This is a genomic window from Kitasatospora sp. NPDC001119 (assembly GCF_053598475.1).
Genome location: NZ_JBSFKI010000001.1, coordinates 282,048 through 395,497, shown reverse-complemented (window position 1 = coordinate 395,497; position 113,450 = coordinate 282,048). Strand labels below are relative to the sequence as shown.

Here is a 113,450-nt window from a genome sequence, read left to right as displayed (position 1 = left end):
TCGATGTCGAGGTCGATCCGGCTGACGTCGTAGGTGGTGATCACGTTCTGGAAGGCGGCCGCGATCTGGTTGACGTCGGTGCAGCTGTCGGCGATCTCGGTGCCGGTGTTGTCGGCGGTGTAGCCACCGAAGGACGGGATCACGTCCCCGCCGTTGGCGCGGATGGTCGCGATGTCCGCGCCGAACGTGGAGGAGGACACCGGCTTGGAGGTGTCGCCGTTCCAGTACGGCGTGCAGGAGCCCTTGGTGGCGGCCTGGAGGAACGCCATGGTCAGGTGCTTGGCGCCGGACTGCGCGGCCAGCTGGGCCGGGCTCTGGCCGGTCCAGGACTCGAAGTAGGGGGCGAAGACCCGGCTGGGGAGCGGGGTGGCGGCCTGGGCGGAGCTCGTCCCGGCGGCGACCAGACCGGCCGAGGCGGCCAGCGTGGCGCAGGCCGTCAACACGGCCTGGACTGTTCGGCGGAGGCGCATGGATTCTCCAACAGACTTGGTGGGGCAGGACGTTGGGGAGGTGCGGTCGGTCCGGGTGGGGCGGCCGTGTGGGGTCGGCGGCGGCCCCGGGACCGGGTCGGAACCGGGAGTGCGGGGAAGTGCGGGGGCGTGCGGGCGTGCGAAGGCCCACCGACTCGCGTGGACGCGGGCGGCGTGCGGATGCGCGCGCCGTACGGAGCGGGGGTGGAGCGGAGCATGGCAGGGCATGGCAGTGCCTCAGCCGCCGGTGGTCACACCCCCACAGTGCATCCCGGTCGGATCGACATGCTTATGTTTGGACTAGACCACTGGTCTGTCAAGAGTCCTAACAGTTCGTCAGCACACGGCCCGCGCGACGGAAGGGGGGCGGACCGGCGTCGGGACGGGTGGGCCGCCGGTGGGGCCCGCCGGGGGGCGTCGCACGCTCCGGGCGGCGGTGAGGGGGCGGTGCCGGGCGGCGGTGAGGGGCGCCGGAAACGAGAAGACCGTGGCCGCGCACCCGGAAAGGGGCGCGGCCACGGCAGCCCGGCGCTCAGGACACCGGGCGGTTCATGGTGCCGCTGACCAGCGGACCAGCGGACCAGCGGACCAGCGGACCACCGGATCGGCAGGTCAGCGGATCGGCAGGTCAGCGGGACGGCGGGCAGAGCGTGGCGAGCAGCGCGTCGTTGATCTTCGTGGCGGTGTCCGGCCCGAAGCCCTGCGGGTGGTCGGCGGAGGTGAAGCGCTGGTTGGCCAGGTCCGCCAGCTTCTGCTTGTCCTTGGGGAACTGGTACATCGACTGGCACTGGTTGCGCGCCCGGTCCACGGCCTGGTCCGGCTTGCCGCCGACGATCGCCGGGTCGATCGCGTCCAGCGCGGAGACCAGCTTGGCCGTCACGTCGGTGCCCGGCTTGGCGGGCAGTCCGGCGTCGGCGGGCGGCGCGGGCTTGGACGGTGCGGGGGCTCCCGAGGCGCCGGCGTCGGGGGCGGGCGCGCCGGTGCCGCCGTCGGCCGTGGGGGCGGCCGGGTCGGACCCGGGGGCCGCGGGCGGCGTCGCCGCGGGCGTGGCGGCGTCGGAGGGCGCGGTGGCCGAGGCGGCGGGGGCGGTGGGGGAGTCGGCCGCGGAGGTGGCCTTGCCCGAGTCCGATCCGGAGCTGGAGCAGGCAGCGAGGCTCACCGCGGCGAGTGCCGTGAGGGTGGCGGCGAGGAGACGAGTGCGCATGGCGCCCAGACTGTCATGTTCGCGCCGCAGAAGGGAAGGTCCCTTCAGTGGTCGGAAAGCACCTGGAACGCACCCGTGAGCGCACCTGTGAGCGCACACGCGAGCGCACCCGGAAAGCCCAGGGACGGTGCCTCCGGAACGGCGGACGGCGGCCCGGAGGAGCTTCCTCCGGGCCGCCGCGTTCACGCTCCACGGCCGCCGGGCCGAATCGCCGTCAGCCGAGGCCGTTGGACTTCAGCCAGTCCTTGGCGACCGCCGACGGGTCCTCCTTGTCCACCGACACGCGCTTCATCAGCGCCACCAGCCCGGCCGTGTCGAGCTTGGCCGACACCGCGTTGAGCGCCGCCGTCGCGGTCGCGTCCACGCCCGCCTTGTTGACCAGCGGGGTGACGTTCTGGGCGCCGAAGATGTTCTTCGGGTCGGCCAGCGGGACCAGCTTGTACTGGACGATCTTCGGGTCGGTGGTGAACACGTTGCCGACCTGGATGCTGCCGTCCTTGAGCGCGTTCGCGGTGGCGTCGCCGGTGGGCTTCCACTCCTTGAAGGTCAGCCCGTAGACGTCCTTGAGCTGCTGCTCGCGGCGGCTCTTGAACTCCGGCGGCCCGCCGATGGTGTACTCGCCGGCCTTGGCGGCGAGGTCGGCGATGCTCTTGAGGTTGTCCTTGTCGGCCGTCTCCTGGGTGACGCTGAGGGAGTCCTTGTCCTCGGCCGGGGAGGACTCGAGGATGCCCAGCGTGGCGGGCAGCGTCTTGGCGAGCTCCGCGTTCACGTCCTGGGTGGTGACGGCGGTGGACTTGGCGTCCAGGTAGGCGAGCAGCGAGCCGTTGTACTCCGGCAGGACGGTGAGGTTGCCGCTCTGCAACTGCCCGTAGAGCACCTCGCGGCTGCCGATGTTGAACTTCTCCTGGACCTTCACGCCCTTGGCCTTGAGCGCCTGCGAGTAGATCGACCCGAGCAGGACGTTCTCCGGGAAGTTGGCCGAGCCGACCACCACGGTCGAGCCGGACCCGCCCGCGCCGCCCGTGGCGGCCGAGGCGCTCGAACCCCCGTCGAGCGGGTTGCCGCCGGAGGAACCGCAGGCGGTGGCGCCGAGGGTGAGCGCGGCGAGGGTGCCGAGGGCGGCGACGCGGCGGCTTCGGTTGATTGTCGACATGGTGACAGATGTCCTTCCGGAACGGGAGGGGAGGGGGAACGGAGTCAGCGGGGCCGCTGCTGGGCGCGCACCCCGGGCGGGAGCGCGAACCGGGCGAGCAGGGCGAAGAACAGTTGGGCGACGACCGCGAGCAGGACCACCAGCAGCGCGCCACCCACGGTCACGGCGTACTTGCGGGTCGCCAGCCCGTCGATGACGTAGCGGCCGAGGCCGCCCAGCCCGACGTAGGCGGCCACCGTGGCGGTCGCGATCACCTGCACGGTCGCGGTGCGGAAGCCCGCCAGCAGGGTCGGGGCGGCCGAGGGCAGGCAGACCTGCCACAGCACCTGGGGGTGGGTCAGCCCGATGCCGCGCGCCGCGTCCCGGACGTCCGGGTCGGTGCCGCGCACCCCCTCGACGGCGGCCACCAGCAGCGGCGGCGCGGCGAGCGCGACCAGCGGGACCAGTACGGCGGTGTCGCCGACCCCGGCGAGCAGCACCGCCAGCGTCACCAGGCCGAGGGTGGGCAGGGCGCGGGCGGCGCCCGCGAGCGCGGTCACCACGGTGACGCCGCGCCCGGTGTAGCCGATCAGCAGCCCGAGCGGGACGGCGAGCAGCGCCGCGAACAGCAGGGCCGCGCCGGAGAGCAGCAGGTGCTCGGAGACCCGGTGCACGATCGAGTCCGGCCCGCTGAGGTGGTCCGGGTCGGTGAAGAAGTCGCTCAGCCAGTTCAGCCAGTTCACGAGCCCGCCCCCTTCTCCCGGACGGCCCAGGGCGCGAGCAGCCGCCGGGCGGCCACCAGCACCAGGTCGACGGCCAGCGCGAGGATGGCGATCAGCACGATGCCGGCCAGGATCGGTGTCGGAAAGGTGCGCTGGAAGCCGTCGACGAACAGGTAGCCGAGCCCGCCGCGACCGACCAGCGCGCCGACGCTGGCCAGCGAGATGCTGGACACCGCCGCGACCCGCAGTCCGGCGATCAGGTACGGCACGGCGGCGGGCAGCTCGACCGAGGTCAGCCGGTGCCACGGCCCGTACCCCATCGCGGTGGCGGCCTGCCGGACGGAGTCCGGGACGGCGCGCAGGCCGTCCACGGTGGTCGGCAGCAGCACGGCGAGGGCGTAGAAGGTGAGCGGGATCATCACCGTCGCCTGGGTGGCGAGGCCGGTGTACGGGATCAGCACCACGAACACGGCCAGCGAGGGCAGCGCGTAGACGATGTTGAACACGGCGGAGAGCGGCTGGTACAGCCGGGGGTAGCGGGCGCAGGCCAGGCCGAGCGGGACGGCCAGCAGCAGGCCGATGAGCACGGGGACGAGGGCGATCACGGCATGGTCGGCGAGCAGGTGGCCCAGGTAGCCGAGGTGGTCGCCGATCCAGTACCAGCGGACGATCGGTTCATCGTCCACCGTCGGCTCCGTCCGTGCTGCCCGTTCCATCCGTTCCGTCCGGGTCGGATGCCCCGCCCGGGTGGCCGCCGGCGGCCGGGGGCTTGTCGGTGCGGACGGGCGCATCAGCGGCCGGCGAACCGGAGGCGTCGGGCCGCAGGGCGGCGAGGACGGCCTCGCGGCTCGCGGTGCCGGTGACCCGGCCCTCGGCGTCCAGCGCGACCGCGACCCCGGCGGGGGAGAGGACGGCGGCGTCAAGCGCCGTGCGCAGGGTGTCGGCGTCCGGGCGGAAGGCGGCCGCCGGGTGCAGCTCGGCGGTGACGGCGTCGCGGTCGATCCAGCCGATCGGGCGGCGCCCGTCGTCCAGAGCCAACTCCCAGCCGCCGTACCGGAGTCCGTCGCCCACCGGGCGGAGCCGGACGCCGCTCGCGGGGCGCAGGGCGAGGCCGCGCAGGCCCCGGTCGCGCCCGAGGAAGGCGGCCACGCCCTCGTCGGCGGGGGTGGTGAGCAGGGTGTGCGGGTCGGCCAGTTGGGCGATCCGGCCGTGCTCGCGCAGCACCACCACCTGGTCGCCGAGCCGGACGGCCTCCTCGATGTCGTGGGTGACGAACAGCACCGTCTTGTGCAGCTCGGACTGGAGCCGCAGCAGCTCCTCCTGGAGCCCGGCCCGCACCACCGGGTCGACCGCGCTGAACGGCTCGTCCATCAGCAGCACCGGCGGGTCGGCGGCCAGTGCGCGCGCCACGCCGACCCGCTGCTGCTGGCCGCCGGACAGCTGGAACGGGTACCGCTTCGCGGTCTCGGGCGCGAGCCCGACCAGTTCGAGCAGTTCGGCGGCGCGGGCGCGGGCCTTCTTCCGGTCCCAGCCGAGCAGGTAGGGGACGGTGGCGATGTTGTCGATCACCTTGCGGTGCGGGAAGAGCCCGGCCTGCTGGATCACGTACCCGATGCCGCGGCGCAGCTTGGCGGGTTCCAGCTTCGCGACGTCCGTGTCGTCCAGCAGGACCCGGCCCGAAGTGGGCTCGACCATCCGGTTGACCATGCGCAGCAGGGTGGTCTTCCCGCAGCCGGACGGTCCGACCAGGACGGTTATCCGACCGGTCGGGACCTCCAGGTCCAGTCCCTCGACGGCGATGGTGCCGTCGGGGTGGCGCATTCCCGCGCCCTCGAATCTGATCACGTGGAGTTTCCTCGTCAGGGCGCCCCGGAAAGGCGGCGCCTGGGTCGTTCGGTCGTTCGGTCAGGGTCGTTCGGTGGCGGCGGTTTCAAGCGCCCGGGCGTACTTCCGCCCGCGTGGTTGCCCGGCTTTGGACCAGCGGAAACTCTGATCACACTATGACCTGCATCATCTCCTGTCCCTGATTTACCGCCCCGGCACGCGGTGCGACCGCAGGCTCAGCCGCCCTGACGGGTCGGCAGGCCGGCGGCCGCCCAGCCGACGAAACCGCCGTCCAGGTCGGTCGCCCGGTGCAGTCCCAGCTCGCGCAGGGAGGCCGCGGCCAGGCTGGAGGCGTAGCCCTCGGAGCAGACCACGACCACCTCGACGTCGTAGCCCGAGGCCTCGGGAATCCGGTGACTGCCCGTCGGATCGAGCCGCCACTCCAGCACGTTGCGCTCGATGATCAGCGAGCCGGGGATCTCCCCCTCGGCCGCCCGCTGCGCCGCCGGACGGATGTCCACCAGCAGTGCGCCGTCCAGCTGGGCCTGGTACGCCTCGCGGGCGCGCGGTCGGTGGACGCCCTCCCGGGCCCGCTCCACCAGGTCGTCGATCGTGGTCACCACTGTTCAGGTCCTTCCTCGGAGGTGCGGACGAGCCCGCCGGCCCGCAGGTCGTAGTGCGCCATCGAACTCAGCGGCGGCGAGTAGGCGTGCAGGGTGACGGCGGGGCCGACGGCGGTGTTGCGCACGTCGTGCACGTACTCGGGGCCGAAGGCGCGGGCGGTGCCGGCCGGGATCCGGCGGATCAGCAGGCCCTGCTCGGGCCCGCCGAGGGACAGCTCCTCCAACTCGCCGAGGGCGACGGCGAAGGCGCCGCGCGAGCCGCCGTGGTCGTGGAAGCCGGTGGACTGGCCGGGCAGCCAGCTGATCAGCCACACCTCGTGGTCGTCGTCCGCGGCCAGCCGCCGGTACCAGCGCTCCTCGGTGGAGAGGCGGACGTGGTGGATCCACTCCTCGGGCCGCTCGGCCAGTTCGCGGACGATGGTCCGCAGGGTGCTGGGGGTGAGCGGCGCGGGGGTGCCCCCGGCGGGCGGCGTCGGTGGTGGCTCGGGGGCGCTCGTGGGGCTCGCGGCGTCGGGGCGGGTGTTGTCGGGGTTTACGGTCGGCTGGGTTTCGGGGCTGATGCTCGGGCTCGGGCTCAGAGTCATGAGGGCGTCCTCGGGTGCGGCGGGAACGTCGGTGGGAAGCGCCCGGTGTCCGGCGGCGGTGGAGGGCGCGGGCCGACGGGGCGGCCCGGCACGCAAGGGTGCGCCGGGGCTGGGCGGGGTCAGGACTGCGGGTGCGGGTGCGCGGCGCGGGCCCTGGCAGACGTCACAGAGCGGGACCGGCGGGGGAGAACAAGGTCAACAGGCACAGATGGAACTCGCCTGGCGTCGCAGATCGACGTGCAGGCGGCATACCAGAGTGGCGCCGGAGTCCATGCGCCGGATCTTTCCCGAGCGAAGCGGAGGAAGTCAAGCCGAGCCGACCGTCCGCCGCCGTCCGTTCCCGGCGACCGGCGGACCGGTCGGCTACCCGTCGCCCGCTCGCCGAGCGCCCTTCGAGCATCCGTCGGTCGCCTCCCGGCTACTCCTCGGCCGGGCGGCGCGGTGCCGGGGGAGCCGTGGCGGACGGTGCCGGGTCGGTGTCGCGCGTCGGCTGTGCGGGCACCGACCCGGTGGGGCCCGGGGCCGGTCCGGCCGGTGCCTGCCCGGCCCGCGCCTGGTCGGCCCTCGCCTGGTCGGTCAGTGCCTGCTCGATCAGCGGCGCGGCCTGTTCTCCCAGGTGGCGGCCGAGCGTCTGGTAGGCGTCGAACTGCTGGTGGTCGAACCACTGGTCGCTGGTGCGGTCGTTCGGGAAGGCCCGGTTGGCCATCGCGTAGGCGTGCAGCTCGTACGGCATCCCGGGGGTCAGTACCGCCTGGAGGAGGATCAGCCGGCCGTGCCGGACGGCCCCGGGCCCCTCGTCCAGATCCGGGTAGCGGATGTCCCCGGTGACCACCGCCCGGGCCGAGAGCCGGGCGGAGAGCTGCGCCGCGAGCCCGCGCAGCGGCGGACGGTGGCCCGCGCGGTCCTGCACGCCGTCGTCCGCGCGGCCGTCCGCGTCGTCACCCTCGGCGGGCCGGTCGGCGGCGGTGCCCGGGATCAGCAGCTCGGGCTCGTGCAGGGTGATGGCGACGCCCAGCTCCTCGCGGGCCAGGGTGATCGCGGCGGCCAGGTTGGTGGCGTACCCCGCGTCGCCGCTGGCGTCGATGCAGACCACCGTCCGCACCCGGTGCCGCAGCAGCTCGACCAGCCCGAGGTTCTCGTAGTGGCCGCCGTCGGTGGTGAGCAGGAAGCGGTCGTCGGCCGGGAACCGCCCGATCAGCTCCCGCAGTTGGTACGGGAGGCGGCGGACGGCGGGCTGCGCGGGGCGGCGCCAGTCCGGCGGACCGGACCAGTCGGGGCCGAGCACCGCCGGGTTGGGCAGCCACGTCCCGAGGCGGGCGTTGGTCACCGCGAACAGCCGCTGGTAGACGCGGGATTCCCGCCCCATCGCGGAGGAGAAGGCCGCGCCGGAGACGGCCATCGCCGACTGCACGGTGAGGTCCCGGGCGATGTGCGCACTGGTGCGCCGCTCCAGCAGGTCGGTGCGCGCGTACCCGATGTCCGGGCCGCCCACGTAGTCGTAGGAGAGCGAGAAGGAGGCCGCCGGACGGCCCGGTGGCGTACGGGAGTTGCCCGACAGGTTGGCCGCCGCCGAGAAGATCACCTGGGGGAAGTCGGGGTGCCGGGCGCCGTAGTGGCTCAGCCACGTCTGCTCCCGGAAGAAGTGGTACGGGCGGGCCACCGACCGGCCGCCCTCGGTGGCCCGCCGGACCGCGAAGGCCGAGGCCAGCCGCAACCGGTAGAACGGGTGCAGGCTCACCCAGGTCTGGTCGAGGTTCAGCCCGACCGCGCCGAGCACCAGGGGCAGCAACACCTGGACGGCCGTCGGCCAGGCGTAGCCGGTGGCGACCGCCCAGCCGAGGGCCAGCAGCGCACCCGCCGTCAGCGCCAGGAGGGCGGAGCAGACCACGAGGGTCTGCGGGAGGCTGGCGCCGCTGACACGGGGCCGGCCCGCCGCGCCCGGCGTGGTGGCACCCCGACCGGGCGTCCGGCGGTCGCGCCAGAGTATGCCGAGCAGCAGCGCCAGGTAGCTGAGCGCCACGGTCAGGCCGAGCCCCGCGCCGGTGAGCTGCGGCCCCGCCGCCAGCGCCTGCTGGAGCCGCACCGCGCCCCAGGCCAGCCCCGGTACCACCAGCACCCCGGCGGCCAGCAGGGCGGCCAGGGCGAGCAGGGCGAGATTGGCCCTGCGCAGCGCCCGTGGCAGCAGCGCCTGCCAGCCGAGCGAGGGGAAGGCCAGCAGCCAGAGCAGCCAGCACCCGGTGGCCGAGGCCAGCAGGAGGCCGAAGGCGGCGAGCGCCGGTGTCCGGAGCTCCAACGGCCCCGGTACGGCGCCGGCGTGGCGCAGCCCGGCCGCCGCCAGGTGGCTCAGGTCGGTGAGCGGCACGGCCCGGTAGAAGCGGCTGAGCCCGAGGCCGAGCGTCAGGACGGCGGCCAGCAGCAGGGTGAGGGCGGACAGCACCCCGCGCAGCAGCGTCCCGAGGGCGACCAGCCATTCGCCCGCGCCGTCGGCGATGTACTTGCCGTGTCGGCGGAGGTGGTCCTCCTCGGGGGACCCGTGCTCCATCACGGTGTCGGCCGTCAGGCCCGAGACGGCGCGCACCGGGCTGTTGGGGGCGGAGTCGCTGAGCGCGAGCTGGAGCGCGCCGACGGTGTAGCCGCCGCCCGAGACGGAGACCAGGTAGCGGGCCCGTTTCAGCCACGGCCGCAGCGACTGGAGCGCGCCGAGGGTGACGCAGGCGGAGCGGATGCCGCCGCCGGAGGCGCAGAAGCCGAGTTCGGCGGGTTCGCGGCCGGGCGGCACCCGGGCGGCGTCGCGCCAGTGGGCATGCCGGACGGGCGTGTTCGGGGCGTCCGGCGCTTCGGCGGCGGGTGCCGTGGCGCCGCGCCGGGCGGCGATCGGCCAGGGCGGGATCAGCGCCGGACGGTCGGGGGAGTCGGTGCCGCGGGCCTTCGCGCCCGCTCGCGCCGGCCGGAGCCCGCGCACCGCGCGGGTGGCGGTCACCAGCAGGATGCCCGCCGCGAGCACCCCGGCGGGCAGGAGCAGCAGCCACTTGACGGTGGCGAGCGCGGTGGCGACGGCGAAGGGGGTGTCGGAACCGCCCGTACCCGGGTGGAGGCCGTCCAGCCCGGCGCGCAGCAGCGCGTCCTCGCCCAGGTCGCAGCAGGCCGCGAGCAGCCCGGCGCCGCCGACCGCGACGGCCGACAGCCGCCGGCGGGCCGGCCCGAGCACGTACCCGCCGAGCAGTGCGGCGGCGAGCAACGTCAGCCCGTAGCCGCCGATCAGCCAGCCGTCGGCGCGCAGCGCGGCCAGGTGGTCGGCGGCGCGGCCGCCGACCACGGCCTCGGCGGCCGCGCGGGAACCGGCGAGCTGGAGGGCGATGTTCCGTACGCGCGGCGCCTGATGACGGAACAGCAGCCCGCCGAGGAGGACCGGCAGCAGGGCGCCGAGGGCGAGCAGCAGGCCGGCCCAGGCGGGCAGGGCGGGCGGCCGCGCCGCCGGGCCTCCGCCCGCCGCGCCATCTGCCGTACCCGTCGCCTCCGCCGCTTCCTTCGCCGCCGCCGTTTCCGTCGCGGAATCCGCCACCACCATCGTCACCCCCCGCTTGGCCGCCCCGATCCCCCGTGACCGAGACGCTGAACTCGTAGGAAACCACCGATGACTGACGATCCGTAGTGATCCACCGCGATGTCCACGCGGGTCTTACCCCACCATCGCCGATTGCGCACCCGGGGTGTCCGGTTTCACTCGAACGAGTAAGAAGGCGACGCGTGGGGTAGATCAGCTTTTCATCCCACCCGGGACCATCCGCGTGTCCGCGCAACAAGATCACCCCAGACGCGTTTCCACCGACGTATTGTCAGGCCACCGAGGCTGGGCCTACCGTCTACAGATCGCTTTCTACGCACGTAGACCCTGCGGCTTCCCGAGCGGACCCGCAGGCGAGACCCGCCCCGTCAACCCTCAGACCGCGGGCCCGACCGCACGGCCGGGCCGCGGAGTTGCGGAGGTAACCATGTCGCAGATCGTCCGGGCCGCGCTCGTCCAGACCCGCTGGACGGGTGACCAGGAGAGCATGATCGCGCTCCACGAGCGGTACGCCCGCGAGGCCGCCGCCCAGGGAGCGAAGATCATCGGCTTCCAGGAGGTCTTCAACTCCCCGTACTTCTGTCAGGTCCAGGAAGCCGAGCACTACCGCTGGGCCGAGGCCGTCCCCGACGGCCCGACCGTGCGCCGGATGCGGGACCTCGCCCGCGAGCTCGGGCTGGTGATGGTCGTCCCGGTCTACGAGGAGGAACAGGCCGGCGTCTACTACAACACCGCCGCCGTCATCGACGCCGACGGCAGCTACCTCGGCAAGTACCGCAAGCACCACATCCCGCAGGTCAAGGGCTTCTGGGAGAAGTACTACTTCAAGCCCGGCAACCTCGGCTGGCCCGTGTTCGACACCGCCGTCGGCAAGGTCGGCGTGTACATCTGCTACGACCGCCACTTCCCCGAGGGCTGGCGCGCCCTGGGCCTGGCCGGCGCGCAGATCGTCTACAACCCCTCCGCCACCAGCCGCGGCCTGTCCGCCTACCTCTGGCAGCTCGAACAGCCCGCCGCCGCCGTCGCCAACGAGTACTTCGTCGCCGCGATCAACCGCGTCGGCACCGAGGAGTACGGCGACAACGACTTCTACGGCACCTCCTACTTCGTGGACCCGCGCGGGCAGTTCGTCGGCGACGTCGCCTCCGACAAGGAGGAGGAACTCGTCGTCCGCGACCTCGACCTCGGCCTGATCGAACAGGTCCGCCAGCAGTGGGCGTTCTACCGGGACCGCCGGCCCGACGCCTACGGGCCGCTCGCCGAGGCCTGAGGAGCAGCGCGATGACCACCAACGACGTGAGGGCCACCCGCGACCCGCACCAGCGCACCGTCGTCCGCGGCGGCCTCGTCATCACCGCCACCGAGGAACTCCACGCTGACGTCCTGATCGAGGGCGAGCGCGTCGCCGCCCTGGCCACCACCGGCAGCTCCGCCGCCGAGGCCTGGACCGCCGACACCGTCATCGACGCCACCGGCCACTACGTCATCCCGGGCGGGGTCGACGCCCACACCCACATGGAGCTGCCGTTCGGCGGCACCGCGGCCTCCGACACCTTCGAGACCGGCACCCGCGCCGCGGCCTGGGGCGGTACCACCACCATCGTGGACTTCGCCGTCCAGTCGGTCGGCGGCTCGCTGCGCGAGGGCCTGGACACCTGGCACGCCAAGGCCGAGGGCAACTGCGCGATCGACTACGCCTTCCACGCCATCGTCTCCGACGTCAACGACGCCGTGCTCAAGGAGATGGACACCCTCGTGGACTCCGGCGAGTCCACCTCCTTCAAGCTCTTCATGGCCTACCCCGGCGTCTTCTACAGCGACGACGGCCGCATCCTGCGGGCCATGCAGCGCGGCGCCGCCAACGGCGGGCTGATCATGATGCACGCGGAGAACGGCATCGCCATCGACGTCCTGGTCGAACAGGCGCTCGCCGCCGGGAGGACCGCACCCCGCTACCACGGCGAGGTCCGGCGCGAACTGCTGGAGGCCGAGGCCACCCACCGGGCGATCAAGCTCGCCCAGGTGGCCGGCAGCCCGCTCTACGTGGTGCACGTCTCCGCAGCCGCCGCGCTCGCCGAAATCGTCGGGGCCCGGGACGCCGGCCTCAACGTCTTCGGCGAGACCTGCCCGCAGTACCTCTTCCTCTCCACCGACAACCTCGCCGAGGAGGGCGCCGACGGCTTCGAGGGCGCCAAGTACGTGTGCAGCACGCCGCTCAGACCGCGCGAGCACCAGGAGGCGCTCTGGCGCGGGCTGCGCACCAACGACCTCCAGGTGGTCTCCACCGACCACTGCCCGTTCTGCTTCGTCGGCCAGAAGGAGCTGGGCCGGGGCGACTTCTCGAAGATCCCCAACGGCCTGCCGGGCGTCGAGAACCGGATGGACCTGCTCCACCAGGCCGTGGTGGACGGGCACATCAGCCGGCGCCGCTGGGTCGAGATCGCCTGCACCACCCCGGCCCGGATGTTCGGCCTGCACCCGCGCAAGGGCACCATCGCCCCGGGTGCCGACGCCGACCTGGTGGTCTACGACCCCACCGCGGTGCAGACCGTCTCCGCCGCGACCCACCACATGAACGTGGACTACTCGGCCTACGAGGGCCGTCGACTCACCGGCCGGGTGCGGACGGTGATGTCGCGCGGCACCGTCGTGCTGGACGACGGCGACTGGCGCGGCCGGGCCGGCCACGGCACCTTCCTGCGCCGGGACACCTGCCAGTACCTGGTCTGATCCCTCTCCCGATTCCCGCCCCTCCCGTTCCTCCCGTTCCTCGACGTCCACCCGCCGCCGCCCGGTCTGCCGGCTGTCCGGTCGCTCGCCCGGCTGCCGGCCCGGCCCTTCGATCGGGGCGACCGATCCGGCCGACGGCCGGGTGGCGGCGGTCAAAACCCTTACCTGGAGCCCCTCATGGACATCGGCCTCGTCCTCCAGACCGACCCGCCCGCCCGACTGCTCATCGACCGGATGATCCGCGCCGAGCAGGCCGGGTTCAGCCACGGCTGGACCTTCGACTCCTGCGTGCTGTGGCAGGAGCCCTTCGTCATCTACAGCCGGATCCTCGCCGAGACGGAGCGGATGACCGTCGGCCCGATGGTCACCAACCCCTCCACCCGCACCTGGGAGGTGACCGCCTCCACGTTCGCCACGCTCAACGACATGTACGGCAACCGGACCGTCTGCGGCATCGGCCGCGGCGACTCCGCCATGCGGGTCGCCGGGCGGAGCCCCGCCACCCTCGCCCGGCTCTCCGAAGCCATGCACGCCATCAAGGAGTTGGCCGAGGGGCGCACCGCCGAGGTGGACGGCAGCGAGATGCACCTGCCGTGGGTCCGCGCCGGCGCCTCCCTGCCGATCTGGATGGGGGCGTACGGGCCGAAGGCGTTGAACCTGACCGGACGTCAGGCCGACGGCTTCATCCTGCAGTTGGCCGACCCCTACCTCACCGAGTTCATGGTCAAGGCGGTGCGGGCCGCCGCCGTCGAGGCCGGCCGGGATCCGGAGTCGATCACCATCTGCGTAGCCGCCCCGGCCTACGTCACCGCCGATGACTCGCCCGAGGCGCTCGCCCACGCCCGGGAGCAGTGCCGCTGGTTCGGCGGGATGGTCGGCAACCACGTCGCCGACCTGGTCAGCCACTACGGCGAGCACTCCGACCTGGTACCGGAGGCGCTCACCGACTACATCAAGGACCGGCAGGGCTACGACTACAGCCACCACGGGCGGGCCGGGAACCCGGACACGGCCTTCGTCCCGGACGGGATCATCGACCGCTTCTGCCTGATCGGCCCGGTGGAGGCGCAGCGGGCCCGACTGGCGGAGCTCCGCTCGCTCGGCGTCGACCAGTTCGCCGTCTACGCCATGCACGACGCCATCGAGACCACCATCGACGCGTACGGGACGGACGTCATCCCGCAGCTGTGACCCCGCCCGGCGCCCCCACCCGAGCTCAGCCGCGGATCCGCCCGCGGCGGACGGGAGTTGCCCATGCCCGGAACCGCGACCAGTGACGGCAGACAGTGGCACCACCCCGACGGCCGGGTCGAACTCGACCCGGCCGCCGGGGACTTGCCACCCAACGGCTTCACCAGCGACGACCTGCGGCCGGTCCCGGTGGCACGGCGTACCTGGACCACGTACAACTTCCTCGCGCTCTGGGTCGGCATGGCCCACAACATCCCGTCCTGGACGCTGGCTTCGGGCCTGGTCACGCTCGGCATGGACTGGAAGCAGGCGGTGCTGACGATCGCGCTCGCCAACCTCCTCGTGCTGGTCCCGATGCTGCTCACCGGGCACGCCGGCACCAAGTACGGCATCCCGTTCCCGGTCTTCGCCCGGGCCGCCTTCGGGCTGCGCGGCGCCAACCTGCCCGCCCTGCTGCGGGCGGCGGTGGCCTGCGCCTGGTTCGGCATCCAGACCTGGATCGGCGGCGAGGGCATCTTCCTGCTGGCGGGCAAGCTGTTCGGCGAATCCTGGCGCACGGCCGGTGAGTTCGGCGGCTACCCGTGGACGCAGTGGCTCTCGTTCCTGCTGTTCTGGCTGATCGAGATGGCCATCATCGCGCGGGGGATGGAGGCGCTGCGGCGGTTCGAGAACTGGGCGGCGCCGTTCGTCATCGTCGGCGCGCTCGCGCTGCTGGTGTGGATCACCGTCAAGGCGGGCGGGCTCGGGCCATTGCTCGACCAGCCGTCCAGGCTGGGGTGGGGCGGCGGCTTCTGGAAGGTCTTCTTCCCCGCGCTGATGGGCATGATCGGGTTCTGGTCCACCCTCTCGCTGAACATCCCCGACTTCACCCGCTTCGGCGGCAGCCAGCGGGCCCAGATACGCGGGCAGGCGCTCGGCCTGCCGACCACGATGACGCTCTTCGCGTTCCTGTCCGTGCTGGTCACCTCGGGCTCCGAGGCGGTCTACGGGGCCCCGGTGTGGGACCCGATCCAGCTGGCCGCCAAGATGGAGAACCCGGTCGGCATCCTGTTCGCGCTGCTGACCGTGCTGGTCGCGACGCTGTCGGTGAACATCGCCGCCAACGTGGTGTCGCCCGCGTACGACCTCGCCAACCTGCTGCCCCGCTTCGTCACCTTCCGGACCGGGGCGCTGATCACGGGGGTGGTCGGGATCGTGATCCTCCCGTGGCGGCTGATCTCCGACCCGCACGTGTACATCTTCACCTGGCTCGGTGTGGTCGGCGGGCTGCTCGGCACGGTCGGCGGAGTGCTGATCGCCGACTACTGGGCCCTGCGCCGCACCCGCCTCCGGCTCGCCGAGCTGTACCGCCCGGGCGGGGCGTACTGGTACGCGGCCGGCTGGAACTGGCGGGCCGTGACGGCGCTGCTGGTGGGCGGCGTGCTGGCCGTCGGCGGCTCGTACTCCACCGTCGACGCCGACGGCGCGAAGCAGGGCCCCTTCCCGGCGGACGGCCTGATCCCTGTCCTCAAGCCGCTCGCCGACTACGGCTGGGCCGTCGGGCTGACGGCGGCGGCCGTGGTGTACCTGGGGCTGAGCGGGGTGGTCAGGAGGGGGAGCGGGGAGGCGGGGGAGGGCTGACGGGGGAGGACGAACGACTGACGGGTGACAGCGAACAGCTGACAGATTTCGAAAGTTGTCAGTTGTCAGCTGTTCGCTGAAACCCGTTCGACGGCGGCGAGGACCTTGGCCGCGCCGTCCTCGGCGGCCAGGGCGGTGGCGACGGCTCGGGCGCGGGTGCGGTAGCGGGGGTCGTCGAGCGTCAGGCGGAGGGAGGTGGCGAGGCGGGCGGGGGTGAGGCCGCGCAGGGGGACGGGGCCGGGGGAGACGCCGAGCCGGGCCAGTCGGGCGGACCAGAACGGTGCGTCGAGCTGGGCGGGCACGGGGACGGCGGGGGTCCCGGAGCGGAGGGCGGCGGCCGTGGTGCCGGCACCCGCGTGGTGGACCACGGCGGCGGTGCGGGGGAAGAGCCATTCGTGCGGGGTGTCGCCGACGGTCAGGACGGAGTCCGAGTCCTCGGCGGCCAGTCCGCTCCACCCCGACTGGAGCAGGAGGCGCACCCGGGCGGCGCGGGCGGCGGCGAGGACGGTCGCGGTCAGCCGCTCGGCGTCGGGGACGACCAGGCTGCCGAAGCCGACGAAGACCGGCGGCGGCCCGGCGGCCAGGAAGTCGAGCAGCCGGGCCGGGGGCTGCCAGTCCGGCCGGTCGGCCGGCCACCAGTAGCCCGCCACCTCCAGTCGGGGGCTCCAGTCGGCGGGTCGGGGCACCACCAGTGGCGAGAAGCCGTGCAGGACGGGGTGGTTGCGGCGGGCCCGGGCGATGCCGAGCGGCGGCAGGCCGAGCCGACGGCGCAGCCCGCGGACGGCCGGGACGAACAGCTGGTCGGTCGCGGCCTGGACGGCGTGTCCCGCCAGCAGGTTGCCGGACCGGCCGAGCGATCGGGTGCCGGTGACGGCGGGCGCGAACTCCCGGGTGGGGGCGAGGGGTTGGAGGTACAGCCCGATGCTGGGGATGTCGGCCGCCTCGGCGGCGACCTGGCCGAGTGCGCTGGTGGTGCTGGTGGTCAGCAGCAGGTCGGTCCCGAGCGCCGTGGCGTCGGCGATGCCGTCGCCGAGTGCGGGCATGAACCTCCGGCCGAGCCGCAGGAGTTGCAGGACGGCGCCCGGTCCGCTGCCGGCCCGCAGCAGGCGCCGGCCCTCGGCGGAGGCGAGTTCGGCGCGCGGGTCGACCGGCAGCGGGCGGAACTCCAGTCCGGCGGCCCGTACCGACTCGGCGAAGGTGTCGTGGGTGGCGACGGCCACCTGATGCCCGGCCGCCCGCAGCCGGACGCCGAGCCCGGTGAAGGGGGCCACGTCGCCCCGGGAGCCGGCGGTGGCGATCAGGATGCGCATGGCCGCAGTATTTCGGCGCGGGCGGCGCGCGGGAAGGGCGCCACGCGCGGGCGGTCCGGCCTGGGCGGCCGGTGTCGTCAGCCGGTCCCGTCGGCCGGTCCCGTCCGCTGGGTTCGTCTGCCGGGTTCGGACGGTGCTGCGCGGGTGGCCGACCGGGGCGGCCGACGCGGGTGGCGGAACCGGGCGGCGGGCGGTGGCGTCCTTGCGGGCAGAGCGGACGGGACGGGGCCGTCGCGCCTTGGACGGGAAGGGATGCCGGATGAGCATCGTCGCGTGGATCGTGCTGGGCCTGCTGGCGGGTGCGCTGGCCAAGCTGCTGCTGCCGGGGAAGGACCCGGGCGGCCTGATCGTGACCACCCTGATCGGCATCGCCGGCTCCTTCGTCGGCGGCTGGATCGCATCGCACTTCATGCACCGCTCGATCTCCGCGCACTTCTTCGACGCGGCGACCTGGGTGTCGGCGATCGGCGGCGCCCTGGTGCTGCTGATCGCCTACCGGCTGCTGTTCGGCAACTCGCGCCGCTGACGGAATGGTTCGGTGCGGCCCCGGCGTCCGGGAGACGGCGGGGCGTGCCGGGGGAGGGGAGTTCCGCCGACCGGTACGACGGCGCCCGGATGGCCGGTTCGAACCGGTCCTTGCCGGTGCTGGAACGGTGCGAGGCCCTCGTACGTCCTTCCGAACGGGACCCGGGGGCTCGACGGGGTCGCCACACCGATGACGCAAGGGGCGGCGGATGAGCTGGATGGCGTGGATCGTGCTGGGCCTGGTGTCGGGGACACTGGCCAGGATGGCGATGTCGAGGGGGGAGCGCGGCCTGATCGGCAGCACCCTGATCGGCATCACCGGCTCCTACATCGGCACCTGGATCGTCTCGCACTGGATGCACGGGACGGTGAAGGTGAGCTTCCTCGACGTCACGACCTGGGTGTCGGCGATCGGCGGCGCCATGGTCCTGCTCTTCGGCTACAAGGTGCTCCGCTTCCTCGCCCGGCGCTGACCATCTGGTGCTGACGGCTCGATGCTGATGGCTCGGCGCTGATGGTTCGGTGCTGACCGCCGGGCTTTGAAGCCGGGCGGTCAGCACCCGGCACCGCCCGGTTACCGGTCGGCGGTCCGGGACGCCTCGGCGACCCAGCCCGGGAGCGGCTCGCGCGCGGCGAGCCACCCGGGCGGCACGTCCGCGAGCCCGGTCCGGGCGGCGGCCACACCGGCGGCGATGGCGCAGGTGGTGTCCTTGTCGCCCCAGCCCTCCAGGGTGTTCCAGACGGTCTCCGGCAGCGAGTCCAGGTGCCCGGCCGCGGACCAGAGGGCGAACGGCACGGTGTCCGCGGCGGAGATCAGCGCTCCCGAGCCGAGCACGGTGGCGGCGTGCCGGACGCTGGTGTGCTCGGGCATCCGGGCGGCGATCCGGAGCCCGGAGCGGACCTCGCTGTCCGGCAGCCGTCCGGCGATCTCGGTCAGCAACTCGGCCCGGCTGGGCGGGTTTCCGCCCCGACTGCGGACCGCCAGCGCCGCCGCGAGCGCGACCGCCACCGCACCGGCGACGGCCTCCGGGTGGAAGTGGGTGGTGAGCGCCTGCAGTTCGGCCTGCCGGACCACCGTGTCGAGGTCCTCGGCGAACCAGGCGCCCAGCGGCGCGACCCGCATCGCGGCGCCGTTCCCGTGCGAGCCCTGGCCCTCGAACTGGGCCGCGGTGATGGCGCGCCAGTCCCCGCCGGCGCCGATCCCGCGCAGGACCCGGTGCATCGACGGGCCGTACTTGCGCCCGTACTCGCGGGCGTACTCGGCGGCGAACTCCCGGGCGAGCGCGTCCGGTCGGACCTCGCCCGCGTCGAGCAGGTGGCGGACCAGCACGAGTGCCATGGCGGTGTCGTCGGTCCAGTGCCAGGGTGCGGGCCGGACCAGCCTGGCGGCGAGCGCGGCGGGCGCCTCGTCCAGCGGGACCGAGAACCACCGGTCGCCGAAGGCGTCGCCGAGGGCGAGTCCTTCCAGGCTGTCCAGGACCGGGCGGGCCGCACGCATGTCATCCTCCGTGTGAGATCAACTGTGTGCGGCAGTCTGCCGGACGGGCGGGGCGCCGGCGAGCGGTTATTCCTCCGCTCGCCGGCGCCACATCTGCTGACGGTTCGTCACTTCGCCTTCAGGCCACCGAGGACGAGCTTCCAGACGGCGTCGAACCGGTCGTCGACGTCGGGGGTGGACCAGGTGGAGGCGTAGGCCGGGTCGTGGAAGGGGCCGGTCGCGTCGAAGACGGCGCGGGCGGTGTTGCGGATGTGGGCGAGCTTGAACTCCTTGGTCTCGATGCCCTCCGCCACCATCCGCGCGATCTGGTCGACCAGGGTGTCGACGTGGGTGTCCACCAGGCCGCTGTTCTCCTCGACCAGCACCATGTAGGTGGCGAACAGCTCCGGGTCGTCCAGCGCCTTCTTCCGCTTGGCCGTGAACAGCGCCGTCAGCCACCGCTGCAGCCGCTCGGAGGCGGGGCCGCCCTCGTTGGAGACGGTCGACAGCTCGTGGTGCGCCTGGTCGAGCCAGCGCTGGGTGACCGCCTCGCGCAGCGCGGCCTTGCTGGGGAAGTGGCGGTAGACGCTGCTGTGGCTGACGCCGAGGATGCGGGCGACGTCCACGACGGTGGCCTTGGCCGGGCCGAACCGCCGGAGGACGTCCTCCGCCGCGCTCAGGATCTGCTCGGCGGTGAGTGTGGTGTCCGTGGTCACGGGGAGGTCCGTCCTTAGGTCGTGCGGTCGGGTCGTGCGGCGATGGCGCCGGTGGTGCGGCGACGGCGCTGGTGGTGCGGTCAGCGCTCGCTGTCCAGGTGGGCCATCTGTGCGGCAGCGTACCGGTCACCGGCGGCGGAGCCGGCGGGTACGGAGGCCTCGACGGCGGCGAGGTCGGCCTCGGTCAGTGCGACGTCGAGGGCGCCGAGGGCCTCGGTCAGGCGGTCCCGGCGGCGGGCCCCGACCAGCGGGACGACGTCCTGACCGCGGGAGGCCACCCAGGCGATGGCGACCTGGGCGACGGTGGCGCCCCGTGCGGTGGCGATCTCGCGCAGGGCCTCGACCAGCGCGAGGTTGTGGGCCAGGTTCTCGCCCTGGAAGCGCGGGCTGTGGCTGCGGAAGTCGGTCCCGGCGAGGGCCCGTTCCCGGTCCCAGTGGCCGCCGAGCAGGCCGCGGGAGAGCACGCCGTACGCGGTGATGCCGATGCCGAGCTCGCGGGCGGCGGGCAGGACGGCGGCCTCGATCGAGCGGGAGAGCAGCGAGTACTCGATCTGGAGGTCGCTGATCGGGTGGACGGCGGCGGCCCGGCGCAGGGTGTCGGCGCCGACCTCGGAGAGCCCGATGTGGCGGACGTAGCCGGCCTTCACCAGGTCGGCGATGGCGCCGACGGTCTCCTCGACCGGGACGCCCGGGTCCAGGCGGGCCGGGCGGTAGACGTCGACGTGGTCGGTGCGCAGGCGGCGCAGGGTGTAGGCGAGCGCGGTCTTGGTGGCGGCGGGGCTCGCGTCGTAGCCGAGCCACTGGCCGTCGGGGCCGCGCTGGGCGCCGAACTTCACGCTGATCTGCACGCTCTCGCGGTCGCGGCCGCGCAGCGCCTCGTGGATCAGCAGCTCGTTGTGGCCCATGCCGTAGAAGTCGCCGGTGTCGAGGAGGGTGACCCCGGCGTCGAGGGCGGCGTGGATGGTGGCGATGCTCTCGGCCTCGTCGGCCGGGCCGTACAGGTCGGACATGCCCATGCAGCCGAGGCCGAGGGCCGAGGTGACCGGTCCGGTGGTGCCGAGGGTGCGCCGGGCGGGGCGGGTGTGGGAGGACACGGGTGACTCCAAGGGGGCGGGTGCGGTGCCGGAAGGGGCAGGAGCAGGGTGACCCGGGTCTCACTGTGACACGACAGCGAACAGATTTCAAAATCTGTTCGCTGTCGTCTGTTATCTGAAAGTTGAAATCTGTCGACTGTCATTTGTTCGGTGGACGGGTGGACGGGCGGGCGACTGCGGCATGGCGGCAGACGCCCGCACCGAAGCCGACATCAGTCGGCGACCCGGCTCCGGTTCTCGTACGCGAGGTCGGTGTACTCGGGGTGGCGGAGCATCCAGCCCTTGATGAAGGGGCAGGTGGCCAGCACGGACAGGCCGCGGGCGCGGGCGTCGTCCAGGGCGGCGCGGGCCAGCGCGCTGCCGATGCCCCGGCCCTCGAAGGCGGGCTCGACCACGGTGTGCGGGTAGACCACCAGCTGGTCGCTGCGCAGGTACTCGGCGAAGCCCGCCGGCTTGCCGTCCTCCCAGGCCTCGAAGCGGTTCCGGGCTTCCACGTCACGTACCGAGATGGTCATCGCGGCTCCTCACTGCGGGAGAGTCGGAGCCGGGCCCGGCCCCGGTCCATCATCGGGGGAGCGGGGCCGCCCCGCCCGCCGATCCGGTTGCCGTGTCCGTCGTGGTCGTCGTGGTCGGTGCCTTGCTCGGAAGTGCCGGTTCGACCGCCGGCCCGACAGCGGGCTCGACAGCGGGCTCGACGGCGGGGCTCCCGGCCGGTGCCCAGGTCTCGCGGCCGCCCGGCGACCGCAGCAGGCAGGCGCGGGCGGGCGGCACATTGCGCCACACCGTGCGCTCGCCCAGCCCGTACGCCTGCTCGAACCGCCGCAGCAGCCGGACCACCGCCCGGTGGCGGGCGCCCCGGCGGGGGCCGGAGGTGAGGCTGCGCGCCGTCGTCGTGCCGAGGTACCCGAAGTACGTCAGCTCGCCGCCGGGCGCCAGCAGCCGCAGGTAGAGGTCGAGGATGTCGCGCACCTGTGCGGGCTCGAAGTTGGTGAACGGCAGCCCGGACACGATCACGTCGTACCGCTGCCCGCGGTCCTCCGCCCGGGCCCCTTCCGGCGCCGGTCGACGGCACTCCGGCAGCTCCTCGACCCGGCAGGCCGACAGTCGCAGGCCGACCCCGGGGTGGCGTGCGGCGAGGACCGGGTCCTCCCGCAGCCGTTCGGCGAACCGCGGGTTGGCCTCGACGACGTGCAACCGGTCGCCCGGGCGCAGCACTTGGGCCAGTCGGCGGGTGACCACGCCGGTGCCGGCGCCGACCTCCAGCACCGAGATCGGACGGTTCGGGCGGCTGGTGACCGGTACCACCAGGGCGTTCACCAGCTCCGGGCCGCTCGGGGCCAGCGCGCCGGTGTCGTGGAAGGTGCGCAGGGCCTCGGCGAGGAACAGCAGGTGGTCGCCACCGGCGGGCGAACTGTACAGGGGGGAAGGGGAGTCCGGACGGTGGTGGAGCCGTTCGTTGGTCATGCCGTCGACGCTAGGCAGGGCGGAGCCGCCGCGAATCGGCCGGTCAGCGGCGCCGACCCCCGACGAAAGTCGAGGGTGCGGTTACCCGGAAGACAGAGGCGCTCCGCGGCCGAGCGCCCCTAGCATCGAGCCCGAGGTGCCCAAGGGCGGACGTACGGAAGGCTTTCGGGCCGAGGAGAGCGGAAAGGAGGAGCACCATGCGCCGGAGTGTGCTCGGCTGGTACGGGCCGGACCACCGGGCCGGGACGGACACGTTGCTGCTGCTCGGCCTGCTCGGCCTGACCATCGAGGAGGCCCTCGCCCAGTGGACGCAGACCGACGGTCCGCTGCGCCTGCCGCGCACGGTCGTCGCCGCGCTCGCCGCGGTCTCGCTCTTCTTCGCCCGCCGCCACCCGGTGGCCTCGGCCGTGCTGCCGGTGCTCACGGGCGGGCTGTTCAACCGGGCCGTCCCCGGCCTGTTCAGCGTCTTCCACCTCGCCTACCTCGGCCGGCCGGGCCTGGCGATGGCGGGCGGCTCGGTCATCGCGGTGGCCAGCGCGGTGGGTGTGGACTCACTGGTCGGCCGGGCGGGTACCGCCGGGTCCCAACTCCTGGTCCAGGCCGCCACGATGGCGGTCGGCCTGTGGCTGCGGGGCAGACGGGTGCTGATCCGCACCCTGCACGAGCAGGTCGACGCGCTGCGCCGCGAGCGCGAGCTGCGCGCCGAGCAGGCCCGGTCCGCCGAACGGGCCCGGATCGCCCGGGAGATGCACGACGTGCTGGCCCACCGGCTCAGCCTCCTGGTCCTGCACGCCGGGGTGCTGCGCGACCAGGCCAGGGCCGGCACCGTCGCCGACGACCCCGACCGGCTCACCCACCGCCTCGAACTGCTGCGCACCACCGCCGCCCGGTCGCTCGACGACCTGCGCGACGTCCTGGGCGCGCTGCGGGCCGACCCGTCGGCCCCGCCCGCCACGGGAGGCGAGCCGTCCGTGCCCGTCGAGGCCGGGCGTGTCCCGGCGCCCGCGCTGCGCGACCTCACCGAGCTCGTCGGCGAGGCGACCCAGGCCGGCCAACGGGTCGAACTCACCCTCTCCGGGGAGCCGGAGAGCATCCCGACCACCCACCGGCTGGCCGTGCACCGGCTGGTGCAGGAGGCGCTGACCAACGCCCGCAAGCACGCGCACGCCGCGCCCGTCACCGTACGGGTCGGCTACGGGGCGCCGGCGACGACGGTCGAGGTCCGCAACGGCCCGGGCGAGGCGCCGTTGGGCGGGCCGGGCACCGGTGGCGGGTACGGTCTGGTGGGGCTGGCCGAACGGGTCGGCGCCCTCGGCGGCCACTTCGACGCCGGTCCGGACGGTGGCGGCGGCTTCCGGCTCTCCGCCCGGTTACCCGCGCCGGACCGCCCGCCGCAGGCGGTGCCGGACGAGGCGTCCGCCCGGCTCCGTGGCGACGGTCCGGATCCACAGTCGGCGCGCGCGGTGGCGCACCCCGGGCGGGCGTCGCCGCAGCCGGAGCGGGGGAAGGGGACGCCAGGGGCGCGGCAATCGCAGGAAGGGGCGCAGGGGGCGCGAGGAGTGAAGCAGTCGGAGCCACCGAAGCAACCGAAGCAACCGGAGGAACCGACGCAGCCGAACCAATCGACGCAAGCGACGCAACCGACGCGGGCGAAGCACGTTGAGCAGGAACCGAAGCCGCAGCCGAAGGACGCCGCATGATCCGAACAATGGTGGTCGACGACGACGCGCTGGTCCGTCTCGGCCTGGTCGACCTCCTGGCCCAGGACCCGGAGCTCACCGTGGTCGCCGAGGCCGCCGATGGGCTGCAGGCCGTCGAGCTCGCCGCCGGTCGGCGGATCGACGTCGCGCTGATGGACATCCGGATGCCCCGGCTCGACGGGATCGCCGCCACCCGGCGGCTGCGCGAACTCCCCGACGGTCCGCGGGTCATCGCCCTCACCACCTTCGACCTGGACGAGTACGTGTACCAGGCGCTCGCGGCCGGGGCGGACGGCTTCCTGCTGAAGGACACCCCGCCCGCGGAGATCGCCCGGGCCGTCCATGTCGTCGCCGGCGGCCAGGGGATGCTGCACCCGGCGGCCGCTCGGCGGCTGATCGACCGCTACCACCGGGTCGGGGCGCCCCGGTCGGTGGCCGCCCGCAGCCGGGCCGCCGGACTCACCCCGCGGGAGACGGACGTACTGCGCGAACTCGCCGACGGGCTCTCCAATGCCGAGATCGCCGGTGTGCTCGGGATGCGCGAGAGCACGGTCAAGGCGCACGTCAGTCGGATCCTGACCGGGCTCGGAGTCGCCAACCGGGTCCAGGCGGCGCTGCTCGCACGCGACGCCGGGCTGATGGGCGACGGCGGCTGAGGACGGACGGCTGGGATCGGCCGGGCCCGGGTTCGGGTGCCCAGGTGCCGGGGTGCCCGGGTGCCGATCGGTCGTGCACCCGCGGGTACGTTCGCGAACGTTCGCGCACGCGCATATCCGGGCGCTGTCCCGCTGTTCCGGGGTGCCGCGCCGTCGTGCCACGGGTTGCAGCCGAAGCACGTCGGGGCTCGGCGGGGCTCGGTGGGGCACATCGGGGCACGGCATCGGCCGGTGTTCACCTTGGCGTTCCCCGGACGTTCCTCCGGAGTCGGGGCGGACGTCGAAGCGGGCTTCCATGAGCCGCCGCGTGCTCCCGGTTCGTATCGCGTGCTGAGCCGCTGTCACCCATCCGGCGTGGAAATGCCGTGCCTTGGCCGTTTGCGCTGCCGAACTCGGGCGGCGGGTCCATGGTGGAGATGGGCGCGATCCGGCGACCGCGTCCGCGCGCCGATCCAGGCCCGCGCGCCGAGCGCCCGCGCCGAAAGCGGACGGGTGTTGTCCGAAGCGGGGCCCGGTACCGGCACGCTGGGAACAGGGCCACCTCGCAGGAAACCGAACGGTTCTTCTAGGCTCACATCTCGGCTTCCCTGCGGCGGTCCGGCCACTGCGCCCACCGCCACGAAGCCGCCGTCCACGGGGCTCCGGGCGGACCGGGGCCACCGGATCGAGCGAGGAGGACGCACATGCCAAGCACGCCGCCCAACCGTTCCACCGTACTTGGGCCAGACAGGCCGATTCGGTGGGCCGCTCATCATCCCGGTCGGCCGGTGCGGTCCGGCCGGGCCTGGTACCCGGGCGGGAGCGGTCGGCCGGCACGGCCGCTGTATACCGGCGGCGGCCGCGGAGGCGAGCGTTGAGTCCCCAGATCGTCGGGTCGCCCGCCGCACCGGGCGCCGCCGCGGAACCCGCCCCGACGTCGGTCGCCGTCCCGGCCGCCACCGACGGTGAGGCCCTGGCCGCCGCCACGGCCACTGCGACCACCGCCGCCGCTACCGCCGCAGCCACCGCTACTACCACCAACGGCACCGCCGCCGGCACCGCAACTGCCGCTGCGGATCCGGGCACTACGGTCTCGGCCCCTGCGCTTCCCGCCGCTTCGGTCCAGGCCACCGCGGCCGCTTCCGGTGCCGCGAAGACCGTCGTGGCCAAGGTGGCCGTCACCACGACCGCAGCCGCCAAGTCCGCCCTCACGAAATCCGCCCTCACCAAACCCGTCGTCGCGAAGGCCGCGGCGGCGAAGAGTCCTGTGACGAAGAGCCCTGTGACGAAGAACGTCGTGGCGAAGAACGTCGTGGCGAAGAACGTCGTGGCGAAGAACGTCGTCGCGAAGCCCGCGACGGGCCCGGCCGCCACCGCCTCCCACGGGGCCGCCGCCGTCACCACGGCGCTGCCCGGTGTGCCGCAGGCGCTCAGCACCCGGGCCCGCACCCTCGCCGGGGCCGTCCGGCGTCGCTGCGTCGACCTGGCGCGGATCGAGTCGCCCAGTGGGGACGCCCCCAGACTCGACGCGCTCGCCGAGGAGTTGGCGGTCGGCTTCTGTGCCACCGGTGCCACCGCCCGGCGTGAACCCGGACCGGCCGGCGACCACCTCGTACTGGAGTGGGAGGGTCGGGACGAGTCCCTGCCGCACCTGCTGATCGTCGGGCACCACGACACCGTGTGGCCGGTCGGCACCCTCGCGGACTGGCCGGTGACGGAGGAGGACGGCCGGCTCACCGGGCCCGGCGTGGTCGACATGAAGGGCGGACTCGCCATCCTGGAGGGGGCGTTGTCGCTGCTCGCGGACCTGGGTGAGCGCCCGCACCGGACCGTCCGCCTGGTCGTGGTCTCCGACGAGGAGGTGGGCAGCCCCGACGGACGCCGCCTGGTCGAGCGCCAGCTGCGCGGAGCCGCCGCGGTTCTGGGCCTCGAACCGCCGCACCCCGACGGTCGGTTGAAGACCGCGCGGCGCGGCAGCACCCGGGTGCGGCTCACCGTGACCGGCCGCGAGGCGCACGCGGGCAACGACGCCCACGACGGGGTGTCCGCCGTCGACGAGCTGGTGGACCAGCTCGTGCTGGTGCGCGACCTCGCCGGTCAGCCCGGCACCGAGCTCAACGCCGGTCGGATCAGCGGTGGTTCGCGCGCCAACGTGGTCGCCGGCCGGGCCGAGGCCGAGCTGGGGCTGCGCTTCGCCACGGTCGAGGCGCAGCGCCGTACGCTGGACAACCTCGCCCGGCTCACCGCGCTGCGTCCGGGCGCCCGGGTCCGTACGGAGGTGCTGTCCAGCCGTCCGGCCTGGCCCGAGCGGACCGGCAACCCGCTGTTGCGGCACGTGCGTTCGCTCGCTGCGGTGCTCGGGCAGCAGTTGGACGGCGCTCCGGCGGGCGGGGCAGGGGACACCAACCTGCCGGGCTCGCGCGGGCTTCCGACCCTGGACGGCTTCGGCGCGGTGGGCGCCGGGGCCCACGCCCGGCACGAGCACATCCGGGTCGACCAGATCGCTCCCCGGATCGCCCTGCTGGCGGCGCTGCTCGCGGTGCCGCTGCCGCGACTGCGCGACCGCGCGGAGGGCTGAGCCGGCGGTGAGCTGCTGACGGCCGGGAGCCGGTCGCCGGCCCCCGGCAGTCGGCGGCGGCGAACGTAGAACGGCGGACGGCGGACGGCGAACGTAGAGCAGCGAACAGAGAACAGAAGACAGCCGACGGATAACAGCTGACAGATTTCAGAATCTGTCAGCTGTTATCTGTTGCGCACCTTGCCATCCCTCCGCCCCTCCGCGCAGAATGGTACCGACCGAACGGTCAGTCGGTTGGTCGTGCTCCAGGCGGCCGCCGGGCAGGACACGAGAGGGGACTGTGGTGACAGCAGAGGTGGCCGAGACGGTCCCCGCGCAGACGCTGGAGGACCGGTTCGAGGCGGTCGTCGCCGCCGAGCAGCGGATCGAGCCCAGGGACTGGATGCCCGACGCCTACCGGGCCACCCTGATCCGCCAGATCGCCCAGCACGCCCACTCCGAGATCATCGGCATGCAGCCCGAGGGCAACTGGCTGACCCGGGCCCCGTCCCTGCGCCGCAAGGCCATCCTGCTCGCCAAGGCCCAGGACGAGGCCGGCCACGGCCTCTACCTCTACGCCGCCGCCGAGACCCTGGGCGTCGACCGCGCCGAGCTCACCGAGAAGCTGATCTCCGGCCGCCAGAAGTACTCCTCGATCTTCAACTACCCGACCCTCACCTTCGCCGACGTCGGCGTGATCGGCTGGCTGGTGGACGGCGCCGCGATCTGCAACCAGGTCCCGCTCTGCCGCTGCAGCTACGGTCCGTACGCCCGCGCGATGGTGCGGATCTGCAAGGAGGAGTCCTTCCACCAGCGCCAGGGCTACGAGCTCCTGATGACGCTGATGCGCGGCACCGAGGCCCAGCGCCGGATGGTCCAGGACGCGGTGGACCGCTGGTGGTGGCCGTCGCTGATGATGTTCGGCCCCTCGGACGCCGACTCGCCGAACAGCGCCCGCTCGATGGCCTGGCGGATCAAGCGGCACAGCAACGACGAGCTGCGCCGGCGCTTCGTCGACATGACCGTCCCGCAGGCCGAGCACCTGGGCGTCACCCTCCCGGACCCCGAGCTGCGCTGGAACGAGGAGCGCGGCGGCTGGGACTTCGGCGAGCCGGACTGGTCCGAGCTGACCAGGGTCATCCACGGCCAGGGCCCCTGCAACGCCCAGCGGGTCGAACGCCGCCGCACCGCCCACGAGGACGGTGCCTGGGTGCGCGAGGCGGCCGTCGCCTACGCGGCCAAGCGCGCGGCCGAGGCCGCCGGGCCCACGGAAGCCTCCGAAGCCACCAATGTGACCGAACAGGAGAACGGAAAGTGACCGACCCCCAGGTTGGCTCCCCGTCCGGGTCCGAGGCCGGGCCCAAGGCCGGGCCCGAGGCCGGTTCCAAAGCCGGTCCCAAGGCCGGCTGGCCGCTGTACGAGGTGTTCGTGCGTCCCCGGCGCGGGCTGAACCACGTCCACGTCGGCTCGCTGCACGCCGCCGACGACCGGATGGCCCTGCTCGCCGCCCGCGACCTGTACACCCGCCGCAACGAGGGCGTGAGCCTCTGGGTGGTCCGCTCGGACGCGATCACCGCCTCCACCCCGGACGAGCGCGACCCGTTCTTCGAGCCCAGCGGCGACAAGGTCTACCGCCACCCGACCTTCTACGACATCCCCGAGGATGTCCCGCACATCTGACGGGGGAGCCACCGTGCACGACCACACCACCTCCACCACCTCCACCCCCGGCACCGGCCAGGACGACCACGTCTACCTCAGCCTCGCCGACGCCGCCCCCGGCCCCGAGGGCGAGGGCCGCTGGGCGTACGGGACGGGCTTCGCCGATCCCCTGCTCGGCGTGGACACCGCGCTGCCCCCCGGTCTGGACGGCGCCGACCTCGCCGCCTACTGCCAGATGCTGGGCGACGACGCCCTGGTCCTCGCGCAGCGGCTGATCGAGTGGTGCACCCGGGCGCCCGAGCTGGAGGAGGAGGTCGCGCTGGCCAACCTGGGCCTCGACCTGCTCGGCCAGGCCCGCCTGCTGCTCACCCGGGCAGGGCAGGCGGACGGTACCGGCCGCACCGAGGACGACCTGGCGTACTGGCGGGAGGAGCACGAGTTCCGCAACGTCCGCCTGGTGGAGGCCCCGAACGGCGACTTCGCCTACTCGATCGCCCGGCTGCTGCTGTTCGCCACCGCGCGCGGCGCCCTCTACGAGGCGCTGAGCGCGCACCCCGACCCGGTGCTGGCCGCGGTCGCCGCCCGGGGCGTCAAGGAGCTGGCCTACCACCGGGAGTACGCCACCGCCTGGACCCTGCGCCTGGGCGACGGCACGCCGTACTCCTCCGGGCGGATGCAGGCCGGGGTGGACGCGGTCTGGCCGCTGCTGGAGGAGCTGTTCACGGCGCACCCGGTGGAGCTGCGGGCGGGCGTCGACCCGGCGGCGCTGCGCGGACCGGTACTGCGCTCGCTCGGCGCCGTTCTCGCCGAGGCCGGGCTGACCGTGCCGGACGTACCGCCGCTGGCCACCGTCCTCGGCCTGGCCGGCCGGGACGGTGTGCACACCGAGGCGCTCGGCCCACTGCTCGCCGAGTTCCAGGTGCTGGCCCGCGCCCACCCGGGGGCGACGTGGTGACCGGCGACGTCGTGACGGGCCCGGGGCCGACGGGCACCGCGGAGCCGACGGGCGGGACGGTCGGGACGGGCACCGCGGACCCGACGGCCCGCGAGCTGGCCTGGGCGGTCGCCGCGGCCGTGCCGGACCCGGAGCTGCCCATGCTCACCCTGGCGGACCTGGGCGTCCTGGCCGAGGTCGGGGTGGACGGCGGCAGCGGCACGGTGACCGCGTGGCTGACCCCGACCTACTCGGGCTGCCCCGCCGTCGCCGAGATGGCCGCCGACGTGGACCGCCGGCTGCGCGCGGCCGGGTACCCGGACGTCCGGGTGCGGCTGCGGTTGGACCCGCCGTGGTCCACCGACCTGATCACCGCCGAGGGCCGTCGCAAGCTCGCCGAGGCGGGCATCGCCCCGCCGCGCCCGACCGCCGCCTCCTTCGCCGCGGCCGGACCGGTGGCGCTCACCCTCGGTCCCACCCGCACCGGAACCGCGACCGCGCCCACCACCGTGGCCGCGCCGAGGACCGCCGCCGCGCCCCCCGTGCCGTGCCCGCGCTGCGGCGACGCCGACACGGAGGAGCTGTCCCGCTTCGGTTCCACCGCCTGCAAGGCGCTCTGGCGCTGCCGGGCCTGCCGCGAGCCGTTCGAACGCGTCAAGGAGATCTGAATGCCCGCCGCTTCCTCCGCCGCCCCCGCCTCCTTCGCCGCCGGGTCCGCCCCCGACGCCGAGGGGACCGGCATCCGCCCCGCCCGCCGCCCGACCTTCCACCGGCTGCGGATCGACCGGGTCGAGCGGCTCTGCGAGGACGCCGTCGCGGTGACCTTCGCGGTGCCGGTCGGGCTGGCGGAGGAGTACGCCTTCCGCCCCGGGCAGACCCTGACCCTGCGCAAGCTGGTGGACGGCACCGACGAGCGCCGCTCGTACTCGATCTGCGCCCCGGTCGGCGGGCCGCTGCGGATCGCCGTCCGGGAGGTGCCCGGCGGGCTGTTCTCACGCTGGCTGGTGCGCGAGGCGAAGCCGGGCGAGGAGGTGGAGGTGCTGACGCCGTCCGGCCTGTTCACCCCCGAGCTCGGCGTCCCGGCCGACCACGTGCTGCTCGCGGCCGGCTCCGGGATCACCCCGATGCTGTCGATCGCCGGCTCCGTGCTCGCGGCCGACCGCAGCTCCACCGTCACCCTGCTCTACGGCAACCGGCGCAGTGACAGCGTGATGTTCGCGGACGAGCTGGCCGACCTGAAGGACCGCTACCTCGACCGCTTCCAGCTGGTCCACGTGCTCTCCCGGGAGACCAGGGACGCCGAACTGCTCAGCGGCCGGCTGGACCCGGAGCGGGTACGCGCGCTGCTGGCGGCGCTGGTGGACGTCGGGAGCGTCGGGCACTGGTGGCTGTGCGGCCCGTTCGGCATGGTCGTGGGCGCGAAGGACCTGCTCGCCGAGCTGGAGGTGCCGGGCGAGCGGGTGCACCAGGAGCTGTTCCACGCCGAGGACGAGCCGCTCCCGGAGCGCGACGAGGACTGGGACCGGACGGACGGCTCGTCCGGCGGCTCCGCCGACGGCGTGTCGGGCCCGCGGAGCGAGGTCACCGTCGTCCTCGACGGCCGCGGCAGCACGCTCTGCCTCCCGCGCGACCGCTCGATCCTGGACGGCGCCCAGCGCTCCCGCCCCGACCTGCCGTTCGCCTGCAAGGGCGGAGTGTGCGGCACCTGCCGCGCCCTGGTCACCGAGGGCGAGGTGGAGATGCGCCGCAACTTCGCGCTGGAGGAGAAGGAGCTGGCCGCCGGCTACGTCCTCACCTGCCAGGCCCGGCCGCTCACCGACCGGGTGACCGTGGACTACGACCGCTGAGCGGACCACCACCGCCGACCGGACCACGATCGCCGAGCCTCAGACGGTGGCGGGCTCCATGACCGGGTCACCGGGCGTCGGGCTCCCGACCCTCGGGCCGGCGATCGTCGGGCTCGCGATCGTCGGGCCGGAGATCGTCGGCCGCCCGGGCGCAGGGTCCCCGAGCAGCTTGACGAGGTCGTTGACGGCCGCCCGCCCGGCCCGGTTGGCGCCGACGGTGCTGGCGGACGGGCCGTAGCCGACCAGGTGGACGCGGGGGTCGGCGGTGGCCCGGGTGCCGGTGAGCGCGATGCCGCCGCCGGGGGAGCGCAGCCCGAGCGGAGCGAGGTGCCCGACCTCGGGCCGGAAGCCGGTCGCCCAGACGATCGCGTCCACGGTCAGCTCCTCGTCGCCCCAGGCGACCCCGTGCTCGGTCAGGCGGTCGAACATCGGTCGGCGGTGCAGCGCGCCCAGCTCCTCGGCGCGCCGGTAGGCGACGGACGGGCCGAGCCCGGTCACGCTCACCACACTGCGCGGCGGAAGCCCCTGCCGGACCCGCTCCTCGACCCTGGCGACCACCGCGCGCCCGTACTCGGGGGTGAACGGCCCGTCGTGGTAGACGGGCTCGGAGCGGGTGACCCACACCGTCTCGCCGACCGCGGCGACCTCCGACAGCACCTGGACCGCCGAGGCGCCGCCGCCCACCACCAGCACCCGCTTGCCCGTGAACTCCTCGGGGCCGCGGTACTCGGCGTAGTGCAGCTGGCGGCCCGCGAAGCGGCCCGGGTAGTGCGGGAGGAACGGGCGGGTCCAGGTGCCGGTGGCGTTGATCAGCGCGCGGGTGGACCACGTGCCGCGGTCGGTCTCGACCAGCAGCCGGGAGTCCGGGCGCTCGGACTCGGCGCGTACGGCGCGCACCGCGACCGGGCGTACGACCGGGAGCGCGTGCTGCGCCTCGTACGCCGCGAAGTACTCCGGCACCACCTCGCGCGCGGGGGCGTCCGGGTCCGGCGGCGGGAGTTCGGCGTCCGGGAGGTCGTGGACGCCGTGCACGGTGGCCATCCGCAGGGACGGCGAGCGGTACGCCCAGGCACCGCCGGGGACGGCGTTGGCGTCGAGGACGACGAAGCCGCCGTCGACGCCCGTCCGGTGACGGGCGAAGCCGCGGCGGTGCAGGTGGTAGGCGGCGGACAGACCTGCCTGTCCGGCGCCCACCACCAGGACGTCCACCCGTTCCGGAACGCTGTTCGTTGCACCGTAAACAGTCACCCCCGGGAAACATCGGGGGGTCGGCGGGTGTTCCCCGGTCAGGAGGGGAATGTCACAGGAGGAACGTCAGGAGACCGGGGAGATGACCGCGGCGGTGCCGTAGGCGCAGACCTCGGTACCCACGGCGGCCGCCTCCGTGACGTCGAAGCGCATCATCAGGACGGCGTTGCCGCCGCGCGCCTTGGTCTGCTCGATCAGCCGCTGCATCGCCTCGTTGCGGCTCTCGACCAGGGTCTTCGTCAGACCGCGCAGCTCGCCGCCGACCAGTGACTTCAGACCGGCACCGATCTGGCTGCCGACGTGGCGGCTGCGGACGGTCAGCCCGAAGACCTCGCCGATCACGTGGTCGACCCGGTAACCGGGGATGTCGTTGGTGGTCACGACCAGGACGTCGGCGTTCGGGCCCTGCCCGCCGCCGTACTCGTTGATGTCAGCCATGCGGCTCATCCTGCCAAACTCCTGCGTCCGAGTGACAGCGGCGGGGCCGGGCGGTGGCCGAGAAGGCTCCCGGAAGCTGGTCCGGACCGGTGATCGGGCGACCGAAAGGCCGTACCGTTAGCCCCATGGGCGAGCGAAGTGATCATCCACAGGGGCCGGGCGCGGCGGAGGACTCCGGCGCGCAGGAGATCGAGGCGACGGTGGTGCTGGGCCTGCGGATCACCGACTGGCCGGCCCTGCGCGCGGCCGCGATCAGGGCCGTCGAGGAGCTGGACTTCGGGGGCGTCGACCCGGCCGGGCAGCGCCGCGAACTGCTGCGCGAGGTCGCCGAGGACGCCAACGCGGCGCTCGGCGCGCTGCTGCATCCGGACCGGCTGGTGGCCGCCATCCCCGGGGTGGAGGCGATCGGCGGCACGCTGGAGATCAGCGTCACGGAGGACTTCACACCGGACTTCGCCGACCTGTTCCCGCTGGAGGGCGATGAGGAGGAGGGCGGCGCGGGCGCGGACTGGACGCTCACCCCGCGCACGGCCTGCCTGCTCCACGCCCAGCTGATCGGCCTGGCCGACGCCGCGTACGACGACCTCGACGAGCACGGGGACGAGGCGGTCGCCGACAGCGATGACGTGGACTGGACGGTCTTCGCCCGGCTTCCCGAACGCACCTGGCGGATGCACCGGGGCTGGCGCCGCGCGATGGCCCGGGCCTTCGACGACCTCGCCGACGACCTCGCGCTCGGCGAGTGGCCGCTGCCGCGCTGCCTGGCCGAGGACATCGCGCTGCGGATGGCCCTGGTGGACGCCCGGGCGCTGCTCGGTGCGCAACCCGAGTCGGTGGCGGACATGATGGGCGACCTCCCGGCCGACCTGTACGACTACGACTGGGACGGCTGCCAGGACGAGCTGTTCGGGGTCTACGGGCCGGACGAGGGCGATCCGGAGCTGGCGGCGGAGCAGCGCACCGAGATGCTGCTCGCGGCCACCCACCCGGAGGGCTGGTTCCTGATGTACGAGGACGCGGAGGAGCGGGACCCGCAGCGCGGCTACCGGCGCTGACGGGTCGAGTACCGGCGGGAGTGCCGACGCGAGTGCCGGGGTGACCACCGGGGCGGACGGGGCGGGCCGAGTCGGTCGGGGCGGGGCTGGCATCCTGGACGGGTGACTTCTCCTTCCGACGCCCCGACTCCCCTCAGCCCGGCCCCCGCTCCGGTGGCCGACCCCGGCGACGCCCCGTCGCGCGAGGACCGCGACGAGCGGCCGCAGTACGTGCTGCCGCTGGTCGTCCGGCTGGAGCGGGCCACTCCGCCGGGCCGGACGGACGCGCTGGAGACCTCGGCGCGGGCGGTGCTCACCCTGCTCGCCGACCCTCGGGTGACCGAGGCGGGCGGCGAGTGGGCGGAGCGGGTCGAGGCCTGGGAGGACGCCCGGATCCGCAAGGTGGTCCGGCGGGCCCGGGGCGGGGAGTGGCGCCGGGCCGGCGAGCTGCCGGGCGTCACGGTGCACGGGCGGGAGGCCGAGGTGCGGGTGTTCCCGCCGGTCCCGCTGGACGGCTGGCCGAAGGAACTCGCCAAGCTCCAGGTGTCCGGGACGGACCTCGAGGAGACGGCCGAGGTCGGCGCGCCCGAGCCGGGGCTGCCGGTGCTGTGGCTCAACCCCGAGCTGGAGATGAGCGCGGGCAAGACGATGGCGCAGACCGGGCACGCCGCCCAGCTCGCGTGGTGGCGGCTGGACGAGGCGCAGCGCAAGGAGTGGGCCGAGGCCGGCTTCGCGCTCGCGGTCCGGACCGCCTCACCGGAGGCGTGGGAGGAGCTCGTCCGCAGCGGGCTGCCGGTGGTCCAGGACGCGGGCTTCACCGAGATCGCGCCCGGGAGCTGCACGGTGATCGCGGAGCACCCGGCGCTGCGGTGACGGGCTGACAGGCGACAGCGGACAGCTAACAGCTAACAGACGACAGCGAACAGATGACAGATTTCGAAATCTGTCATCTGTTCGCCGTTTGCTGTCGGCTGTCGTCCGTCAGCTGTGCTGGTACCGCCGCATCGCCCGGAGTCCGCCGTAGGCCGCCAGGGCCGTCCAGAGCGCCATGATCAGCAGCCCGGTCCAGTGGCCGTAGTGGATGCCCGGCTCGGTCTGGGTGCGCGTCGCGTAGAGGCCGGCCCGGTCGGGCAGGAACTGGCCGAGTTCCCGGACACCGGGGATGGCGGCCAGCCAGGTGGTGCCCAGGAACACCATCGGGGTCAGCAGGCCGAGCGCGGCGCTGAAGTTGCCCAGCATCGCGGTCAGTCCGAGGCAGAGCAGCACCATCATCGGGTGGTACAGCACGCCGGCCAGGAAGCTGCGGGCCAGGCCCGGGGTGGAGAGGTCCAGGCCGACGGTGGTGCCGACGGCCAGGAACGAGCCCGCCGTCGAGGCCAGGCCGAGCAGCAGGCCCAGCCCGGCGCCGAGCGCGAGCTTGGCGCCGTACAGCCGCCCGCGCCGGGGGACGGCGGTGAGCGAGGTGCCGATCATGCGGGTGTTGAACTCCTGCCCGATCAGCAGGATGCCGAGGCAGGCCACCGCGACGTGGCCGAAGAGCAGCCCGTAGAAGATCCCGTTGGCCGGGTCCGGGGCGGGCGTGTGGTCCTTCGCCCCGTAGGCGGCGCTGACGGCGGCCGTGACGCCGACGGTCAGTGCCAGGGCGACCAGCGGGGCCGCCCACTGCGAGGGCAGGGTGGTGAACTTGACGCGTTCGGCGCGCAGGGCGCCGGCGAGCGTGCTCATGGTTTTCTCTCGTTTCCCGTTCGTCCGTCGTCACTTGGCGCCGATGCGGCGCAGCGCGCGCAGGCCGCCGTACGCCGCCAGCGCCGTCCAGAGCGCCATGATCAGCAGCCCGGTCCAGTGCCCGTACGCGACCTGCGGGTCGTCGGCGTACCGCAGGGCGTACTGGCCGGCCCGGTCGGGCAGGAACTGGACGACCCGGCGGACCCCGGGCACTCCGCCGAGCAGTGGCGAGAGCAGGAAGACGGTCGGCACCAGCAGTCCCATGGCGGCGGTGAGGTTGCCCAGCAGCGCGGTCGCTCCGAGGCAGAGCACCACCAGCAGCGCCTGGTAGAGCACGCCGGCGACGGCGCTGCGCAGGAGGGCCGGCCCGTCCCAGGCGCCCGGGGCGGTGGCCGCGTAGCCGGCGAAGGCGCCCGCCGTGCCGACGGCGCCGACGGCGAGGCCGACGAGCGCGCCGAGCGCCAACTTGGCGCCGTACAGCCGGTTACGGCGCGGGACGGCGGTGAGCGACACGTTGATCATGCGGGTGTTGAACTCCTGCCCGATCAGCAGGATGCCGAAGCAGGCAAGGGCCGCCTGGCCGAAGTTGAGCCCGTAGAAGACCCCGATGCTCGGGTCGTCGGTGATGCTGTGGTCCTTGCCGCCGATGGCCGCGCCGATGGCCGTGGTGACCCCGGCGGTCAGCAGCAGGGCGAGCAGTGGGGTGATCCAGAGCGAGCGGAGGGTGGTGAGCTTGATCCGCTCGGCGCGCAGGACGTGCAGGACGTGCGCGGAGTCGGCACCGGTTGTGGTCATGCGGAGGCCTCCGCGCGGTACTCGACGCTGTCGGCGGTCATCCGCATGAACGCCTCCTCCAGCGAGTCCTGTTGGACGGCGATCTCGTACAGCACCACCCCGTTGGCGGCGGCGAGTGCGGCGATCCGCTCGGGTTCGGCGCCGCTCACCTCCCAGGCGCCGCCGTCGACTTCGGTGGCGTCGAGGCCGTGGTCGTGGCCGGGGCCGTCGAGCAGGGCGGCGAGCTTGGCGGGGGCGACGGCGCGGACCCTGATCCGGGTCCGGCCGTGGCGGTCGATGAACTCGGAGGTGGCGGCGTCGGCGAGCAGTCGCCCGCGCCCGATCACCACCAAGTGGTCGGCGGTGAGCGCCATTTCGGTCATCAGGTGCGAGGAGACCAGCACCGCCCGGCCTTCGGCGGCCAGGTCGCGCAGCAGGGTGCGGATCCAGCGGATGCCCTCCGGGTCCAGGCCGTTGACGGGTTCGTCCAGCAGCAGCACCGGCGGGTCGCCGAGCAGGGCGGCGGCCACCCCGAGGCGCTGGCGCATGCCGAGCGAGAAGCCCCGGATCCGCCGTCCGGCCGCGTCCGCCAGGCCGACCTGGCCGAGCACCTCGTCGACCTGGCGGGCCGGCAGCCCGTTGCTCGCGGCGAGCCAGCGCAGGTGGCCGTGCGCGGTCCGGCCGCCGTGCATCGCCTGGGCGTCCAGCAGTGCGCCCACCGTCCGCAGCGGGGCGGGGAGTTCGGCGTACGGGCGGCCGTCGACCAGGGCGTGTCCGGCGGTCGGCCGGTCGAGGCCGAGGACCAGGCGCATGGTGGTGCTCTTGCCGGCGCCGTTCGGGCCGAGGAAGCCGGTCACCACGCCGGGTCGGACCTCGAAGGTCAGGTCGTCGACGACGCGCCGGCCGTCGTACTCCTTGGTCAGGCCCTGGATCTCGATCACGGCCCGCTCCCCTCGTCTCGTCGTCGGTGGTCTCCGCCGGTGCCCGCTGTCGCTGCCCCGGTCGGTGGCTCCATTCGACCGGAGCGGGCCGGTGCGGCGGATCCCGCCGGGGCGGGGAGCCACCTCCCTCCCAGGAGGGAGGACGCGGGCGACCGGCGCGGGATCCGGGGGCCGGGGGCGACCTGGCAGGATGGCGCAATGTCCAAGATCGCAGCGCTGAGGAGCGCGAGCGCGGTGTCCGGAGGATCCGCGCCGGGAAGTGCGGTGGCCAGGCTCGTCGCGCCGCTGGCGGCCGGTGTCACGTACGCGCGGCTGCTGCACCTGCTGGTGGGGTGGATCTTCGCGGGCGTGGTGCTGATGATCTATCCGGGGACGTACCGGAAGGGCCTCGGCGAGATCCTCACGGCGAGCGTACTGGTGGACTGCGTGCTGCTCGCGGCGCTCGCGCTCATCCCGGCGGCTCGGCGGGCGGAGGGGGTGCAGGCGCGGTTGCTGCTGGTGCCCGACCGCGAGGAGGACATCGCCGCCGAGCCCTCCCGCACCTGGGCCGACCGGCGGCGGACGGCGGGTTGGCTGATCGGCCGGGTCGCGCTCGGCTCGGTGGCCGGGTTCGTGCTTTCCCTCGGCTCCGCCGCGTGCTACGACCGGCTGACCGGTCCGGACGCGCTCTGGTACCTCCCGTTCTCCCCTCTGCTGGTACTCGGTTTCGGCTGGTTCCTGGTCCTCGCCGGGCGCCTCCAACTAGCCATGGCCGTACGGCTGCTGGGCCCGTCGCCGACCGAGCGGCTGGCGGAGGCGGAGCTGCGGGCCGAACGCCTGCTGGAGCGCAACCGGTTGGCCCGGGAGCTGCACGATTCGATCGGCCACGCACTGACGGTGACGGTCCTTCAGGCGGGCGCGGCGCGCGAGGTCGGGGACCCGGCCTTCGTCGCCAAGGCGCTCGAAGTCATCGAGGAGACCGGCCGACAGGCCATGGAGGACCTCGAACGCACCCTCGTGCTGCTGCGCGAGACCCCGGCCGGGGCGAACGGCGTGGCCACCGAACAGCCCGGGATCGACCAGCTGCCCGCGCTGTTCGACACCGCCCGGGCGGCCGGCAGCCCGGTGGAGGCGCGGATGGAGGTGCCGCCCGGCACGCTGCCCGGGGTGCTCTCCCGCGAGTCGTACCGGATCGTCCAGGAGGGTGTCACCAACGCGCTCAAGTACGCGCCCGGCGAGCCGGTCGACATCCGGATCGCCGTACGGGAAGGGCAGTTGGAGCTGCGCTGCGCCAACCGGCTGCCCGGCGCCGGGCGTTCGGCGGTCGGCGCGGCCGGGCCTGCCGGTTCGGTCGGCTCGGCACGGCCTCCGGCGGGCGGTGCGGGCCGGGGCGCGACGCGCAAGGGCGGCAAGGGGCTGCGCGGCATCCGCGAGCGCGCCACGCTGCTCGGCGGGGAGGCGGCGGCGGGGGTGTCGCAGGAGGGCGGAGGGGAGTGGGTGCTGACCGTCCGGCTGCCCCTACGCTTGGGCTCGTGACGAACGATCCTGTGACGCGAGGCCCGGCCGGAGGAGCCGCGGGGATGACGGAGATCCTGCTCGCCGACGACGAGGAACTGGTCCGGGCCGGCCTGCGGGCCGTCCTGGAGGCGCAGGGGGACCAGCGGGTGGTCGGCGAGGCGGCCGACGGCGCGGAAGCGGTCGCGCTGGCCCGCGCGCTGCGCCCGCACGTGGTGCTGATGGACGTCCGGATGCCCGTGCTGGACGGCTTGGCGGCCACCCGCGAGCTGCTGCGCCCCGGCGCACCGGGGGAGCGTCCGCCGAGGATCCTGGTCGTGACCACCTTCGAGAACGACGACTACGTCTACCAGGCGTTGCGCGCGGGCGCCGACGGCTTCCTGCTCAAGCGCACCCGCCCGGCCGAGATCGCCCACGCGGTACGGCTGGTGGCGGCGGGCGAGTCGCTGCTGTTCCCGGCCGCGATCCGCCGGCTGGCGGCCGGGCACGGCAACCCGACCGCCCGGGCCGCCATGGAGCGGGCGGCGCTGACCGGGCGCGAGGCGGAGGTGCTGCGGCTGGTCGCGCGGGGCCTGAGCAACGGGGAGATCGCCGAGCGGCTGTTCCTCGGCGTGCAGACGGTGAAGACGCACGTCAGCAGCGTGCTGGCGAAGCTCGGGGCGCGGGACCGCACCCAGGCGGTGATCGCGGCGTACGAGTCGGGGTTCGTCGAGCCCTCGGAGTGACGCGGTCTGACGATGCCTCAGGCGGGGCCGCTCAGGCTGGGTAGGCGTGGGCCTGGGCGGCCTTGACCGAGGCCCAGACCGCGACGCCGGGCGCCAGCTCCAGCTCCGCGACGGCGGCCGGGGTCAGGTCGGCGGCCATCGGCAGGTCGCCGGCGAGTTCGACGCGGACCTGGTCGCCGTGCAGGTCGAGCCCGGTGACCTCGGCCTGCCAGAGGTTGCGCGCGCTGGTCCGCGGACGCTCCCGGTACAGCGTCACGGCGGAGGGCGGGAAGGCGACGAAGGCCGGACCGTCCAGCTCCTCGGTGGTGGCCAGCACCGTGCCGTCCGGGAGCGTGACCCGGGAGCCCTCGGCCCGGCCCTGGTACAGGTTCAGTCCGACCAGCCTGGCGATGTAGTCGGTGCGCGGGCGCCGGGCGACCTCCGCCGGGCTGCCGGACTGCACCTCGTGCCCGTCCTCGATCACCACCAGTCGGTCGGCCAGCACCATGGCGTCCAGCGGGTCGTGCGTCACCAGCACCGCCACCGCCTCGAACTCCGCCAGATGGCGCCGCAGTTGGGCTCGTACGTCGAGCCGGGTGCGGGCGTCCAGGGCGGCCAGCGGCTCGTCCAGCAGGAGTAGCCGGGGGCGTACGGCGAGGGCTCGGGCGAGCGCCACCCGCTGGGCCTGGCCGCCGGAGAGCCGGCCGGGGCGGACCGTGGCGTGGTCGGCCAGGCCCATCCGCTCCAGCCAGTCGGCCGCCTCGGCCCGCGCCTCCCGCTTGGGGCGGCCCTGGCAGCGCGGGCCGAAGGCGACGTTGTCGAGCGCGCTCAGGTGGGGGAACAGCAGGTAGTCCTGGAACACCACGCCGACCGGCCGCTCCTCGGCCGGGGTGTGCACGCGCTGCGCCGGGTCCTCCAGGAGGCGGCCGTCCAGGCGCAGGTGGCCGCCGGTGAGCGGGAGCAGCCCGGCGAGGGCGCGCAGGGCGGTGGACTTCCCGGCGCCGTTGGGGCCGAGCAGTGCCACCACCTCGCCGGGGGCGGCGGTCAGCGCGAGGTCGAGGGCGAACGCGGCGCGCTCGACCCGCAGGCGGGCGTCCAGGGCGGGGCCGGGGCGGCTTTCGGTGCTCATCGGGGCGGCGTCCAGGTGTCCAGTGCGTCTGCTGCGTTCAGCGTGTCCGGGATGGCAGGTGGGGATGGGAGGGCGCGTGCGGTCGGGATGGTGCGGGTGGTCGGGATGGCCTGTGCGCTCGGGACGGCGCGGGCGGGCGGGGTCACGGCGTCGACAGCCAGCGGTCGCGCAGGCCGACCAGGACGGCTACGGAGACCACCAGCAGCACCAGCGACAGCGCGATCGCCGCCTGCGGGTCCGACTCCATGGCCAGGTAGACGGCCAGCGGCATGGTCTGGGTGCGGCCCGGGAAGTTGCCCGCGAAGGTGATCGTCGCACCGAACTCGCCGAGCGCCCGGGCCCAGGCCAGGACGGCCCCGGCGGCGATGCCCGGCGCGATCAGCGGCAGGGTGACCCGCCTGAACGCGGTCAGTCGGGAGGCGCCCAGGGTCGCGGCGGCCTCCTCGTAGCGGGGGTCGGCGGCCCGCAGCGCGCCCTCGACGCTGATCACCAGGAACGGCATCGCCACGAACGCCTCGGCGATCACGACCCCGGTGGTGGTGAACGGCAGCGTGATGCCGAAGGCCGAGTCCAGCCAGGAGCCGACGATGCCGCGCCGCCCGAGCACCAGCAGCAGCGCCACGCCGCCGACCACCGGTGGCAGCACCAGCGGCAGGGTGACCAGCGCCCGGATCACCCGCCGGCCCGGCAGCTCGGTGCGGGCGAGCAGCCAGGCCAGCGGGACGCCCAGGACCAGCGACACGGCGGTGGCCGCGGTCGCGCTGATCAGCGACAGGCGCAGCGCGTCCCAGACGGCGGTGCTGGTGAGCTGCTCGGACAGGTCGCTCCAGGGCGCCCGGATCAGCAGGCCGACCAGCGGCAGGACCAGGAACGCCAACCCGAGCAGCGCCGGGAGCAGCAGGGCGACCGGGGCGCGGTGCGTCCGCGGGCGTCGGTTTCGCGGGGCGCGGCTTCGTGGGTCGCGCTTTCGTGGGTCGCGGCGCGGCAGGGCCTTCTCGGCTTCCGCCGCGCCGCCGCCGACGGTGCGGTTCCGACCGGAGTCGCGTCCGGAGTCGCGTCCGGAGCCGTCCCCGGAGCCGGTGGTGCGCTCGCTCACGGTGCCTGGAAGCCCGCCGCGGTCAGCACCTGCTTGGCCTCGGGCGACTGGACGTACGCGACGAAGGCGGCGGCGCCGTCCTTGTTCGGCGCCTTGGCGAGCGCGGCGATCGGGTAGTCGTTCACGGCCTTGTCGGCCTCGGGGAAGTCCACGCCGTCGATCTTCGCAGCATCGGCCTGCACATCGGTCCGGTACACCAGGGACGCGTCGACCTCGCCGAGTTCGACCTTGGTGAGCGCGCCCTTGACGTCCTGCTCCAGGGTGACCGGGGTGAGGTCGACGCCCGCCGCCTTGAGCGCGGTCTGGGCGGCGGCGCCGCACGGCACCTCCTTCGCGCACAGCGCGACCTTCACGCCGGAGGCGGTGAGGTCCTTGAGGCCCGCGATGTGCTTGGGGTTGCCCTTGGGGACGGCGATGGTGAGCGTGTTCCGGACGAAGGTCGTCGGCTGCCCGCTGGCACCGCCCGCGTCCGTCACGGTCTTCATGGTGGCCGGGCTGGCGGCGGCGAACACGTCCGCCGGGGCACCGGAGTTGATGCTGGTGGCGAGGCTGGAGCTGCCGCCGAAGTTGAAGGTGACCTTGGCGCCCGGGTTGGCGGCCTCGAACTTCTTGCCGAGCTCGGTGAAGGTCTCCTTGAGCGAGGCGGCGGCGAAGACGGTGATGGTGCCGGAGGCCTTCGGGACGCTGCTGCCCGCGGCGGAGGCGTTCGCGGAGGTGCTCGAAGAGGCCGAGGAACCGGAGGACTTGCCGCCGTCGCTGCCGCAGGCGCTGACTCCGAGCCCGAGGACGAGGACCGCGGCGGTGGCGACGGCGAGCCTGCGGGCGGTGGGCGTACGGGTGCTCATCGGTGCTTCCCCTCCAGGGTGCGCGCCGGGAGGGGCGCGAGGGACGAGCCGCAGGTGCGGCCATTACGGCGATCATAGTGCCGCAAATGCGAGCGATAAATCCCCTGTCGGTTCGCACAGCTGGGGGTCGCAGGGGTCGCGGGGCTGCTGTGGGATGGCTCAACCGGGACTCGCGGGGCGCGGTGAGGACGGTGAGGCGGTGAGGCGGTCAGGCTGGTGGGGCCGGTGGGCCGGTGGGCCGGTGGGCCGGTGGGGGCGCTGGCGAGGGGCGCGCGGTAATTGCGTCGCGCCGTGGGTGGTCGAACGGCGAGAGTGGTCGCCGTCCGTACAGACGGCCGGGCCGGTCGGACACGCGGCCGGGGCCGAACCAAGGGGAGGAGTCCGTCCATGTCCACGCTGCGCGTCACCGCCGAGAAGCTGGTCATCCTGGAGCACCCGAACGCCGATGCCCTGGAGCTCGCCCAGGTCGGCCTCTACCGGGCGGTGGTCGCGAAAGGCGCGTACCGGACCGGGGACCACGCCGTCTACATCCCCGAACAGTCCGTCCTCCCGGATGAGTTGATCGAGGAGCTGGGCCTGACCGGCAAGCTGGCCGGCGCCCGGGCGAACCGGGTGAAGGCGGTACGGCTGCGCGGCGAGCTGTCCCAGGGCGTCGTCTGCCGGCCCGCCGCGCTCGCCGGCACCGACCTGGCCGCCGCGGCCGAGCGCGGTGAGGACTTCGCCGAGCTGCTCGGGGTCGTCAAGTGGCAGCCGCCGGTGCCGACGTCGATGAGCGGTGACGTGGTCAGCGCGCCGGACCTGCTGCCCTGGGTGGACATCGAGAACCTCAAGCGCTACCCCGAGGCCTTCGCGCCGGGCGAGCCGGTCGTGCTGACCGAGAAGCTGCACGGCAGCTGCTGCCTGGTCACGTACACCGCCGCCACCGGCGAGGTGCGGGTGTCGTCCAAGGGCATCGGTGCGCAGGGGCTGGCGCTGGCCGAGGACGCGCGCAACCTCTACTGGCGGGCGGTGCGCGCGTACGACATCCCGGCGGTGGCGGCCCGGCTGGCGGAGCGCCTCGGGGCCGAGCGGGTCGGCATCTTCGGCGAGGTCTTCGGCGAGGGCGTGCAGGACCTGGGCTACGGCGCCTCGGCGCGCACCGAGCGGCCCGGATACGCCGCGTTCGACGTGTCGGCCCTCGTGGACGGGCAGCTGAACTGGCTTTCGGCAGCCGAACTGCTGGACGGGGAACTGCCGTTGGTGCCCGAGCTGTGGCGCGGACCGTTCGATCCGGAGACCGTGCTGGGGTTCGCCCGGGGCCGGGAGACCGTCTCCGGGCGTGAACTGCACCTGCGCGAGGGCGTGGTGGTGCGGCCGGTCACCGAGCGCTGGAGCCCGGTGCTCGGCGGGCGGGCGATCGCCAAGGTGGTCAGCGAGGCTTACCTGACCCGCAAGGGGGGCACCGAGTACGAGTGAGACGGGCCCGGATCCGGTGGCCGGGCAGGTCGGTCCGGCCGACCGGTCCGGGTGCGGCTCCTCTCGGTGCTGACCGCCCGTCGGTAGAGGCGGCGGGTGAGTCCCCGTACAGAAGGAGTGCCGATGGCCACCGAAGTCCTCCCCGTTCCCGACCCCGGCCTCGTGCCCGCCCCCACCTCCGCGATACCCGTGCCGGCCGGGAACCCGCTGGTCGGATCGCTGTTCGACCTCACCCGCCGCCCGCTGCGCAGCTACCTCGCGGCCCGCCGCGACCACGGCGACGTGGTGCGCTTCCAGGCCGGGCCGCCCGGGCTGCGGGCCGACTTCTACGGGGTGTTCTCGCCGGAGGGCGTCCGCCAGGTGCTGGCGGGCGAGGCGGCCAACTTCCGCAAGGAGGACCCGTTCTACGACGAGCTCCGGAGCAGCGTCGGCAACGGGCTGCTGACCAGTCAGGACGCCGAGTACCAGCGCCAACGCCGGATGGTGCAGCCGCTGTTCACCCGGCGCCGGGTGGACGGCTACGCGGACGCGCTCGCGCAGGAGGCGCAGTCGCTCGCCGAGCGGTGGCGGGCGGTGCCCGGCGGGGTGGTGGACGCGGCGGACGAGACGTCCCGGTTCGCGCTGCGGGCGGTCGCGCGCATCCTCTTCGGCGCCGACGTGGAGGAGGCGATAGCGGTGGTCCACCGCAGCTTCCCGGTGCTCGGCGAGTACGTGAAGGAGCGCGGCTACGCCCCGGTCCGCCTCCCGCGCACCTGGCCGACGCCGGCCAACCGGCGCGGTGCCGAGGCCCAGCGGGCGCTGTACGGGGTCTGCGACCGGATCATCGCCGAGCGGGCCGCGCGGGGCGGCGGCGACGAGGGCGCGGACGACCTGCTCACCCTGCTCGGCCGGGCCCGCGACGACCACGGCGAGCGGCTGGACCCGGCCGAACTCCGGGACCAGGTCCTGGTGTTCCTGCTCGCCGGGCACGAGACCACGGCCACCGCGCTGGCCTTCGCGCTGCACCTGCTGGCCAAGCACCCCGAGCAGCGGCGGCTCGCCCGCGAGGAGGCGCGGACCGTCCTGGCCGGGCGCGCGCCGACGGCGGCGGACCTGGACGCGCTCCCGTACATCACCCGGGTGCTGAAGGAGGCGATGCGGCTCTATCCGTCGGCGGCCCTGGGCGGGCGGCGGGCGGTCGAGGAGACCGTCATCGACGGGTACGTGATCCCGGCGGGGGCGCAGGTCGTCGTCGCGCCGCTGGTCACCCACCGGCACCCGGACCACTGGGAGGATCCGGAGCGCTTCGACCCGGACCGGTTCCTGCCGGAGGCGGAGCGGGCCCGGCACCGCTACGCCTGGTTCCCGTTCGGGGGCGGGCCGCGGGCCTGCATCGGGCAGCACTTCTCGATGCTGGAGGCGGTGCTGGCGCTGGGGGTGCTGCTGCGGGACTTCGAGGTGGAGGCGGTGGACCGGAGGGTGGCGCTCGCCCAGGGGATCACGCTGCGGGCGGCGAGCCCGATGCGGATCCGGGTGACGGCTGACAGCTGACAGCTGACGGCTGACGGGGTTCAGCGAACAGCGAACAACGAACAGCGAACAACGAACAACAGACAACAGACAGCGGACAGATGACAGATTTCAAACTCTGTTATCTGTCTGTTGTCATCTGTGCGCCGTCCGCTGGGCAGACGACCAGAGCATTCGAACACATCACCCGGGCCTCGCGGGCAGCTTTTCAGATCTTTGTCTGACCGATTCCGGCCCCTCGATAGCGTCCCACGCACCCCAGGCCGGAAGAGCACATGCGATTGGCATATGCCCTTCGTATGCAGTCCGCCCGGCCCGGGGAGCCCGGGCGCACCGCGTACCGCCTCCGGGCCCGACCGGTCGACCGGAGGTCCCATGGGCACCATCAACCACCTCAGCTTCGGCTGGCTGACCCCCGCCCTCTCGTACCTGATGGCCTGCGCCGGCGCGGCCCTCGGGCTGCGCTGCACGCTGCGCGGCCTGGCCACGAGCGGCCCGGCCCGGCGGAACTGGCTGGTCACGGCCGCCGCCGCGATCGGCTCCGGGATCTGGACCATGCACTTCGTCGCCATGTTCGGCTTCACCGTCGACGGCACCGAGCTGCGCTACAACGTGCCGCTGACCGTCCTCAGCCTCGTGGTCGCGGTGCTGGTCACCGGCCTCGGCCTGACCGTGGTCTGCTACGGCCGGCACCGCGGCCTCTCCCTGCTGTCCGGCGGCGTCACCACCGGTCTCGGCGTCGCCGCGATGCACTACCTGGGCATGGCCGCCCTCCGGATGCACGGCGGGCTGCACTACGACGCCGGGACGGTCGCGCTGTCCGTGCTGGTCGCGGTCGGCGCCGCCACCGCCGCGCTCTGGGCCGCCGTCACCATCCGCAACGTGTACGCGGCCGCGGCCGCCGCGATGGCCATGGGCCTCGCCGTCAGCTGCATGCACTACACCGGCATGGCCGCCGTCCACGTCCGGTTGGAACCGACCCGGACCGGCCTCGGTGGGGTCAGCCCGATGGAGTTCGTCTTCCCGCTCGCCGTCGGTCTCGGCTCGTTCCTCTTCCTCGCCTCGGCCTTCGTCGCGCTCTCGCCGACCGCCCAGGAGCGGGCCGGCTACCGGGAGGCCGGCGAGTTGGCCACCGAGGATCTGCCTGCCGGGCCCCCGTACCCCGAGTCCCCGTACCCCGAGCCCGCCCGGCAGGAGCTCGCCCCGGTCGAGGCCGGGCGGCGCGGCGGCGAGGGGCGCGACGGCGAACGGCACGGCCGCGCCGCCTGAGCCGCGCCCCCTCCTGCCCCCGCCCTCCTGCCCCCGCCCTCCTGCCCCCGCCCACCTGCCTCCGTCCTCCAGCCTCTCCCTGCCCGAAAGGCTCCTCACCCATGCGAGAAGACCGCGGTACCGCCCCCGGTGCCCGTCGGGGTGCCCATGCCGGGCCGCCCGCCCGTCCACCGCGGCCCGGCCCGTGGCTGCGCGGCCTGCGCCCCCGGACCGTCCGCGCCCGGATCATCGCCCTGCTGATGGTTCCGGTCGTCTCCGTCATTGCCCTGTGGGGGTTCGCCACCGTCACCACCGCCCAGGGCGTCTGGGGCCTGATGCGCCAGCGCGACGCCCAGCGCACGCTGCTCACGCCGGTCGCGGAGACGGTCGCCGGGCTGCAAGCCGAACGCACGGCCGTCGGTCAGCTGCTGGCCGCCCCGGTGGCCGCGCCCAGCGCCGTCCGGGAGAGCGCCCTGCGCGAGGCGGCGGCGGCCACCGACCGGGCGCTCACTCCGCTGTTCCCGGACCCCCGCCGCCCCGACCGGGGCTACAACCGTGCCGACGCCCAGGGCCTGGGTGGGGACGCGGCCGCCCGGCTGGACGCGCTCGGCGGCTCCCTCGCTGCCCTGCCCGTCCTGCGCGACCGGGTCCTGGCCAGGAGCGTCGGCTGGCCCGAGGCGTACGCCGCGTACGGCGAGGCGGTGGACCGGGCGCTCGCCGCCGCCGGTGCCGTCGCGCCGCTCCAGGACCGCCAGGTGGCCGCCGACGCGCGGGTGCTGCTGGAGCTGGCCCGGTCCCGGGAACTGCTCGCCCGGGAGGACGCCCTGCTGCGCGCCGCCCAGCTGTCCGGCGGGCTCGGCGACGACCAGCTGCGGGAGTTCGCCGGCGCGGCCTTCGCCCGGCGCGAGTTCGAGCGGGGCGCCGCCGCCGAGCTGCGCCCCGCCGACCGGGCGGCGCTGCTCGCCGTCACCGGTGGCCAGGACCACCGCGAGCTGGCCGGGTACGAGGACAGGGTGCGGACGGCCGCCGACGGCCGGACGGCGGTCGCGGCGGTGCCGGCCGACCGGTGGGCGATGGTCGCGGGCAATGTGGCCGGCGGCCTGCGGACCGTCGAGGACCAGGCAGGGCGGCTCGCCGCCGAGCGCCAGGACCCGTACGCCCTAGGCCTGTTCACCCCGGCGGGCATGGCGGTGCTGCTCGGACTGGTCGGCGTGGTGGCCTCGTTGGTGATCTCGGTGCAGATCGGGCGCGGGCTGGTCACCGATCTGATCGGCCTGCGCAACTCGGCACTTGAGCTGGCCGGGCGCAAACTCCCGGCGACCATACGGAAGTTGCGTGCGGGGGAGGAGGTGGACATCGAGGCCGAGGCGCCCCGGCCGGTGGGGCGGGGCGACGAGATCGGCCAGGTGCAGCGGGCGCTGGGCACCGTCCAGCGGGCGGCCGTCACGGCGGCGGTCGAGCGGGCCGAGGTGCTCTCCGGGGTCTCCGGTGTGTTCGTCAACCTCGCGCGCCGAAGCCAGGTCCTGGTGCACCGCCAACTCACCCTGCTGGATGCGATGGAGCGCCGCACCGACGACCCGTCCGAGCTGGCCGACCTGTTCCGCTTGGACCACCTCACCACCCGGATGCGCCGCCACGCCGAGGGCCTGATCATCCTCTCCGGGGCCGCTCCCGGTCGGGGCTGGCGCCGGCCCGTCCCGCTGGTGGACGTGGTGCGCGCGGCCGTCTCGGAGGTCGAGGAGTACGCCCGGGTCGAGGTCCACCCGCTGCCACGGGCCGCGGTGGTCGGCCACGCCGTCGCCGACCTCACCCACCTGGTGGCCGAACTCGTCGAGAACGCCACCGGGTTCTCCCCGCCGCACACCCGGGTGCACATCCGGGGCGAACGGGTCGGCAACGGCTTCGCGTTGGAGATCGAGGACCGCGGCCTCGGCATGGGCCCGGAGGTGCTGGCCTCGGCCAACCGCCGGATCGCCGCCGCCGAGCAGAGCGACCTCTTCGACAGCGACCGGCTCGGCCTGTTCGTGGTCAGCCGGCTCGCCCGGCGGCAGGACGTCAAGGTCTCGCTGGTGACCTCCGCGTACGGCGGCACCACGGCGGTGGTCCTGCTGCCGACCACGCTGCTGGCCGACGAGGCGGCCGAAGTGGAGGCGGAGGTGGGGGCGGAGGAGGCGCGGTACGGCTTCGAGCCGGTGCCGCCCCTGCCGCGCGCGGCGGCGCCGGGCGGCGTGGCGGTCGGGGCGGGACCGACGGAGCCGGTGTTCGCCGAGCGGGCACAGCACGGTGGCCCGGAGCGGGAGTTCACGCCGGTGCACGGTCACGCGGGGGAGCCGACGGGGGGTCCCAGCGGTGTCCCGAGCGGCGACCCGGGGCGCCGGGAGCACCCGCAGGGCGGGGCAAGTGACGGGCTTCCGGCGGCGGGTGGGCCGCCGCCGGAGGGTGGGGCGCTGCTGCCGTTCGGTGCCCGGGGCAGTGACCCCGGGCCGGTGCGCCGTACCCCCTACCGGGCCTCCGGTGCCCGGGTGGCCGGTCCGGCTGCGGACGGGGGCGCGGGTGCGGCCGCCCGTCCGCAGGCCGGGCCGCCGCAGCCGTACGGCGCGGAGCCGTACCGTACGGAACGCCGTTCGGAGCCGGTGCTCGGACCAGGCTCGCGCGGTCCCCGTCCAGATGGTCAACGACCGGACGGCCCCCGGCCGGACGGTCCCCAAGTCGACTCGGGCCCGGAGGAGTTGCCGCGCCGGACCCGCCAGGCGAGCCTCGCACCGCAGCTGCGCGAGGGCCCGGCCCGTCCGACCGCGCACAGTCGTCGTACGGCCGCCGCCACTGCGGCCGTGGCCTCGGCCGGCCCCGGCCCCGGCCCCGGCCCCGGCGACGGCTTCGGCGCCGCGGGCCGCAGCCCGGAGGAGGCGCGGGCGACGATGTCGGCCTTCCAGAACGGATGGGCGCGCGGTCTGCACCCGGAGGGTCGGCGGGACGGGCAGCCCGCCGACGCTCCGCGGCCGCCGCAGGCGCGCCACCCCCAACCCCCGTCCCGACCCGAAGGAGAGCGTCCGTGATCGCCACCACCCACCGCGCGGGGGAGCTGAACTGGCTCCTCGACGAGCTGGTCCAGCGCGCCCCCGAGCTCCGCTTCGCCGTGATGCTCTCCGCCGACGGCCTGGCCATGGGCACCTCGGCCGGTCTGGCGCGGGAGGACGGGGAGCATCTGGCGGCCGTCGCCTCCGGCTTCCACAGCCTGGCCAAGGGCGCCGGCCGGCACTTCGGCGCGGGTGAAGTCCGCCAGACCATGGTCGAGTTGGAGGGCGGCTACCTGCTGGTCGCGGCGGCCGGGGAGGGCACCTGCCTCGCCGTGTTCACCACGGCCCGGGCCGACCTCGGCCTGGTCGCCTACGAGATGGCCAGGCTGGTCCGCCGGGTCGGGGAGCACCTGAGCACCCCGCCGCGGACGGTGGGCGGCCGGTGAGTCCGGTGCCCCACCCGTACCGGGGGCGACATCCCGAGCACCCGAGGGCCGAGCCCGACGGTCACCCCCGCAATCCGCTCGCGGCCGCCCACCGGGCCCGCTGGTACGACGACGACGCCGGGCCGCTGGTCCGCCCGTACGCGATGACCAGGGGGCGCACCGGGGCCGGGGAGCAGCGCTTCGACCTGATCGCCGTGGTGGTCGCCGAACTCCCCGACCCGGCGCTCGTACCGGACGCGCCCGAGCCGCCGGTCGGCCCGGAACAGGCGCGCATCCTCGCGCTGTGCCGGGGCACCCCGCTGTCCGTGGCCGAGCTGGCCGCCGAGCTCGACCTGCCGGTGGGCGTCGTGCGGGTGCTGCTCGGCGACCTGCTGGCGGCCGGGCTCATCCGGGTCCGCCGTCCCGTCCCGCCCGCCCTGCTCCCCGACGAGCGCATCCTCCAGGAGGTCATCCGTGGACTCCGTGCACTCTGACCACCCGTCCGACCTGCCTGATCCGTCGGTATCGTCCGACCCGTCCGACCCGTACGGCCCGTCCGACCCGTACGGCCCGTCCGATCCGTACGGCCGGTCCGGTCCGTACGGCGGGTCGGACCCGTTCGATGCCGAGGATCCCGACGACGCCGTGCTGGCGCTCAAGATCCTGGTGGCGGGCGGCTTCGGGGTCGGCAAGACGACGCTGGTCGGCGCGGTCAGCGAGATCCGGCCGCTGCGCACCGAGGAGCGGCTGACCGAGGCCGGGCGGGAGGTGGACGACCTCGACGGCGTGGAGCGCAAGTCGACGACCACGGTGGCGATGGACTTCGGTCGGATCACCATCCGTGAGGGGCTGGCGGTCTACCTGTTCGGCACCCCGGGGCAGGACCGGTTCTGGTTCCTCTGGGACGAGCTGGCCCAGGGGGCGCTCGGTGCGGTGGTGCTCGCCGACACCCGCCGGCTGACCGACTGCTTCCCGGCCGTCGACTTCTTCGAGCACCGGGGCATCCCCTTCGTGGTCGCGGTGAACCGTTTCGCCGGGACACGGGAGTTCAGGCCGGAGGAGGTCGCCCGCGCGCTGGACCTGGACGCGGGTACGCCGGTGCTGTTGTGCGATGCGCGCCACCGGGCCTCGGGCAAGGAGGTGCTGATCAACCTGGTCGAGCACGCGGGCCGGGTGCACGCCGCCCGGCTGCTCGCGGACGTCTCTCCGGTGGGCTGAGGCGGCGGCGGGAGGTGTCGGCGGGCGGACGGCGTGCGGATGACAGCTGACAACTCACAACTAACAGATGACAGCTGACAGATTTCGAAATCTGTCAGCTGTCATCTGTCACCCGTCGACTCTCAGCGGTTCCGGGTCCGGCGGTTCAGCTGTGCCACTGGAACACGATCCGGGTCCAGCTGGACCCGGGGCAGTTGCCCCAGACCGCCCAGGCCTGCGGCCGCGCGCCGATCCACAGGCCGGTGCTCGACGAGCCGTCGGCACAGTAGGTGATGGTGCGCAGTCGTCCGGAGTAGACGTTGCAGGTCCCCTCCCAGCGCCAGCCGTAGTCGGCGGTGATGACGCAGCGGTAGGTCGCGGTCTCGACGGTGTTCCAGTCCGTGTCGGTCTCGGGGGTGATGGCCTGGGTCCGGACCGTCGCCGCGGCGGCCGGCAGGGCGGTGGTCCCGAGCACGCCGAGGGCGGCCGTGGCGGCCAGCCCGAACGTGGCGATCTTCCTGGCGATGCAACCTCGCACGGTGGTTCTCCTTGCTCAGGGGTTCTCGTCGGGCGGAGCCGTCCCCGGTCGCCGGGGTGTCCGCGCGGAGGTGAAGTCCCGCTTCCTGTGCGGTTGGTGACATGGTGCACACGAATGACTGCGCACAGTGAGACGACGAACTATGATGTGACCTGTGTCACAAGTCATTCGGTCGGCTCAAGACCCCTGTGGCCAGGGCGGACCGGGTGCTCGGGGTGCCGATTTCCGGGGAGAGCGGCATGGTGGATTGCGGCGGTCGAAATGCGGGCAGCGGACGGGAAGAGGGCTTCGGTCCGAGTGGGAGTAGCGGTCAATCGGCCGAATTCAACCGGGTGTTCACGGATCTCCTGCCCAGACTCCAGCAGGCGGCGGCCTCCCTCGCCGGCGGTCCGGTCGGCGCCGGGGACGTCGTCCACGAGGCGTACCTGCGGATCGCCCGCCGGCCGGAGCGCTTCCTCGGTCATCCGCAGCCGTACGCCTACGCGTTCACCACGATGGTGAACATCCTGCGCGACCAGTGGCGCCGGGAGCGTCGGCGGGTGTCGATGCCCGAGGTGCCGGAGGTGGGCGACGCCGTCGAGCGGGACCGGGGGGAGTTCGACCCCAGGTCCGGCGGGATGGCCGAGTTGCAGGCGCGCTGGGAGGTGGTCCGCCTGCTGGGCTTCCTGACCGTCAAGCAGGCCCGCGCGGTGGCGCTGGTGGACCTCGACGGCTACAGCGTCGACGAGGCCGCCGAACTGCTCGGGCTGCACCGCAGCACGCTGGCCGTCACCCGGCGCCGCGCCCACGGCCGACTGCGCGCCGTCCTCCAGCGGGAACGCGAACGCGAGCGGGAGGCGGGGTGCGAACGCGAGCAGGAGCGGGGGTGCGAACAGGAGCGCGAGCGGGAGCACGAGCGGAGCTGAGGGTGTGGCGGTGCGCGTGGCGGCGGGCGTACTAGCGCCGCCCCGACGCACCGAGCTGACGGCAAGTCAGCTGATGCGCCGGCCCGGCCCGTACCCTGCGAATCGTGATCATCCACCAGCACGGCCGCCTGCGCGCACTGGCCGAGGACGGCCGCTGGCCCGAGCTGCTCGCCGCCTACCGGCAGGGCCGCGCGGCCGCCGTGGCGGAGGCGGGCGAGGAGGCCGCGGCCGTACTGACCGCGCCGCTCGGCCACCTGATCGCCTACGCGGCGCCGCCCGAGCTGGCCGTCCGCCTGTTCGACCGGGACGGCGGCGCGGGGACGGCCGCCGGAGTGGCCGACCACGACGCCGGCCCGCTTTGGGAGGTGCTGGCGACCCGGCACTCCTGGCTGCGGCTGGCCCCGTTGCTCGGTCCGGTCCCGGTGCGACGGCTGGTCGCGCACACCCGGGCGCTGCTCGGCGAGGACCTCTCGTACGGGGCCGAGTCCGACCCGGAGGGCGTGCCGCTGCGCCTGGAGCCGTGGGAGGCGGCGGGCTGGGACGAGGCGGCCCGGGTGCGCGAGTACCTGCCCGGCGGGGGCGCGCGCAGTGCGCTGCTGACCCTGCCGGCCAGCCGGGAGGGCCTGGGCGAGGTGGAGCTGCCGCCGGTGGCGCGGTCGGCCGGACGGCCGGACGGGCCGCCGATCACCCGGGCCCTGGAGGGGCTGGGCGCGCTCGCGCCGTGGGCGGAGACGGCCTGCGTGCGCGGCCAGGCCCCGGCGGCGGCCGCCCTGCTGGCCCGCGACCGGCGGGTGGTCGGCGGGTACCTGCCGTTCGCGCTCGTCTACCCGGCGCTGGTGCGGTCCGCCGCCCTGGAGCGGGCGCAGGGCTGCGCGCACGGGAGGCTGGGGGTGTGGCGGGCGCTGGCCGCGATGGCCGGGGCGGACGGCCTGGACGGCCTGGACGGCCTGGACGGTCCGGACGGGGCAGGCGGGACAGGCGGGGTGGACCGGGGCGAGGTGAACGCGCTGGTGGACCGGATGCGCTGTTTCACCTGGCAGGAGCCGTCGGCCGGGCTGCACCATCTGCACGTCGTGCTGGAGGACCCGGCCGGCGGGGTGTCCTGGGTGGTCAGCGGCTCGCAGGACCTGTGACGAGCGGGCCGGAGACCCGTCCGGGCCCGACCGGGAACGTCGGCCGGACGGAAAAACGAGGACCCCCGGTCCGGCGCCGTTTCCGGGGGTTGGTGGGGGCGCCGGACCGGGGGAGTGCGGGGGTCGCTGCCGGGGTCAGACCCCGGCGGTGGCCGCGCCCTGGGTGGCGGTGCCCCGGGTGGGGACAGCCTCGGGGGCGGTCTCGGGGGCGGTCTCGGGAGTGGCCTCGGGGGCGTCGGCCGTGGGGCCGTCCGACCCGGCGGCGGGACCGGAGGCCGCACCGTGCGAGTCGACCAGCGTCAGCTCGTCGAACGGCAGCTCGCCGGCCAGCACCCGCCGGGCGCGCTCGGCGTCGATCTCGCCGGTCCAGTGCCCGATCAGCACGGTCGCGACGGCGTTGCCCGCGAAGTTGGTGAGCGCGCGGGCCTCCGACATGAAGCGGTCGATGCCGACGATCAGGCCGACCCCGTCCACCAGCGCGGGCTTGTGCGACTGGAGCCCGCCCGCGAGGGTGGCCAGGCCGGCACCGGTGACCCCGGCCGCGCCCTTGCTCGCGATCACCATGAAGACCAGCAGCGAGAGCTGTTCGCCGAGCGACATCGGCTTGTCCATCGCCTCGGAGATGAAGATCGACGACATGGTCAGGTAGATGGCGGTGCCGTCGAGGTTGAAGCTGTAGCCGGTCGGCACGGTGATGCCGACGACCGGGCGGCTGACGCCCAGGTGCTCCATCTTGGCGATCAGGCGGGGCAGCGCGCTCTCGGAGGAGGAGGTGGAGAGGATCAGCAGGAACTCGCGGCCGAGGTACTTCAGCAGCGCGAACACGTTGACCCCGGCGACCAGGCGCAGCAGCGTGCCCAGCACCACGACGACGAAGAGCACGCAGGTGACGTAGAAGCCGATCATGATGACGGCCAGGCTCTTCAGCGCGGCGGTGCCGGTGGCGCCGACCACGGCGGCCATCGCACCGAAGGCGCCGACCGGCGCGACCCACATGATCATCGACATGACCCGGAAGACCAGCCGCTGCACGTGCTCGATGCCGCGCAGCACCGGCGCGCCGGCCGGGCCCATCGCCTGGAGGGCGAAGCCGGTGAGCAGGGCGACCAGCAGGGTCTGGAGCACCTTGCCCTGGGTCAGGGCGGAGAACAGCGTCTCGGGGATCATCCCGAGCAGGAAGTCGGCGGTCGACTGGGCGCCGCCGGCGGCCGCCTGGGCGTGGCCGGACTTGGCGAGCGCGGCGGTCAGGTGCAGGCCGCCGCCGGGCTCCAGCAGGTTGCCGACGACCATGCCGATGGCCAGCGCGACGGTCGACATGGCGAGGAAGTAGCCGAGGGCGAGGCCGCCGACCTTGCCGACCTTCGCGGCCTTGGTCACCGAGCCGATGCCCAGGACGATGGTGCAGAAGATCACGGGGCTGATCATCATCTTGATCAGGTTGACGAAGCCCGTGCCGATCGGCTTCAGCTCCACGGCGAAACCGGGGGCGGCCAGGCCGACCACCACACCCGCGACCACCGCGGCGATCACGGCGATGTAGAGGTAGTGGGTCCGGTCCTTGCGTCTGGGTCCCGCCGCCGCGGCGGCTCCAGTGATCGACATCTGCGGCTCCCTTGCCGTGCAGTCCTGGTGGCCCCGGGGGGATGGGCCGCTCTGACTATGGGCTCCGAGGTGACGGAGGTCACGTTTGCGTTCATAGAGTTCATGAACGGCGCGGGCGGCCCGGATGTCCGGCCCGGCTGTCCGGCCCGGCTGTCCGGCCCGGATGTCCGGCCCGGCTGTCCGGCCCGGAGGCCCGGCCCGCGAACGGTGCGGGCCGGACGGCCCTCGGGGGCGCCCGGGGGCGTGGTGCACACTGGCAAGCATGTCCGAGCGCACCGCCCCCACCGCCCCGCGCCGCCGTTCGCACCGGCCGACGGGCCGCGGTCCCCGGCGGCTGGTCCGCAGCCTGGCCGGGCAGCTGTTCGTCGTCCAGGTGGTGATCGTCGCCGCCGTGGTCGCCGGTGGCGCGGTGCTCGCGTACCTCTTCACCGCCGACCGCGCCGAGGACGCCGCCCGTCGCCAGGTCACCGCGGTCGCGCACGCCGTCGCCGACTCGCCGTCCGTCCGGGCCGCCGTCGGCGCCCCCGACCCGACCGCGGCGCTCCAGCCGTACGTCGAGCAGGTGCGGGCCGACTCCGGGGTCTCCTTCATCACCGTCATGGACACCGACGGCGTGCGCTGGACCCACCCGCTGCCCGAGCAGATCGGCCGGACCTACCTGGGGCACATCGACTGGGCGCTCGCCGGGCAGACCCGCAGCGAGACGTACACCGGCACGCTCGGCCCGTCCGTGCGGGTGGTCGCCCCGGTGTGGGACGAGCGGCACCGGGTGGTCGCGCTGGTCAGCGCGGGCCTCACGGTGGAGTCGATCTCCGCGCAGCTGAGCGGTCCGCTGCTCGCCCTGGTCGGGGTGGCGGTCGCCGCGCTCGCGGTCGGCGGCGTCGGCACCTACCTCGCCAACTCCCGGCTGCGGCGGCACACCCACGGGATGGGGCCGGACCAGCTGAGCCACCTCTACGAGTACCACCAGGCGACCCTGCACGCGGTGCGCGAGGGACTGGTCCTGCTGGACCGCTCGCACCGGGTGGTGCTGTGCAACGACGCCGCCCGTGAACTGCTCGGCCTGACCGGCGACCTGGACGGTCGGCCGGTGGTGGAACTGGGCCTGCCGGAGGCGCTGGTGGCGGCCGTGCTGGGGGAGGAGCCCGTCCGGGACGAGGTGCACCTGACCGCCGAGCGCGTCGTGGTGCTGAACACCTCCACCATCGGCACCGGGCCCGGTCTCGGCCGGGTGGTGACCCTCCGGGACCACACCGAACTCCAGGCGCTCAGCGGGGAGTTGGACTCGGTACGGTGCTTCACCGAGGCGCTCGGCGCGCAGGCGCACGAAGCCGCCAACCGGTTGCACGCGGTGGTCTCGCTGATCGAACTCGGCCGCCACGAACAGGCGGTGGAGTTCGCCACCGCAGAGCTCGAACTCGCCCAACAGCTCACCGACCGGGTGGTCGCGGCGGTGGGCGAGCCGGTGCTGGCCGCGCTGCTGCTCGGCAAGGCCGCCCAAGCCGCCGAACGGGGCGTGGAGTTGACGCTCACCGAGGACAGCCGGATCGACGACGGGGTGCTGCCGCCTGACCTCTCCGCACGGGACCTGATCACCGTCCTCGGCAACCTGATCGACAACGCCGTGGACGCCGCCATCGCCGGCGCGGCCGAGAGCCCCGTCCCGCCGGAGGTCACCGTCACGGCGCGGATCGCCGGCGGTCGGGACTGCACCGGCGGCGACGGCGAAGGTCGCGACGGCGGCGACGGCGGCGATGGCGGTGACGGCGCCGGGGTGCCCGGCGACTGCCTACTGCTGCGGGTCGCCGACACCGGCGCGGGGATCGACCCGGGCGCGGTCGAGGACGTCTTCCGGCGGGGCTGGAGCACCAAGCAGGACGGGCACGGGCACGGGCTCGGGCTGGCGCTGGTCGCCCAGACCGCCCGGCGCAACGGCGGCACCGTCGAGGTCGGACGGGAGCGCGGCGCGGTGCTCACGGTGCGGCTGCCGCTGGCCGGACGGCCGGGCGGGCCGGGAGGGCCCGGTGGCGAGCCGGGGGAGCCCGCCGACCGGCCCGGTGGGTCGAGCGGTCGGGAGCGGGAAGGGGCCCTGGCGTGAACGGCACCGCCCACACAGCCGCCGCCGGGGCGGGGATCTCCGTCCTGGTGGTCGAGGACGACCCGGTGGCCGCCGCCGCGCACACCCTCTACGTCCGGCGGGAGCCCGGCTTCCACGCCGCCGGGACGGTCCACAGCTGTGCCGACGCGCTGCGCTTCCTGGACCGGGCCCGCGCCGCCGGGACGCCCGTCGACCTCACCCTGCTCGACCTCTACCTGCCGGACGGCCACGGGCTCCAGCTCTGCCGTACGCTGCGCGCGGCCGGCCACAGCACCGACGTCATCGCGGTGACCTCGGCCCGCGACCTCGCGATGGTCCGGCAGGCGGTCTCGGCCGGCGTCGTGCAGTACCTGCTGAAGCCGTTCAGCGCGGCCGCCCTGCACGACCGGCTGGAGCGCTACGCCCGCTACCGCGACAGCCTCGGGCGCAGCGGGGAGGCGACCGGGCAGGAGGAGGTCGACCAGGCGTTCGCCCTGCTCCGCACGCCGGAGCGCAGCACCCTGCCCAAGGGGCTGAGCGCGCCCACCCTGGACACCGTCGCCTCGGTCCTGCGCGAGGCGGCCACCGGGTTGTCGGCGGCGGCCGCGGGCGCGGCGGCCGGGGTTTCCCGGATCACCGCGCGGCGCTACCTGGAGCACCTGGTGGAGACCGGGTGCGCGGTGCGGGAGCCGCAGTACGGGAGCGTCGGGCGGCCGGAGCTCTGCTACCGGTGGCGGCACCGGGCCTGAGGGGCGGGGCCCGAGGAGCCGGGTCTGAGGCACCGGGCCTGAGGGGCGGGGCCCGACCGTCGGGTTCGGCCGGTGCGGGCCGGGCCGTGACCTTTCCGCGCGGCGCTCGTTGGAGGAACCGGGGGAGGTTCACTCACTCGGGTGGTTCTGGGACCCCGAGGGCATTCCGCCAGGTCAAGGGCAGTAAAGTTAGGCTTACCTAACTTCCCCTGGGGGTTTCTCGTGTCGCTCGCTGCCGTACCCGTCCAGGCCGCCTCCGGAGCCCCGGCCGCCGGTGAAGCCATCCTGCGCCGTCAGCGCGTCCGCGAGTCCGCAGCCAGAACCTACGCCCGCTCCTTCCCGATCGTCCCGGTCCGCGCCCACGGCATGACCGTCGAGGGCGCCGACGGGCGGCGCTACCTGGACTGCCTCTCCGGCGCCGGCACGCTCGCCCTCGGCCACAACCACCCGGTGGTGCTGGAGGCGATCCGCCGCACCCTCGACAGCGGCGCCCCGCTGCACCTGCTCGACCTCGCCACCGCCGAGAAGGACGACTTCACCAGCGCGCTCTTCGAGAGCCTGCCCGCCGAGTTCGCCGCCCGCGCCCGGGTGCACTTCTGCGGACCGGCCGGGACGGACGCCGTCGAGGCCGCGCTCAAGCTGATGCAGACCGCCACCGGCCGCTCCGGCGCGCTCGCCTTCACCGGCGCCTACCACGGCATGACCGCCGGCGCCCTCGCGCTCACCGGCAACGTCGCGGTCAAGGAGCCGCTGCCGAGCGGCGGCGAGGTCGCCCGGCTGCCCTACCCGTACGGCTACCGCTGCCCGTTCGGGGTCGGCGGCGAGGCGGGCGCGGACCTCGCCGCGACCTACGTGGAGCGGCTGCTGGACGACCCCTCGGGCGGTGTGGTCGCGCCCGCCGCGATGATCCTGGAAGCCGTCCAGGGCGAGGGCGGGGTCGTCCCCGCGCCCGACGGCTGGCTGCGCGCGATGCGCCGGATCACCGCCGAGCGCGGCATCCCGCTGATCGTCGACGAGGTGCAGACCGGAGTCGGCCGCACCGGCGCGATGTGGGCGATCGAGCACAGCGGCATCGTCCCGGACGCGATGGTCCTCTCCAAGGCCATCGGCGGCAGCCTGCCGCTCGCCGTCGTCGTCTACCGCGAGGACTACGACGGCTGGCGGCCCGGCGCCCACACCGGCACCTTCCGCGGCAACACCCTCGCCATGGCCGCCGGGGCCGCGACGCTGCGCCACGTCGCGGCGAACGGGCTGGTCGAGCGGGCCGCCGTCGTCGGCGAGCGGATGGCGGCCCGGCTGCGCGAACTCGCGGCCGAACTGCCGGTGATCGGCGACGTGCGCGGCCGGGGGCTGATGCTCGGGGTCGAACTGGTCGACCCGGCGGCCGAGCCCGACGCGTGCGGCGCCCGGCCGGCCGACCCGGCGCTCGCGGTGCGGGTCCGGGAGGCGTGCCTGGCGCGGGGGCTGATCGTCGAGCTCGGCGGGCGCCACGACGCGGTGCTGCGACTGCTCCCGCCGCTCACCATCACCGACGAGCAGGTGGCGGCGGTGCTGGAGCGGCTGGCGGAGGCGATCGCGGCGGCGTCCACGGGCGGGCCGACGGGCGGTTCGGCGAATGGTTCGGGGGGCGCGCCGACGGTGCGGGGGACCCGGTGAGCGGGCCCGGATCCGGCCCCGTCGGGCTCCCCCGGGACGGCGCCGCCACCGACGCCCTGGCGGGCGGCGCGGCCGGTCCTGGCGCGCTCGGACCGCTGCTGGCCACCGTCCTCGACTCCCTGGAGACGGGCGCCGCCATGCGCTCCGGACCGGTGCCGGCGGGCAGCCCGGCCGAGATCGCCGCACTCGTCGACGAGGCCCTGGCCACCGACGACGGACCAGGCGCCCTCGCCCGGCTCACCCAACTGCTCGCCTACGGCGCCGCCGACCCCGCCGACCCGGCCTGCGCCGCGCACCTGCACTGCCCGCCGCTGGCCGTCGCCGCCGCGGCGGACCTCGCGGTCAGCGCCCTCAACCCCTCCCAGGACTCCTGGGACCAGGCCCCCGCCGCCACCGCCCTGGAGAGCACGCTGCTCGCCGAGATCGCCGGGCTCGTCGGCTACGACCCGCAGCGCGCCGCCGGCGTCCTCACCTCCGGCGGCACCGAGTCCAACCTCATGGGGCTCATGCTGGCGCGGGACCAGAAGCTCGACGGCATCGTGGAGCTCGACGGCATCCCGGCCGGCGTCCGGCCCTGCATCCTCGCCTCCGAGGCCGCGCACTTCTCCGTCCAGCGCGCCGCCGCCCTGCTCGGCCTCGGCGAGCGGGCCGTCATCCCCGTCGCGGTCGACCGCGGGCTGCGGATGCGGGAGGACGAACTGGAACGGGCGATGGCCGAGGCCAGCTGGGCCGGACGGACCCCGATCGCCGTGGTCGCCACCGCGGGCACCACCGACACCGGAGCCGTCGACCCGCTCTCCGCCGCCGCCGACCTCGCCGGACGCTACGGCGCCTGGCTGCACGTGGACGCCGCGTACGGCGGCGGGGCGCTGCTCTCCGACCGGCTCGCCCCGCTGCTCGACGGCATCGCCCGCGCCGACTCGGTCTCCCTCGACTGGCACAAGCTCGGCTGGCAGCCGGCCGCGGCCGGGGTCTTCCTGGTGCGCCGCGCCGAGACCTACGTCTCGCTCGCCCGCCGCGCCGAGTACCTCAACCCGGTCGACGACGAGCAGGCCGGCTACCCCAGCCTGCTCGGCCGCTCGCTGCGCACCACCCGCCGGGCCGACGCCTTCAAGCTCGCCGTCACCCTGCGCACCCTCGGCCGCGACGGACTCGGCCGCCTGGTCGACTCCTGTCACGACCTCGCGCTCGCCGCGGCCGACGCCGTGCGCGCGGACCCGGCGCTCGAGCTCTACGCCGAGCCGGTGCTCACCGCCGTCCTCTTCCGCTACCGGCCGCCCGGTGTGACGGACGAGGCCGCGCTGGACGAGGTGAACGGCCGGCTGCGGCGCCTGCTGCTGCGCACCGGCCGGGCGGTGGTCGGCCGCACCGAACTCCCGGGCGACGGTCCGGGCCGGGTCCGGTTGAAGCTCACGCTGCTGAACCCCCACACCACGGTGGGGGAGGTCGGCGCGCTGGTGCGGGAGGTGGTGGGCGCCGGCCGCAAGGTCGCGGGCGAGCGGGCCGGGTAGGGCCGACGGAGGTTCCGCGGGGGCTCCGGGCGGGCGGGCCCCGGCGTCAGCCAGCGAGGAGGATCGACCGGGTGAGCTCCCAGGTCTCGGGGTCGGCGGCGACCAGGAGGCCGTCCTCGCAGCCGGGGGCCTCCGGGCGGTACGGGGTGCCGTCCGGGCGGGCGGAGACGCCGCCGGCCTCGGTGACCAGGAGGGAGCCCGGGGCGTGGTCCCAGGGGAGGGTGCGCCAGTAGAGGAGGAAGTCGAAGCGGCCGTCGACGACGTCCGGGTACTCGATCCCGGCGGCGTGCCGACCGGGGGAGATCTCACCGAAGGCCGCGATGTTGTCCTGGAGCCGGCGGCGGTGCGCGGCGTCGAGGTAGCGGCTCTTCACCGAGCCGCGCAGCTTCGCGACGTCCTTCGGTGCCGGGGGGCGGGTCAGGCGCACGCCGTCGCGCCAGGCGCCGGAGCCCAGCTCGGCGCAGTAGGCGGTGGCGGTGGCGGGCTGCCAGATCCAGGAGGCGACGGTCCGGCCGGAGCGGACCAGGGAGCACATCACGGCGTACTCGGGTCTGCCGGCGACGAAGTTGGCGGTGCCGTCCACCGGGTCGACCAGCCAGGCCGCCGGCTCGTCGTGGAGGGCCAGGGCGAGCGACGGGTCGGCGGAGACCGCCTCCTCGCCGACCACGGGGACGGGCAGCAGCTCGTGCAGTCGACGGGCGATGATCGCCTCGGCCTCGCGGTCGGCGACCGTGACGATCTCGCCGGGGGCCTTCTCCATCACCTCGCCGGCGGCCAGCGCCCGGAAGCGCGGCTCCACCACCTCGGCCGACGCCTCGGCGAGTATCTCCGCCACCTTGTCCATCAGCACGTTCGCGCTCCCTTCGCTGCCTACCACTCTCCCACGAGCGGAGGAAGGGGGCGGCGGCGGTCCGGGGCGGTGGAACGGCTGACGGCCTACGGTTGATGGCTGACAGATAACAGCTGACAGATTTCGAAATCTGTCAGCTGTTCGCCCCCGGCCGTCGACGGCCACTTCGGCGCGTCCACGCCCGCGGCCTTCGGGCCACTTCGACCGGCGGGACCGGTGAGCCGACCGGTGGAGTTGGGCATGGTCATCGAGTGCGGTGATGCGTTGTAAGGTGAGCCTCACCTTAATCGATCATGCGGAATCGATCTCGGGAGTGCCCATGGTTCCCGGAACACCCCTGCCCGTAGCACCCTGCGCGTCCTCCGCGCTGGTCGCCGACTACCGGCGGCTGCGGGGGCTCTGCCCGGTGCTGGAGCTGCGCCTGCTCGACGTCGCCGAGCCCGCCCCGGGCGCCGCCGACGGCTGGCACTCCGGAGCCGAACTCGCCACTGACGAACGGGCGCTGGCCGCCGTCCTGGCGGGTGCGGAGGCCCGCATCGCCGACGAGCACGGCCGCGCCCCGCGACCGCACGTCACCGCCTCCCGGCTGCTCCACCACTACGTCTGGTCGGCCTGCCTGCTGATCGCCGGCCCCTGGCACCTCGCCCGCCGGGTCCCGATCGTCGACCCGGCCGACCTCTGGCTGCACGCCCCCACCGGCGCGCTCGCCCTGCGCCCGCGCGGGTACGTCACCCTCCCCGGCGACGACGAACTGCGCGCCGAGCTGCGGGCCACCGTGGTCGCGCACCTCGGACCGGTGCTCGCCGCGTTCGCCGGTCCCACCCGGCGCCGCGACCGGGCGCTCTGGGGCATGGTGACGGACGATCTGGCCTCCGCCCTCTGGTACCTGGGGCGGATGCTCGGCGAGGAGGGTGTCGCCGTCGCCGCCGCAGGGGAGGGCGCCGCCGTCGCGGTCGCCGAGGAGGACGCCGCCGTCGCCGCCGCCGAGGCCGTCCTGCCCGGCGGCACCCTGCCGCTCCCCGGCGGCGCCGACTTCCGCCGCCTGCACACCCCCGACGGGCGCGCCCACCACACCCGCACCCGGCTCGCCTGCTGCCTCTACTACGCGGTCGGGCCCGCGGCCACCGCCTGTCTGACCTGCCCGAGGACCTCCGACGAGGAGCGGCTGCGGCGGCTCTGACGGTCCGTCCACAGCCGGGCCGCGCAGCCTGGTTCGCTGTCAGTGGCATCGGCTATGGTCGCCGACATGATCGATTCCACCACGCGGGTCCGGATCGCCCGCCCCTCGCGCGACATCGCGGCGGCCGAGCGCTTCTACGTCGACGCCCTCGGCCTCGCCGTGCAGTGGCGCAGCACCGAGCGGGTGTCCGGCGAGCACGACCTGCTGATGGTCGGTCCGCCCGGCGGCAGTTGGCACTTCGAGCTGACGCACGACCCGGAGCGGCCGCTGGAGCCCACCCCGACGGTGGACGACCTGTTCGTCGTCTACCTCGGCGCCCCGGTGGACGAGGCACTGGTCGCCCGGCTGGAGGAGGCCGGCGGCACCCGGGTCGCGTCCCACAACCCGTACTGGGACGAGCACGGCGTGACGATAGCCGACCCGGACGGCTACCGGCTGGTGCTCTGCTCCCGCACCTGGGGGGCCTGAGCCCCCGGCTCCCGGGGCGCCCGGCCGGCCGTACCCGTTCCGATCCCCTCGCGCTCCGCGGGGCCGGGCGCACGTCCTCCGGCCCCGCCGGGCAGCACCGCCACGCCCCGGTCCAGGTCCACGCCGAAGTGCGGCGGCGCCCCGGCCTGTTCGTCGTCCCGGAGCACGAGCTGCTCCCGCTTCTGCTCGACCTGCACCTGCTTGCCCGGGCTGAACAGCGCGTGCAGCTCCTCCAGCCCGCCGGCACCCGTCCCCACCCCGGGCCCGCGCCGCCGCGGCCGCGACGAGGACTCGTCCTGGACCTGCCACACCGCCAGCAGCACCAGCCCCAGCACCGCCGCGACCGTCGCCGCCACACCCACGATCCACCCCATGCCCGCTCAACGCGCGCACGGGGCCACGGCGTTCCCCCGGGCGCACACGTGGGCGCGCCGCGGGTACGTCGCGGATTCGACGCGGGTTCGACGCGGCCGCACTGTGGCGCAAAGCGCACGGGCGGGCGGCGGGTCCACCGGATACGCTGCCGGACGAATCGGAAGGAGCACCCTCACCATGCTCGTGCGCGGAACCCTCGTGGACATCCCGACGGCGGACGGCACCGCCGACGCCTACCTCGCCCACCCCGACGACGGCCGGGCCCACCCGGGCGTCATCCTCTTCACGGACGCCTTCGGCCTCCGGCCGCACGTGGAGGGCATGGCCGACCGGCTGGCCGCGGCCGGGTACGCCGTACTCGCCCCCAACCTCTTCTACCGCGCCGGCCGCGCGCCGGTCTTCGACCTGCCGGAGCGCATCGACCTGGAGCAGGCCGACGAACTCTTCGGCCGGATCTTCCCGCTGATCGAAACGCTCACCCCGGACGCGAACTCCCGCGACGCGGACGCGTACCTGCGCTGGCTCGCCGAGTCCCCGCTGGTCCAGGACGGCCCGGTCGGCCTGACCGGCTACTGCTTCGGGGCCATGCTGGCGCTGCGCGCCGCCGCCAGCCACCCGGACCGGATCGCCGTCGCGGCCGGGTTCCACGGCGGCAGGCTCGCCACCGACAGCCCGGACAGCCCGCACCTGGGCGCCGACCGGATCACCGCGGAGCTGTACTTCGGCCACGCGGACGAGGACCCGTCGCTGCCGCCCGAGCAGATCGACCGGCTCGCCGCGGCCCTCACCGCCGCCGGTGTCCGGTACCGGGCGGAGGTCTACGCCGGCGCCCCGCACGGCTACACCCAGGCCGACACCAACCGCTACGACGCGGTGGCGGCCGAGCGGCACTGGGAGGCGCTGCTCGGGCTGCTGAAGCGGGCCCTGCCTGCCTGAGGGGCCGTCGGAGAACTGTCCGGGGCCGGTCTGAGGATTGCCTGAGACCGGTCCCGGACAGGTCTGAGGACTGCCCGAGGCCGCTCGCAGGCCGGTCGGAACCAGGCCCGGGGGAAACGGGGCCGAACGAGGGATCCAGGGGGACGGCACATGAACACCAGTCAGGGCACGCGGGGAAAGCCCGCCGGGCCGGGTCTGCGGAGCGTCCAGGAGGCCGTCGCCCGGGCGCTCGGCGAGCACCTGCCCGGCGGCGTGCGCACCGGCGAACTGGACCGGGACGGACGGGCGTTGCGCTGGGTGGAGGCCGGCCGGGGCGGCGCCGTGCCGGTGGTCCTGATCGCGGGCGCCGGGACGTCGGCGCTCACCTGGTCGGCCGTCCTGCCCGAACTCGCCCGGTACGGGAGGGTCGTGGCGTACGACCGGGCCGGGCTGGGGGCCAGCGAGCCCGAGCGGTCCACCGTCCCGACGCTGAACGGCCAGCTCGCCGACCTGGCCGCCCTCGTGCGGCACCTGGACGCGGGCCCGGCCCTCCTGGTCGGGCACAGCTGGGGCGGCCAGCTGGCCCAACTCCTCGCCTGGCAGCGGCCGGAGCTGGTGGCCGGGCAGGTGCTCGTGGATCCGGCGCACGAGGATTTCCAGCCGCGGTCCATCCAGGTCGCCGAGGCCGTGCTGAACCGGCTCCGGCTGTACCGGACGGCGCTGTCGCCGACCTCGCCCGAACCGGAGGAGCCGCTCGCCCGGGCCGAGGCGGCCGTGATCGCGCACCGGCACCAGCGGCGTGCCCTCCTCGCCGAACTGGGGCTGACCGCCGCCGCCGTCCCCGAGATCCGTCGTCGCCGGGCCGGGGCTCCGCCGACCGAGGCGCCGCTGGCCGTCCTGAGCGCGACCCGGGGGCTGCCCAGGGCGATGCGCGTCCGCTGGACCGCCCTGCAGGCGGGTGTCGCGAGGAGCGCCGTCCGGGGGACGCACGGCACGGTGCTCGGCGCCGGTCACGCCATCCAGGCCGACCGGCCCCACGCGGTCGTCTCGGCCGTCCGGGAAGTCTCGGACCGTGCTCGATATTTCCTCAAGGACTGACAACTCGCGCCCAATTCCTTTTCGGACCTGCACGACTGAGTCCACGACACCCTCTGGCACACTGTGTGCCGACGACCCGCGGGGGTGGGGTCATGACACGGGGGAGCAGGGGTATGAGCGGCGCGGGCACCGTGCTCGGCGGGCGGTACGAGCTGGTCGAGAAGATCGGCGGCGGCGCCATGGGCTCGGTCTGGAAGGCCGAGGACACCGTGCTGGCGCGCAGGGTCGCGGTCAAGATCCTGCGCTCGGAGCTGCTGGAGGACGACACCTCCGCCCAGCGCTTCCGCCGCGAGGCCCAGCTGGTCGCCGCGGTCGACCACCCCGGTGTGGTGGGCGTCCACGACTACGGCGAGAGCGGCGGGGACGGCGAGGAGCGCTGCGCCTACATCGTCATGGAGCTGATCGACGGCCGTCCGCTGGACCGGGTGCTCAAGGACACCGGACCGATGGGCGTCGAGCGCACCCTCGACCTGGTGGCCGGAGCCCTGGACGCGCTGCACGCCGCGCACCAGCGGGAGATCGTCCACCGGGACATCAAGCCGTCCAACCTGATGGTGCGTTCGGACGGCCGGGTGGCCATCACCGACTTCGGCATCGCCCGGGCGCTCGCCAGCACCAAGCTCACCGCCCCGTTCGCGATCATCGGCACCGCGCTCTACATGTCCCCGGAGCAGGCCGAGGGCGTGAACCTCGGACCGGCCACCGACCTGTACTCGATCGGCGTGGTCTGCTACGAACTGCTGGTCGGCGAGCCGCCGTACTCCGGTGACGGGCCGCTCCAGATCGCGCTCAAGCACGTCAACCAGCCGGTGCCGGAACTGCCGGACACCTTTCCGGCGCCGGTACGGGCACTGGTCGCCCGGGCGCTCGCCAAGAAGCCCGAGGAGCGGTACGCGGACGCGGCGGAGATGGCGAGGGCGGTCCGGGCGGCGCTCGCGGGAGAGGGCTTCGCCGGCGGCGGGCAGACGCCGGGGAAGGCCGGCGCGGCCGACAGCGGGACCCTTCCGCTCCGGCCCGGTGCGGGCCCGGCGGCCGAGGGCGGTGCGGTCTCGGGCGGTGCGGTCCCGGGTGGTGCGGGCCCGGCCGCCGAGGGCGGTGCCGCGGAGCCCGCGAAGGGCGGTGCGGCGGGGCCGGCCCAGGGCGGTGCGGCCGTGGCGCTGGTCAAGGGCGGGGCGGTGGTGGTGCCCGCCGCGGGCGGCGCCCCGGCACCGGACGAGGTGGCGAGGGTGGAGCCGCAGGCGCAGACCGAACCCGGTCGGCGGCGGTCCCGGCGCACCCTGCTGGTGCCCGTCGTCATCCCCGTGGTCATCTCGATGGGCACGGCGACCGTCCTGCTGGTCGACCGCGGGGCCGGCGGCACCGACGCGGCCCAGTCGCCCGGCGCCCAGCCGACCGTGGTGGTCACCGCCCCCGTGACCCCGGGCACCGCGACCTCGGCGCCCGCGACCACTACCGCGCCGACCACCCCGGCGCCGACCGACACCCCGGCGGCCACCCCGGGCCCCGACCAGCCGGCGCCCGGCGCCGCCCAGAACCAGCCGCAGGTCCCGGTCCCCCCGGTTCCGGCCACCGGTGGTCAGGGCGGCAGCGGCGGTTCGGGCGCCTCGGCCGGTTCGGGCGGCGCCCGGACCGGTGGTACGGGCGCGGCCGCCGGCGGGGCGTCGTCGGCCGGTCAGGGGAGCCAGCCCGGCGGCGGCAACCCGCCCAACCCGCCCGCCAACCAGAACCCGCAGCCTCCGGCCCAGAGCGCCAACGGCGGGACCACCAGCGTCCCGCAGAGCCCGCCCCGGCCCGCGTCCTGCGGCGGCACCAGCTGGAGCACCATCGTCAGCGCGAAGGACGGCCGCGCGATCGGGATGCGCGACGACAACCTGAACGGCGACAACCCGATCGTCGTCGGCGGTCACGCGCAGTACGGCTGGGTGCGCTCGACCAACCCCGGCATGTGGATCCTGTTCAACGCCTGCAACAACGGCGGCCCGCAGCTGGTCCAGACGATGGACGGGAAGGTCGTGCTGAGCAACGGCCTCAGCTTCCTCACCAACTGGACGATGCGCACCGGCAGTTCGGCCGGCTCGTACACGCTGGGCGACTACCAGAACCAGTCCTGCATGACCAACAACGGCCCCGGCAGCGCCGTCACCATGGTCTCCTGCACCCCCGGCAACGCCGCCCAGGAGTGGCGGCTGCAGTAGGGGCCCGCCCGAGGCATGAGAATTCGCGGCGCGGGGTGCGCGAGCGGCCTGTGAGGCTGCCGGTGGCCACCATCACCGCCCCGTGAAGGAGGAGCCGTGGGCTCCAGCGCAGCCGTGCCGTCGCTTCCCTCTGCTGCCGTCCCCCGACTCGCGCGCAGGGAGGTGGTCCTGCGGTCCGGGCGGTGACGGTCGGCTGACTAGCAGACGACCTCCCGGTGTTCAAGGGGGTCGGGGTGGCGGGACCTCGCCACCGGCGTGTCAAGGAACCGTATGGAGTCTTCTACACACATGTAAAAGTCGATCGACGGCCGGCCGGGCCCGCTCGTCGGGTCGGCGTGCGGCGGGCGGCGGGTGGATTCCCGTAGGTGCAGGCGACCGGGCGTCGTTCGGGTCGGAGCCCTTGGCGGGATGTGGCGAATTGCCCGGGTTCGTCTGCTGATTGGAGGCTCTTTACCCGATGGCGGGACCTGGCCAATTGCTGAGCAAGACCTGTCAATTCACCTGCTGGATTGTCATGCTTCTGGTCATCCCCCAGCGGTAGCCCCACCCCCACCCATCGGTGGCGAACCGCTCGACTGCACGGGGTTCCCGCACGTCAGTGCCCGTCCCGCCCCACAGGTGCCGACCCGGCCCCCCGGGACGCGGTGCGACCGCGCCCAGACGCGGATTCCCGGAAGGACTCGTACGTGAAGCGTAAGCTCGCGGCCGTCGCCGTACTCTCGGCCACGGCCCTGTTGACCGGTGTGATCCAGGTGAGCACCGCCGCCCAGGCCGCTCCCACCCCCTCGCTGCAGGCCCAGGCCGCCCAGCAGCACGCGACCGCGCTCAAGCTGGCGGCCGGTCAGGCCGGCCCGCTGGCCAAGGCGCTCAAGCTCGGCGACAAGGAGCAGCTGGTCGCCAAGGACGCCGCGGTGGACAAGGACGGCACCCGCCACCTGCGCTTCGAGCGCACCTACGCCGGCCTGCCGGTGATCGGTGGCGACCTGGTCGTCCACCAGAAGGCCGACGGCTCGGTGAAGTCGGTCGACAAGGCGGTCTCCGCCCGGATCGCGTTGCCGAACACGACCCCGAAGATCGCCGCCGACCAGGCCGCCACGCAGGTCACCGCGGGGGTCAAGGCCACCATCGGGGCGCGCGCCGACGCCGACGAGTCGCCGCTCACCGAGGTCCACCAGGCCGGCAAGGCCGAGCTGGTGGTCTGGGCCACCGACGGCAACCCGCGCCTGGCGTACCGCACCACGGTCGAGGGCCAGCGCGCCGACGGCACCCCGAGCCGCCAGATCCTGGTGACCGACGCGGCCGACGGCCGGGTCCTCGCCACCCACGAGACGATCGAGACCGCGGCCGGCACCGGCAACGGCATCTTCGTCGGCCAGGTCCCGCTGGCCACCACCCAGAGCGGCTCGAACTACCAGCTGAAGGACGCCGGTCGCGGCGGCCAGTCCACCAGCGACCTCAACAACGGCACCGACGGCACCGGCTCGCTGTTCACCAACACCAGCAACAGCTTCGGTGACGGCACCGTCAACAACCGCGAATCCGCCGCCGTGGACGCCCAGTTCGGTGCCGCCACCACCTGGGACTTCTACAAGAGCACCTTCGGCCGCAACGGCATCCGCAACGACGGCGTCGGCGCCCTGAGCCGGGTGCACTACGGCTCCAACTACGTCAACGCCTTCTGGGACGACAGCTGCTTCTGCATGTCGTACGGCGACGGCAGCAACAACACCGCACCGCTCACCGAGATCGACGTGGCCGGCCACGAGATGAGCCACGGCGTGACCGCGGCCACCGCGAACCTCAACTACGCGGGCGAGTCCGGCGGCCTCAACGAGGCGACCTCGGACATCATGGGCACGATGGTCGAGTGGTACGCCAACCTGCCCTCCAACCCGCCGAACTACTGGATCGGCGAGCTGATCAACCTCAACGGCAACGGTACGCCGCTGCGGTACATGGACCAGCCGAGCAAGGACGGCGGCTCGGCGGACTACTGGGACGCGAACGTCGGCAACCTGGACGTGCACTACTCGTCCGGGGTGGCGAACCACTTCTTCTACCTGCTGTCCGAGGGCAGCGGCGCGAAGACGATCAACGGGTTCAGCTACAACAGCCCGACGTACGACAACTCCACGCTCGCGGGCATCGGCCGGGACAAGGCCGCGCAGATCTGGTACCGCGCGCTGACCACGTACTTCACCTCCACCACCGACTACGCGGGCGCCCGTGCGGGCACCCTCAGCGCGGCGGCGGACCTGTACGGGTCGGGCAGCGCGGAGTACAACGCGGTCGCCGCCACCTGGACGGCCGTCAACGTCAACTGACCAGGCTCCGGGAAGACTTCGGGCATGAGTCCAGCCCGGAGCTGAACCGGGCCCGGGCCTGAACCCATCAGGCCCGGGCCCGGGGAGGTGTGGAGGGCCCCGCCGGGCCGTGGGTGCCGGCCGGCGGGGGAGTACGGCGGGGGCGACGGTGAGCGGACCACCGTCGCCCCCGCTGTGTGACGCCTGACGATACGTCAATTTTCCTTTCCGTGCAGCTTCCGTGGCGATTCGTGGCGCACGCGAGGGTGGACAGCAGGGCGCGGGGCCCTGGTAGCACCTCCGGCGGGCCCCCGTACACCCAGAAAACTCGACCATCGCGGCGGTAGCGGACAACCCCCGGTAACGGCAGTGCACTTGGTTCCGGGGCGAAGCTCCGGATCCGTAGCGTCCTCGGCATGACGCTACTGACACGAACCCCGCCGAGCGCCGTCCGACGGCGCGGCCTGCTGGTCTACCTGGTGCTCGCCTACGCCGGGATGTGGGCGGCGATGACCCCGCTGCTCGCCGCGGGCTACCAGCGCACCGACGCCCGGGAGGGGGTCGGCGCGCTGGAGCAGATCTGCATCGCGGCCGCCATGCTGGCCCCGGCACTGGCGGCGCTGCTGGTGGTCCGCCTCGTCGAACGGGGCGGCGGGGTACGGGAGTCGCTGGCGCTGCGCTGGCCGCGGCCCCGGGCCCGCGCGGTCCGGGCCTGCCTGCTGCCGCTCGGGGTGCTCGGCGGGCTGACGGCCGCGACGCTGGCACTCGGCGCGCTGGCGGGCAGCTACCCGTTCGCCGGCTTCGGCTCGCTGGACGCGGGGCGGATCGGAACGTGGGCGGTCCAGGGCCTGATCGGGATGGTGCTCTCGCTGCCGCTGTTCTTCGGCGAGGAGATCGGCTGGCAGGGCTTCCTCTTCTCCCGGCTGCTGCTGCTCGGCCGGCGAGCGGGCGGGGGTGAGGGCGCCGGTGGCAGGGTGGTGCTGGTCCGGGCCTACCTGCTCGCGGGGACGGCCTTCGCGCTCTGGCACCTGCCGACGCTGCTGATGGGCGGCCAGTACCCGGGACGGCCGTGGTACCTGGCGGTGCCCGCGCTGACGGTCAGCTGTGTGCTCGTCCTGCCGGTCTTCACCTGGCTGAGGCTGCGCTCGGGGTCGGTGGTCCCGGCGGTGCTGGCGCACGCCTTCACGAGCAGCATGAGCGTGTCGATGGTCCGGGAGTTCGCGGACCCGGACGCCGAGCTGGACCCGCTCACGATGTCGCTGGCGGGCTGGCCCGGCTGGGTCGTCCTCGGCGGGTTCGGGGCCTTCCTCGCCTTCACCGGGCGACTGCGGCCGGGCCGGTACGGGCAGGGGTGACGCGCGCCGTGGCGGGCGGCGGATGACGGGTGACGGATTTCAGATAACAGATTTCATCATCTGTTATCTGTTATCTGTTATCTGAAATCTGTTATCTGTCAGCTGTCGGCTGTTCGCTGTCACCCGTCGTCCGTCACCCGCCCGCCGGTGCCATGTCCTTGCGGATCTCGTCCAGGATCAGCCCGGCCCCGGTGTAGCCGATGCCGAGCATCCACAGGTTGTCGTCCACCCGGAACACCCGCCCGTTGCGCACGGCGTCCAGGTTCTTCCAGAGCGCCCCCTCGGTGATCTTCCCCTGGTCGGACTTGGCCGCGTCCCCGTACACCGCGTAGAAGATGACGTCGGCCGCGGCCTGGTCCACCTGTTCGGGGCTGATCTCCATCGAGAAACCGGGCTTGTCCTGGTTGGCGGGCCGCCCGAGCCCCAGATCCTTGAACAGCGAGCCGACGAAGGTGTCGTTCAGGTAGAGCCTGGTCGGCGCACCCGCCAGGAAGCGGGCCATCTCGACCCGGGTGGCCGCCGCCCTGGCCGGTCCGCCGAGCGCGGTGACCAGGTCCCGCAGCTTCGCCCGGTACGCCGCGTCCGCCGCGTCGGCCTCGGCCTGCCGGCCCAGCGCCTCGGCGTGCAGCCGGACGTTCTCCTTCCAGGTCGGCCCGGTGGTCTTGGAGAGCACCGTCGGCGCGATCTTCGACAGTTCGTCGTACCGCTTGTCGTCGCGGACCTGGTTGCTCAGGATGAGGTCCGGCCGCAGTGCCGCGATCGTCTCCAGGCTGGGCTGGCCGATGGCCCCGACGGGCTTCGTCCCGGACAGCCGCTCGGCGGGCAGGTAGGCGGGGAACGGGGCGCCCGCGGTGACGGTGGTGGCGCCGACCGGGCTGAGGCCGAGGGTGACCACCGAGTCCAGCGCGTCGGTGTCCAGGGCCACCACCCGGCTCGCCCGGGCCGGCACGGTGCTCTCGCCGCGCGCGTGCCGGACCGTCCGGGTGCCGCCGGAGCCGGCCGAACCACCACCGGACGAACCGGAGTCGGACGAACCGGAGCCCGACGAACCACCACCGGACGAACTGCCGCCCGGCGCCGGGGAGTCGGACCCGCACGCGGCGAGCGCGAGCCCCGGGGCGAGCCCGGCGGCGAGGCCGAGAGCGGCGCGGCGGCTGAGCGGTCGGGCCATCGGCGGCACCTCCAACGTACGGGCAGGGCGCGGGAATCCCTGCCCGCGCAGCGGCCCGGTTACGCCTCGGAACCGTTCTCCCGTCGCTGGCGCAGGAGTTCGAGGTACTCGACGTGCACCCGCCGGTCCATGGCGAGGGCGAACTGGGCGTCCGCGACCGTGCGCGCCAGCGGTCGCACCCGCAGGATGCGCTCGGTGAGCCGGGCCGCCTCGCCGGGCGGCAGCGGGGTGTCAGCGGCCAGCGCGCTGAGCAGGTGCTCGCCGACCACCTCGATGAAGATCTCGGCGATGGCGTCCACGTGCTCCCGGGTGCGCCGACTGGCGTCCAGTACCGCCGAGAGCGGCACCCCCTCCGCCACCAGCTCGGTGGTGGCGTCCATCAGCCGGCGGCTGACGTGGGTGATGCCGTCCTCCTCGACGGTGATGTAGCCCTGGGCGATCGACTCGGCGGTGTTCTCCTCGGTCAGCTGGTCGCCGAAGGCGGTCTTGAGCTCGTCCCAGTCCAGGCGCACCGGGGTCTCGTCGGACCACGGCGCGACGATCGCCGCCTCCAGTCCGATCAGTTCGGCGACGTCCCGTCCGCTCTCGCCGGCGCCGATCAGCTCGGCGATGCCGCCCAGGGTGTGGCCGCGTTCGAGCAGTTCGCCGATCATCCGCAGCCGGGCCAGGTGCTCCTCGCCGTACCAGGCGATGCGGCCCTCCTTGCGGGGCGGCTGAAGCAGTTTGCGCTCGCGGTAGAAGCGCAGGGTGCGGGTGGTGATGCCGGCGGCCTCGGCCAGTTCCTCCACCCGGTACTCGCGTTTTCTGTCGCCCGCAGCAGCTCTGACCTTGTCCACGGCGATCAGCATAGGTCCGTCGGCTCGGAAGGTTCCCCGAACCGGAGCGGTCGCGCTTCTTCCATCCGGTGTCAGCAAGGGCTACCCTGCCAACCATGCCAGTGATTACTGGCGCGATTGGCGGGGTTCCGGAGGCGGGCCCCGGGAGGATCCGGAGACGGGCCCCAGGAGGTTCCGGGGCGCGCTCGCCGGGAGAGCGCGACGATCACCGTCCCACCCTCAGGAGGTTGCCGCATGGCATCCAGCAGCAAGCGCCCCCGCTCCGGCGCGTCCGCAGCGACCGACACCACCGCGGCGCAGGAGTCCGTCCCGCACGTCCGGGTGGCGGTGATCGGCTCCGGCTTCGGCGGACTCGGCGCCGCGGTCCGACTGCGCCGTGCCGGGATCACCGACTTCGTGGTCCTGGAGCGGGCGGACTCGGTCGGCGGCACCTGGCGCGACAACAGCTACCCCGGCTGCGCCTGCGACGTGCCCTCGCACCTCTACTCCTTCTCCTTCGCGCCCAACCCCGACTGGCCGCGCAGCTTCTCCGGCCAGCCGGACATCCGCGCCTACCTGGAGAAGGTCGCCACCGTCTTCGGCCTCCGCCCCCACCTGCGCTTCAACACCGAGGTGCTGGAAGCCCGTTGGGACAGCGAGCAGACCCGCTGGCGGATCACCACCTCGGCCGGCCAGTGGACGGTCGACGCCATCGTCTCCGCAGCCGGACCGCTCGCCGACCCGCAGATCCCCGACCTGCCCGGGCTGGGCGACTTCCCCGGCAAGGTGTTCCACTCCTCCCGCTGGGACCACGACTTCGACCTGACCGGCAAGCGCGTCGCGATGGTCGGCACCGGCGCCTCCGCCGCTCAGATCATCCCGTCGATCCAGCCCAGGGTCGGCAGGCTGACGGTCTTCCAGCGCACCCCGGCCTGGGTGCTGCCGCGCCGCGACCGCGAGATCAGCCAGCTGGAGAAGTGGCTGCACGGCCGCCTGCCGGTCACCGCGAAGATCCGCCGCGGCACCCTGTTCGCCCTCCGCGAGCTCCAGGTGGACGCGTTCGTGCGCCGCCCCGGACTGCTGCGCCTGGTCCAGCAGCTCGCCGAACGCCACATCGCCCAGGGGGTCCCCGACCCGGCGCTGCGGGCCAGGCTCACCCCGGACTACCGGATCGGCTGCAAGCGCATCCTGCTCAGCAACACCTACTACCCGGCGCTCGCCGCGGCCAACACCGAGGTCGTCTCCTCCGGCCTGCGCGAACTGCGCGGCTCCACGCTGGTCGCGGCCGACGGCAGCGAGCACGAGGTGGACGCCATCGTCTTCGGCACCGGCTTCCACGTCACCGACATGCCCATCGGCGCCCGGGTGTTCGGCGCCAACGGGACCAGCCTGGCGGAGGAGTGGAAGGACGGCATGGAGGCGCTGCGCGGCTCGACCGTGCACGGCTTCCCGAACCTCTTCTTCGTCATCGGGCCCAACACCGGCCTCGGCAACAGCTCGATGATCCTGATGATCGAGTCCCAACTGAACTACATGATCGACGCGTTGACCACGCTCGACTCGATCGGCGCCGCCGCGATGCAGCCCACCGCGCGCGCCCAGCGGCAGTGGAACCTCGAACTCCAGCACCGGATGGACCGCACCGTCTGGACCACCGGCGGCTGCCTCAGCTGGTACCTCGACCCGAGCGGCAGGAACACCGTGCTCTGGCCCGGCTCCACCACCTCGTTCCGCCGGGCCACCCGAAGGGTCGACCTGGGCGAGTACGAGCTGATCATGCGCGCCGCACCGGCGGCCGCCCGCACCGTCCAGGAGGTCTCCGCGTGAACGGCGTCCGGCTGCCCGAGGAGTACGAACCTCCCGTTCCCGTGGAGGAGTTGAGCGTACGGTCGGCGGACGGCATCCGGCTGCACGTCGAGGTGCACGGCCGGCTCGACGCGCCCACCGTGGTGCTCGCCCACGGCTGGACCTGTTCGACCGCCTTCTGGGCCCCGGTGATCCGCCTGCTGGCCGACCGCTACCGGGTGGTGGCCTACGACCAGCGCGGCCACGGGCGCAGCGAGATCCCGCCGAGCCGGGCCCGCTACTCGACCAGGGCGCTGGCCGAGGACCTGTCCGCCGTGCTCGCGCGGACCGTGCCGGCGGGCGAGCGGGCCGTGCTCGCCGGGCACAGCATGGGCGGGATGACGATCATGGCCGCCGGTGGCCGCCCCGAGGTCGCCGAGCGCACCGCCGCGGCCGTCCTGATCTCCACCGGGCCGGGCGACCTGGTGGCCGAACTCACCGTCCTGCCACCGGCCGTACGCGCCCGGGGCCTGCGACGCTTCCTGCACCGGCAGCTGCTGCGCTCCCGGATGCCGCTCGGACCGGTCTCGCCGGTCAGCCGGGCGGCGCTCAAGTACGCGACCATGGGCGCCGGTTCGCCCGCCGGCCAGGTCGAGGCGACGGCCCGGATCGTGCACGCCTGCCCGACCGCCGTCCGCGCCAACTGGGCCGCGGTCCTCGACCGGCTGGACGTCCACGCCGGGCTCGCCCGGATCGCCGTGCCCACGGCGGTGGTGGTCGGCACCGACGACCGGCTGACCCCGCCGGTGCACGCGCACCGGATGGTCGCCGAACTCCAGGACGCGCAGGGGCTGTTGCTGCTGCCCGGGGTCGGGCACATGTCGCCGCTGGAGCGCCCGGCGGAGGTCGCCGCGGAGATCCACCGGATGGCCTCCGGGTACCTGACGGCCGCGCCCGCCGGCGCCGTTCCCGCTTCCCTTCCCGCTTCCGCTTCCACCGACGAGAGGACCGCCGTCGCATGAACGCCATCCTGCCGTTGTCCGAGCAGGTCGTCGTCGTCACCGGGGCTGCGCGTGGCGTCGGCGCGTCGCTGGCCCGCAAGCTCGCCCGGCGCGGGGCCAAGGTGGCCCTGCTGGGGCTGGAGCCGGAGGAGCTGAAGGCCGTCGCCGCGCAGTGCGGCCCGTCCGCGACCAGTTGGGAGGTGGACGTCACCGACCTCGACGCGCTGGAGGACACCGCCCGGCGGATCAAGGAGCACTACGGGCGGGTCGACACCGTCGTCGCCAATGCCGGGATCGCCCTCGGCGGGCCGCTGGCCGACAGTGACCACCGGGCGTTCAGCCGGGTCATCGAGGTCAACCTGCTCGGCAGCGTGGCCACCGCCAGGGCCTTCCTGCCTGCGCTCGCCGAGAGCCGCGGGTACCTGCTCCAGATCGCCTCGCTCGCCGCGCTGACCCCCGCGCCGCTGATGAGCGCGTACTGCGCCAGCAAGTCCGGGGTGGAGGCCTTCGCCCACTCGATCCGCGCCGAGGTGGCCTACCAGGGGGTCAAGGTCGGTGTCGGGTACCTGAGTTGGACCGACACGGACATGGTGCGCGGGGCCGACGAGGACGCCGTGCTGAAGCAGATGCGCTCCCGGCTGCCGTGGCCGGCGAACAAGACGTATCCGCTGGAGCCCGCGGTGGACCGGATCGTCGCCGGGATCGCCCGCCGGTCCGCCCACGTCTACGCCCAGGCCTGGCTGCGCGGGATGCAGCCGGTCCGCTGGCTGCTGCCGAGCCTGATCGCGGTGGTCGGCTCCCGGGACGTGGCCCGGCTCGCCCCCCAGCTCGCCGCCACCGCCGCCACTCGCCTGCGCGCCGTCGGCGCCGGGGGCGCGGCGGACGACCGACGGCGGACAGTCGACAGCTGACGGATGACAGGCGACGGATAACAGCTGACAGATAACAGATTTCGAAATCTGTCAGCTGTCAGCTGTTCGTCGTTCGCCGTCACCCGCCCCCGCCGCGATCCCCGCCAGCGTCTCCAGCGCCCGCGCCAGCACCGGCAGCGGCGGCGAGGCGAGCCCGACCCGGACGGCGGCGGGCGAGCGCCGGGGATCGACGGCGAAGGCCGCCGCGGGCGTGACCGAGATCCCGGCCCGCGCCGCCTCCGCGACGAAGGTCTCCGCCCGTCGGCCGGTCGGCAGCTCCCACCACAGGTAGTACGAGCACGGGTCGGACCGCAGCCGCTGCCCCGCCAGCACCTCGCGCGCCAGCAGCTGCCGGGCCGTCGCGTCGGCCCGCTTCGCCGCCTCCACCGTGGCCAGTGTGCCGTCCCCGATCCAGCGCACCGCCGCCTCCAGCGCGAAGCCGCCCGGCGTCCACCCGCCCGAGCGCAGTGCGCCCGCCACCCTTTCGCGCAGCGTCGCCGGGACGACCGCGAACCCGGTGGTCAGCCCCGGGGCGAGCCGCTTGGAGAGGCTGTCCACGAGTACGGTGCGCTCCGGTGCGAGCGCGGCCAGCGGCACCGACTCCGGCCGCAGGAAGGACCAGACGGCGTCCTCGACCACCGGCAGGTCGAGCCGCCGCAGCAGCGCCACGAGCGCCACCACCCGCTCCTGCGGCAGGCTCGCGCCGAGCGGGTTCTGCAGGCGCGGCTGGATGTACACCGCGCGCAGCGGTCCGGCCCGGTGGGCGGCCGCCACGGCGTCCGGCAGCAGCCCGTACTCGTCCACGGCCAGCGGCACCAGCACGATGCCCAGCCGCTCCGCCGCCGCCTTGACCACCGGATAGGTCAGCTCCTCCACGCCCAGCCGCTGTCCGGGCGGCACCAGCGCGGACAGGGCCCCGGCGATGGCCTGCCGCCCGTTGCCGGCGAACAGCAGGTCCTCCGCCGCGACCTCCCAGGAGCCGGCCGACACCAGTCCGGCGAACGCCCGCCGTGCCGCGCCCGTCCCGGCCGCGCCGACCGGCCGCAGCGCCTCGCCCAGCGCGTCCGGCCGCAGCAGCGGCGCCAGTGCGCCCGCCAGCAGTTCGGCCTGCCCGGCGACGTCGGGGTAGTTGAGCTCCAGGTCCACGGGGGCGGCGGCCGGCTCCGCGAGTGCCACCCGGGTGCCGTCCGGTGCCCGCCCGGCCCGGACGAAGGTCCCGCGCCCGACCTCCCCGACGGTCAGCCCGCGCCGGGCCAGTTCCCGGTAGACGCGCCCCGCCGTCGAGTTGGCGATGCCCCGGCCGCGGGCGAACGCCCGTTGGGTAGGCAGCTGTTGGCCGGGCCGCAGTCGTCCGTCCGCGATCTCGGCGGCGATCCGGTCGGCGATCAGGCGGTAGTCGTCCATCGGCGTTCGCTCCTCCAGGGCCTCGGGCGCTGGATTGCACCGAGGGCAAAGTCATCATTGCATTGACCCGATGAGCCGTCCTAGCCTCCTCGCATGGACGCGTTGACATCCGCCGTGGACGGCCGGGCCCTGCTCGGGATCGCCGCCGTGGCCCTGGGCATGGTGCTGTCGCCCGGGCCGAACATGATCTACCTGGTCTCGCGCTCGATCGCGCAGGGCCGCCGCGCCGGGCTGATCTCGCTGACCGGGGTCGCGGCCGGCTTCCTGGTCTACCTGGTCGCGGTGACGGCGGGGGTGGCCGCGGTGTTCTCGGTGGTGCCCGCCCTCTACACCGCGATCAAGCTGGCCGGTGCCGGGTACCTGCTCTGGCTGGCCTGGAAGGCGGTCAAGCCGGGCGGCACGGCGGTCTTCGCCCCGCAGCAGCTGCCGCCGGACCCGCCGCGCCGGCTGTTCGCGATGGGCTTCCTGACCTGCCTGCTCAACCCCAAGATCGCCATCATGTACATCTCGCTGTTGCCCCAGTTCGTGGCCCCGGAACGCGGTCACGTCGCCCTGCAGAGCCTGCTGCTGGGCCTGACCCAGATCGCGATAGCGATCACCGTCAACGGCCTGATCGCGGTGAGCGCGGGCAGCATCGCGGCCTTCCTCAACCGCCGCCCCGGCTGGCTGCGGATCCAGCGCTACGTGATGGGCACCGTCCTCGCGGGCCTCGCCGTGCACATCGCCGCCGACCGCGCCAAGGCCGTGGCGGTTTAGGGCGTCTCCTCGCCGGCTAGAGCCGGCTGGCGACCCGCAGTGCCTCGTACCCCGCCTGGACGAACCGTCCGTTCAGCGCCGGAGCGGTGTTGGCCACCGCCGCGACGGCCGCCGAACGCTCCGGCGAGAAGCCCACGAAGGCGGTGAACCCCCGGGTGCCCCCGCTGTGGAAGAAGAGGTCCCGGTCGCCCGAGCGGCGGTGCATCCAGACCAGGCCGATCCGGTCGGTCGAGTGCGGCAACCGCAGCCGCAGCCGCCGGACGTCCTGCAGGGCGGCCTTCAGCCCGCTGCCCGGGCCCGCCGCCGGCCCGTCGTCCAGGTGTGCGCGGAGGTAGCGCAGCAGATCGGTCCCGTCGGACCGCACCGCGCCGGCTCCGGGCAGCCCGGGGATGTGCCAGGGCGGGAGCGCCTGTCCGCGCCGGTAGCCGGTGGCCCGGCCCGGCGGGTCCGGGGCGCAGGTCGTGGACCGCAGCCCCAGGGGGCCGCAGACCCGGTCGACGAGCAGTTCCCCGTACGGCAGCCCGCCCGTCTCGGCGAGCACCCGGCCGAGCAGTCCGACTCCGTAGTTGGAGTACCCGTACCTGCTACCGGGATGTCCATGTACGGTCGTTCGGGCCAGTGCGTCCCTCAACTGTTCGTCGCCGTACGTCTGGTACGGGTTGCTGAACCAGGCCGGGACGGCCTTCGCGAGCAGTCCCGGGGGCAGTCCGGGAAGGCCCGAGGTGTGGGTGGCCAGGTGCAGCAGCCGGATGGGTTCCGGTGAGTGGACCTTCGCGGCGCGCCAGCGGCGCGGCAGCCTGCTCTCGACCGGGTCGTCCAGGGCGAGTTCACCGCGGGCGACCATCTCCGCGAGCAGCAGTGCGGTGAACGTCTTGCTGACGGAGCCGAGTTCGAAGACGGTGTCGGGGGTGCAGGGCGCGGCGGCCGGTCCGCGGTGGACCCGCCCGAAGCAGCGCACCTCCGCCAGGTCGCCGCGGGCCAGGGCGACGGTCACGGCGGTGGCGTAGGGCTCGGCCGCCCGCACCACCGCCGTGACCGCGGCGTCCAACCCGTTCAAGGGGCCACCGGCGTGCCGCCGAGGGCCCGGGAGAGCGCGACGTTGGCGGCCACCACCCCGACCACCGCGGTGTGGCAGTGCTGGCGGAAGTCCTCCTCCGGGTCCTCGTTGTCGGGTGCGGAGCCCTCGCACTTGATCATCCCGTCCGTCTGCTGGGCCGCGGCCAGCGCCTCCCAGCCGGTCCGGCCGGTGACCGGTTCGCCGATGCAGGAGTCCACGATGAGCAGTTCGCCCGCGAGGTCCCACTGCTCGATCTCCAGCCAGATGTCGAGCCAGACCGGCAGCCAGTCGCGCAGGTAGTCGCGCATCGGCTCGGGCAGGCACTCGGGCCGGGCGCCCCAGTCGGTGAGGTGGAAGACGGTGTGGGTGACCTGGTAGGCGATCACCCAGGCGACGGTCCACGGCTCGGGGAGGGCGCCGAGCCAGGTGTTCCGGGCCAGCCGGGGCCAGTCCGGCTGCGGTTCGAGGCCGGAGATCCGCCGGGCGTTGGCGAGGGCGAGGTGGCGGCTGCCCTGGATCTCGACGGCGTGCACGGCGCGGAGTCGGCCGATCGAGGTGAGCAACTCCTCCATGGCGGCGTGGCGGTAGCCGGACCGGGCGAAGTGGCCGTACGTCTCCAGCGGGTCGACGAGGGTGACGTGCCGCAGCTGTCGTTCGAGCAGCAGGTCGCCCTCTCCCAGCTGGGCCCAGGCGGCTTCGAGGAGTTCCCGCGCGAGGCGGGCGTCGTGCGGGCCGGTGACGCCGTCGCGCAGGACCAGGGAGGAGGCCAACGCGGCTTCGCAGAGCGGCTTGTAGACGTCCTCCGGGTCGGCCAGGTCGACGATGGTGCTTTCCTCCAGCCGGCTGTAGCCGCGCTGGTAGCCGGCGTGCAGCCAGGCCAGTGACCGGGAGCCGAGCTGTTGGGCGGTGGCGAGCACCGAGGTTTCGGTCATTTCGGCGCTCCTTCCAACATGCGCTGGGCGATGGTGAGTTCGAGCACGGAGCGGGACGTCCCGTCGCCGGCCAGGCGGATCCGGTCCAGGACGGGTTCGATCTCCAGCCGGAGCGGCCGGCCGTCGGCCCGGGCCCAGGAGAGCCACCGGGCGAGCCGTACGGCGGTGGTGGGGTCGCGCCGGAGCATGCTGCGGACGGCGCCGCGGGCGAGGTGCAGGGTGTTCGCGCGGGCGGCGTCGTGCACCGGGCCGTCCAGCGTCGGCAGTGCCAGGGAGGACAGTTGGGCCATCCGCTTCGACCACGCCTGCCAGCCGACGGTCTCCGGGTCGGACAGTGGCGCGGGGGTCTTTACGGCCGCCCCGTACGGTGTGCGGGCGAGCAGTCCTCCGGCCGCCCAGTCCTGCCACCCGATCACCAGCGCGGCCTCCGCGGAGGAGGGGGTGGGTGCGGGGAAGGCCGTTCGTGCCTCGGCCAGCAGCGCGGCGGTGGTGTCGTCGGGCTGCGCGCCGGTGAGCAGTTGCGGTGCGAAGAGGTCCGCGCCGAGCACCCGGACTGCGGCCAGCAGCGGGCGGGGCACCACGGTGTCGGGGTCCGCGAGTGCGGCCGCACCCTCGCCGTCCCGGAGGACGGCGAGGGTCCGGTCCGCCACCCGCTCGACCGCCGCGGCGTACTCGTCACGGAGAGGGGTCTCGGCGGTTGGCATGGTGATCTGGTCCCCCTTCAGGAGGGTCGGTCACGGGCGCGAGGCCCGACAGGGGGGAAGTCGCCCTACCGGGTCGGCTTCTCCTTGGGGCCCTTCGGCGAGAGGAGCAGCAGCGCGGCGAGCAGCACCGCGCCGGCGGCCTCGGGCAGGTACGTGGGCGCGTCGGACACGACGGCCTCGTCCTCCACCATCAGGCTCGCGAGTGTCTTGGCTTCGAGTGTCGCGCTGTGCGACGTCGTAGCCGATTCGGTCCGGAACTGAGTAAGCATCAGAAGTGCCTCCTCGTCTGGATTTCACCGCCCGGTCGGACGATGCCCCCGTTCGACAGTACGAGCACCTCCCCGGGCCTGCATCCGCAACTCTCTGAGCTGGGAAATCGCCCTCGGTGTGGGTCCGGAAGCGGCGAGTCGGTACGGTCGGGGGCATGACCACAGCCTTGATCACCGGCGCGACCGCCGGCATCGGAGCCGCCTTCGCGCGACGGCTCGCCCGCAGCGGCTACCAGCTCGTCCTGGTGGCCCGGGACACCGAGCGCCTGGAGCGCGCCGCCGCCGACCTGCACGGCAGGTACGGCATCGAGACGGAGGTGCTGACCGCCGACCTCGCGACCGACGAGGGCATCGGTGCCGTCGAGGCCCGGCTCGCCGACCCCGCCCGCCCGGTGGACCTCCTGGTCAACAACGCGGGCTTCGGCAACAAGGGCGCCTTCGGGACCGTCCCGCTCCAGGACGAGCTGGCCATGCTGAAGGTGCACATCGAGGCGATCCTGCGGCTGACCACGGCCGCCCTGCCCGGAATGCGGGAGCGCGGCCGCGGTGCGATCGTCAATGTGGCCTCGGTGGCGGCCTTCCTGCCGCGCGGCACGTACGGCGCGAGCAAGGCTTGGGTGGTCAGTTTCACCCAGGGCGTGCTGCGCGACCTCGGCGGTACGGGCGTGCGGATGATGGCGCTCTGCCCGGGCTTCACCCGGACCGAGTTCCACCAGCGGGCCGGCATGGGCACCGGGAACATCCCGTCCTGGTCCTGGCTGTCCGCCGAGCGGGTGGTGGACGAGGCGATGCGCGACCTGGCGCGCGGCCGGGCCGTGTCCGTGCCGGGCAAGCGGTACAAGGTCGCCGTGGCCATCGCCCGGATGCTGCCCTCCGGCAAGCTAGGCGGGGTCTCCTCGAAGGCGGCGCGCACCTACCGGACCAACTGAGGCCGGGGGCGGTCGGGGCGGTCGGGGCGGTCGGGCACTCCGCGGGGCCCGTACGCGCGCTCCGCGGGGTCCGTACGCGCGCTTCGCAGGGATCGTACGGGCGCTCCGCGGAGCCTGTACGGACGAGGAATAGGGCAACAGTCACTATTAGCTTATCTAACTATGAGCTATCCTCGCTATATTGCCCCGCACCCGACCGCCCCACCCAGGGAGGCCCGTCCTTGAGGCCCACCGCCATCGACTGGACCCCGCCCGAGCGCGCCGAGGGCGAACCCCGCCCACCGGCCGAGTGGCGCCGCATCCTCGCGCTCTTCCGCCCGTACCGGGCCCGCCTGGCCGTCGTCGGGCTGCTGGTCGCCGCCTCGGCCGTGGTCTCGGTCGTCTCGCCCTTCCTGCTCAGGGCGGTCCTGGACACCGCCATCCCGCAGGGCCGCACCGGGCTGCTCAGCCTGCTCGCGCTCGGGATGATCCTGACCGCCGTGGTGAACAGCATCTTCAACGTGCTCCAGACGCTGATCTCCACCACCGTCGGCCAGCGCGTGATGCACGACCTGCGCACCGCCGTCTACGGCCACCTCCAGCGGCAGTCGCTGGCCTTCTTCACCCGCACCCGCACCGGTGAGGTGCAGTCCCGGATCGCCAACGACATCGGCGGCATGCAGTCCACGGTGACCTCCACCGCGACCAGCCTGGTCTCCAACCTGACCGCCGTGGTCGCCTCCGTCGTCGCCATGGTCGCCCTCGACTGGCGGCTGACCGTCGTCTCGCTGCTGCTGCTCCCGCTGTTCGTCTGGATCAGCCGCAGGGTCGGGCAGGAGCGCAAGAAGATCACCACCGAGCGGCAGAAGCAGCTGGCCGCGATGAGCTCGGCGGTCCAGGAGTCGCTCTCGGTCAGCGGCATCCTGCTCGGCCGCACCATGGGCCGCTCCGGCTCGCTCGCCCGGGAGTTCACCGGGCAGTCCGACCAGCTCGCCGACCTGGAGGTGCGGGCCAGCATGGCCGGGCGCTGGCGGATGAACACCATCCAGATCGTGATGGCCGCGATGCCCGCGCTGATCTACTGGGCGGCCGGGCTGACCTCCGCCGCCGGTGCGCCGATCGTCTCGGTCGGCACCCTGGTCGCCTTCGTCACCCTCCAGCAGGGCCTCTTCCGGCCCACCGTCAGCCTGCTCTCCACCGGCGTGGACGTGCAGACCTCGCTCGCCCTCTTCCAGCGCATCTTCGAGTACCTCGACCTGCCGGTGGAGATCGACGAGCCGGCCGACCCGGTCACCCTGACCGACATCCGCGGCGAGGTCCGCTTCAAGGACGTCGACTTCCGCTACGACCCGGCGCAGGAGCGCCCCACCCTGGCCGGCGTCGACCTCACCGTCCCGGCCGGGAGCTCGCTGGCCGTGGTCGGCGAGACCGGCTCGGGCAAGACCACCCTCAGCTACCTCGTCCCGCGGCTGTACGACGTCACCGGCGGAAGCGTCACCCTGGACGGCGTGGACGTGCGCGAACTGTCCTTCGACACCCTGGCCCGCGCGGTCGGCGTGGTCTCCCAGGAGACCTACCTCTTCCACGCCTCGGTCGCCGAGAACCTGCGCTTCGCCAAGCCGGGCGCCAGCGACGCCGAACTGGTCGAGGCCGCCCGGGCCGCACAGGTCCACGACACCATCGCCGCCCTCCCGGACGGCTACGACACCCTGGTCGGCGAGCGTGGCTACCGCTTCTCCGGCGGCGAGAAGCAGCGCCTCGCACTCGCCCGGACGATCCTGCGCAACCCGCCGGTGCTCATCCTCGACGAGGCCACCAGCGCGCTCGACAACCGCACCGAGCACGCCGTCCAGCAGGCCGTGGACACCCTGGCCGCCGGCCGCACCACCATCACCATCGCGCACCGGCTCTCCACCGTCCGCGCCGCCGACCAGATCGCCGTCCTGGACCACGGCGAGGTGGTCGAACTCGGCACCCACGAGGAGCTGGTGGCGCTGGACGGACGGTACGCGGCGCTGCTGCGCCGGGAGGTGCCGGAGGCCGCCCGGCAGCCCGAACCGGCCGCACTCGGGCACGTGTGACGGGACGGGCGCGCCCGGGTTCGTGTCGAGCCGGATCGACGGGGCGGCCGCCGGGCTCGGGTGCGCGGGACGGGCCGGCGTGCGAGCGCGTGCGCCCGGGACGGGTCGGCGGTCAGGCCGCCTTCGGGACCTCGTTGTAGCTCTCCGCGACCTCCTGGCCGGAGAGCCGCTGGATGGCCGCCATCACCTCGTCGGTCACCTGCCGACGGGCCTTCAGCGAGCGGGCCTGCCCGTGCAGCTCGTCGAAGTGCAGCGGCTCGCCGAAGCGGACCGTCACCTTCTTCAGCCGCGGCAGCCGCTTGCCCACCGGCAGGATCTGCTCCGGACCCTCCAGCGCCACCGGCACCACCGGCACGCCCGCGGTCAGCGCGAGCCACGCGACGCCCGTCTTGCCCCGGTAGAGCCGGCCGTCCAGGGAGCGGGTGCCCTCGGGGTAGATGCCGAAGGCCTTGCCGTCCTCCAGGATCTCCAGCGCCGACTCCAGCGAGGCCTGAGCGGAACGGTAGGTGCCGCGCTCGACCGGCACGGCGCCGATGGCCTCGAAGAAGCCCTTGGAGAGCCGGCCCTTGAGCCCGGTGCCGGTGAAGTACTCGGCCTTGGCGAGGAAGTGGACCCGGCGCGGGGCGGTCAGCGGGATCACCACGCTGTCGATGAAGGACAGGTGGTTGCTGGCCAGGATCACCCCGCCCTTGCGCGGCACGTTCCCGATTCCCTCGATGACCGGCCGCCAGATCCCCCGCGAGACCGGTTTCAGCACCAACTTGGTGGCGAGGTCGAGCACGATTCCCTCCCTGGACGAACGATCGCCCGGGAGGAGCCCGGGCCTGCAATCAGATCCGCAGACTACGACACCGACCCCGGCGCGCGTCCACTCCCGGCGACCGTGGCGAACACCACGGCCGGGTAGGGTACGGCCGTCCGAACCGAGCGACACCCCGCAGTACCCAGGAGGGCACCATGGAGACCACCGAGGCGATCAAGGCCTTTTTCGACCGCTTCGACAAGGACGGCGACGGCAAGATCACCCCGGCCGAGTACGCTCTGGCCGCCAACGAGATGGGCGACCACGACGTCACCATCTCGATGGCCGAGGCGCTGATCCACAGCATGGACACCAACCACGACGGCGTCCTGACCTTCGAGGAGTTCCTGGCCGCCCGCCGGCGCTGAGCCCGTGCCGACGGGGCCGGTCGCCGTACCGGCGGCGCCGGCCCCGTCCGGAGGTCCCGCGGACGCTCCCGCGCCGCTCCTCCTACTTCTCCTTCTCCACCGGGAACACCCGGCGCACCACCCGCTCCGCGGCCCCGCCGTCGTCCCAGACGCAGAACTTCGCCCGGAAGTCGGCCCGCGCCGCCGGCTCGGGGTCGCCCGCCAGCAGCGCCCGCGCCAGCCCGTCCGCGTCCACCGTGACCGCGCCCGGCGGCTCCGCGAACAGGTCGAAGTAGACGCCGCGTTCCCGCTGGTACTCCTCCCAGTCCGGGGCGAAGACCACCACCGGCCGGTCCAGCACCGCGTAGTCGAACATCATCGACGAGTAGTCCGTCACCAGCACGTCCGCCGCGAGGTAGAGGTCCTCGACGGTCGGGTGCGCCGAGACGTCCACGATCCGCGCCGACTCCGCACCGGCCGCCGTCAGGTCGCCCGGGCCGTCCGCGTGGAAGTAGTGGGTGCGCACCAGCAGTGTGAAGTCCGGGCCCAGCCGCCGGGCCAGCTCCGCCACGTCGAGCAGCGGCACGTAGCCGCCCTTGCTGCCGCGGTGGGTCGGCGCGTACAGCACCGCCCGGGTGTCCGGCCGCAGCCCGAGCAGCTCGCGCATCGCCCGGACCTCGTCCGAAGTGGCGTTCGCCAGCCGGTCGTTGCGCGGGTAGCCGGTGTCCAGCATCTCGTACCGGCCGGGGAAGGCGCGGGCGAAGTGCCCGCTGGTGTGCGGGTTGGGGGAGACCAGGAAGTCCCAGCGGTCGACGGCCTCCTGGAGCAGGTCGAAGTCCATCCCCTCGGCCGCCGCCGGATGGTCGCGCAGGTCCATGCCCATCGCCTTGAGCGGGGTGCCGTGCTGGGTCTGGACGTGCACCGTGCCCGCCCGCTTCGTCATGGTGCGGGGGAAGTTGACGTTGTTGACGAAGTACTTGGCGGTCGCCATCGCCCTGAGGTAGGCGGGGGTGTTGACGATCACGTACGGCACCCCGGGCGGCAGCGTGGCGGCCTGGGCGCGGTTCTCCACCACCCACACGCCCCGCACCCGCGGGGCGAGTTCCTTCGCCTTCTCGTAGATCGCCGCCGGGCTGCACGCGTAACCCCGGTGCCAGTACGCGGCGTAGACCGCGAGGTGCTGGTCCAGCGGCAGCCGGCGGAACGCGTTGTACGCGGTGAACCGGGCGCCGCTGCGCATCCCCTTCTTCACCGCGGGCGCCACCGCCCGTGCCCCGCGCTTGAGTTCGCGCGGCAGCCGGCCGGTGCGGCGCAGCTCGGCGTACGCGATCCGGGCGCCGCGGGCGGCCAGCCGGTACTGCACGCCACGCACCCCGCCGGGGAAGCGGTAACCGGCCGGGCGGTGGCGGTCGAAGTGCCGGGCGATCCGCTGGAAGAAGTCCTTGCGCAGGTCGGTGGGGACCAGCCCGGGGGTGTCGTAGACGTTCAGGGCCTGGCGGACGGTCCGGTCGAAGACCAGGGTGCGCAGCGAGTCCGGGACGGGCCGGCCGGGGCGGTCCGGGCGGTCCAGGAACGCGAAGATCGCGTCGTACTGGGCGAACACGTCGGCGTGCTTGGGGGAGGCGGTGGCGGTGATCGCGCCGTCCCGGCCGCGCCGGTAGAAGTAGCAGGGGCGGTCCAGGTAGCGCAGCCGCTCGGCGGCCAGCAGCGCCGGGTAGGTGACCGAGATGTCCTCGTAGTAGCCGCGGCCGAAGGAGACGTCGAGGCCGTCCAGGAACGCGCGGCGGAACAGCTTGTTCCACACCGACATCACGGTCTGGAACAGCGCCGGGTGCTCGGCCAGGGTGCAGCCCTCGACCAGCGGGGAGTCGGCCAGCACGTGGCGCCAGGGGTTGGGCTCCGTCCCGCCGTCCGGGTAGACGTGGGTGAAGCCGGCGAGCAGCACGTCGGCGGGGGTCTCCCGGAGACGCTCCCGCGCCAGCTCGTCCAGCAGCGTGCCGACCGTCCCCTCGGGCACCCAGTCGTCGCTGTCCACGAACCAGACGTACTCGCCGCGGGCCTGCGGCAGGGCGGCGGTGCGGGCGCCGCCGAGGCCCTGGTTCTCGGTGAGGTGCAGCACCCGCAGCCGGCTGTCGCGGGCCGCGTAGGCGTCCAGGATCGCGCCGGAGCCGTCGGGGGAGAGGTCGTCGACCGCGATCACCTCGAAACGGGTCTCGGCGGCGGGGACGTCGCCGAGGATCGAGTCGAGGCAGCGCGGGAGGTACCGCTCCACGCCGTGGACCGGGAGCACGATGCTGAGGAGGAGGGACACGCTGGCCGAGTGTACCGATCCACCGGGCGCGACCTGCGCGGACGTCCGGTGCGGGCCTTCCGGGGCCTTGCGGCCCTTGGGGGGCCTGGGCGGCGGTGGCGGCGGCGCGGCTGCGGCGGGGGCTGCGGGGTGTCCGGGAAGGGTGTCCGTGAAAGCCGTCCGTGGCGGACAAGCCGTCCGTGGCGGACCCGGAACCGCCGGTGCCGGGCCCCTCGCGGGGCGGCACCGGCAGTCAGGTGGCGATCCGGCCGACCCTCGACGGCCGACCGCCGGTCCGGGCACCGCGCGAGCCTGGCCACCGCAGCGTCGAGGCGGCCGGGCAGTGGCTCGCGGGAGCCGGAGTTCTTCATCACTCGAACACACGCTTGGGTGCGGTGCGGGCACTGGCGTGTGCATCCGATATTGCTTGGAGGTTCGGCGGGAGTCAATCCCTCGAATGTGTTCACTTCCTGAAGTCGGTCGGTCACGGTGTCATCGGGGTCCGCGCTCGGACGGGTCATGCCCGGGCGGGCCGTGCCCGATGGGCCGGTCGGTGATCGCTTTGTCGATGTGGCGGCTGTCCCCTTAATAGGGGGACGCGGGAGGGGAGTGGGCGGGGAGCGGTCGGTGCTGGCAGTCGGTGCCGGCGGTGCGTGGGCGGGGTGCCGCCGGGGTGCCGCTGTGCGCCGGGCGCGCGTCATGCGCAGGGTTGCCGCACTCGCGCCCGCCCGCCCTGGTGACGGATGGCCGGTCGTGCACCATCATTGATGCCTAGTCGTGACCGGCCGGGCGGCCCCTGGTGCTTCGTCAGTTGACGCCGCACGATACGGTGGCACAACACCAAGGACGGTTGCGCGAAGGCCGTCCTTCACGGATAGTCTTCGCCTCACGGCCCTGGCGCCTCGTAGGGGTGGGAAAAACTGATGGAACACATGCAAGTGCGGACTCGGCCCCGCGTGCCGGCGATCCAGTGCGGTGTCGGCACGACCGGCCGCCGGATCGACCGACACCTGGCCGTGCTCGGCGCGCCCGCACTCCCGGCGGTGGACACCGCCGAGGCGCTCGGGTTGATAAGGGAGCTCACGCCGCGCGGCGCCGAGGCCCCGACGACCCGTCGTCGCCACACCAGGATCTCGCTGCTGACGCCGCTGCGTCGGCTGCGGCGGAGCCTTTTCGGCGGGCGCGGCTAGTCCGACCGGTGCGGCACGGGTCCCTCCCCGCCGCCCGGTCGGAACCGACCCGGTGGACCGTCCGGTCCGCCGGGTCTTCAGTGTGTCCGGACGGCGTCCGGGCGGTGCCGGGGGGAGCGTCGCGGCCGTCCGGGGTGATGTGGTCTGAACCTTTCAGCCTATGCGAGTTTGCCCGCCCGGCACGGCCAGACGGCGAGGGAGTACGCCCGGCCCGCTGACCTGGGACAGGATGGCGCCATGGCGGACAACAACCACTCCACCCAGACCGGCTCGTTCCCGACCACCACCTTCCAGAGCAGCACCTTCGAGATCACCACCGGCTCCCGCGAGGTCGCGCTCGACATCACCGACCGCTGCGTCGAGTTCCTCGACGAACGGGCCACCGGGCGCGACGGCCTGCTCAACATCTTCGTCCCGCACGCCACCGCGGGGATCGCGGTACTGGAGACCGGTTCGGGCAGCGACGACGACTTCCTCGCCACCCTGCGCGACCTGCTCCCGGCCGACGACCGCTGGCGCCACCGGCACGGCAGCCCGGGCCACGGCCGGGACCACGTGGTGCCCGGACTGGTCGCCCCGCACGCGACCCTGCCGGTGCTCGGCGGTCAACTGGCCCTCGGCGTCTGGCAGTCGGTGGTCCTGGTCGACACCAACGGGGACAACCCGCGCCGGACCGTCCGGCTGTCCTTCCTCGGCTGACGCGCGGGAACGGCGGGCGCTCCGGCGGGCGGCGGTCCCGCGGGTGGCGGTCCGGTGGATGGCCTCGGCGGACCCGGTGGCTCAGCGGACGTGCGCGGCCACCGCGGCGAGGTAGCGCTCGATCGCCAGGTGCTGGCAGAGCAGGGCCACCGGCCGGCCGAGCCTGGCGTACCAGGCGGACAGCCGGGAGAACGCGGTGACCTCGAACCACACCTCGCCGCCTGCGTCCATCGACACCAGGAACGCCTCCTCGCCGCACTCCGGGTGCCCGGGGAGGGTGCCGTACCCGAAGCCGATCCGGTCCGGCTCCTCCACCGTCCACACCACCCGGCAGGGGATCACCAGCCGGGGCCACCGGCTCCCCGGCAGGTTCAGCCGCAGCAGCACCGTCCCGCCCTCCCGGGCCGGGCCGGCCGGGTGCACCGCGAAGCCGGTGCCCAACTGGCTGCCCCAGCCGAGCACGTAGCGCCCGGCCCGCTCCAGCACCTCCGGCCCGTGCCCCAGGTGGACCCGCCGCCGCAGGTGGGCGTAGCCGTCCGGGAGCCGCCCGCCCCCGTCCCGGGTGGCACCCACCTCGGGGTACGACGGGGTGGTGGCGCGGGCGGCGAGCAGGCGTCGGTGCAGGTCGGTGGGCATGCCGGCCACGGTAACCGCCAGGTGGGAGGGGGCCGTCGGCGGGGCGGGGGCGTACCTCTGGCGGGCTTCGGCGGACAGGTTCCAGCGGACAGGTTTCAGCGAACGAACTTCAGCGAACGAACTTCAGCGAACAGAGTTCAGACGACAGCTTTCAGCGAACGTTTTCTGACATCTGTTCGCTGCTGGCGAGGCGGGGCGGGGGAGAGAGGGGCGGGCGGCGGCCCGGTCACCTGCGGCGTGTTGCGGCAGGGCGGCGGCGCGGAGTAGGAAGTCGGTATGAGCGACACCGGTACGAACCAGGAAGCGGGCGTCTGCGAACTCGCGCCCGACGGCGGAGCGGAGGCGGCGCTGCGGCACGACCCGCGGGCGGCCGGGCCGCGCGCCGACTGCGTCCTGTGCGGCGAGCCGACCGAACTGCCCGCCGACCAGCCGGGCAGCACCCTCTGCCCGGTGTGCGCCTGGCAGCAGGCGCAGCGGATCGCCTGCTCGGGCTGAACCTCCGGACAGGGTCCGGGGGTTCAGGCCCTACGCGTCCTCCCGCCCGGCCAGCGCCAGGGTCGAGCCGTGCCGCCCCTTGCGGACCAGCAACTGGGCGGGGATGCGGCTGCGCAGGTCGGCGACGTGGCTGACGATGCCGACCGCGCGGTCCCGCTCGCGCAGTCCGTCCAGGACGTCCATGACCTCCTCCAGGGCGTGCTCGTCGAGGGTGCCGAAGCCCTCGTCGATGAAGAGGGTGTCCAGCGGCATGCCGCCCGCCTCGTGGGTGACCACGTCGGCCAGGCCCAGGGCGAGGGAGAGCGAGGCGAAGAAGCTCTCGCCGCCGGAGAGGGTCGCGGTGTCCCGCTCGGTGCCCGTCCAGGCGTCGACCACCCGCAGGGCCAGGCCCGAGCGCTTGGTCCCGGTGCCCCGGTCGTCGCTGTGCACCAGGGTATAGCGCCCGCCGGACATCCGGACCAGCCGGTCGCTGGCCGCCGCCGCGACCTGCTCCAGCCGGGCCGCCAGGACGTACGACTCCAGGCGCATCCGCAGCCGGTTGTCGGCCGAGGTGCCGGCCGCGAGCGCGGCGAGCCGGTTGATCCGCCCGTACCTGTCCAGCGCCGGGGCCAGTTCGGCGGCGAGCCCGGTCAGCTGCCGCCCGATCGCGGCCAGCGCCCCGCAGCGCTCTCGGGCGGCCGCGTGGGCGGCGTGCGCCCGGCCGAGCCGGTCGGTCGCGGTGCCGAGCGCGGCCGCCACGGCGGGCAGGTCCACCGGCGGACGGACCGCGGCCTCGGCCAGCTCCGGCAGCGCCAGCTCGCGGCGGACGGCGGCGGTCTCCGCGCGGTGCCGCTCCAGCCGGGCCTCCAGCCGCTCGCGCTCCTCGCGCGGCAGTAGCACCGCCAGCGCCGCCGCGGCGTCCGGGAAGCCCGCTGCGGCGGCGGCCTTGCCGAGCTCCTCCTCGGCCTCGCCGAGCCGGGCCGCCGCCTCCGCGTATGCCCGGGCGGCGACCGCAGCCGCGGCGACCGCCGCGGTGAGCCGGGTGAGGGCCGTGGCCCGGTCGGCGACCGAGGCCGCCTCGCCCCGGGCGGCCGCCACCCGGGCGGTCAGCGCCTGCTGCTCGGTGTCGAGCGCCAGCAGCCGGTCGGAGAGGACGGCCGCGCGCTCCTTGGCCTCGTGCAGCTCGTCGACCCGGCGGGCACGGTCCTGCGACAGCCGGGCGATCTCCTGCTCGACCCGGCCGAGCGCCTCCGCCGCGTGCCGCGCCTCGCGGTGCTCGCGCTCCAGCCCGGCGAGGGCCTGCGCGAGCGCCTCCGTACCGTCCGGCCCGGCCGCGCCGGACGCGGTAGCCTCGCGCACCCGCAGCGCGGTGAGCGCCTGGTCGGCCTCCGTCCAGACCCGCTCGGCGGCGGCCTGCGCCCGGCGCGCCCGCTCCTCGTCCTCGGCGCCGACCCGGCTGCCGGGCGCGGCCTCGGCGGGCGCCGGGTGCTCGGGTGAGCCGCAGACCCGGCAGGCCTGGCCCGCCCGCAGCTGCTCGGCCAGCTCGGCGGCCATGCCGCTGAGCCGGCGGTCCCGCAGGTCCAGGCTGTGCTCGCGGGCGTCCAGCGCGGCGGTGCGCAGAGCGACCACCCGGGGCTCCGCCGCGGCGATCTCGGCGCGCAGGCCGTCGCGCTCCCGGGCCGCGCCCAGGCGGACGGTCAACTCGGCGCGCTGCCCGTCCAGTTGCTCGACCCGGGAGGTCGCCGACCGGGCCTCGGTGTGCTGCTGCTCCAGGCGGGCCAGCCCGTCCTCGAACTCGGCGAGCCAGTCCTCGGCCTCCTCGGCCAGCTCCTCGGCGGCTCGCCGGTCCTCCGTCAGGGAGCGCTGCTCGCGGGCGAGTTCGGCGCAGCGCCGCTCCTCCGCCCGGGCCGCCTCCAGCCGGACCACCTCGGCCCGCAGCCGCAGCTCGGCCTCGGCCAGCCCGGCGGTGTCCGCCCCGGCGAGCTCCCGGCCCTCGCCACCGGAGCCGGCCAGCGCCTCGCGGTGCCGGCGCTCCGCCAGCCGGGCGCGACCGAGGGCCTCGGCCGCGCTCTCCCGCAGCCGCAGCGCCGACTCCACCCCGACGGCCTCCTGCGCGGCGGCCAGCCGCTGCCGGTCCGCGGCCGCGGCGGGCTCGAAGCCGGCCAGCCGCTCGGCCAGGCCCACTGCCTCCCGGTGCCGGCGCTGGCGGCCGGCCAGCTCCTCGGCGGCCTCGCGCCGCTCCTGGGCGGCGCGCTGGGCCGCCCCGGCGCCCGCGAGCGCGGCCTCGGCGACAGCGAGCTGCTCGGCCGCGCCGCTGCGCAGGACCGCCGCCCAGCCCAGCACCCCGGCGGCCAGGCCGGCGGCGTCGTCCTCGGCCGGCACCCAGCCCGCGGCGGGCTCGGCGTCCGGACCGGCCGCCTGCTCGGCCTTGCTGGCGAGGTCCCGCAGCCGCCGCCGGCCGGCCTGGACGGCGGCCTCCTGGCCGCGCCGCTGCTCGGCCAGCCAGGCCTCCACGTACTGGAACCGCTCGGTGTCGAACAGCCGCCGCAGCAGCTTGCCGCGCTCCTCCGAGTCGGCCTTGAGGAAGCGGGCGAAGTCGCCCTGCGGCAGCAGCACCACCTGGCAGAACTGCTCCCGGTTCATGCCGACCAGCCGGTGGATCTCCTCCCCGGCCTCCTGATGCGACTTGCTGAGCCCCCGCCAGCCGGGCGTGCCGTCGCCCGTGTCGGCGACCCACTCGCGCAGCAGGGTCTGCGCCCGCTCCACGGTGGTGCCGGTGCCGACCTTCTTCGGCCGGCGCTGCTCCGGCAGCCGGGTGACCTGGAGCCGCCGCCCGCCGAGGGTCAGCTCCAGCTCCACCGAGGTCAGCCGCTTCGGGTCGGCGTGGTCGCTGCGCAGCCGGTTGGCCCGGCGCGCGCCCGGCGTCTCGCCGTACAGGGCGAAGCAGACCGCGTCCAGCACGCTGGTCTTGCCCGCGCCCGTGGCGCCGCGCAGCAGGAACAGCCCGCCGGCGGCGAGCGCGTCGAAGTCCACCGTCTCGCTGCCCGCGAACGGGCCGAAGGCGGTGACGGTGAGCTTGTGCAGCCTCATCGGGGCAGGTCCGCCTTCCGGTCGGTGGTCTCCCGGACGTGCTCGAAGCCCTCGCGCAGCCAGCCGAGCTCGTCCGGCTCCGGCTCGGCACCGGGGCGGACGTGCCGCAGGAAGCCCTCCGCGATCTCCAGGTCCCCGCGGCCGCTGACCCGCGCCGCGTACGACTGCGAGGGCTCGGCCTCGCTCCGCTCGGGGTCGAACAGCAGCTGGAGGGTGTGCGGGAAGCGGCGGCGCAACCGCTCCATCGGCTCGCTCGGCCGGGCCGCGTCGGTGAGCGTGGCCTGCACCCAGGACTGCTCGTGCTCGGCGTACCCCTCCTCGGTGAGCAGCGCGTCGAGCGTGCCGCGCAGCGTCGCCAGCCGGCGCGGCTCGGGGCAGGGGACGCGTTCGGCCGTCACCGAGCCGTCGGCGGCCAGGTCGACCAGCCACATGGTCTTGCGCTGCTTCACCTCGGAGAAGGAGTAGGCGAGCGGGGAGCCGCTGTAGCGCAGGTGCGGTGCGAGCGTCTGGCAGCCGTGCAGGTGGCCGAGCGCCGCGTAGTGCACCCCGTCGAAGACCGACGCGGGTACGGAGGCGACGCCGCCGACCGCGATGTCCCGCTCGCTGTCGCTCGGCGCGCCGCCGGTGACGAAGGCGTGCGCCAGCACCACCGCCCGGGTGCCGGACGGGCGCGCCGCGAGATCCGCCCGGACCTGGTCCATCGCGGCGCCGAGCACCGCCGCGTGCCCGCCCTTCGCCAACCCGAACCGCTCGCGCACCAGCGTCGGCTCCAGGTAGGGGAGTCCGTACACCGCCACCGGGCCGTGCTCGTCCGCCAGCAGGACGGGCTCGGCGCACTCGCCCGGGTCGGTCCGCAGGTGGATGCCGGCCCGCCCGATCAGCCCCGCCCCGACGCCGAGGCGGCGGGCCGAGTCGTGGTTGCCGCTGATGAAGACCGTCGGCACCCCGAGGTCCGCCAGCCGGTGCAGCACGTCGTCGAACAGCGCGACCGCTTCCAGCCCGGGCAGCGCCCGGTCGTACACGTCCCCCGCGACCAGCACGGCGTCCACGCCCTCGGACCGGACCACTTCCACCAGGTGGTCCAGGAAGGCGCGCTGGGCGTCGTGCAGGCTCTCCCGGTGGAACGAGCGCCCGAGATGCCAGTCGGAGGTATGCAGCAGTCGCATGGTCCCCGACCCTAACGCGCAGCACTGACAATCCCGCCCGGCCCGGTGGAAACCGCACACCCCGGGAGTCCCGGGAGTCCCGGGACTCCCGGGGGGATGGCGGGCCGCGGGTGCCGTGCGGTGCCGGTGAGGGGGCGCTGAGCTTGTTCGATTACTTGGGGTGAATTGTCAGTGGCTCTGTGTATGTTCCTCGGCGTCGGCCACCCCGGGTCGGGGCGGCCGACGAGGTCCGGAGTCGGGCGAGCGAGAAGGAGGAGTCATGACTGTCGTGCGGGAGTCGGTGTGCGAGGCGCTGGGCGCTGCGGTGGGGCGTCCGTCGCGGGGGCGGCGGCGGGTGCTGGTGATGGCCGGGCGGAGGCCGGGCGGCGGTGTCGGCGGGGTGTCGGCCGCCGGGCCCGGCGGGGCGGCGCCGCCCGGGGGCGGCCGGCCGCCGGGGGCCCGTGCGGGAGGGGACGGTGCGCGGGCGGTCGGGCTCGGCGGGCGCGTCCGGGGCGCGCCGCCGCCCCAGCCGGTGGCGGTGGCCCTGGCCGTCGATGCCGGGGACTTCGCCGGGCTGGCGCGGTACGGGCTGTTCGGCGGGCTCGGGCACCAGGCCTACCTGCGGCGGGCGGAGGAGCAGCTCACGGCCCTGTACCGGCAGGGGCTGGAGGTGCATCTGCGGGTCCTGGAGGCGGGCGACTTCGAGGACTACTGCGAGGCGCTCGGCCTCGATCCCCGGATGCCCGCCGCCCGGGTCGCCTACGCGGGCGATCCCGAGCTGGCGGGGGAGCCGTTCGTCTACGCGGGGGAGCGGCTGGCCGAGCTGCTCCCGGTGCTGCTGGACGACCACCGGGCGCGGGTGCGGATGTCCGTGGCCTGCGCGGCCCTGCTGGACGCCGTCGGCGAGGACCCGGACGGGCAGTTCCGGATGGCGGCCGTGATGCGGTACGTGACGTCCGTCTACCTGGCCCTCGCCGAGGGCGCGGGGGAGGGGTGCCACCTGCTGACGCTGCGCTGCCACGGCCCGGAGGACGGCGAGGAGCTCACCTCGGCGGTGGACGTCTGCGTGGAGGAGGGGCGGCTGTACCCGGCCGGGCGGGACGCCGAGGCGTTCTGCGTCACGCTCGCGGCGGGCGTCGCCCTGGGCGGGGAGGGGGCGTTGCTGCTGCACGGCGATCCGTCGGCGGGTGTCCGGGCCGCCGGTCAGGCCGACGGCCGGTCCGCCCCGGCCAGGGGTCCGGCCTCCCCGGCCGACGACGCCGGGCTCCGGCCGCCGGTGCTCGGCTGGGCGTTGACCGGCGGGCGGCTGCGGCCGATGACGGCGCACGAGGTGTTCGACGAGCTGGCCGACGACGCCGCGCGCGGGATGCCGTTCCCGCCCGGGGTGGACCCTCGGCCCGGGTTCCCGCTGCCCGGCTTCCGGGGCGCCGGGGAAGGGGGTGGGCCGCTGGGGTGATCGGGGGGCTCGTCGCCTCCGCGTCCATCGGGTTCACCGCCTCGCGTCCACCATGCGGCGCTGGGGACTGTTCATCGACCGCCTGTTCGGGGAAGATTCGGAGAAGATCAACAGCAGGAGCGTGCGGTGCCCCACGCCGCCGCTCCGGCCGCTCCGTACCGCGCCCTGCAGGTCCTCCCCGCGCACCGCCGGTCCGGCGAAGCCCGACAGCGAGAGGGGGACGGATGAGCGAGCGGAGCGAGCTCGGTGCCAGGGGGTGCGCAGGGGCGAGCACCCCCGCCGAGCGCCGCGGGGCGAGAGCATGAGCCCGATCGAGTACAGCGCGGAGATCGCCGAACTGCTCGGGAAGGTGCGGCGGCGTCCCACCGCGGGCTGGCCGTGGCGGCCGGGCGAGCAGGTGCCGGAGGGGCTGCCGGTCAAGCAGTCCTGGGGGTGGCTGTTCGCACCGGACGGGCGGGTGCTGACGCTGGTGAACCCCCGGGACGGGATCTGCTCGCTGCCCGGCGGGTCGCTGGAGCCGGAGGACGGCGGTGATCCGGCGGCCGCCCTGGCCCGGGAGGCCGCCGAGGAGGCGCAGGCCGTGATCGGCCGGCCGTACTACCTCGGCTACCTCTACGACCGGGTCGGTTCGGCGAACGGCGGGCACGAGTGCGCGCGGGTCCGGATGGCGGCGGCGCTGCGGGCGGTCGGTCCGAGCGTGGCCGACCCGGCCTCGGGCCGGCACTACCGGCGACTGCTGGTCGCGCCGGGCCTCGCCGTCGAACTGCTCGGCTGGGGCGCGCCCGGGCTGCGCCAGGCCCGGGTGGCGGTCGCCACCGCGGCGAGCTGGCTCGGCGTGCCCGCGGCCGCGAACGAGGCGATCGAGGAGCTGCCGGTCGAGGGCTGCACGGTCTCCCCGGGCGCCGTCTACCCGGGTGCCGTGCACCTCGGTGGTGGCCGCCCCGGCGTGCACGGCTGACCACGCGCGTCGCCGTACCCCTGCGCGACCTCCCGGCGGGGTGCTCTGATGCGCCGCCCTGGCGTGGTGTCCCACCGTGCTGCCTTGACGCGCTGCCACATCGCGCGGCACGTACGGCAGGCGCGGCTATGGCGGACGTCAACCGTCAGCCGCACGCGTCCGATCAGCCGCACGGGTCCGATCAGGCTCACCAGTGAATTTTCACCAGTTCCGCCGATGCCGTGTTCCGCCCACCTCCTGACGTGCCTTGAGGTGTTCCGTCAGCCCCCCCTGCGCCCCTCGGCACCCGCTTCGAATCTGACTCGGCGGTAGCCGGGCGGCAGCCCCCCGCTTACCGTGCACAGAACTTCCGCAAGTTGCCGGTCTACGCGCGCTGCGCTACGCGCGTCACCGCGTACCCCCGCTGACCTGGGCGAAATCCCGGATTGTCGGCGGCAATTCATCTCCGGGCTGTCGGACGGCCCGTCAATATCCTTGGCATGACCGCTTCCGGGTTTGGCTACCGCCTGGTATCACTTCTGTGACCCTCGCCACGCCACCCCACTGGAGATGCGATGATCCGCCCTGCCCGTGCCCTGTCCATCGCCGCCGTAGCGGCAGGCCTCACCATGACGACGCTCTTCGCCGCGTCGTCCGCGAACGCCGCCGGTGTCAACTACGTGGCCCTCGGGGACTCGTACTCCTCCGGCGTCGGTGCCGGCAGCTACCTGAGCGACAGCGGCAGCTGCAAGCGCAGCACCAACGCGTACGCGTACCTCTGGAAGAACGCGCACGCGCCGTCCTCCTTCAAGTTCGTGGCCTGTTCGGGCGCCAAGACCGGTGACATCCTCAACAGCCAGATCTCCGCCCTGGACGCCAGCACCACGCTGGTCAGCATCTCGGTCGGCGGCAACGACGCCGGTTTCGCCGACACCATGCAGACCTGTGTCCTCGGTTCGGAGTCCGACTGCGTCAACGCCGTCAACACCGCCAAGAACTACGCCACCACCACCCTGCCCGGCCAGCTGGACAAGGTGTACTCGGCGATCAAGTCGAAGTCCCCCAACGCCCACGTCGTGGTGATGGGCTACCCGCACATCTACAAGATCGGCGGCAGCTGCATCTTCGGCATCGGCGACACGGCGCGCGCCGCCATCAACAGTGCCGCCGACACCCTGGACGGCGTCCTCGCCAAGCGGGCCGCCAACGCCGGCTTCGCCTTCGGCGACGTCCGCAACGTCTTCACCGAGCACGAGATCTGCGGCTCGCTGACCACCTGGCTGAACAGCGCCACCCTGCCGGTCGACGAGAGCTACCACCCGAAGGCGGCCGGCCAGTCCGGCGGCTACCTGCCGGTGTTCTCGGCCTCCTGAGGACGGTAGGCCGTAAGGGCCGTAGGAGCCGGATCGGCCCGCAGCGGTCGTCGTGGCGGACCGCCGTAGCGAACCGCTTTGGCGGACCGTCGTAACGGACGGGCTCCGACGGCACTGTCCCGTCCTGGGGCATGCCGGTGCCGCCGTCCCCTCCCATGCTTCGGGAGGGGGCGGCGGCACCGCCGTTTCAGCGGCCGTTCGGTGCCGATCCGTTCGGCGCGGATCCGTTCGGAGTGGGCCTGCCCGGGGCCGGTCCGGTCGGCGGGAGGGGGATGCCGGCGAGGACCGGCAGGAGTTCCGCCTCCTCGAAGTCGAGGTGCGCCTCCAGTTCGGCGGACATCCGGTCCAGCTCCGTACGGAGCCGCTCCGGCTCGGTGACCGTGATCCCGGCCAGCAGGGCCACCAACTCCTCCTTGATCCGCCCGATGGCCCGGTGCTGCTCGTCGAGCCGCGCCAGGACGTCGGCCAGCTCCGGGTGGCTGCGCGCGAGGGCGGGGAACACGGCGGTGTCCTCGCCGGTGTGGTGGTGCGTCAGCCCGTCGCAGAAGGCCAGGCAGTGCTGGCGCAGCTGCAGCCCGAGCGGGGCCGGTCGGCCCGGGAGGTGGGCGTGCGCTTCCTCCCGTACGTGGCGCAGCTGTGCGCGCAGCCAGGTGTGCGCCTCCAGCAGCTTGTCGGCGAGGCTGCGCACCACCGGGGCGGGGCTGACGGAGGGCGGCTCGGGTCGTTCCAGGACGACGACCGGCAACTCCCGGTCGGTGTGCGCCTGGTAGTCGCCGTAGCCCGGAGCCTGCCGGACGACGGCGGCGAACAGCCGTTCCCGGCGGTCGCCTTCGGCGGGCACGGCGACGGTGTCGAAGGTCTCGACGCCGGATCCTGCGCTGTCGAAGGCCTCGGCGCCGATCTCGACCCGGACCACCGGGTGGGCGAGGAGGTTGCGGTACCACTGGGGGTGTTCCGGCGCCCCGGCGGCCGAGGCGACGACCAGGAGCAGCCCCTCCGCCCGGACGTACCCGAGCGGCACGGTGTGCGGCCGCCCGGAGCGTGCCCCGGTGGTGGTCAGCAACAGCAGGTCGCTGCCCTCGAACGGGCCGCCGACCCGCCCGCCGTTGGCGCGGAACTCCTCGATGACGTTCTGGTTGAAGGACATGGGCATGCGTGTGTGGTGGATCTCCAGAGAGGAAAGGGAAAGTCGCGGTCACCTGCTGTGCCGAGTGCCGAGCTCCGGAGCCGGTGATACGGCTGGTCGCGTGTACGGCGGCGTCCGTCACGGGGCACGGTTCGCGCACGCGGGCAGCGCGGTGACCGCCCGGCGTCAGATCAGGGAAGCGGAGAGAGTGCTCATCGCGCATCGTCCCTTCGGAAAGGTGCTCGCTCGGCTGTCGGCCGGCCCACTACTCTGTGGCCGACGCCGCGCTGCACGCCCCCATTAGAGCCAGGCCGCGGACACGCTGTCAACGAGGACGATCGCCGCCTGAGAGGAACCGGAAGCTGCCGTGGAACGTGTGGTGGACCTCGACGACGCCGCCGCGCGGATCGCCGCCCGGGCCCCGGGGTGGCGTGCGGCCCGACTGACGGTGGGCCCGCTCACCTGGCGTGATCGGCTCGCACCGTGGCCGCCGCCGCTGGAGACGGACCGTTCCCGGGTCGTCGATCCGGACTCGGTCGGCCTGCGGCTGGCCGACCCGCTGACCGGTGGGGAACTGGAGGTGGTGCTCTTCCGCGGGGGCTGGGCGGACGTGTCCTACCTGGCCGCCGGCTGGGAGGAGAAGCTGGTCACGGCGGGGGAGCACGAGGCGGGCGGTGCGATCCCGGCCCAGGACATCACCTCCGCGGCCGACTTCGAAGCGCGCCTGATCGGATGGACGGGAGACGTCTTCGGCGGCTGAGCGCCGGAGCGCGGGAGCGCCCGAGCGAACGGCGACGCGCCGCCGCCCCCCCTCGGAGGCGGCGGCGCGTCCGTCAGGCCCGGACGGTGCCCGTCAGCGGAGGTAGTCGACCAGGCCGGCCGGCTTGAGCCCGGCGGCGTCGGCGGCGGCGAGGGCGCGCTGGAGGTCGGAGGCGAGGGTGTCGGTCCAGTGCATCAGGACGACGTCGCCCGGCTGCAGCAGGCCCGGGTGCCAGATGTTGGCGGCGCCCCAGCTGAAGTCCGCGTCGGCGGTGAGCACGGTGCGGATGCCGCAGTTGGCGGCGGCCTGCAGGGTGTCGGCGTTCCAGGTGAAGTACGGCGGGCGGAAGAACGTCGGCGTGGTGCCGAAGATGCGGGTCATGGAGTCACGGGCGTCGCAGATCTCGACCTGCTGCCGTTCCAGCGGGAGCGTGCTGAGGTCGGTGTGGGAGACGCTGTGGTCCTGGACCGAGGAGCCGGGTACGGCGGTGACCCGCCGGAAGAAGTCCGGGTCGGTGGCGGCCGGCATCGGCAGCGGGAAGGCGGTGATCGGCAGCCGGTGGTCGGCGATGAACCGTTCCGCCTCGGGGGTGCGCTGCCAGCCGTCGTCCACGGTGAAGAAGACGACCTTGTCGTTGGTGGGGACGGAGCCGGCGGCGACGGCCGGGGCGGGTGCGGGGCCGTCCACCCGGACGTCGTCCACGGAGAACGGGCCCTGCTGGTACCAGCCGTGGACGTACAGCCGGATGCTGCGCGCGTTCGGGCCGGTGGTGAACCGGGTGCTCAGTCGCTGCCAGCCGCCGCCGGTGGTCTCCGTCCAGGCGGGTGCGACGTCCTTGCCGGTGCCGGTGGCGCCCAGGTAGACGAAGTTGCCGCGCACCCAGGCGGAGGCCGTGTAGGTGGTGTTGGGCTGGACCGCGACGGTCTGCGCGCACTCCCCGGTGGAGTCGGCGTTCGCGGGGGTGACGGTCAGCGCGGAGGCGCCGGTGTGCGGGGCGTTGGCGGTGACGGCCGCTTCGGCCGGTCCGCCGGTGCAGCTCCAGCCGGGGACGCTGCCCCAGTCGGCGAGGTCGGGGGAGGGCAGTTCGAAGCCGGGGTTGGTGGCGAGGTTGACGGTCGGGGCGGCCTGGGCGCTCGGACCGCCGGCCGGGGCGGCGTCGGCCGAGGCCGCCGGTGCGGCGAGGCCGGTGAGCAGGGCGACCGAGGCGGCCAGCGCGGACAGGCGCGTGGACAGGCGTGTGGACGGGCGCGCGGACAGGCGTGTGGACATCGACACGTGAGGACTCCAGCAGGTGGGGGTACGCCCGTGGGGAGGGCGTGAGCGGAATCGGACCGTGGAACTCTGGATCGTCGCAACAATGGACTAGACCAATAAGGCCGTCAAGGGAACGGCGGATGAACCAGTTCGCCGCTGCGCGGTCATCGCGCCTGTGGCACAAGGGACAAGACGGTACGTCAAGGACCAGACGGACAGCCCCGGTTCAGGGCAGGTACAACTCCTCGATGTCCGTCGCGTAGTGCTCGGCGATCGCCGCCCGCCGCAGCTTCAGCGAGGGCGTCAGCAGCCCCTGCTCCTGGCTGAACTCCCGTGGCAGCAGTCGGAACGCGCGGATCGACTCGGCCCGCGAGACGGCCGTGTTCGCGGCCGCCACCGCACGCTGGACCTCCACGTGCAGCTCCTCGTCCGCGAGCACCGTCCACGGGTCCGCCTGCTCCCGCCCGTGGGTCTTCAGCCAGTGCGCCAGGGCGGCCGGGTCGAGCGTGATCAGTGCGGCCACGTACGGGCGGTCGTCGCCCACCACCAGGCACTGGGAGACCAGCGGGTGCGCCTCGACCCGTTCCTCCAGGGCCGCCGGGGCCAGGTTCTTGCCGCTGCTGGTGACGATCAGGTCCTTCTTGCGGCCGGTGATGCTGAGGTAGCCGTCCTCGTCCAGCCGGCCCAGGTCGCCGGTTGCGAACCACCCGTCGACCAGGGACTCGGCGGTGCACCGCGGATGGTTGAGGTAGCCGCCGAAGACCGAGCCGCCGCGCACCCACACCTCGCCGTCGTCGGCGATCGCCACCGAGGCCCCCGGCACCGGCTGTCCGACCGTGCCGAGCTTCTGCCGGCCGGCCGGGTTGGCGGTGATCGCGGCGGTGGTCTCGGTCAGCCCGTAGCCCTCGTACAGCTGGAGGCCGGTGCCGGTGAAGAACAGGCCCAGCTCGCGCCGGAGCGTGGAGCCGCCGCACATCACGCTGCGCACCCGGCCGCCGAGCACCGCCCGCAGCCTCGGGTAGACGGTCCGCTCGTACGCGAGGTGGCGCAGCCGCAGGGCCGCGCCCGGTCCGGGGCCGCGGCCGAAGGCCTTCTGCTCCCGGGCGGCGGCCCAGTCGACGGCCACCTGCCGGGCCTGCTCGAAGAGTTCGCCGCGCCCGGCGTCCTCGGCGGCCCGCCGGGCCTGCTGGAAGATCTTCTCGAAGACGTACGGGACGGCGTGCAGGAAGGTCGGGCGGAAGGTCTCCAGCGCGGGCAGCAGCGCGTCGGTGGAGACCTCGGGGATGTGCCCGATCCGGAAGCCGCCGCGGATCGCCGCGATCTGCACGGCCCGCCCGTAGACGTGCGCGAGCGGCAGGAACAGCAGGGTGGCGGGGCGGCCGCCGCCGGTGTCGCGCAGGACGTCCCCCCAGCCGGCGAGCAGGGCGTCCGCCTCGGCGGCCAGGTTGGCGTGGGTGATCAGGCAGCCCTTGGGGCGGCCGGTGGTGCCCGAGGTGTAGACGACCGTGGCGATGTTCCCGGCGGCGACGCCGAGGCGCTGGCGGTGCACCAGGGAGTCGGGCACGCCGAGGCCGTCCTCGGTGATCGCGGCGACGCAGTCGCGGTCCAGTTGCCAGATGCCGGTGAGGTCGGGCAGCGCGTCGCAGACCGCGCCGACGGTCATCGCGGCGTCCTCGTCCTCGACCAGGCAGGCCACGGCCTGGGTCTCGGCGAGGATCCAGCGCACCTGTTCGGGGGAGGCGGTGGGGTAGACCGGCACGGTGATCGCGCCGATCGACCAGAGCGCGTAGTCGAACAGCGTCCACTCGTAGCGGGTGCGGGACATCAGGGCGACCCGGTCGCCGTAGCGCACGCCGTGGGTGAGCAGACCCTTGGCCAGGGCGAGCACCTGGTCCCGGAACTCCCGGGCGGTGACGTCCTGCCACTGCCCGTCCTCGGTCCGCCGGGACAGCTGGACCAGGTCGGGGGTGCGCCCGGCGGTGTCGTAGAGGGAGTCGGCGAGTCCTCCGGAGGCCTCGGGCACGGCCGGGGCGGGGGTGGTGAACTCGCGCACAGTCCTCCCCAGTTCGGTGCCGGTAGTACGGGGTGGGCCGAAACTATCGGATCACCCTGTCACTGCCCAGGGTTGTGGCGGTGACACGACGAGATCGGCACCGGCCTCCTCCGGTGGTGTCGTCCCCGGGGAGGTGCGGAGGAGGAACCGCCGAGGGTGCGGGGGCCTCGTGTCAATCCCGTATTTCCGGGCACGAACGGACATTCCGGACGCGAAGCGGAGGAGGGGGAGGCCGGTTTCTGACGTGTGCGGGACGAGACCGGTCGGTGGACTGGTTCGCCCCTCGAACGAGTGGTGAGGGCGTAGTAGAGTCTCGCAGACCTGTGGCCGGAAACCCCTCCTCCGACCTTGCCCTCGGCACCCTCCATGCCGTCCCGCGCCACCCCCCGTACCAGCACCGACCCGGCTCCGCCTCGGCCCAGATCCGGCCCTGAACCGGCGCCTCGACACCGTCCCTCCACCGCTCCCGCCGTTCCTACCGTTCCCACCGCTCCCCGTCCGCGCCTGGCACTTCCCGACCGAGGACTCCATGCGTCTGCGCAGCAGCTCGATCCGCGCGAAGATCATCGCGCTGCTCCTGGTGCCCATCGTCGCGCTCGCCGCGCTGTGGGCCTACGCGACGATCGCCACCACCGGGGACGTCTGGAACCAGCTCGGGATCAGCCGTACGTACAAGGAGTTCGCGGGCCCGGTCGACCAGTACACCGGGGACCTGCAGAACGAGCGCCGCGCCGCCGTCCAGCGCCTGGCCGACCCGCGCTCGCCGGCCGCCAGGGACGGCTACGAGCGGGCCAAGGCCGCCACCGACCGCAGCCTGGACGTGCTGCGGCAGAAGAAGGACACCTCCGCGGGCAAGCTCTCCGCCCCGCAGCGCGGCCGCTTCGTGCAGATCGTCGCCGCCGCCGACCAGCTCGGACCGCTCCGCGCCCAGGTCGGCCGCTCCGCGCTGAACTGGGAGTTCGCGCTGGGCCAGTACAGCGACCTGGTCAAGCCGGTGTTCGGCTTCCGGTCCGCCTATGTCGCCCGGCAGAGCGGCCAACTCCCGCGGCAGGGCACCATCCTGATCGAGCTGGTGCGCGCCCGCGAGTACCTGTCGCAGGAGGACGCGGCGATGGAGGGCCTGCGCACCGGCGTCGCCAAGCCCACCGCCGAGCAGTACCAGGTCGCGCTGGACGCCCTGCACAACCAGCAGGCGCTGTTCACCGTCTACGTCGCCGAACTCGACCCCGCCGACCAGTCCGACTACGTCGCGCTGCGCGGTGGCGAGGCCTGGGGCGCGCTGGCCCGCGCCGAGGCGGACTTCGTCGGCGCCGGCGGCCCCGAGCGGGTGGTCCAGGCGCTCAACAGCGACTCCTGGCGGGTGACCGCCGACCGGGCGCTCGGCGACCTCGCCTCGATCAACAGCCGGATCTCCGCCGGGTTGGACGAGCGCGCGCGGTCCGCCTCGATGGGACTGCTGTGGCGCGGCGGCATCGCCGGTGCCATCGGCCTGGTCGCCGTGGTGCTGTCGATCATGATCTCGTTCCGGATCGGCCGCGGCCTCGCCCGCCAGCTGATCGGCCTGCGCAACGCGGCCCACGAGCTGGCCGGCACCCGGCTGCCGTCCGTCATGCTGCGGCTGCGCCGCGGCGAGCCGGTGGACGTGGCCACCGAGGCCCCCGAGCTGCACTTCGGGGACGCCGAGATCGGCCAGGTCGGCCAGGCCTTCAACGCGGTGCAACGCGCCGCCGTCGAGGCCGCCGTCGAACAGGCCGAACTGCGGCGCGGGGTCTCGGCGGTGTTCGTCAACCTGGCCCGGCGCAGCCAGGTGCTGCTGCACCGCCAGCTCACCCTGCTCGACACCATGGAGCGCCGCACCGAGGACCCGGCGGAGCTGGAGGACCTCTTCAAGGTCGACCACCTCACCACCCGCATGCGCCGGCACGCCGAGGGCCTGATCATCCTGGCCGGCGGCTCGCCCGGGCGCGCCTGGCGCAAGCCGGTCCGGATGGTGGACGTGGTCCGGGCGGCGGTCGGCGAGGTCGAGGACTACGCCCGGGTGATCGTCCGGCCGTTCCCCGGCACCGGCCTGCTCGGCAGCGCCGTCGCGGACGTCACCCACCTGGTCGCCGAACTCGTCGAGAACGCCGCCGTGTTCTCCCCGCCGAGCACCCAGGTCACCGTCCAGGGCGAGGTGGTGGCGCACGGCTTCGCGCTGGAGATCGACGACCGCGGCCTCGGGCTGAGTGAGCAGCTGCTCGCCGAGATCAACGAACGCCTCGCCGTGGAGCAGGAGTTCGACCTCGCCGACACCGACCGGCTGGGCCTGTTCGTGGTCAGCCGGCTGGCCCGCCGGCACGGCATCCGGGTGCACCTGCGGCCGTCCCCGTACGGCGGGACGACGGCGGTGGTGCTGATCCCGCGCGAGCTGCTCGCGGAGGCGCCGGACGGGCGGCCGGAGCCGGGCACGGCCGGGCAGCGGCCCGCGGCGGGCGGCCGGCGCGGGCAGCGGGACCTGGTGGCGGTACCCGGGTCGGGTGGTGCTTCCCCGTCGGCGGCTCCGTCGGCACGCCCGTCGGCTCCCTCGTCGGCGTCCGCGGTCGGTTCCGTCGGTTCCGCCGGTGCCGGTGGTGATGCGGACGGCAGGCACCGCGGGGCGACGGGAGGGCCGCGCCCCTCCGCGCCGGACGCGGGCCGGACGGCGGGCGGACTGCCGCGCCGGGTCTCGCGCGGCAAGGGCGGGCCGGTGCTGGTCCCCGCGCCCGCGGCGGACACCGAGGACGCGCCGGGGCCGGGGCGGCACCGGCGGGAGGACGTCGTGGTGGCCGCGGCCGAGGCGGCCGTCGCGGCTGCCGAGGCCGGCGGAGCTGCCGGGGCCAGTGGAGTCGGCGGCTCCGTCGGGCGGACCGACCCGGCCGCGGTTCCGCCCGCGGGTGCCGCTCCCCGGACGGCGGGCGGCCTGCCCCGGCGGGTCCGGCAGGCGAACCTGGCGCCGCAGCTCAGGGAACAGCTCACGGAACAGCTGAAGGAACGGTTCCGCAACGGAGCCGGTACCGGAGCCGACGGCGGGGCCGGAGGCGCGTCGGCCGGCGACGGATCGGCCGGAGGCACCCAGGACGGCGGGGAGGCCCGGGAGGTCCGGGAACGCTCGCCCGAGGAGGCGAGGGCCACCTTCGCCTCCTTCCAGCGCGGCTTCACCCGGGGGCGAGGGGCCACGGCCCCGGCGGACCGTACGGTCGGCTCCCCGGGCCGCCCCGGTGCGCCGACGGACCGGACCGGCGCTCCGTTGACGGATCGTCCCGGCACACCCGACGATCGTGCCGTGCGGGGGACCGGACGGCCCACCGCCGTACCGGCCTGGCAGCCGCCCGACCGGTCCCGGCGGGCGATCGCCCCGGCGCCCGCCCCGGCGGCGCTGCCCGCGCCGCGGGACACCGGCCGGGCGCCGCTCGTCCGGCGGGTACCGCCCGGGCAGCCGGTCCGCCGGACCCCGGACACCGCCGTACCCGCACCACCCGCTTCATCCGCACCACCTGCACCACCCGCTCCACACGCACCACCCGCTCCAGCGGAAGGAACTGATTCATGACCACGTCGATGCAGTCGTCAGGGGACCTCAACTGGCTCCTGGACGACCTGGTGGGGCGCGTCGCGGCCCTGCGGCACGCGGTGATCCTCTCCAACGACGGCCTGGCCACCGGCGCCTCCCGCGACCTCGACCGCGAGGACGCCGAGCACCTGGCCGCCGTCGCCGCCGGGTTCCACAGCCTGGCGAAGGGCGCCGGCGGGCACTTCAAGGTCGGCGGCGTCCGGCAGACCATGGTGGAGCTGGACGAGGCCTTCCTGTTCATCACGGCCGCCGGCGACGGCAGCTGCCTGGCCGTGCTGAGCGAGGCCGAGGCGGACATCGGCCAGATCGCGTACGAGATGGCGCTGCTGGTCAAGCGGGTCGGCGAGCACATGGCCGCCGAGCCGCGCACCGAAACCGCCCCGCCGGTGAGATGAGCGGTCCGATGGCGGATCCGAAGGCGGATGAGCCGGACGGCCCGGAGACGCCGGACGGCCCCCAGGTGCCGGTGGGTACGGCCGGGCCGTCCGGCAGCGGCGGTTCCTCCGGCGTCGGCGGTCCGTCCGGCACCGGCGGTTCGGACGCCGCCGACCGCCCGGACGGCCAGGACGGCGAGGTCGACCCGGACGGGCCCGACGTCGACCTGTTCCGGCCGCGCACCCCGGTCGACGACCGCTGGTTCGACGACGAGGCCGGCCCGGTGGTGCGGCTCTACTCGATGACCCGCGGCCGCACCCGGCCGGTCGAGGAGGGGCTGTTCGACCTGATCTCGCTGGTCACCGCCGTCGATCCCGGGCCGGTCGCGGGGGCCGTGCCCGCGCACGTCCTCGACCCGGAGCACCAGACGCTGCTCACCCTGTGCCGCCGCGAGCCGCTCTCCGTCGCCGAGCTCGGCTCCTACACCGACCTGCCGGTCAGCGTGGTGCGGGTGCTGCTCGGCGACCTCTACGACGCCGAGCTGATCAGCGTCACCCGACCCGTTCCGCTCGCCGAGCTGCCGGACGAGCGCCTGCTGCGAGACGTGATCAATGGACTCCGTGCGCTCTGACCCCCGCCCCCGCCCGGAGGGCACCGTGCCCGATCCGGACGGCACCGCGTCCCACCCGGCGAACGCCAACGACCCGCGCTGGCGCGGCGGTCCGGCCGTCGCGGTGAAGATCCTGGTCGCGGGCGGCTTCGGCGCGGGCAAGACCACGCTGGTCGGATCGGTCAGCGAGATCCGGCCGTTGCGGACCGAGGAGGAGCTCAGCGAGCTGGGCCGCCCGGTCGACGACACCTCGGGGGTGGAGGCGAAGCGCACCACCACCGTCGCGATGGACTTCGGCCGGATCGATCTGCGGCCGGGCCTCGCGCTCTACCTGTTCGGCACGCCCGGGCAGGACCGGTTCTGGTTCGTCTGGGACGAGTTGGCCCGCGGCGCGCTCGGCGCCCTGGTGCTCGCGGACACCCGGCGGCTGGCCGACTGCTTCCCGTCGGTGGACTTCTTCGAGCAGCGCGGCATCCCGTTCCTGGTCGCGGTGAACTGCTTCGAGGGCACCGAGCGGTTCTCTCCGGACGAGGTCCGCGAGGCACTCGACCTCGACCCGGACATCCCGGTGGTGCTCTGCGACGCGCGGCTGCGGCAGGACGGCAAGGACCTGCTCGTCGCGCTGGTCGAGCACGCCGCCGCCGGCCGGCACCGCCGCGCCCCGGTCGGCGCCTGAGGGCGGCTCGGCCCCGGCCGGACCCGGCTCGGTCCGGTCGGAGCAGGTCCAGCTCCGGCCGGGGTCGGCCCGCGCTCCGGCTCGACAACGGGTGAAGGACGGCTGGGCGACCGCCGTACGACGGGCGTGCGAAGAGTCGGCAGGTCAGCGCGCCGACCTGCCCCTTCCGCCCGGCGTCTCATTCCACCGTCCGCATCGTGGACGATCACTGCGCCGAAGGTTGCCTAGACCGGCCCGGCCGTGGAAGGCTCTGTGGACGAAGGCCGCCCGGCCATGCCGTCGGGGGCGCCGGAAACGCCCCGTTCGTACGGGCGTTGCAACCGGCGGACGGCCTTCGACGAACCGGCGAGGCATCGTCGGCGGGCACCGTCAACGGTGCGCCGCCGTGTGGAGAACGAGGGGGAGGGCAGCAGGATGACCGTCGGCCGACGACGCATCACCACCGCCGTGCCCGGCTCCCCGCTGCCCGGTGCCCCCATGCCCGGCGTCGCCGTGACCGGTGCCGCCGATCCGGCGCTCACCGTCCGCCGCTACATCGACCACGCGCTGATCTGCAGCGCGTGTTGTCGCTGACCGGCCTGACCTTCCCGACCTTCCCGGTACGTCCCCGGCGCTGACGGCCCACCCGGCCCTCTCGGTCCACCGTCCGACGCACCGCCGAAACCCGTCGACCAGGCCGTAGCGGACCGCCCGTCCGGCGTGCCCGCGGCCGACCAACCGGACCCGCCCAGCGGAGAGACCACCAGTGAACATCGTCTGCCCCAGCACCACCCCCGGCATCGTCGGCCGTACCCGAACGGCCGGGTCGGCCCCCGCGATGCGCGCGGGTGGACGGACCGGACGGTGGAACCGGTGCGGGAGCCGCGCCGTGGACAGCCGGCGGGGTCGCCTCGACCTCGAGCCGTTCTGGCCGTCCCGGCAGCCGCACCTGTTCGATCAGACGTGTCCCGGCTCGCCCAGCGCGTCCCGGCCCTCCGCCCGCTGATCCGGTTCGTTCCGGTCCAGCCCAGGCAGTACGCCCGGTCGACGCGCAGACGACTCCACCCCGTCCGTCACGCGCGAAATGAGCGGCACACCATGTCTTCTTCCTCCACGGCCACCCTGCCCCTGCCCACCGCGACCCCGCACCTGCGCGCGGTCCGCTCCGTCCCGCCGGTCTCCTCCGTCCCCGCCACCGCGCCGGTCGGTCCCGGCGCGTCCGGGGCCGCGGGACCGTCCGTCCCCCCGGCGTCGCTGTCCGACCGATGGCCCGGGGTGGCGGCCCGTCCGCCCTATGCCGGACCGACCCACGCCGGAACGGCCCACGTCGGCCCGGCCCACGTCGGACCGACCCGTCCGGCGACCGGCCCGGCACCCGCCGCCGCGCAGCCGGGAGTGACCGTCCCGCAGGTGCCCCAGGCGCTGCTCGCCGCGCTGCCGGAGGGGGCGGCTGTCGTCGCCACCCTGCCGCAGGGCGCGCTGCCGCAGGGCCTGCTCGCCCAGTACGGAATCCAGTTCGGCGGCGTGAACGGCGGCGCGATGGTCGGGTACCTGGTGCTGGTGCCGACCGAGGGCCCGGCGGCGCAGGTCGTCGGCCTGCCGGGGGCTCCGGCCGGTGTCGGGGCCGCCGCCCAGCCTGGGGCCCACACGCTCCCCGGGGCCCACCCGGCCCACGGGGCGCAGCCGACGACCGGCGGGCCCGCCGGCCAGACCATGGCCGGGGTCCGTCCGGTCCGCCCGGCCGGGCGCGGCATCGCCGTCGACACCGAGCGGCGCAACGCCTACGTCGACGGGCGGCTGCTCGACCTCACCTACCTGGAGTTCGAGCTGCTGGCCCACCTCACCGAGCACCCGCAGCGGGTGCACACCCGGGACCACCTGGTCTCCGCGGTCTGGGGCTACGGCCACGTCGGGGACGGGCGGACGGTCGACGTGCACGTCGCCCGGCTGCGCCGCAAGCTCGGACCGGCCTACCGGGACACCATCGTGACGGTCCGCCGGGTCGGCTACAAGTACACCC

Annotated in this window: 101 protein-coding genes (2 of these 101 cut by a window edge); 58 read left to right on the top strand and 43 right to left on the bottom strand. The window is 74.3% G+C overall.

Annotation, left to right across the window (positions count from 1 at the left end; genetic code table 11):
- From ACWDD9_RS01855 to ACWDD9_RS01810, 10 genes are all read right to left on the bottom strand, one after another.
- Positions 1–470, bottom strand: the 5' portion of a protein-coding gene (locus ACWDD9_RS01855) for a glycosyl hydrolase family 18 protein (RefSeq protein ID WP_449810551.1). Its footprint begins 1,588 nt before the window's first position; the window shows 470 of its 2,058 coding nt (coding positions 1–470); it begins with the start codon at positions 468–470; its stop codon lies beyond the left edge, outside the window.
- A 628-nt stretch (positions 471–1,098) separates the two neighbouring features.
- Positions 1,099–1,674, bottom strand: coding sequence for a hypothetical protein (locus tag ACWDD9_RS01850; RefSeq protein ID WP_449810550.1), 576 nt, complete (start codon positions 1,672–1,674; stop codon positions 1,099–1,101).
- A gap of 214 nt (positions 1,675–1,888) precedes the next feature.
- Positions 1,889–2,827 (bottom strand): ABC transporter substrate-binding protein, encoded by a 939-nt coding sequence (locus ACWDD9_RS01845; RefSeq protein WP_449810549.1) that lies wholly within the window; start codon positions 2,825–2,827, stop codon positions 1,889–1,891.
- A gap of 44 nt (positions 2,828–2,871) precedes the next feature.
- On the bottom strand, positions 2,872–3,549 hold the full coding sequence (locus ACWDD9_RS01840; RefSeq protein WP_049657036.1) for an ABC transporter permease: 678 nt from the start codon (positions 3,547–3,549) through the stop codon (positions 2,872–2,874).
- A complete protein-coding gene (locus ACWDD9_RS01835) occupies positions 3,546–4,214 on the bottom strand; it encodes an ABC transporter permease (protein ID WP_449810548.1) in 669 nt (222 codons plus the stop codon). The genes ACWDD9_RS01840 and ACWDD9_RS01835 overlap by 4 nt, the downstream gene beginning before the upstream one ends.
- Positions 4,204–5,373: an ABC transporter ATP-binding protein gene (locus ACWDD9_RS01830; RefSeq protein WP_449810547.1), complete on the bottom strand. Its 1,170-nt coding sequence runs from the start codon at positions 5,371–5,373 to the stop codon at positions 4,204–4,206. Before ACWDD9_RS01830 ends, ACWDD9_RS01835 begins: the two co-directional genes overlap by 11 nt.
- Positions 5,374–5,588: 215 nt before the next feature.
- Positions 5,589–5,975: a rhodanese-like domain-containing protein gene (locus ACWDD9_RS01825; RefSeq protein ID WP_049657033.1), complete on the bottom strand. Its 387-nt coding sequence runs from the start codon at positions 5,973–5,975 to the stop codon at positions 5,589–5,591.
- The gene (locus tag ACWDD9_RS01820) at positions 5,969–6,559 is read right to left on the bottom strand and encodes a cysteine dioxygenase (protein WP_375873366.1); all 591 of its coding nucleotides are present in this window, start codon (positions 6,557–6,559) and stop codon (positions 5,969–5,971) included. Before ACWDD9_RS01820 ends, ACWDD9_RS01825 begins: the two co-directional genes overlap by 7 nt.
- Positions 6,560–6,754: 195 nt before the next feature.
- Positions 6,755–6,832, bottom strand: a complete 78-nt coding sequence (locus ACWDD9_RS01815; RefSeq protein WP_107086570.1) for a putative leader peptide — start codon at positions 6,830–6,832, stop codon at positions 6,755–6,757.
- Positions 6,833–6,977: 145 nt separating this feature from the next.
- Positions 6,978–10,121, bottom strand: a complete 3,144-nt coding sequence (locus ACWDD9_RS01810; protein ID WP_449810546.1) for a hypothetical protein — start codon at positions 10,119–10,121, stop codon at positions 6,978–6,980.
- A gap of 430 nt (positions 10,122–10,551) precedes the next feature.
- Between ACWDD9_RS01810 and ACWDD9_RS01805 the strand changes: the two genes are divergently transcribed.
- From ACWDD9_RS01805 to ACWDD9_RS01790, 4 genes are all read left to right on the top strand, one after another.
- Positions 10,552–11,394: a nitrilase-related carbon-nitrogen hydrolase gene (locus ACWDD9_RS01805; RefSeq protein WP_049649708.1), complete on the top strand. Its 843-nt coding sequence runs from the start codon at positions 10,552–10,554 to the stop codon at positions 11,392–11,394.
- 11 nt (positions 11,395–11,405) lie between these two features.
- Complete coding sequence (hydA, locus tag ACWDD9_RS01800) at positions 11,406–12,854, top strand: dihydropyrimidinase (protein WP_449810545.1); 1,449 nt, start codon at positions 11,406–11,408, stop codon at positions 12,852–12,854.
- Positions 12,855–13,031: 177 nt separating this feature from the next.
- Positions 13,032–14,045 carry a TIGR03842 family LLM class F420-dependent oxidoreductase gene (locus ACWDD9_RS01795; RefSeq protein WP_449810544.1) on the top strand — a complete coding sequence of 338 codons (1,014 nt, stop codon included), beginning with the start codon at positions 13,032–13,034 and terminating at the stop codon, positions 14,043–14,045.
- A 63-nt stretch (positions 14,046–14,108) separates the two neighbouring features.
- Positions 14,109–15,665, top strand: a complete 1,557-nt coding sequence (locus ACWDD9_RS01790) for an NCS1 family nucleobase:cation symporter-1 (RefSeq protein WP_449810543.1) — start codon at positions 14,109–14,111, stop codon at positions 15,663–15,665.
- 65 nt (positions 15,666–15,730) lie between these two features.
- Here the strand turns inward: ACWDD9_RS01790 and ACWDD9_RS01785 are convergent, their stop codons facing one another.
- Positions 15,731–16,975 carry a glycosyltransferase gene (locus ACWDD9_RS01785; protein WP_380778702.1) on the bottom strand — a complete coding sequence of 415 codons (1,245 nt, stop codon included), beginning with the start codon at positions 16,973–16,975 and terminating at the stop codon, positions 15,731–15,733.
- A gap of 259 nt (positions 16,976–17,234) precedes the next feature.
- Here ACWDD9_RS01785 and ACWDD9_RS01780 point away from each other — a divergent pair, with 259 nt between their 5' ends.
- Together ACWDD9_RS01780 and ACWDD9_RS01775 are read left to right on the top strand one after the other, a co-directional pair.
- Positions 17,235–17,501, top strand: coding sequence for a GlsB/YeaQ/YmgE family stress response membrane protein (locus ACWDD9_RS01780; protein ID WP_117491020.1), 267 nt, complete (start codon positions 17,235–17,237; stop codon positions 17,499–17,501).
- A 208-nt stretch (positions 17,502–17,709) separates the two neighbouring features.
- Positions 17,710–17,973, top strand: coding sequence for a GlsB/YeaQ/YmgE family stress response membrane protein (locus ACWDD9_RS01775; protein WP_063780048.1), 264 nt, complete (start codon positions 17,710–17,712; stop codon positions 17,971–17,973).
- Positions 17,974–18,074: 101 nt separating this feature from the next.
- On the opposite strand, the gene ACWDD9_RS01770 is transcribed toward ACWDD9_RS01775, so the two are convergent.
- The 5 genes from ACWDD9_RS01770 to ACWDD9_RS01750 all read right to left on the bottom strand — a co-directional run bounded on the left by ACWDD9_RS01770 (position 18,075) and on the right by ACWDD9_RS01750 (position 22,251).
- A complete protein-coding gene (locus ACWDD9_RS01770; RefSeq protein WP_380783010.1) occupies positions 18,075–18,998 on the bottom strand; it encodes an ADP-ribosylglycohydrolase family protein in 924 nt (307 codons plus the stop codon).
- A 107-nt stretch (positions 18,999–19,105) separates the two neighbouring features.
- Positions 19,106–19,693 (bottom strand): TetR family transcriptional regulator, encoded by a 588-nt coding sequence (locus ACWDD9_RS01765; RefSeq protein WP_074004228.1) that lies wholly within the window; start codon positions 19,691–19,693, stop codon positions 19,106–19,108.
- Between the two features lie 80 nt (positions 19,694–19,773).
- Positions 19,774–20,787, bottom strand: coding sequence for an aldo/keto reductase (locus ACWDD9_RS01760; protein ID WP_449810542.1), 1,014 nt, complete (start codon positions 20,785–20,787; stop codon positions 19,774–19,776).
- A gap of 212 nt (positions 20,788–20,999) precedes the next feature.
- Positions 21,000–21,302 (bottom strand): GNAT family N-acetyltransferase, encoded by a 303-nt coding sequence (locus ACWDD9_RS01755; protein ID WP_049649718.1) that lies wholly within the window; start codon positions 21,300–21,302, stop codon positions 21,000–21,002.
- Positions 21,303–21,351: 49 nt separating this feature from the next.
- Positions 21,352–22,251: a class I SAM-dependent methyltransferase gene (locus ACWDD9_RS01750; protein ID WP_449810541.1), complete on the bottom strand. Its 900-nt coding sequence runs from the start codon at positions 22,249–22,251 to the stop codon at positions 21,352–21,354.
- A 197-nt stretch (positions 22,252–22,448) separates the two neighbouring features.
- Here ACWDD9_RS01750 and ACWDD9_RS01745 point away from each other — a divergent pair, with 197 nt between their 5' ends.
- The 8 genes from ACWDD9_RS01745 to paaE all read left to right on the top strand — a co-directional run bounded on the left by ACWDD9_RS01745 (position 22,449) and on the right by paaE (position 31,586).
- Positions 22,449–23,951, top strand: coding sequence for a histidine kinase (locus tag ACWDD9_RS01745; protein WP_449810540.1), 1,503 nt, complete (start codon positions 22,449–22,451; stop codon positions 23,949–23,951).
- Complete coding sequence (locus ACWDD9_RS01740) at positions 23,948–24,607, top strand: response regulator (protein ID WP_049649719.1); 660 nt, start codon at positions 23,948–23,950, stop codon at positions 24,605–24,607. Before ACWDD9_RS01745 ends, ACWDD9_RS01740 begins: the two co-directional genes overlap by 4 nt.
- A gap of 853 nt (positions 24,608–25,460) precedes the next feature.
- Positions 25,461–27,164 (top strand): M20/M25/M40 family metallo-hydrolase, encoded by a 1,704-nt coding sequence (locus ACWDD9_RS01735; RefSeq protein WP_449810539.1) that lies wholly within the window; start codon positions 25,461–25,463, stop codon positions 27,162–27,164.
- Positions 27,165–27,444: 280 nt separating this feature from the next.
- Complete coding sequence (paaA, locus tag ACWDD9_RS01730; protein WP_082345215.1) at positions 27,445–28,461, top strand: 1,2-phenylacetyl-CoA epoxidase subunit PaaA; 1,017 nt, start codon at positions 27,445–27,447, stop codon at positions 28,459–28,461.
- 95 nt (positions 28,462–28,556) lie between these two features.
- Positions 28,557–28,823 carry a 1,2-phenylacetyl-CoA epoxidase subunit PaaB gene (paaB, locus tag ACWDD9_RS01725; RefSeq protein ID WP_220450137.1) on the top strand — a complete coding sequence of 89 codons (267 nt, stop codon included), beginning with the start codon at positions 28,557–28,559 and terminating at the stop codon, positions 28,821–28,823.
- Between the two features lie 13 nt (positions 28,824–28,836).
- Positions 28,837–29,760, top strand: coding sequence for a 1,2-phenylacetyl-CoA epoxidase subunit PaaC (gene paaC, locus ACWDD9_RS01720; protein ID WP_449810538.1), 924 nt, complete (start codon positions 28,837–28,839; stop codon positions 29,758–29,760).
- A 95-nt stretch (positions 29,761–29,855) separates the two neighbouring features.
- Positions 29,856–30,407 (top strand): 1,2-phenylacetyl-CoA epoxidase subunit PaaD, encoded by a 552-nt coding sequence (paaD, locus tag ACWDD9_RS01715; RefSeq protein WP_449810601.1) that lies wholly within the window; start codon positions 29,856–29,858, stop codon positions 30,405–30,407.
- On the top strand, positions 30,408–31,586 hold the full coding sequence (gene paaE, locus ACWDD9_RS01710; protein WP_449810537.1) for a 1,2-phenylacetyl-CoA epoxidase subunit PaaE: 1,179 nt from the start codon (positions 30,408–30,410) through the stop codon (positions 31,584–31,586).
- A gap of 39 nt (positions 31,587–31,625) precedes the next feature.
- Here paaE and ACWDD9_RS01705 read toward each other — a convergent pair whose 3' ends face one another.
- A complete protein-coding gene (locus tag ACWDD9_RS01705; protein WP_449810536.1) occupies positions 31,626–32,795 on the bottom strand; it encodes an NAD(P)-binding domain-containing protein in 1,170 nt (389 codons plus the stop codon).
- 105 nt (positions 32,796–32,900) lie between these two features.
- A complete protein-coding gene (locus ACWDD9_RS01700; RefSeq protein WP_049649739.1) occupies positions 32,901–33,272 on the bottom strand; it encodes a YbjQ family protein in 372 nt (123 codons plus the stop codon).
- A gap of 125 nt (positions 33,273–33,397) precedes the next feature.
- Between ACWDD9_RS01700 and ACWDD9_RS01695 the strand changes: the two genes are divergently transcribed.
- Together ACWDD9_RS01695 and ACWDD9_RS01690 are read left to right on the top strand one after the other, a co-directional pair.
- Positions 33,398–34,327, top strand: a complete 930-nt coding sequence (locus tag ACWDD9_RS01695; protein ID WP_143204631.1) for a hypothetical protein — start codon at positions 33,398–33,400, stop codon at positions 34,325–34,327.
- A gap of 153 nt (positions 34,328–34,480) precedes the next feature.
- Positions 34,481–35,179 (top strand): peptidyl-tRNA hydrolase, encoded by a 699-nt coding sequence (locus tag ACWDD9_RS01690; RefSeq protein WP_049649724.1) that lies wholly within the window; start codon positions 34,481–34,483, stop codon positions 35,177–35,179.
- A 108-nt stretch (positions 35,180–35,287) separates the two neighbouring features.
- Here the strand turns inward: ACWDD9_RS01690 and ACWDD9_RS01685 are convergent, their stop codons facing one another.
- The 3 genes from ACWDD9_RS01685 to ACWDD9_RS01675 are packed head-to-tail and all read right to left on the bottom strand — an operon-like array spanning position 35,288 to position 37,746.
- Positions 35,288–36,031, bottom strand: coding sequence for a hypothetical protein (locus ACWDD9_RS01685; protein WP_375873381.1), 744 nt, complete (start codon positions 36,029–36,031; stop codon positions 35,288–35,290).
- 30 nt (positions 36,032–36,061) lie between these two features.
- Entirely contained in the window at positions 36,062–36,826 is a 765-nt protein-coding gene (locus tag ACWDD9_RS01680; RefSeq protein ID WP_449810535.1) for a hypothetical protein, read from the bottom strand.
- On the bottom strand, positions 36,823–37,746 hold the full coding sequence (locus ACWDD9_RS01675; protein WP_449810534.1) for an ATP-binding cassette domain-containing protein: 924 nt from the start codon (positions 37,744–37,746) through the stop codon (positions 36,823–36,825). Before ACWDD9_RS01675 ends, ACWDD9_RS01680 begins: the two co-directional genes overlap by 4 nt.
- A 198-nt stretch (positions 37,747–37,944) precedes the next feature.
- On the opposite strand from ACWDD9_RS01675, the gene ACWDD9_RS01670 reads away from it, so the two are divergent.
- Together ACWDD9_RS01670 and ACWDD9_RS01665 are read left to right on the top strand one after the other, a co-directional pair.
- Positions 37,945–39,261, top strand: coding sequence for a sensor histidine kinase (locus ACWDD9_RS01670; RefSeq protein WP_449810533.1), 1,317 nt, complete (start codon positions 37,945–37,947; stop codon positions 39,259–39,261).
- Between the two features lie 44 nt (positions 39,262–39,305).
- Entirely contained in the window at positions 39,306–39,965 is a 660-nt protein-coding gene (locus ACWDD9_RS01665) for a response regulator (protein WP_449810532.1), read from the top strand.
- 31 nt (positions 39,966–39,996) lie between these two features.
- On the opposite strand, the gene ACWDD9_RS01660 is transcribed toward ACWDD9_RS01665, so the two are convergent.
- The 3 genes from ACWDD9_RS01660 to modA all read right to left on the bottom strand — a co-directional run bounded on the left by ACWDD9_RS01660 (position 39,997) and on the right by modA (position 43,014).
- Positions 39,997–41,073 (bottom strand): ABC transporter ATP-binding protein, encoded by a 1,077-nt coding sequence (locus ACWDD9_RS01660; RefSeq protein ID WP_449810531.1) that lies wholly within the window; start codon positions 41,071–41,073, stop codon positions 39,997–39,999.
- Positions 41,074–41,215: 142 nt separating this feature from the next.
- A complete protein-coding gene (locus ACWDD9_RS01655) occupies positions 41,216–41,974 on the bottom strand; it encodes an ABC transporter permease (protein WP_234348224.1) in 759 nt (252 codons plus the stop codon).
- A gap of 191 nt (positions 41,975–42,165) precedes the next feature.
- Positions 42,166–43,014, bottom strand: coding sequence for a molybdate ABC transporter substrate-binding protein (gene modA, locus ACWDD9_RS01650; protein ID WP_375873386.1), 849 nt, complete (start codon positions 43,012–43,014; stop codon positions 42,166–42,168).
- 387 nt (positions 43,015–43,401) lie between these two features.
- On the opposite strand from modA, the gene ACWDD9_RS01645 reads away from it, so the two are divergent.
- From ACWDD9_RS01645 to ACWDD9_RS01615, 7 genes are all read left to right on the top strand, one after another.
- A complete protein-coding gene (locus ACWDD9_RS01645) occupies positions 43,402–44,469 on the top strand; it encodes an RNA ligase (ATP) (protein WP_449810530.1) in 1,068 nt (355 codons plus the stop codon).
- Between the two features lie 123 nt (positions 44,470–44,592).
- Positions 44,593–45,999, top strand: a complete 1,407-nt coding sequence (locus tag ACWDD9_RS01640; protein ID WP_375873388.1) for a cytochrome P450 — start codon at positions 44,593–44,595, stop codon at positions 45,997–45,999.
- Between the two features lie 354 nt (positions 46,000–46,353).
- Positions 46,354–47,247, top strand: coding sequence for an MHYT domain-containing protein (locus ACWDD9_RS01635; RefSeq protein WP_449810529.1), 894 nt, complete (start codon positions 46,354–46,356; stop codon positions 47,245–47,247).
- Positions 47,248–47,348: 101 nt separating this feature from the next.
- Entirely contained in the window at positions 47,349–50,282 is a 2,934-nt protein-coding gene (locus ACWDD9_RS01630) for a sensor histidine kinase (RefSeq protein WP_449810528.1), read from the top strand.
- Entirely contained in the window at positions 50,279–50,689 is a 411-nt protein-coding gene (locus ACWDD9_RS01625; RefSeq protein WP_375873391.1) for a roadblock/LC7 domain-containing protein, read from the top strand. The genes ACWDD9_RS01630 and ACWDD9_RS01625 overlap by 4 nt, the downstream gene beginning before the upstream one ends.
- A 125-nt stretch (positions 50,690–50,814) precedes the next feature.
- A complete protein-coding gene (locus tag ACWDD9_RS01620) occupies positions 50,815–51,162 on the top strand; it encodes a DUF742 domain-containing protein (protein WP_049651866.1) in 348 nt (115 codons plus the stop codon).
- A 151-nt stretch (positions 51,163–51,313) separates the two neighbouring features.
- On the top strand, positions 51,314–51,886 hold the full coding sequence (locus tag ACWDD9_RS01615; protein WP_049651867.1) for a GTP-binding protein: 573 nt from the start codon (positions 51,314–51,316) through the stop codon (positions 51,884–51,886).
- A gap of 145 nt (positions 51,887–52,031) precedes the next feature.
- On the opposite strand, the gene ACWDD9_RS01610 is transcribed toward ACWDD9_RS01615, so the two are convergent.
- Positions 52,032–52,403: a hypothetical protein gene (locus ACWDD9_RS01610; protein WP_117491060.1), complete on the bottom strand. Its 372-nt coding sequence runs from the start codon at positions 52,401–52,403 to the stop codon at positions 52,032–52,034.
- A 332-nt stretch (positions 52,404–52,735) separates the two neighbouring features.
- Between ACWDD9_RS01610 and ACWDD9_RS01605 the strand changes: the two genes are divergently transcribed.
- Positions 52,736–53,308, top strand: coding sequence for an RNA polymerase sigma factor (locus ACWDD9_RS01605; RefSeq protein ID WP_063780162.1), 573 nt, complete (start codon positions 52,736–52,738; stop codon positions 53,306–53,308).
- A 104-nt stretch (positions 53,309–53,412) separates the two neighbouring features.
- The gene (locus ACWDD9_RS01600) at positions 53,413–54,441 is read left to right on the top strand and encodes a hypothetical protein (RefSeq protein WP_449810527.1); all 1,029 of its coding nucleotides are present in this window, start codon (positions 53,413–53,415) and stop codon (positions 54,439–54,441) included.
- A gap of 135 nt (positions 54,442–54,576) precedes the next feature.
- Here ACWDD9_RS01600 and ACWDD9_RS01595 read toward each other — a convergent pair whose 3' ends face one another.
- On the bottom strand, positions 54,577–56,043 hold the full coding sequence (locus tag ACWDD9_RS01595; RefSeq protein WP_449810526.1) for a cation:dicarboxylate symporter family transporter: 1,467 nt from the start codon (positions 56,041–56,043) through the stop codon (positions 54,577–54,579).
- A gap of 262 nt (positions 56,044–56,305) precedes the next feature.
- Here ACWDD9_RS01595 and ACWDD9_RS01590 point away from each other — a divergent pair, with 262 nt between their 5' ends.
- The 4 genes from ACWDD9_RS01590 to ACWDD9_RS01575 all read left to right on the top strand — a co-directional run bounded on the left by ACWDD9_RS01590 (position 56,306) and on the right by ACWDD9_RS01575 (position 62,036).
- Positions 56,306–58,141: a sensor histidine kinase gene (locus tag ACWDD9_RS01590; protein ID WP_449810525.1), complete on the top strand. Its 1,836-nt coding sequence runs from the start codon at positions 56,306–56,308 to the stop codon at positions 58,139–58,141.
- Positions 58,138–58,869 (top strand): response regulator, encoded by a 732-nt coding sequence (locus tag ACWDD9_RS01585; RefSeq protein WP_117491070.1) that lies wholly within the window; start codon positions 58,138–58,140, stop codon positions 58,867–58,869. Before ACWDD9_RS01590 ends, ACWDD9_RS01585 begins: the two co-directional genes overlap by 4 nt.
- 222 nt (positions 58,870–59,091) lie before the next feature.
- Positions 59,092–60,525, top strand: coding sequence for a diaminobutyrate--2-oxoglutarate transaminase (locus tag ACWDD9_RS01580; RefSeq protein WP_449810524.1), 1,434 nt, complete (start codon positions 59,092–59,094; stop codon positions 60,523–60,525).
- Entirely contained in the window at positions 60,522–62,036 is a 1,515-nt protein-coding gene (locus ACWDD9_RS01575) for a pyridoxal phosphate-dependent decarboxylase family protein (protein WP_234348391.1), read from the top strand. Before ACWDD9_RS01580 ends, ACWDD9_RS01575 begins: the two co-directional genes overlap by 4 nt.
- A 46-nt stretch (positions 62,037–62,082) precedes the next feature.
- Here ACWDD9_RS01575 and ACWDD9_RS01570 read toward each other — a convergent pair whose 3' ends face one another.
- Positions 62,083–62,880 (bottom strand): inositol monophosphatase family protein, encoded by a 798-nt coding sequence (locus tag ACWDD9_RS01570; RefSeq protein WP_049651877.1) that lies wholly within the window; start codon positions 62,878–62,880, stop codon positions 62,083–62,085.
- Between the two features lie 325 nt (positions 62,881–63,205).
- On the opposite strand from ACWDD9_RS01570, the gene ACWDD9_RS01565 reads away from it, so the two are divergent.
- Together ACWDD9_RS01565 and ACWDD9_RS01560 are read left to right on the top strand one after the other, a co-directional pair.
- A complete protein-coding gene (locus tag ACWDD9_RS01565; protein WP_449810523.1) occupies positions 63,206–64,066 on the top strand; it encodes a (2Fe-2S)-binding protein in 861 nt (286 codons plus the stop codon).
- Positions 64,067–64,132: 66 nt separating this feature from the next.
- The gene (locus tag ACWDD9_RS01560) at positions 64,133–64,534 is read left to right on the top strand and encodes a VOC family protein (RefSeq protein ID WP_074004433.1); all 402 of its coding nucleotides are present in this window, start codon (positions 64,133–64,135) and stop codon (positions 64,532–64,534) included.
- Here the strand turns inward: ACWDD9_RS01560 and ACWDD9_RS01555 are convergent.
- A complete protein-coding gene (locus ACWDD9_RS01555; RefSeq protein ID WP_449810522.1) occupies positions 64,495–64,908 on the bottom strand; it encodes a DUF6191 domain-containing protein in 414 nt (137 codons plus the stop codon). The two genes, ACWDD9_RS01560 and ACWDD9_RS01555, sit on opposite strands and share 40 nt — an antisense overlap.
- 178 nt (positions 64,909–65,086) lie before the next feature.
- Here ACWDD9_RS01555 and ACWDD9_RS01550 point away from each other — a divergent pair, with 178 nt between their 5' ends.
- The 5 genes from ACWDD9_RS01550 to ACWDD9_RS01530 all read left to right on the top strand — a co-directional run bounded on the left by ACWDD9_RS01550 (position 65,087) and on the right by ACWDD9_RS01530 (position 72,775).
- On the top strand, positions 65,087–65,845 hold the full coding sequence (locus tag ACWDD9_RS01550; protein ID WP_074004258.1) for a dienelactone hydrolase family protein: 759 nt from the start codon (positions 65,087–65,089) through the stop codon (positions 65,843–65,845).
- A 150-nt stretch (positions 65,846–65,995) separates the two neighbouring features.
- On the top strand, positions 65,996–66,922 hold the full coding sequence (locus tag ACWDD9_RS01545; RefSeq protein ID WP_449810521.1) for an alpha/beta fold hydrolase: 927 nt from the start codon (positions 65,996–65,998) through the stop codon (positions 66,920–66,922).
- A 113-nt stretch (positions 66,923–67,035) separates the two neighbouring features.
- Positions 67,036–69,117 carry a serine/threonine-protein kinase gene (locus tag ACWDD9_RS01540; protein WP_449810520.1) on the top strand — a complete coding sequence of 694 codons (2,082 nt, stop codon included), beginning with the start codon at positions 67,036–67,038 and terminating at the stop codon, positions 69,115–69,117.
- Positions 69,118–69,803: 686 nt separating this feature from the next.
- On the top strand, positions 69,804–71,441 hold the full coding sequence (locus ACWDD9_RS01535) for a M4 family metallopeptidase (RefSeq protein ID WP_449810519.1): 1,638 nt from the start codon (positions 69,804–69,806) through the stop codon (positions 71,439–71,441).
- Positions 71,442–71,836: 395 nt separating this feature from the next.
- Complete coding sequence (locus ACWDD9_RS01530; RefSeq protein ID WP_449810518.1) at positions 71,837–72,775, top strand: CPBP family intramembrane glutamic endopeptidase; 939 nt, start codon at positions 71,837–71,839, stop codon at positions 72,773–72,775.
- A 133-nt stretch (positions 72,776–72,908) separates the two neighbouring features.
- Here the strand turns inward: ACWDD9_RS01530 and ACWDD9_RS01525 are convergent, their stop codons facing one another.
- Together ACWDD9_RS01525 and ACWDD9_RS01520 are read right to left on the bottom strand one after the other, a co-directional pair.
- Positions 72,909–73,946, bottom strand: coding sequence for an ABC transporter substrate-binding protein (locus tag ACWDD9_RS01525; RefSeq protein ID WP_449810517.1), 1,038 nt, complete (start codon positions 73,944–73,946; stop codon positions 72,909–72,911).
- Positions 73,947–74,005: 59 nt separating this feature from the next.
- Positions 74,006–74,794 (bottom strand): MerR family transcriptional regulator, encoded by a 789-nt coding sequence (locus ACWDD9_RS01520; protein WP_049650639.1) that lies wholly within the window; start codon positions 74,792–74,794, stop codon positions 74,006–74,008.
- Positions 74,795–75,016: 222 nt separating this feature from the next.
- Between ACWDD9_RS01520 and ACWDD9_RS01515 the strand changes: the two genes are divergently transcribed.
- Genes ACWDD9_RS01515 through ACWDD9_RS01505 form a run of 3 tightly spaced genes read left to right on the top strand, consistent with a single transcriptional unit; the run spans position 75,017 to position 78,458 of the window.
- Positions 75,017–76,588 carry a flavin-containing monooxygenase gene (locus tag ACWDD9_RS01515; RefSeq protein ID WP_449810516.1) on the top strand — a complete coding sequence of 524 codons (1,572 nt, stop codon included), beginning with the start codon at positions 75,017–75,019 and terminating at the stop codon, positions 76,586–76,588.
- Positions 76,585–77,568, top strand: coding sequence for an alpha/beta fold hydrolase (locus ACWDD9_RS01510; protein WP_449810515.1), 984 nt, complete (start codon positions 76,585–76,587; stop codon positions 77,566–77,568). Before ACWDD9_RS01515 ends, ACWDD9_RS01510 begins: the two co-directional genes overlap by 4 nt.
- Positions 77,565–78,458: an SDR family oxidoreductase gene (locus ACWDD9_RS01505; RefSeq protein WP_049650637.1), complete on the top strand. Its 894-nt coding sequence runs from the start codon at positions 77,565–77,567 to the stop codon at positions 78,456–78,458. The genes ACWDD9_RS01510 and ACWDD9_RS01505 overlap by 4 nt, the downstream gene beginning before the upstream one ends.
- 51 nt (positions 78,459–78,509) lie before the next feature.
- Here ACWDD9_RS01505 and ACWDD9_RS01500 read toward each other — a convergent pair whose 3' ends face one another.
- Positions 78,510–79,862, bottom strand: coding sequence for an aminotransferase-like domain-containing protein (locus ACWDD9_RS01500; protein ID WP_449810514.1), 1,353 nt, complete (start codon positions 79,860–79,862; stop codon positions 78,510–78,512).
- 93 nt (positions 79,863–79,955) lie between these two features.
- Between ACWDD9_RS01500 and ACWDD9_RS01495 the strand changes: the two genes are divergently transcribed.
- Positions 79,956–80,618, top strand: coding sequence for a LysE family translocator (locus tag ACWDD9_RS01495; protein ID WP_049650635.1), 663 nt, complete (start codon positions 79,956–79,958; stop codon positions 80,616–80,618).
- Positions 80,619–80,634: 16 nt separating this feature from the next.
- Here ACWDD9_RS01495 and ACWDD9_RS01490 read toward each other — a convergent pair whose 3' ends face one another.
- The 4 genes from ACWDD9_RS01490 to ACWDD9_RS01475 form a co-directional block, all read right to left on the bottom strand.
- Complete coding sequence (locus tag ACWDD9_RS01490; RefSeq protein ID WP_449810513.1) at positions 80,635–81,675, bottom strand: serine hydrolase domain-containing protein; 1,041 nt, start codon at positions 81,673–81,675, stop codon at positions 80,635–80,637.
- Positions 81,672–82,607: a DUF6895 family protein gene (locus ACWDD9_RS01485; protein WP_449810512.1), complete on the bottom strand. Its 936-nt coding sequence runs from the start codon at positions 82,605–82,607 to the stop codon at positions 81,672–81,674. The genes ACWDD9_RS01490 and ACWDD9_RS01485 overlap by 4 nt, the downstream gene beginning before the upstream one ends.
- On the bottom strand, positions 82,604–83,311 hold the full coding sequence (locus ACWDD9_RS01480) for a hypothetical protein (RefSeq protein ID WP_449810511.1): 708 nt from the start codon (positions 83,309–83,311) through the stop codon (positions 82,604–82,606). The genes ACWDD9_RS01485 and ACWDD9_RS01480 overlap by 4 nt, the downstream gene beginning before the upstream one ends.
- Positions 83,312–83,376: 65 nt before the next feature.
- The gene (locus ACWDD9_RS01475; protein WP_449810510.1) at positions 83,377–83,580 is read right to left on the bottom strand and encodes a hypothetical protein; all 204 of its coding nucleotides are present in this window, start codon (positions 83,578–83,580) and stop codon (positions 83,377–83,379) included.
- A 155-nt stretch (positions 83,581–83,735) separates the two neighbouring features.
- On the opposite strand from ACWDD9_RS01475, the gene ACWDD9_RS01470 reads away from it, so the two are divergent.
- Entirely contained in the window at positions 83,736–84,509 is a 774-nt protein-coding gene (locus ACWDD9_RS01470; protein WP_074004271.1) for an SDR family NAD(P)-dependent oxidoreductase, read from the top strand.
- A gap of 221 nt (positions 84,510–84,730) precedes the next feature.
- A complete protein-coding gene (locus ACWDD9_RS01465) occupies positions 84,731–86,569 on the top strand; it encodes an ABC transporter ATP-binding protein (protein ID WP_049650629.1) in 1,839 nt (612 codons plus the stop codon).
- Between the two features lie 112 nt (positions 86,570–86,681).
- Here the strand turns inward: ACWDD9_RS01465 and ACWDD9_RS01460 are convergent, their stop codons facing one another.
- Complete coding sequence (locus ACWDD9_RS01460) at positions 86,682–87,350, bottom strand: lysophospholipid acyltransferase family protein (protein WP_049650628.1); 669 nt, start codon at positions 87,348–87,350, stop codon at positions 86,682–86,684.
- A 176-nt stretch (positions 87,351–87,526) separates the two neighbouring features.
- Between ACWDD9_RS01460 and ACWDD9_RS01455 the strand changes: the two genes are divergently transcribed.
- A complete protein-coding gene (locus ACWDD9_RS01455; RefSeq protein WP_049650627.1) occupies positions 87,527–87,739 on the top strand; it encodes an EF-hand domain-containing protein in 213 nt (70 codons plus the stop codon).
- Positions 87,740–87,821: 82 nt separating this feature from the next.
- Here the strand turns inward: ACWDD9_RS01455 and ACWDD9_RS01450 are convergent, their stop codons facing one another.
- Positions 87,822–90,029, bottom strand: coding sequence for a bifunctional glycosyltransferase/CDP-glycerol:glycerophosphate glycerophosphotransferase (locus ACWDD9_RS01450; protein ID WP_449810509.1), 2,208 nt, complete (start codon positions 90,027–90,029; stop codon positions 87,822–87,824).
- A gap of 902 nt (positions 90,030–90,931) precedes the next feature.
- On the opposite strand from ACWDD9_RS01450, the gene ACWDD9_RS01445 reads away from it, so the two are divergent.
- Positions 90,932–91,198 carry a hypothetical protein gene (locus ACWDD9_RS01445; RefSeq protein ID WP_049650625.1) on the top strand — a complete coding sequence of 89 codons (267 nt, stop codon included), beginning with the start codon at positions 90,932–90,934 and terminating at the stop codon, positions 91,196–91,198.
- 237 nt (positions 91,199–91,435) lie between these two features.
- A complete protein-coding gene (locus tag ACWDD9_RS01440; RefSeq protein WP_049650624.1) occupies positions 91,436–91,897 on the top strand; it encodes a YjbQ family protein in 462 nt (153 codons plus the stop codon).
- An 81-nt stretch (positions 91,898–91,978) separates the two neighbouring features.
- Here the strand turns inward: ACWDD9_RS01440 and ACWDD9_RS01435 are convergent, their stop codons facing one another.
- Complete coding sequence (locus tag ACWDD9_RS01435; RefSeq protein WP_074004436.1) at positions 91,979–92,533, bottom strand: DUF1990 family protein; 555 nt, start codon at positions 92,531–92,533, stop codon at positions 91,979–91,981.
- 276 nt (positions 92,534–92,809) lie between these two features.
- Here ACWDD9_RS01435 and ACWDD9_RS01430 point away from each other — a divergent pair, with 276 nt between their 5' ends.
- The gene (locus ACWDD9_RS01430; RefSeq protein WP_049650622.1) at positions 92,810–93,028 is read left to right on the top strand and encodes a hypothetical protein; all 219 of its coding nucleotides are present in this window, start codon (positions 92,810–92,812) and stop codon (positions 93,026–93,028) included.
- Between the two features lie 30 nt (positions 93,029–93,058).
- Here the strand turns inward: ACWDD9_RS01430 and ACWDD9_RS01425 are convergent, their stop codons facing one another.
- Positions 93,059–96,097, bottom strand: coding sequence for an AAA family ATPase (locus ACWDD9_RS01425; protein WP_449810508.1), 3,039 nt, complete (start codon positions 96,095–96,097; stop codon positions 93,059–93,061).
- Positions 96,094–97,263 carry an exonuclease SbcCD subunit D gene (locus tag ACWDD9_RS01420; protein ID WP_117491108.1) on the bottom strand — a complete coding sequence of 390 codons (1,170 nt, stop codon included), beginning with the start codon at positions 97,261–97,263 and terminating at the stop codon, positions 96,094–96,096. The genes ACWDD9_RS01425 and ACWDD9_RS01420 overlap by 4 nt, the downstream gene beginning before the upstream one ends.
- A gap of 259 nt (positions 97,264–97,522) precedes the next feature.
- Here ACWDD9_RS01420 and ACWDD9_RS01415 point away from each other — a divergent pair, with 259 nt between their 5' ends.
- The 3 genes from ACWDD9_RS01415 (at position 97,523) to ACWDD9_RS01405 (ending at position 101,008) form a co-directional block, all read left to right on the top strand.
- On the top strand, positions 97,523–98,698 hold the full coding sequence (locus ACWDD9_RS01415; RefSeq protein ID WP_449810507.1) for a hypothetical protein: 1,176 nt from the start codon (positions 97,523–97,525) through the stop codon (positions 98,696–98,698).
- A gap of 301 nt (positions 98,699–98,999) precedes the next feature.
- Positions 99,000–99,656, top strand: a complete 657-nt coding sequence (locus ACWDD9_RS01410) for an NUDIX domain-containing protein (protein WP_449810506.1) — start codon at positions 99,000–99,002, stop codon at positions 99,654–99,656.
- A gap of 554 nt (positions 99,657–100,210) precedes the next feature.
- Positions 100,211–101,008 (top strand): SGNH/GDSL hydrolase family protein, encoded by a 798-nt coding sequence (locus tag ACWDD9_RS01405; protein WP_074004280.1) that lies wholly within the window; start codon positions 100,211–100,213, stop codon positions 101,006–101,008.
- A gap of 187 nt (positions 101,009–101,195) precedes the next feature.
- On the opposite strand, the gene ACWDD9_RS01400 is transcribed toward ACWDD9_RS01405, so the two are convergent.
- Positions 101,196–102,161 (bottom strand): nitroreductase/quinone reductase family protein, encoded by a 966-nt coding sequence (locus ACWDD9_RS01400; RefSeq protein ID WP_449810505.1) that lies wholly within the window; start codon positions 102,159–102,161, stop codon positions 101,196–101,198.
- Positions 102,162–102,501: 340 nt separating this feature from the next.
- Here ACWDD9_RS01400 and ACWDD9_RS01395 point away from each other — a divergent pair, with 340 nt between their 5' ends.
- Positions 102,502–102,894: a hypothetical protein gene (locus ACWDD9_RS01395; RefSeq protein WP_449810504.1), complete on the top strand. Its 393-nt coding sequence runs from the start codon at positions 102,502–102,504 to the stop codon at positions 102,892–102,894.
- A 93-nt stretch (positions 102,895–102,987) separates the two neighbouring features.
- Here ACWDD9_RS01395 and ACWDD9_RS01390 read toward each other — a convergent pair whose 3' ends face one another.
- Positions 102,988–104,163 (bottom strand): polysaccharide deacetylase family protein, encoded by a 1,176-nt coding sequence (locus ACWDD9_RS01390; RefSeq protein ID WP_380776940.1) that lies wholly within the window; start codon positions 104,161–104,163, stop codon positions 102,988–102,990.
- A 211-nt stretch (positions 104,164–104,374) separates the two neighbouring features.
- Complete coding sequence (locus ACWDD9_RS01385; RefSeq protein WP_449810503.1) at positions 104,375–106,201, bottom strand: AMP-dependent synthetase/ligase; 1,827 nt, start codon at positions 106,199–106,201, stop codon at positions 104,375–104,377.
- 529 nt (positions 106,202–106,730) lie between these two features.
- On the opposite strand from ACWDD9_RS01385, the gene ACWDD9_RS01380 reads away from it, so the two are divergent.
- The 6 genes from ACWDD9_RS01380 to ACWDD9_RS01355 form a co-directional block, all read left to right on the top strand.
- On the top strand, positions 106,731–109,769 hold the full coding sequence (locus ACWDD9_RS01380) for a sensor histidine kinase (RefSeq protein WP_449810502.1): 3,039 nt from the start codon (positions 106,731–106,733) through the stop codon (positions 109,767–109,769).
- Positions 109,766–110,185, top strand: coding sequence for a roadblock/LC7 domain-containing protein (locus ACWDD9_RS01375; protein WP_049652175.1), 420 nt, complete (start codon positions 109,766–109,768; stop codon positions 110,183–110,185). The genes ACWDD9_RS01380 and ACWDD9_RS01375 overlap by 4 nt, the downstream gene beginning before the upstream one ends.
- Positions 110,186–110,391: 206 nt before the next feature.
- The gene (locus ACWDD9_RS01370; protein WP_049652186.1) at positions 110,392–110,796 is read left to right on the top strand and encodes a DUF742 domain-containing protein; all 405 of its coding nucleotides are present in this window, start codon (positions 110,392–110,394) and stop codon (positions 110,794–110,796) included.
- A complete protein-coding gene (locus ACWDD9_RS01365) occupies positions 110,777–111,451 on the top strand; it encodes a GTP-binding protein (protein ID WP_079272453.1) in 675 nt (224 codons plus the stop codon). The genes ACWDD9_RS01370 and ACWDD9_RS01365 overlap by 20 nt, the downstream gene beginning before the upstream one ends.
- Before the next feature lie 387 nt (positions 111,452–111,838).
- Positions 111,839–112,024, top strand: a complete 186-nt coding sequence (locus ACWDD9_RS01360) for a hypothetical protein (RefSeq protein WP_049652176.1) — start codon at positions 111,839–111,841, stop codon at positions 112,022–112,024.
- 681 nt (positions 112,025–112,705) lie between these two features.
- Positions 112,706–113,450 carry the 5' portion of a winged helix-turn-helix domain-containing protein gene (locus tag ACWDD9_RS01355; protein WP_449810600.1) on the top strand. It continues 14 nt past the right edge of the window, so only the first 745 of its 759 coding nucleotides appear in the window; the start codon lies at positions 112,706–112,708; its stop codon lies off the right edge, out of view.

Excerpts from the sequence above, each read along its gene's own strand:
- ACWDD9_RS01775 (WP_063780048.1), top strand. The coding sequence starts at position 17,710 with ATGAGCTGGATGGCGTGGATCGTGCTGGGCCTGGTGTCGGGGACACTG.
- ACWDD9_RS01425 (WP_449810508.1), bottom strand. The coding sequence starts at position 96,097 with ATGAGGCTGCACAAGCTCACCGTCACCGCCTTCGGCCCGTTCGCGGGC.
- ACWDD9_RS01685 (WP_375873381.1), bottom strand. The coding sequence starts at position 36,031 with ATGAGCACGCTCGCCGGCGCCCTGCGCGCCGAACGCGTCAAGTTCACC.
- ACWDD9_RS01815 (WP_107086570.1), bottom strand. The coding sequence starts at position 6,832 with ATGGACTCCGGCGCCACTCTGGTATGCCGCCTGCACGTCGATCTGCGA.
- ACWDD9_RS01365 (WP_079272453.1), top strand. The coding sequence starts at position 110,777 with ATGGACTCCGTGCGCTCTGACCCCCGCCCCCGCCCGGAGGGCACCGTG.
- ACWDD9_RS01430 (WP_049650622.1), top strand. The coding sequence starts at position 92,810 with ATGAGCGACACCGGTACGAACCAGGAAGCGGGCGTCTGCGAACTCGCG.
- ACWDD9_RS01795 (WP_449810544.1), top strand. The coding sequence starts at position 13,032 with ATGGACATCGGCCTCGTCCTCCAGACCGACCCGCCCGCCCGACTGCTC.
- ACWDD9_RS01645 (WP_449810530.1), top strand. The coding sequence starts at position 43,402 with ATGTCCACGCTGCGCGTCACCGCCGAGAAGCTGGTCATCCTGGAGCAC.
- ACWDD9_RS01515 (WP_449810516.1), top strand. The coding sequence starts at position 75,017 with ATGGCATCCAGCAGCAAGCGCCCCCGCTCCGGCGCGTCCGCAGCGACC.
- ACWDD9_RS01545 (WP_449810521.1), top strand. The coding sequence starts at position 65,996 with ATGAACACCAGTCAGGGCACGCGGGGAAAGCCCGCCGGGCCGGGTCTG.
- ACWDD9_RS01780 (WP_117491020.1), top strand. The coding sequence starts at position 17,235 with ATGAGCATCGTCGCGTGGATCGTGCTGGGCCTGCTGGCGGGTGCGCTG.
- ACWDD9_RS01695 (WP_143204631.1), top strand. The coding sequence starts at position 33,398 with ATGGGCGAGCGAAGTGATCATCCACAGGGGCCGGGCGCGGCGGAGGAC.
- ACWDD9_RS01670 (WP_449810533.1), top strand. The coding sequence starts at position 37,945 with ATGTCCAAGATCGCAGCGCTGAGGAGCGCGAGCGCGGTGTCCGGAGGA.
- ACWDD9_RS01745 (WP_449810540.1), top strand. The coding sequence starts at position 22,449 with ATGCGCCGGAGTGTGCTCGGCTGGTACGGGCCGGACCACCGGGCCGGG.
- ACWDD9_RS01500 (WP_449810514.1), bottom strand. The coding sequence starts at position 79,862 with ATGGACGACTACCGCCTGATCGCCGACCGGATCGCCGCCGAGATCGCG.
- ACWDD9_RS01380 (WP_449810502.1), top strand. The coding sequence starts at position 106,731 with ATGCGTCTGCGCAGCAGCTCGATCCGCGCGAAGATCATCGCGCTGCTC.
- ACWDD9_RS01520 (WP_049650639.1), bottom strand. The coding sequence starts at position 74,794 with ATGCTGATCGCCGTGGACAAGGTCAGAGCTGCTGCGGGCGACAGAAAA.
- ACWDD9_RS01770 (WP_380783010.1), bottom strand. The coding sequence starts at position 18,998 with ATGCGTGCGGCCCGCCCGGTCCTGGACAGCCTGGAAGGACTCGCCCTC.
- ACWDD9_RS01665 (WP_449810532.1), top strand. The coding sequence starts at position 39,306 with ATGACGGAGATCCTGCTCGCCGACGACGAGGAACTGGTCCGGGCCGGC.
- ACWDD9_RS01470 (WP_074004271.1), top strand. The coding sequence starts at position 83,736 with ATGACCACAGCCTTGATCACCGGCGCGACCGCCGGCATCGGAGCCGCC.
- ACWDD9_RS01785 (WP_380778702.1), bottom strand. The coding sequence starts at position 16,975 with ATGCGCATCCTGATCGCCACCGCCGGCTCCCGGGGCGACGTGGCCCCC.
- ACWDD9_RS01410 (WP_449810506.1), top strand. The coding sequence starts at position 99,000 with ATGAGCCCGATCGAGTACAGCGCGGAGATCGCCGAACTGCTCGGGAAG.
- ACWDD9_RS01455 (WP_049650627.1), top strand. The coding sequence starts at position 87,527 with ATGGAGACCACCGAGGCGATCAAGGCCTTTTTCGACCGCTTCGACAAG.
- ACWDD9_RS01790 (WP_449810543.1), top strand. The coding sequence starts at position 14,109 with ATGCCCGGAACCGCGACCAGTGACGGCAGACAGTGGCACCACCCCGAC.
- ACWDD9_RS01590 (WP_449810525.1), top strand. The coding sequence starts at position 56,306 with ATGTCCGAGCGCACCGCCCCCACCGCCCCGCGCCGCCGTTCGCACCGG.
- ACWDD9_RS01540 (WP_449810520.1), top strand. The coding sequence starts at position 67,036 with ATGAGCGGCGCGGGCACCGTGCTCGGCGGGCGGTACGAGCTGGTCGAG.
- ACWDD9_RS01850 (WP_449810550.1), bottom strand. The coding sequence starts at position 1,674 with ATGCGCACTCGTCTCCTCGCCGCCACCCTCACGGCACTCGCCGCGGTG.
- ACWDD9_RS01415 (WP_449810507.1), top strand. The coding sequence starts at position 97,523 with ATGACTGTCGTGCGGGAGTCGGTGTGCGAGGCGCTGGGCGCTGCGGTG.
- ACWDD9_RS01530 (WP_449810518.1), top strand. The coding sequence starts at position 71,837 with ATGACGCTACTGACACGAACCCCGCCGAGCGCCGTCCGACGGCGCGGC.
- ACWDD9_RS01505 (WP_049650637.1), top strand. The coding sequence starts at position 77,565 with ATGAACGCCATCCTGCCGTTGTCCGAGCAGGTCGTCGTCGTCACCGGG.
- ACWDD9_RS01635 (WP_449810529.1), top strand. The coding sequence starts at position 46,354 with ATGGGCACCATCAACCACCTCAGCTTCGGCTGGCTGACCCCCGCCCTC.
- ACWDD9_RS01400 (WP_449810505.1), bottom strand. The coding sequence starts at position 102,161 with ATGCCCATGTCCTTCAACCAGAACGTCATCGAGGAGTTCCGCGCCAAC.
- ACWDD9_RS01805 (WP_049649708.1), top strand. The coding sequence starts at position 10,552 with ATGTCGCAGATCGTCCGGGCCGCGCTCGTCCAGACCCGCTGGACGGGT.
- ACWDD9_RS01445 (WP_049650625.1), top strand. The coding sequence starts at position 90,932 with ATGGAACACATGCAAGTGCGGACTCGGCCCCGCGTGCCGGCGATCCAG.
- ACWDD9_RS01565 (WP_449810523.1), top strand. The coding sequence starts at position 63,206 with ATGGTTCCCGGAACACCCCTGCCCGTAGCACCCTGCGCGTCCTCCGCG.
- ACWDD9_RS01440 (WP_049650624.1), top strand. The coding sequence starts at position 91,436 with ATGGCGGACAACAACCACTCCACCCAGACCGGCTCGTTCCCGACCACC.
- ACWDD9_RS01375 (WP_049652175.1), top strand. The coding sequence starts at position 109,766 with ATGACCACGTCGATGCAGTCGTCAGGGGACCTCAACTGGCTCCTGGAC.
- ACWDD9_RS01485 (WP_449810512.1), bottom strand. The coding sequence starts at position 82,607 with ATGACCGAAACCTCGGTGCTCGCCACCGCCCAACAGCTCGGCTCCCGG.
- modA (WP_375873386.1), bottom strand. The coding sequence starts at position 43,014 with ATGAGCACCCGTACGCCCACCGCCCGCAGGCTCGCCGTCGCCACCGCC.
- paaE (WP_449810537.1), top strand. The coding sequence starts at position 30,408 with ATGCCCGCCGCTTCCTCCGCCGCCCCCGCCTCCTTCGCCGCCGGGTCC.
- ACWDD9_RS01630 (WP_449810528.1), top strand. The coding sequence starts at position 47,349 with ATGCGAGAAGACCGCGGTACCGCCCCCGGTGCCCGTCGGGGTGCCCAT.
- ACWDD9_RS01740 (WP_049649719.1), top strand. The coding sequence starts at position 23,948 with ATGATCCGAACAATGGTGGTCGACGACGACGCGCTGGTCCGTCTCGGC.
- ACWDD9_RS01405 (WP_074004280.1), top strand. The coding sequence starts at position 100,211 with ATGATCCGCCCTGCCCGTGCCCTGTCCATCGCCGCCGTAGCGGCAGGC.
- ACWDD9_RS01420 (WP_117491108.1), bottom strand. The coding sequence starts at position 97,263 with ATGCGACTGCTGCATACCTCCGACTGGCATCTCGGGCGCTCGTTCCAC.
- ACWDD9_RS01480 (WP_449810511.1), bottom strand. The coding sequence starts at position 83,311 with ATGCCAACCGCCGAGACCCCTCTCCGTGACGAGTACGCCGCGGCGGTC.
- ACWDD9_RS01390 (WP_380776940.1), bottom strand. The coding sequence starts at position 104,163 with ATGTCCACACGCCTGTCCGCGCGCCCGTCCACACGCCTGTCCACGCGC.
- ACWDD9_RS01640 (WP_375873388.1), top strand. The coding sequence starts at position 44,593 with ATGGCCACCGAAGTCCTCCCCGTTCCCGACCCCGGCCTCGTGCCCGCC.
- ACWDD9_RS01700 (WP_049649739.1), bottom strand. The coding sequence starts at position 33,272 with ATGGCTGACATCAACGAGTACGGCGGCGGGCAGGGCCCGAACGCCGAC.
- ACWDD9_RS01525 (WP_449810517.1), bottom strand. The coding sequence starts at position 73,946 with ATGGCCCGACCGCTCAGCCGCCGCGCCGCTCTCGGCCTCGCCGCCGGG.
- ACWDD9_RS01660 (WP_449810531.1), bottom strand. The coding sequence starts at position 41,073 with ATGAGCACCGAAAGCCGCCCCGGCCCCGCCCTGGACGCCCGCCTGCGG.
- ACWDD9_RS01845 (WP_449810549.1), bottom strand. The coding sequence starts at position 2,827 with ATGTCGACAATCAACCGAAGCCGCCGCGTCGCCGCCCTCGGCACCCTC.
- ACWDD9_RS01495 (WP_049650635.1), top strand. The coding sequence starts at position 79,956 with ATGGACGCGTTGACATCCGCCGTGGACGGCCGGGCCCTGCTCGGGATC.
- ACWDD9_RS01680 (WP_449810535.1), bottom strand. The coding sequence starts at position 36,826 with ATGACCACAACCGGTGCCGACTCCGCGCACGTCCTGCACGTCCTGCGC.
- ACWDD9_RS01560 (WP_074004433.1), top strand. The coding sequence starts at position 64,133 with ATGATCGATTCCACCACGCGGGTCCGGATCGCCCGCCCCTCGCGCGAC.
- ACWDD9_RS01550 (WP_074004258.1), top strand. The coding sequence starts at position 65,087 with ATGCTCGTGCGCGGAACCCTCGTGGACATCCCGACGGCGGACGGCACC.
- ACWDD9_RS01595 (WP_449810526.1), bottom strand. The coding sequence starts at position 56,043 with ATGTCGATCACTGGAGCCGCCGCGGCGGCGGGACCCAGACGCAAGGAC.
- ACWDD9_RS01435 (WP_074004436.1), bottom strand. The coding sequence starts at position 92,533 with ATGCCCACCGACCTGCACCGACGCCTGCTCGCCGCCCGCGCCACCACC.
- ACWDD9_RS01755 (WP_049649718.1), bottom strand. The coding sequence starts at position 21,302 with ATGACCATCTCGGTACGTGACGTGGAAGCCCGGAACCGCTTCGAGGCC.
- ACWDD9_RS01475 (WP_449810510.1), bottom strand. The coding sequence starts at position 83,580 with ATGCTTACTCAGTTCCGGACCGAATCGGCTACGACGTCGCACAGCGCG.
- ACWDD9_RS01820 (WP_375873366.1), bottom strand. The coding sequence starts at position 6,559 with ATGACTCTGAGCCCGAGCCCGAGCATCAGCCCCGAAACCCAGCCGACC.
- ACWDD9_RS01570 (WP_049651877.1), bottom strand. The coding sequence starts at position 62,880 with ATGGACAAGGTGGCGGAGATACTCGCCGAGGCGTCGGCCGAGGTGGTG.
- hydA (WP_449810545.1), top strand. The coding sequence starts at position 11,406 with ATGACCACCAACGACGTGAGGGCCACCCGCGACCCGCACCAGCGCACC.
- ACWDD9_RS01750 (WP_449810541.1), bottom strand. The coding sequence starts at position 22,251 with ATGACCAACGAACGGCTCCACCACCGTCCGGACTCCCCTTCCCCCCTG.
- ACWDD9_RS01555 (WP_449810522.1), bottom strand. The coding sequence starts at position 64,908 with ATGGGGTGGATCGTGGGTGTGGCGGCGACGGTCGCGGCGGTGCTGGGG.